This window comes from Pseudomonas sp. yb_2 (assembly GCF_043103905.1).
GTDB lineage: Bacteria > Pseudomonadota > Gammaproteobacteria > Pseudomonadales > Pseudomonadaceae > Aquipseudomonas > Aquipseudomonas alloputida.
The window spans coordinates 1-115,343 of record NZ_JBICKH010000068.1 but is presented as its reverse complement, the minus strand read 5'-3'; the positions used below and the strand labels follow the sequence as shown (position 1 = coordinate 115,343).

The window sequence follows — 115,343 nt, the reverse complement described above, 5'->3', positions numbered from 1 at the left end:
CCGCCGTTATGTGTTGACCTGTGGCAGCAGCCTGCTGGCGCGTTTTGCCGCGCGCGACCTGCAGACGCTGACCCGCACGCCGGTTTACGTGCTCGCAGGAGGCACCGCACGCTGGATCGCCGCCGGTCTTCCATTGGAAGGCGGTGAGGCCCGCCTTGCCGTACCACGCAGCGATCGCTACCGGCGTCCCTATGAAGGCACAGACAACCCACACGAGGCGATGCAGGGCTACCTGGACTGGGAATTTGGCCTGATTGCGCAGCTTGAGCGCGATGGCACTCATGGTTTCAGGGTGCTTTGAACCGTATCCACGGTGGTATTTGAAACGACGCGCTGGATCGAAAGCGGGCCTGGACGGCCGAAAGCTTTCGAACCAGACGCGTTACAAGGGTAATAACCGTTGCGGGTCGGCTCTCGTCGATACACAACGCTTGATGAGTGATGATCAACGGAGCCTGTACCAGATACTCAGTGGTACGTCTGAAACATCACATTAGAAATGCACCTTGATCAATGCACTCAACGCGTTCTGATCGGTCGGAAAGCCGTGGCTGTCTTCGATGCCATATTTGTCGGACCAATAGTCCCACTCGATCCCGGCATAGAAACGCGCCGGCGCTTGCCCCATCGCCTTACCGACGTCGTACTTGATCTGGGGGTTGAAGTGGAAACTCTTGGCTACATAGTTCGAGGTACCCTTCGTCCCCACATCATTGACGTACCACTCCAGATAACCGTCGAGCAAAATGTCGGAGCGCCCGAGCGGTATCGTCATGGCCCAGGTCGGGTTGATCTGCCACTGTCCAGACGCTTTACCGGTGATCCCATCGGGCTTGCGGTAGTAAGTGTTCAGTGAAAAACGATCAAATCCAGGCAGGTTCAGGTCAACAGCGGGCCCAAGCAGGTACTTTCGATTGCGCCCTTCTCCACGCTCATAGGTGGCAGCGATCAACACATCATTGACGATGCCATAGCTGAGACGGTGGCCACTGATCTTGCCGAGCGACAGTCGCGGTGAAAACTCGCCGTAATAGGTGTAGCCATCGTTGCCGGACAAGCCGTTGGACCACTTGTTATCGACGAACAGGAACATGTCGCCCCACGTCCAGCCACTGGCGTGCTCGAAGGTGATGGTTTGCTGGATATCGTTGCCGGTGCCATCGACTTTATAACCATGCCCGTAGAGGTAGCTGAGGCTGTTGTTGCTCCACATCAGCGGATTCGCCTGGGCACTGCCGGTGGCCAACGCGCAGAGTGGGACGACGCTGTGAAGCAGCCAGGAAAGAGCGTTCGGTTTCATTTGCATCCCTTGGGTCGTGATTGTTGGTTTTCGCCAGCAAGGGTATGCAGCAGCGGACGACCTCTCCTCTGGCCCCGGCTCATGCCGAGGCGCCACCCTTGCCGGGGGAGCGGCGCAAGGCCGCCAGAGCAATGTCCCATGCCATCTTTGGGCACTGACCGCTTCTACTCGAGTTAGCGCAAAGCAGGGCGCGTGCCAACTAATCGGATACACGTAAATTGCTTATTGTGAGCAATCCTAATCATCAATGAACACCATCCACTCAGAACATTGCGCACTCTATTAGTGCTCAATCGGTACGTTCTGCACCTTCTCAACTCACGCGTCAGTGCCGTCCCCCTCGGGTGCGGGTCGCTACACCGCAAAGTCAGCGGCTTCATGAAATTGGCATGCTTCTGGCTTCTTGTATCAGCGAGTAGAAGCGGTCAGTGCCAGGCATGGCATGGGGCATTGCTCTTGCGTCCTTCGGGGCGTACATCCGAGCGGATGTTTGAACGAGGCTATGGCAGCCCCGGGCAAGAGAGCAATGTCAGTTTCCAGTTCACGCCCTTTTGCTTCGCGACGCCATTCTCTTCCCACGTTCTCTCCGCCCGGCTCCTTCGCTGTCGCGCTATCCGGCGCACGGTGGTTTTTTGAATCGGGGTGAAGAACACATGAAGAAAACGCGTTTTGCCTTGGCTCGCCCGTTACGCTCGCTGTTGGCAGCAGCGTTGCTCCCCACCACGCTGACGATCGCTCCGCTGGCGATCGCTGGCGACAAAGTCGTGTTGCTGACCTCCTGGTATGCTCAGGCCGAACAGGGCGGCTTCTACCAGGCACTGGCCGATGGGTTGTACGAAAAGGAAGGCCTGGATGTGTCCATCCGCATGGGGGGACCACAGGTCAATGGCATGCAACTGCTGGTCAGCAAGCAAGCTGATTTCATCGTCAACTATGACCTGCAGATTCTAAAAAGTGTCGAGCAAGGCCTGCCAGTGGTCGCAGTGGCTGCGCCCTTCCAAGGAGACCCGCAAGGGTTGATGACCCACGCGGACGTCAGCGGACTTGATGCTCTCGGCGGCAAGCCTGTGCTGGTGTCCACTTCGGGCCAGCAAACCTGGTGGCCCTGGCTGAAGGGTAAATATCAATTGGCTGACAACCAGGCGCGGCCTTACACCTTCAACCTGCAACCCTTTCTAGCCGACCCGCAAACCACACAACAGGCGTATGCCAGCTCGGAACTGTTCCAGGCGATAAAGGCAGGCGTGACCCCTAACTTTTTCCTCTTCGCAGATGCCGGTTATCCACCCTACGGATCCACCGTGGTCACCCGTCAAGACATCATCGCTGAGCACCCAGAGCGGGTAGCAGGTTTCGTGCGCGCATCCATGGAGGGTTGGAAGCGCTATCTGGATGACCCCAGCGCCGGCAATGCACTGATCAAGCGCGACAACCCCAACATGACCGATGAACTGCTGGCCTGGGGCGTCTCGACCCTCAAGCAGTACCGCCTGGTCACCGGTGGAGAGGCTGCAACCCAGGGGATCGGCACCATGACTGACAGCCGCTGGCAAGCAACCCGCGACTTCATGGTCGAGGCGGGTCTGCTCGGTCCCGACGCACCTTGGCGCAACGCCTACACCACGCGCTTTGTGCAAGACCTGAAGGTACTCCCTGAGGCCGAGCAGGTCGGCAGCCGCTGAACACCATAACAAGCTCAACGCTGTGAGGAATCCTGATTATGTTGGTTACCAAACAACCTGTATTGCGCCGTTTCTGGTATGCCCTGCTCCCTATGACAGCCCTCGAAGACGGCCCCAAGCCATTCACCCTGCTGGGTGAAGCGCTGGTGTTGTGGAAGCGTCCCGATGGTACCCCGGTGGCAATGCGGGACCGCTGCTGCCACCGCACCGCCAAACTGTCCAAAGGCTTCGTCAGTGCTGAGGGCAATATCGCCTGCGGGTATCACGGCTGGGAATACGACTGCACCGGCACGTGCGTGAAGATCCCGCAGAGTCCCACCGGCGCTATTCCTCCGGGGGCCGCGGTGAAGGCTTATCACTGCCAGGAAAAGTACGGCTATGCCTGGGTCAGCCTGGACGACCCGCTACAACCGATCCCTGAGTTCCCGGAAGACGGCGCCCCCGGTTACCGACGCATCTTCCAGTTTTACGAAGAGTGGAAGACCAGCCCGCTGCGGGTCATGGAGAACTCCTTCGACAACTCGCACTTTTCCTTCGTGCACAAGGCCAATTTCGGCTTGTTCGACCAGCCGCAACCGGCCAGTTACGAGTTTCGCGAAACCGATTATGGCTTCGAAGCCGAGACCCGCGTGCCGATCCGCAACCCCGAGGCAAGCTTCCGTATCACCGGTACGACCGAGCCGATTACCCAGCGGCACCTGCTCAACCGCTACTACCTGCCCTTCTCCCGGCGCTTTGGCTGCATGTATCCGGACAGCGGCATCCATCACATCATCTACAACTGCGCCACGCCCATCGACGACAACCGACTGATGCTCGTGCAGTGGTTGTATCGCAACGACAGCGAAGAGCAATGCTCGACCCAGGAACTGATCGACTGGGACGCAGCGATCACAGCCGAAGACCGCGACATCCTCGAGGCTACCGATCCTGACGCCTGTGTCGACACCCGCCGCAGGGTGGAACTGCACATGCCATCGGACAAGCCCGGGTTGGTTATCCGTCGGCAACTACTGGGTCTGCTTGAAGCCCATGGCGAGAGCGAAGTGTTCCTCAGCCACTGACACTTGCCCAACGCCCCGGTGCGCCGGGGCATACACCACCGCTCATGACCCACGGGGAGAGCGCTATGTTGATGCAGACCCTATCCAAGGCCGACGTCCAGCCGCAGGCCCTGCCGAACACCATCGGTGTGGACACCCCTTTGTTCGCCAATCAGGTGGAAAAAACCTACAGCAATGGCACCCATGCCTTGAGCCGCGTGAAACTGGCGATCGAACGCGGCGAGTTCGTCTCGCTCTTGGGCCCGTCGGGGTGTGGCAAAAGCACCCTGCTGAAAATGTTCGCCGGGCTCGAACAGCCCTCCGCCGGCCATGTGCGCTGGTGGGGCAAGGATGCCCCGGGTACGGACCACCACGCAGGCACACCGGGGCGCAGCCTGGCCATGGTGTTCCAGGAAGCCACCCTGATGCCATGGGCCAAAGTGCACGACAACGTGCGCTTGCCCCTGGACTTGGCCGGCGCCCCCAAGGCCCAGAGCCAGCCCAAGGTGCAAGCCGCCCTGGAACTGGTGGGGCTGGACAAGTTCGGCGACGTTTACCCGCGGGAGCTCTCCGGCGGTATGCAGATGCGCGCCTCCATTGCCCGGGCATTAGCCACCGAACCCAATCTGCTGCTGATGGACGAACCCTTCGGCGCCCTGGACGAGTTCACCCGCAACAAGCTCGATAGCGACCTGCGCCAGCTCTGGCTCAAGCGCGACCTGACGGTGGTATTCGTGACCCACAGCATCTTCGAGGCGGTTTACCTGTCTTCGCGGGTGATCGTGATGGGCGCGCGTCCCGGTCGAGTGATCGCCGATGTAATCATCGACGGCCCACTGGAACGCGACGAGGCGTACCGCACTTCACCGGCGTTCATCGAGCAATGCGCGCACCTGTCCCGACTCCTGGCCCAGGCCAATGGCGACCCTTCCTGAGAGCATCATCATGAGCCGACCCTCTACTCCCTGGCTACGCCATCCTTCTGTACTACGCATCGTTTCACCACTACTGGTTGGCGCCTTGCTGCTCGGCGTCTGGCAACTGGCATGCATCGCCTGGAAAGTCCCGGTGTACCTGGTACCGTCACCGGCCGATATCGGCCGCACCCTGGTCGCCGATGGCCCGATGCTGCTGGGGGCACTGTGGATGACCCTGAAGATCACCTTCCTGTCATTCGCCCTCGCCGTGGTCATCGGCACGTTGGCGGCGTTCGTGTTCGTGCAGAGCCGCGTCGTGGAGGCCAGTCTGTTTCCCTATGCGATCCTGCTGCAGGTAACGCCGGTGGTGGCCATCGCGCCGCTGATCATCATCTGGTGCAGCGACACGACCTTGGCGTTGGTGATCTGCGCCACGCTGGTGGCGATCTTCCCGATCATCGCCAACACCGTCCTGGGCCTGCGCAGCGTCAACCCTGGCCTGCTCAACCTGTTCCATCTGAACCGCGCCAGCCGCTGGCAAGTGCTGTTGCGCCTGCGCATTCCCAGCGCCTTACCGTGCTTTTTCGCTGGCCTGCGCATCGCCAGCGGCTTGGCCTTGATCGGCGCGGTGGTGGCCGAGTTCGTCGCCGGTACGGGCGGCACGGGTGCGGGCCTGGCGTATCAGATCCTGCAAGCGGGATTCCAGCTCAACATCCCCCGCCTATTCGCCGCCCTGGTGTTGATCGCCCTGACTGGCGTGGCGCTGTTCAGCCTGATGGCTTTGCTGGCTCGGTTGAGCCTGCGCCACTGGCACGAAAGCGAACTGGGCTGACTTCCATGCGAAACGCCGTACTGGCTATGGAGACGAACATGAATCACACCAACAGCTGGCTGATCCGTAACGCCAGCGCCATCCTCACTGGCCTGCGCGGCGGCGCCGCGCGCCATGTCGGGCCGGACATCCGTATCACCCAGGGGCGTATCGCCGCCCTGGGCTCGCTGCAACCGTTACCAGGTGAGCAAGTGCTCGATGCCACCGATTGCGTGGTGTATCCAGGCTGGGTGAACACCCATCACCATCTGTTCCAGTCCTTGCTCAAGGGCATTCCCGCTGGCATCGACCAAAGCCTCGGTGCCTGGTTGGGGGCCGTGCCCTATCGCTATCGCGGGCTGTTCGATGAGCACAGTTTCCGCTTGGCCGCACGGGTCGGGCTGGTGGAGCTGGCCCGCTCCGGCTGCAGCACGGTGGCCGACCATCATTACCTGTACTTGCCAGGCATGGCCTTCGACAGCGCACAGATCCTCTTCGAAGAAGCCGAGCGCCTGGGGCTGCGCTTCATCCTTTGCCGGGGCGGCGCAACCCAGGTACGTCAGGCGGAAGGCCCCGCGAAAGCCGGACCTGAGACCCTCACGCAGTACCTGGACGATGTTCAGCGCTTGGTGCAGGTCTACCATGATCCCGCCGATGATGCCTGGCGCCGTGTGGTAATGGCGCCGACCAGCCCGCCCTACTCAATGCCGCCCGAGCACCTGCGGGAGACCGCCCGCACCGCACGCCGCCTGGGCATCCGCCTGCACAGCCATCTGAGCGAAACCGTGGAGTACCAGAACGAAGTCCATGATCGCCACGGCCTCTCGCCCGTGGTGTTCTGCGCGGAGCAGGAATGGCTCGGGCCTGATGTGTGGTTCGCGCACCTGGTCAAGCTGAGCGCCGAAGAAATCCAGCTGCTGGGCGCCACCGGCACCGGCATCGCCCACTGCCCACAAAGCAATGGCCGGCTTGGCAGTGGTATCGCAGATATCGTTGCCATGGAGGCTGCAGGCATGTCGGTTTCGATCGGCGTGGATGGTGCTGCCTCCAACGAAGCCTGCGACATGATCAGCGAAACCCACGCCGCCTGGCTGATGCAAAGGGCCAAGGCCGGCGAACGCGCCATGGCTCGCCATGCTGGCGGCGATCTGGAGGGCGGTGCGCATGTCGCCAGCGTGGAGGACGTCGTGCGCTGGGGCACGGCAGGTGGCGCCCAGGTGCTGGGCCTGGACGCCATCGGCACGCTGCAGGTCGGCATGGCGGCGGACTTGGCGATCTATCGCCTCGATCAACCCCGCTACTTCGGTCTGCATGATCTGGGCATCGCGCCAGTGGTAGGCGGTGGCCGTCCGACACTGCGGGCATTGCTGGTGGGCGGCCGCCTGAGCGTGGAAAACGATGCGCTTCCTGGCTTGGACCTCGCCGAACTGGGCAGCCAGGCACGCCAAGCTGTACTTCGTCTGCAACAGGCCGCGGGGGTACGCGCATGAGCTGGACGCCTCTGCAGGTGCGGGCCCTGCGCCTCGAAGCCGACGACGTGCTGGGTGTGGAACTGGCCCCGCCGGGGCCTGCTCCCCTGCCCTTCGACTGGGCACCCGGCGCTCATGTGGACCTGCGCCTGGGCAATGGCGTGGTACGCCAATACTCAGTGGTCAGCCTGCCCGAGGACGGTCATGTCTACCTGGGCATCAAGCGCGAAAAAGCCTCCCGCGGCGGCTCGCAATGGCTGCACGAGCACCTGCGGCTGGGTGCCCGGGTGGAAGTGGGCCTGCCGCGCAACCTCTTTAGCCTGCAACCTGGCACAGGACAGGTCGTCTTGGTGGCCGCAGGCATAGGAATCACGCCACTGCTCGCCATGTACCGGCAATGCCAAGCGCAAGGTCGGTCGGTGCGCTTGCTGTTTTTCACCCGCGATGCCAAACAGGTGCCCTTTGTCCAGTACCTCGATGCGGATACCGAGGTTCATGGAGGCTTGCGCGCCCCGATGATCGCCGGGTACCTGGAGGAACACCTGCCGGCCTGGGACGGCAGCGCAAGCCTCTATTGCTGTGGCCCTGCAGGTTTCATGGATTGTGTTGAGCACGTCGCGCTGGCAAGCGGCTGGCCAACCACGGCGCTTCATCGCGAACATTTCCAGGCCGCAGAGCCCACCTTGCACGTCGAGCGTCACTGCACGCTGGTGCTACAGCGCAGTCGTCTTCAGGTCGAGGTGCAACCGGGCGAAAGTTTGGTACAGGCGGCATCGCGGGCGGGCGTGGAGCTACCCGTGTCATGTGGAATGGGAATCTGCGGCGCCTGTGTCAGCCGGGTCATCGAGGGGGCGCCTGATCACCGCGACGAGTACCTCAGCGATGCCCAGCGCAACAGCGGAGAATGGATAACGCCCTGCGTATCGGGCTGCCGCAGCGCCCGGTTGGTGCTGGACGTTTGACCATCGCCCGCAGCTGCCCGACGGCCAACGGCTGACGGCAGCTGCGCACGCAAAACCGCTGACGCAGTCAATGGCCAAGGCGAGCGGCTCGCAGACAGGCCTTGATCCCGACCCGGTAAAAAGATCCGTCTTGTGCCCAGTATTCTCCAGGGCCACCATAGGCATTCTTCAACAGACCATTGGCTAATGCATGACACTGGAAAATTACCAGGCAATCGCTGAAAGCATTGCCCTGCTGCTGTACCCCCACGCGGAAGTCGTCATTCATGAGATACGCGGCCAGACAATCGTTCATATCGCCAATAATTTCTCACATCGCAAGCTCGGCGATGATTCGGCACTCGGTTCAGAACTGGGTGACCTTTTGAAGGGTACCAACCTTGGTCCCTACGAGAAGCTCAACTGGAACGGTCAGAAGGTCCGCTCGATCAGCACTGTGCTGCACAATCCGCAAGGCGAAGCCGAGTATCTGATGTGCATCAATCTGAACGTGTCGGTGCTGGAACAGGCGCGTGTGGCATTGGATGCGTTCTTCCAGATGAGTCGGCTGGAGCCGCAACCGGATGCGTTGTTCCGCAACGATTGGCAGGAGCGCATCAACACCTTCCTGCAAGCGTGGCTGCAAGCGCATAACCTGTCGCTGCAGACCTTGAAGATGAAAGACAAGCGCAACCTCGTACTGGCCTTGCATGCCGAGGGGGCATTCGAGGGGCGCAGCGGCGCCGATTACGTTGCCAACGTCCTCAGCATGGGGCGGGCCACCGTGTACAAATACCTGAAGGAAGTCAGGGCCTAGGCGGTATTGCCTGGCTGTAGGCACACGCTCTTGCTATTGGTGGAATATAATTCTATTGTGGACAAATTATCCACATACCTGCAAGGACCCGTCATGCCAGCCACCCCGTCCGTTGATGCCCAGTTCCTTGATACATTGCACCAAAACATTCAGGACGCCCATGCGGCGCTCCGCCCTGCCGTCAGCATTACCCCGCTCTTGCACAGCCCTCGTTTGTCGGCACTGACCGGCTGTGAAGTGCTGCTCAAATGCGAACACCTGCAGCACACCGGTTCGTTCAAGTTTCGCGGTGCCAGCAACAAGATGCGCCTGTTGCCGGCCGAGGCACGCAAGCAGGGGGTGATAGCCGCCTCATCCGGTAACCATGGGCAGGCCCTGGCTCTGGCCGGCAAGATGGCTGGCGTGCCAGTGAAGGTCTACACCACCACGGGCGCATCGGCATACAAAACAGAGGCAATGCGCGCGCTGGGCGCCGAAGTGGTCTGCCTGCCCACCGACCCGCTGAGTGCAGAGCTGGAAGCAGCCAGGCAAGCCAAGGCCCAGGGCGTTCCTTTCGTGTCACCTTACAACGACCTGCAAGTCATTGCCGGCCAGGGCACCATAGGCGTGGAGTTGTTCGAGCAGGCGCCAGACCTGGACGCGGTGTTCGTCGCCGTGGGCGGTGGCGGGATGATTTCCGGCATCGGCGCCGCCCTGCGGGTACTCAAGCCGGGCACTGAGATCATCGGCTGCTGGCCGGCAAATGACCCAACCCTGCAGCAATCACTCAAGGCCGGTGAAATCATCGAATTGGATGCCTGCGAAACGCTGTCGGATGGCACAGCTGGCGGCGTCGAGCCAGGCTCCATCACCTTCCCGCTTTGCCAGGCGCTGCTCACCGATACCGTGCTGGTCAGCGAGGATGAAATCCGCTGCGCCATGCGCGACATCGCCAGCAGTGAGCGCTGGATCATCGAAGGCGCTGCAGCGGTTGCGGTCGCCGGCATGCAGAAGCTCGCCGAACGCTATCAGGGCAAGCGTGTCGCGGTGATCCTGTGTGGCCGTAACATCCTGCTGGAGAAGTTCCTCGAGGCCGTTCAATGAAGGTCTTCAGCAAGGCGCAGATCATCGCCCGCTTCAACCCGGAGCTCGCGGTCAGCCAATTGGAGGAAGGCTTTATCGCCTACTCCGAAGGCAAGGTGCAGGTACCGCCCGTACAGGGCTTCGCATTCAAGGGCGCGAACGGTGACTGTTGCGTGAAGTCGGCCTACATCGAAGGCAGCCCGACCTTCACCGTCAAGCTTTCGACAGGCTTCTACGACAATCCGTCCAAGGGCCTGCCGAGCAATGACGGCCTGATGCTTGTGCTGTCTGCACACACCGGTCAGCCGCTGGCACTGCTGCAGGACCAAGGCTGGCTGACTGCCATGCGCACCGCGTTGGCCGGGCGTATCGCCGCCCGGCTGCTGGCGCCATCCCAGGTCAAGGCCATTGGCATCCTCGGCACCGGCATGCAGGCGCAGATGCAGCTTGAGCAGCTTCGCGCTGTTACTGATTGTCGCCAGGTGATTGTCTGGGGTCGGCATGAACGCGGGCTTGCTGCCTATACGGCATTTGCCCGCGAGCTGGGCTTCGCAGTGCACAGCACGCAGGATGCTGCCGAGGTTGCGGGCGCGGCAAACCTGATCGTCTGCACCACGCCTTCTCGCCAGGCGCTGTTGCACAGCGATTGGGTCCAGCCGGGTACGCATATCACCGCCGTCGGTGCCGATGCGCCCGGCAAGCAGGAACTGGACCCGGCACTGGTGGCAAGGGCGGACCGCATCATCGTCGACGCCATCGCCCAGTGCAGCCAGTACGGCGAAGTGGCCCATGCCCTCGGCAGTGGCCGCATCGACGCTAACCAGCTGATCGAGCTGGGTACGCTGCTGGCTGGCCGTGCCAAGGGGCGTGAGCACGACAGCCAGATTACCTTGGCGGACCTGACCGGTGTTGCAGTGCAGGATGCACAAGTCGCAAGCCACGCCTTGGCCGCCCTGTGCACCTGAGGCAACAACAGCGTCAGCGCAAACGTTGCACCTGCGCTGGCGTGCGCTGCATCAGCACCTTGCCATTGCGTACCGACACCAACGCGTGCCCCTGGCTGCGCACCATCTCGTAATCATCCGGCGCCGACAGCAGCAACAGGTTCGCCGGCCGCCCTACCTCTATGCCATAGCGCTCGCCCAGGTTCAGGGTGCGGGCGCTGTTGTCGGTAATCAGGTCCAGGCAGCGCTGCAGGTCTTCATACCCAAGCATGTGACAGATGTGCAGGCCGGCTTCGAGAATGCGCAGGATATTGCCATTGCCCAGTGGGTACCACGGGTCGACGATGGAGTCCTGGCCGAAGCACACGTTCATGCCGGCGCGGTCGATCTCGGCCACGCGGGTCACACCACGACGTTTCGGGTAGTTGTCGAAGCGCCCTTGCAGGTGAATGCTCTCGGTCGGGCACGACACGAAGTTGATGCCCGACAGCTTGAGCAGGCGGAACAGCTTGTAGCAATACGCATTGTCATACGAGCCCATGGCCACGGTGTGGCTGGCCGTAACCCGGGGCCCCATGCCGCGTACCCGTGCTTCTTCGGCCAACACTTCGAGGAAGCGTGATTGCGGGTCGTCGGTCTCGTCGCAGTGCACATCCACCAGGCAGCCGGTGCGCTCGGCCAGGTCCATCAGGAACTTCACCGACGATACCCCCTGGTCGCGGGTATTTTCGAAATGCGGAATGCCGCCGACGACATCGGCGCCAATCGCCACGGCTTCAGTCATCAGCGCCCGGCCGTTGGCGTACGACTCGATGCCCTCCTGCGGAAAGGCGACAATCTGCAGGTCGATCAGCTCACGCACCTCGTCACGCACCTCGACCATGGCCTTGAGCGCGGTGAGTTTCGGGTCGGTCACATCGACATGGGTGCGCACATGCTGGATACCGTGGTCCACCAGCATGCCGATGGTTTTTTTCGCACGGGTCTTGATGTCGTCGTGAGTGGTGATTTCCTTGCGCTCCGACCAGCGTTCAATGCCTTCGAACAACGTGCCGCTCATGTTCCACTTCGGCTCACCCGCGGTCAGCGTGGCATCAAGATGAATGTGCGGCTCGACAAAGGGCGCGACCACCAGGTTTTGCCCGGCGTCCAGGTCATTGACCATAGCGGAAGCCACGACGTCGGTCTGGGGCACGATGGCGGCAATGCGCTCGCCGTTCAGTTCGACGCGGAACAGGCCAGGCTTGCCGCGCAGGCGTGCGTTGATGATGTTCATGCAGTTACTCCTTGCCGTGGGCTTCGCTCATGCGCCATACCAGCATGGCGACCGAAGCATTCATGCGAAAAAGCGGGTCGTCCAGCGACTGCCCGCTCAGTTGTTCGATGCGCTGGATGCGCTGATTGATCGTGTTGCGGTGCAGCCCCAGACGCTGTGCGGCCTTGAGCCCGTTGCCATTTTCCATGAGCAAGGCGTCGAGGGTATGCACCAAAGCATGGGCGTGTTTGCGTCCAGGGGCGATCAGCGGGCCGAGGGTGCGGCTGACGAAATCATCGACCAGCGAACGGTCGACAATACCTTGCAGCAGGCGCAATACGCCGAGCTCGCTGAAGTTGCAATAGCCGTTGGCCGGGCGCAGATGCTGCGCCACATCCAGCGCCTGGCGTGCCTCGTTGAGGGCCTGGCGATAGAGCGCGCAATCGTCAGCGAGGCTCGACAGACCCATGTAGAGGCCCAGTTCACCTGTCGCGGCTTGCAGCTGCCGGTACAGCGCGCCCAACGTCTCGGGTAAGTCCTGTGTATCGGCCAGCAGCACCACGAACAGGTCGCCCGGCAACTGCGCCGTCACACTGCCGGGGCGCTGGCGGCACCAGGCTTCGAGCTGGTCTTCCAGGGCCTGGCGGGTGGCTTGCCAGGTACGCTCGCCGTACGCCAGGCCGTGGCGCTCGAACAAGCCGTCCACGCCCGTCAGGCGCAACGCCAGCAGGCGCCGCGGTTTATCCAGCGCCAGTTGCAGGTGTGCTGCCCGTTGCCGGGCAATTGCCAGGCTCGGGTAGTCGCCTGTGAGCAGTTGGCCAAGGATGTCGTTGCGCGAGCGGCGTACCTGGCTCATCTGCACAAGTGCAGTGCCGATCAGGTGGGTGACCACCACCATCTTCAGCGCGTAGGGCTGTTCGATCAGTGGCAAGCCCAACTGCTCGGCGCGCGCGACAACGGGCGCCGGGATGCTCTGGATGAAACTGCCGCCGGTGAGAATCACCATGCCGGCAATGCCCACGGCGTCGCCATCCTCCACCAGGCTCAGCAGGTTGGCTTCGCCGCGCGGGTGGTTGATGCCGGTGACGAATACCAGTTCACCGCCCATCACCCATTCGGCGATACCCTCGTTCTCCGCCACGTAAGGCCAGCGTACCCGCCGCTGCAGGTTGCGCGCTCCGGCCCGCACCTGCATTTCGTGCAGACCGGGCAAATGCAGTATCTCGTCCAGCGCCAGGCTCACGGCTCGACGCCCGCCTGGCCCGGCGCGCGGCGGCGTGCGCCCAGCTCCAGAATGACGATGTAGCACACTGCCGAGGCGGCGATGCCCACCAGCGGCGCGACCCACGGTGAGGCATAGGCCAGTACAGCGCCCACGGCATAGGCAAACAGCCCGGTGAGGTTGTAGCGAGGCAGGTTTGCCGTACACAGTGGCGGGTATTTGCCGCGGTGGCGATACCAGAAGTCAGCCATGATCACCCCACCCACCGGCGGAATGATCGACCCCAGCAGCACCAGGAACGGGATCAGCATTTCGTACATGCCACCCATCGCCAGCACAATGCCAACCCCGGCCGCCACCAGCGTTGCCGTGCGCCGGCGCTCGCTGCGCAACAAGTGGCAGGCGGCGGCCGACACGTTGTAGATGGTCGGCCCCTGAATGGTCCACAGGTTTAGGCACAGCATCACCACGGCCGCGAACGACAGGCCCTGCAGCATCATCACGTCGACGATATCGGCCTGCTGGTAAACCATCGCGCACCACGCCCCGGCCACCACCATCAGGCCGTTGCCAAGGAGGAATGCCACCCCGCTGGCGATCACCGCTACCCGGCCACTGCGTGCCAGCCGTGTCCAGTTGGTGGCCTGGGTGGCGCCACTGGCGAAGGTGCCGAAGACCATGGTCACTGCCGCCGAAAAGGTCATGGTTTCATGCGGGACGACTGCAGCCAGGCCGGCAAAGCCACCGGCATCGCGGGTGGCGATGTACATGGACACCAACAGCAGCACGAACATCAATGGCACCGACACCCGCGACAGCAGGTCCAGCCCCTTGAAACCGATAATGGCCGTAATGCTGAAACCCAGCCCGAAAAGCACCATCAACGGCATACCGAAGCCATCCGCCAGCCCCAGCAGCTTGACCAGCACGATCGCCACCGTGGCCGTACCCCAGGCATACCAGCCCAGTTCGGCAAAACCCAGCAGAAAGTCCGAGAGCCGGCTCCCCGCTTCACCGAAACAGAAGCGCCCCATCAACACGGTATTCAGCCCGCTGCGCGAGGCAATGAAGGCCAACGCTGCGGCATACAAGGCCAGCAGGCTGTTGCCGAGGGTAGCCACCCACAGCATGTCGACAAAACTGAATGCCATGCCCAGCTTGCCGCCGGCGAACATCGTGCCGGTAAAGAAGGTGAAGCTGAACAAGACCATCGCGATCGGCAGCAGGCCCTTGCGGGCGGACTGGGGGGCTTCGCTGAGGGGAAATTCGCTGGGTGAGCTCATTGCACGGGGCTCCGGGTTTGTAGTTGGGAGCAGAAAGAGCAATATGCGGGCCGCTTTTTCCTGCGCCGCCACCCGGAAGAAATCGGGCTGTTCGCCCAGAAATCCATATGCACTGTGCACATTAAAGCTGCGATCTGACGATCTGGAGTGTGCGGGACGACTTATTTTGAGGCGCCCATGCACCAAAGCGGTCCTGGGCTGGGTAGTAATCACCCAGCCCACGGCGGTTTACACGGTCCCGTCCAACCCCATTTGCCAGAAATCCGCCTCCAGGCTGGAGGCCTGGCCAAAAATCCCTGCCAGTTCGGCGAACCGCTGCTCGGTCATGCTGCGCGCGGCCAGTTCATCCAGGTGCTTGCGCGCTGCTGCGGCCACCCCTTGGTAGCCCTCCCCGGCATACTCGCCAATCCACTCGCGGTAGGGGTGATTGCTCAAGTCGCCAATGCGCTCGGCCAGGGTCCGGCCGATTTCGGCATAGCCGATCACGCAAGGTGCCAGTGCCACATGCAGCTCCAGCAGATCGCCCGCTGCGCCGCAGTCCAGCACATAACGGGTGTATGCCACCGTGGCCTGATGCTCTGGCGCGGCCTCGATGTCTGCCTGGGTCAAGCCCCAGCGCGCGCACAGTCGCAAGTGCAGCTCGGTTTCATCCAGGATCGCCGACAGCCCGGCCTGCGCCGCACGAATGTCGGCCGGGCGGCGGCTTTTGTAGGCGGCCAACGCCCAGGCGCGGGCGAACTGGATCAGGAACAGGTAATCCTGCACAAGGTAGGTACGGAACGCTTCCTCGCTCAGCGTGCCTGCGCCCATCTGCCGCACGAAGTCATGGTCTACGTAGCGGTTCCATTGTGGCGTGGCAGCGGCCTTGAGGCGCTCGAAGATATCCATGCTCATTTGCCCTCCGGGTACACAGCATCGAAGAAAGCCAGCTCCAGCGCCACGGTGCGCTGGTAGAAGTCACTTGCCAATGCGGCCTCCTGCGGGCCGACGCGGTCGAGTTCGGCCTGCAGGAAAGCGACGAATGCCTGGAATGCCGGGTTGTCATGCAGGGTAATCCACTCGGCATGGACGAAGTTGTCCGGCATCGGTTTCGGCGCCTTGAGCGCCCAGTCCAGGTACAGGCCTTCGGCAACGTTCAGCACCGCCAGTGCCGCTGCGTAGGAACGGGTGGCTGCCGCTTCGCGCATGATCGCCTTGAAACCTGCGGTAGGCGCGGTATCGGCCGGTTCACTGCGTTGCGCCGGGCGGACACCCAAGGCCTCGAAGGCACGCAGGAAATAGGTGTTCTCGTCACTGGAGATCATCCCGGCAAAGCGGCCGAAGCGCAGGCGGGCTTCAAACGTGTCAGCGGTGGCGATGGCCGCGCCCAGCAGGGTCAGGAAGCTGTCGAGGAAACGGTGGTCCTGGACCAGGTAGTCGACCATGATCGGGTCAGGCAGGCTGCCGTCGCACAATCGGGTCACGAAACGGTGGCCAACGGCCGCCGACCAGGTCGGCTCGCTCTGGCGGCGCAGGGACTGGCTGAAACGTTCGGTCATGTTGCTGTCCTTGATGAGGGTGACAGCGAGACCTTGGCAATTGACATGGACTGGCCTCGCAGTGAGGCCGGCAAAAAGGCAGGTTACAAGCCCCATCCCTTCGCCGGCATGATCCGGATCAGGTTCGAAGGGTCACCGCGCTGTAGCGTTCAGCGGTTTCTCAGCCCATTGCCGGGCTCCCCTTGGTGGCGCTCAGGTATACCCGAGGGCGCCGCGCCTGTCACTAGTCCAACTCCCCAAACTGTGGGCAATGGTGACCCGCTAATGGGTATCTGTCCCCATTCTTGACGCGCCATCTTTGAGTGCACGCCAGACGCCGCAAGGTTTTGTATGTCAAAGGATTACTGAAATATCTGTTGGCATAGCTGTTGCTGATGGCCATTTAACGGGCAAAACGCCATTGATGGCCTAAGGCCCTCAGGCCGCAAAAAGAGGCTTAAGCCAATGAAAACACCTGCTGTGAGCCACGCGTCCAGACGCGCGTTCCAACTGACCTCTGTCACTGCACTGATGATCAGCCTCGGGTTGATCACGGCCATGGCCTCTCCCCTCGACGACAACAGCATGCCCCCGCCAACCGACCCGTCGGCCTACACCGACCAGCCGGACGACCCGACGTCTGCCTTGCTTGAGCTGAACACCATGCCAGAGGCCAACGAAGGCTCGCTGGAGTTGACCGATGGCGTGTATGGCGACCGCAACACAGTCCGCACCGACAACGTGCTGCCACCTGCCCTGCAAACGTCGGACAAGTATCCTACCAACGGCAAACCCAGCCCGTTGTTCGGTGCGCAACCATTCACCCAGCAACTGTTACTGTTCGAAGAATTCGGGTCAGAGAAGCTCGACCCGACCACGCCGGTGCCCGATCTGACCTTCCCGGTACCGACCCTCGGCGCGGCCCCCGCGCAAGACCCCAACGTGGTGGCACGCAGCGGACCCAGTGGCAGCGCTTTGGAAGCGTTCCTCAAGCAACCCGGCCTGTACCCGTTCCCGACCCAGTACGCCAACGTGCTGGACCGCAACCCATGGAAGGCGCAGATCGAGATGTTCCTCAACCGCCAGCCGGTCGGCTCGCCCGCTGAAGGCCGGCCACCAGGAAAAGGCTGGTCGCACCAGCGCTGGAACGAGTTCTACCCGCAGGCAGCGTTCAAGACCGCCCAGGCCGGTGCGCGCATCAACCTCGGCCTGCGCGACCGCAAGCAACTGCACAACTATGCCGTCGGTGAATTCGCCCCGGGAGGCCTGTACTACCAGACCTCCGACATTCCGACCACGCTGGGCACCACCAAGGGCATCGACACACGCTTCCATCCGAACATGCCGCTGCAAAACCACAAATCGCTGTGGACCTTCGACGGCACCTTCCCGCCCAAACTGCTGATGGTGCGCTACGGCCAGCCGATCCTGATGCGCCATTACAACGCCCTGCCAATTGACCCCTCGGCCAACGGTGGCTTTGGCCTGCATACCATTTCGACCCACGAGCACAACGGCCACTCCCCGGCCGAAAGCGACGGCTTTGCCAACGCGTACTTCTTCCCCGGCCAGTACTACGACTACCGCTGGCCGGTGCAGCTGGCCGGCTACGACACCATCAACACCCGTGCCCAGGACCCGCGTGCCGCTTTCCCCTGCTCGCCGGGTGAAACCTTGTTCGTCAACGATGGTTCACCGGGCCTGAAAACCTGCGAGAACGGCAGCATCAAGATTCGTGGCGACTGGCGCGAAACCATGAGTACCCACTGGTTCCACGACCACATGATGGATTTCACGGCGCAGAACGTCTACAAAGGCAACGCCGTGATGATGAACTACTACAGCGCCCTGGACCGCGGCAACGAGGCCCTGCAGGACGGCGTCAACCTGCGCTTCCCAAGCGGTTCAGCCATGCCTTGGGGTAACCGTGACTATGACGTCAACCTGGTGATTGCCGACAAAGCCTGGGATGCCAATGGCCAGCTGTGGTTCAACCCGTTCAACACGGACGGCTTCCTCGCTGACCAGATTCTGGTCAACTGGCAGTACAAGCCCAGGCTCAAGGTGCGTGCGCGCAGTTACCGTTTCCGTCTCCTCAACGGCTCGGTGTCGCGCTACTTCAAGTTCGCCGTGGTGCGGGAGATTGCCGGTAACAGCGGTGAGTTCAAAGGCCCGTCCGGCTCCAACCTGTCGTATGCGCGGGTGCCGTTCCACATGATCGCCAACGACGGCAATATCATGGAACACGCGGTGCCATTCGACGGCACGATGGACCTCAATGGTGACGGCAACCTGCAGGACAACAACGGCGTCTTGCCGTTGCAGGCCATTGCCGAGCGCTACGACATCATCATCAACTTCGCCAAGAACGGCATCAAGGCAGGCGACAAGCTGTACTTCGTCAACCTGATGGAGCACGACTCCGGCAAAGGTCCGAAGCAAGCTATCCCGTTGGCCGACGTGCTGTCGGAAAAATACAAGGCGGTAATCAAGCAGACCAGCAAAGGCCCGCAGTGGGACAACGGCGACCCGGCTGTCGGCAAGTTTCTGCAACTGTGGGTGCAGCCGTACACCGGCCAGGACCTGAGCATGGACCCGGTAGCCTATGAGCCGGCCAAGCCAGGCAAGGCTGCTGGCCTGAAAATGCTGCCCCTGCCCATTGACCGCGACGCCGCAGCCGACCAGGCCAAACTCAAGGATGCCCGCCACCGCGAGTTCATCTTTGGCCGCTCTGACGGCACGGACACCACCCCGTGGACCATCAAGACCGACGGCGGCTTTGGCTACAGCATGGACCCACGCCGTATCAGTGCCGCACCGCAACTGGCCAACCAGTCCACCGACGGTGGTTTCAGCGGCGACGGCACCCTGGAAGTGTGGAAAATCGTCAACGGCGGCAATGGCTGGAGCCACCCGGTACACGTGCACTTCGAGGAAGGCGTGATTCTTAGCCGCGACGGCAAGGCCCCGCCAGAATGGGAAAAATGGGCGCGCAAGGATGTGTACCGTATCGGGTCGGAACCTGATTCGTCCGAAGAGGTGGAAATGGCCATCCGCTTCCGCGAGTTCGCAGGCACCTACATGGAGCACTGCCACAACACCCAGCACGAGGACTCTTCGATGCTGCTGCGCTGGGACCTTGAACACCCGGGGCAGTTCCAGGTAATGCCCACCCCGCTGCCAGGATGGGATGGCGTGCGTTACATGGCCTCGGTAGGCCTGCCAACGTTCCGCACCAAAACCGATGACGACGATGACGACCCGGCCAACAAACCACCTGTCGTGGCCAACGACAGTGCCGCAACGACTGCAGGCAAGCCGATCACCCTGAACGTGCTGGCCAACGACAGCGACCCGGACGGCAACGTACCGCTCACGGTCACCGGCCTCAGCCAGCCGGACTCCGGCCAGGGTACCGTGAGCACGGACGGCAGCACAGTGACGTACACCCCACCCGCTACGGTCGCCACGCCGTTCACGGCCAGCTTCAATTACACGGCGCGTGATACCAAGGGGGCCGACTCGGTGACCCCGGCCACGGTCAGCATCGCCGTCACCCCAGCAGTGGCGGCCGACGAGCTCAAGGTCACCAGTGCCACAGTGCAACTGCGTAGCGGGAACCGGTTCACCTGGGATGTGCAGGGGACAACCACGGTGGCCACGGGCAACAGCATCAGCGTGACTGCAGCAACCACCGGTGGTCCGGTAAGCCTGGGGAACGCGACGCTGACTGCCACGGCTACGGGGGCCCGTTGGCGAGTATCGGTGACCACCACCGGCTTTGGCCCGGCCACGCCAGCGACGGTCACGGTGAAATCAACGCTGGGCCAGACGGTGACAGCGCCAGTCACATACAAGTGAGTGCAAAGCGGGGCCGCCATGCGGCCCCCATCAGCCAACCCACGAGGACCGCATCATGCCCGGCTCATGGCGATTCCTGCTGGTACTGGCGTTGTTCGCCACCAGCATTCCGTTCTGGCCGTTGCAACCCCAACGAACGGTGGCCGAAGCAGCGGCTTCTCCCTGGGGTGCCAGCTATTTCCCCAACATCCCCCTGCTCACCCAGGATGGCGAAAAAGTGCATTTCTTCGACGACCTGATCAAGGACAAGGTGGTCGCCATCAACTTCATCTTTACCGGCTGCTCCGATTCCTGCCCAGTGGAAACCGCGCGCCTGCGCCAGGTACAGAAAATCCTCGGTGACCGGGTCGGCAAAGACATCTTCCTCTACTCCATCAGCATCGATCCCTATAACGACACCCCCGCCACCCTCAAACGCTATGCCGAAAAGTTCGGCATCGGCCCAGGCTGGACCTTGCTGACCGGCGAACCCGACGACATCGAGCAACTACGCCGCAGCCTGGGGCTGTGGATCGATGGCCTGGAAAACGGCCGCTCCAAAGACCACAACCTGAGCCTCATCATCGGCAACCAGGCCACCGGCCGCTGGATGAAAGCCTCGCCTTTCGAAAGCCCGTACATCCTCGCCGACCGCCTGGGCAACAGCCTGCACAACTGGAAGCAGGCCAGCGCCAAGAGCAATGACTACGCTCAGGCTCCGCAAATCCGCTCACCCAGCAGCGGCGAGCAGATATTCCGTACCCGTTGCTCGTCCTGCCATACCGTGGGCAACACCGAGCCAGGCCAGCCAGGCATCGGCCCCGACCTGCTGGGCGTGACCCGTCAGCGTGACGCCAACTGGCTGGTCCGCTGGCTGAAGGTGCCCGACCAGATGCTGGCCGAAAAAGACCCCTTGGCCATGCTGCTGTTCGAACAATACAACCGCCTGGCCATGCCCAACATGCGCTTGGGCGATGCCGAAGTCAGCGCATTGATAAGCTACCTCGAGGAGGAAACGGCTCGCCTGCAGACGCCCGTGAAAAATAGGGGAATCCCCTAAAGGCTATTGGCCACCAGTCATCAGGCTGTCATCTTATTGTCGTATTTTCCGAGCATCACCCAGGGTCGGGAACTATCAGCAGTGATTCGCCGTTCGCTTTCCTCCACCAGCCTTCTGCGACTGCTTATCCTGATGCTCTGTGCAGCGACCCTGGCCTTTCTCTGGGGGCTGCACGTCACCCAGAAAGCCGCCGCCCGACAGAATGCACTGTCGGCCAAGGCCATCGAGCACCTGAACCTGGCCAGCATCGTGGGCGAAAACCTCCGACAGCTTGTCGACCGCGCCCAGGCGATGGGTCGTGTTACCCAGGACGACATGAAAGCGCGGCGCCAAGGCAACCTCAGCCTGGCAGCAGACCCTGTGTTCAAGCGCTTGAGCCTGTACGACCGACAAGGCCGGCTGCTAGCGGCCAGCCATACCGATGAGGCCGCCGAGTTGCCGGCAGACTGGTTGCGCCAACTGCAGCGGCACATTGATCGCTACGGTTTCAAACCTTTCCTGCCAAGCATTAAACCTGTCAGCCAAACCGCTGCCCTGCCCACTTGGCGCCTGCCCTTCCTGCTGCCGTTGACCAATTCGACCGGCCGGGAAATCGACAACATTTTGCTGGTGCATCTGGACGTCGGCTACCTGGCGGTGCTGTTCCAGTCTATCGACCTGGGCAACAGTGGCCTGGTGCGTCTGCTGCAGGATGACGGCCTGGAGCGGCTGCGCATCGACAACAGCGGCGTGGTGACTGCCGGCGACCTATTGCAGCCCCCGCTGCCGGCGCTAAACACCGAAGCGGGCATGCTGACCCAGTACGTAGCGGGTGATGCCTACCAAAGCGTGTACCGCCGTGTACCCGAGCAAGGCTTCAGCGTGGTGGTCAGCCAGCGCCAGGCAGAAATCCTCGCACCCTCGACGCTGGCCTATTCCCGGCAGTTCTGGTTGAACCTGAGCATGACCCTGATGATCCTGGCCAGCCTGCTATGGACCTTGCGCCTGCTGCGCAAGCGCCAGGAGGCGTTCGACGCGCTGGAACATGCCCAGCAGGTCAATCAGCAGCTGATCGTGCGCCTGGAGGACGAACATCGGCGCAGCAGCCACGCCGCCGCCACCGACCACCTCAGTGGCCTGCACAACCGCCGCCAGTTCGTCGAAGTGGCCAGCCAGGTGCTGACTCGGCAGCGTGGCAAGCGCCGACTGATGGCGATCCTGTTCATCGACATGGACCGTTTCAAGTCGATCAACGACTCGCTCGGCCACAAGATTGGTGACCTGCTGCTACAGGCTGTGGCCGGGCGTATCCAGCGCCTGCTGGAGCCCGGCGACGAGGCTTCGCGGTTTGGCGGCGACGAATTCGTGGTGTTGCTGGCCGGTGAGCGCAGCGAGGAGCAGATCAACGCCTGGGTCCACGAACTGGTGCAGAAACTGTCGGCCACCTACGCCCTGGATGGCCAAGAGGTCAACACCAGCCCCAGTGTAGGGGTGAGCATCTGCCCGCGTGATGGCCAGGACATCGACAGCCTGATACGCAGTGCCGATGCGGCAATGTACTCGGCCAAGCAGGCAGGGCGCGCGCAGTATCGCTTTTTCGACCCCTCGCTGAACCTGGCCGATATCCAGGCGTTCACCCTTGAACAGGCCTTCGGCAGTGCCTTGGCCGAACGCCAGTTCGTGCTGCACTACCAGCCGCAGATGCGCCTCGACACCCACCAGGTGCAGGGTTACGAGGCGCTGGTGCGCTGGGACCACCCCGAGTTCGGCCTGCTGTACCCGGACCGCTTCATCGACCTGGCCGAGCGCAGTGGCTTTATAGTCGAGCTGGGTTGGGAAGTACTGCAGCTGGCCTGTGAAGCCTTGTCGAGCTGGGATGCCCAAGGCCGCAAGACACGGCTGGCCGTCAATGTCTCCGCCCTGCAACTGCGTCAAGCCGACTTCGCTGACCGGCTGCTGAGCAAGTTGCAGCATCATGGCATCGCGCCTCAGCAGCTGGAGCTGGAAATTACCGAAACCACCATCCTCGACCCCGAAGGCACGGCGGTGGCGCACCTGCATACGTTGCGCGGCGCAGGTCTGGGTATCAGTCTGGACGATTTTGGCCGTGGCTACGCCGGCTTTGCCCACCTGCATTCACTGCCCCTGAGCAAGCTGAAGATCGATCGATCGCTGATCGCGGCGCTGTCCAACAGCCATGACGACAGCCCAATCGTGTCCTCCACCATCATCCTGGCCAAGCGCCTGGGCCTGGAAGTGGTGGCCGAGGGGGTGGAAACCCGTGAACAGGTGGTGTACCTGAAGCTTGCCGGCTGCGATATCGCCCAGGGCTACCACTTCAGCCGGCCACTGTCGCTGCCGCAGCTGTGGGCTTACCCGCCCTTCAACGGTATCGAGGACAAGGCATGCGTGTACTGAGCGCAACGGCAGGCTTGCCGAGGGCGTTGGGCAAGGACAGGCAACGCATTTCGGTTTATCGTGTACCGATCACACACCGACACCCGCACCATGACCGATATCGAGCGCTACCTTCGCGCCGCCACCCGTGACAACACCCGGCGCAGCTACCAGGCCGCCATCGAGCACTTCGAGAGCCATTGGGGCGGCTTTCTCCCGGCCACCGCCGAGAGTATCGCCCGCTACCTGGCCGATCACGCCACCCAGCATGCAGTCAGTACCCTGCGCCAACGCCTGGCCGCGCTCAGCCAATGGCACGTCGCCCAAGGCTTCCCCGATCCGACCAAGGCGCCATTGGTGCGTCAGGTGCTACGCGGCATCCGCACCCTGCACCCGACGCCACCCAAACAGGCCGCCCCGCTGTTGCTGCAACACCTGCAAACCGCTGTGACGTGTTTCGAAGAAGAAGCCCGACAAGCCCGCGAGCACCATGATTTGGCAGCCCTGCGCCGGGCTCGCCGTGACAGCGCCTTGCTGTTGCTGGGTTTCTGGCGTGGTTTTCGCGGCGATGAGTTGGCACGCCTGCGCATCGAACACATCCAGGCACAAGCCGGTGTCGGCATTACGCTTTTCCTGCCACGCAGCAAGGGCGACCGCGAAGCCTTGGGCGTCCAGCACCGCACCCCTGCGCTCAAGGCCTTGTGCCCTGTCACTGCCTACCTGCAATGGCTTGAAGTCGCCGGTATTGCCCATGGGCCGGTGTTCCGCAAACTCGACCGCTGGGGCAACCTTGGCGACAACGCGCTCAACAGCAACAGCCTGGTGGGCCTGCTGCGGCGCATGCTGGAACGCGCCGGGGTGCCGGCGGCGCTGTATACCGGCCACTCGCTACGGCGTGGCTTCGCCACCTGGGCCACGGCCAATGGTTGGGAACTGAAGTCGCTGATGAGCTATGTGGGCTGGAAAGACGCCAAGTCGGCGCTGCGCTACATCGACTCGGCGCAGCGTTTTGGCGATCTGGCCGTGCTACCGGCCAGTCAGGTGCAACCGCTTATTCCTTGAAGCTGTGCCTGGCGACGCCGCCCGTTTCCGGGCGGATGGCATACAGGTCGCCAGCGTCCGGATAATGGTGCAGGTCTTCTGGCGTCATGTCGTAACGCGCGGTGCTGATGTACAAGGTGTTCATCCCGGGCCCGCCAAAGCAGCAGCTGGTGGGGCACGGTACTGGCATCAACACCTGGTCGGTCAGGTACCCGTGGCGGTCGTAGCGCAGCAGGCAGCTGCCATGGTACTGGCACACCCACAGCCCGCCTTCGCGGTCCAGCGCCAGACCATCCGGCCGCCCCAGTTCGGCGGGGGTTTCGGCAAACAGCGTGACAGCGCCCAGCCGGCCTTCGATGAGGTACTCGGCGCGGTAGATCGCACGCGCCGCCGAATCGACGAAGTACACCGTATGGCCGTCCTGCGACCAGGCAAGGCCGGTGGGCAAGCCCATGTCATCGTGAATCACCTGGTCGCTCAACTGCCAGTCAAAGCGAAAAAGCGCCCCGGTATTGTCACTGAGGGCCTCGTCCATCAGGCCGGTGACGAAGCGTCCCTGTGGGTCGCAGGCGCCATCGTTGAAGCGGTAAGTCGAGCGCGGATGGACCGATGCCGAATGCTGGCTCACCTTGCGTGTTGGCACATCGAAGAGGGCTACGCTGGCATCCTCGGTGAAAATCAGGTTGCCCCGGTCGGTCAGCGCCAGGGCGCCAATGCGCGCGGCAGACTCGTAAAGGCACTCGACTTCGCCATCGGGTGTCAGGCCGTTGATGCGCCCGCCAGAGATATCGACAAAGTACAGCACGCCGCTGCGTTCATCCCAGACCAGGCTTTCACCAAGGTCCGCGCGCGTGTTGGCCACTTTGACCGGCACGTAACTGCATTCCTTGATGCGGCTCCAGCGCTCGGCCACCTGCACACGGTCAAGGTCCCGAGTGTGGCTGACACTGCTGTGTTCGTTGAAGCGGGTGGCGATGTGCTGGCTATTGCTGGCGCGCAAGGTGCAATCAGTGGGATGGCACAGCGCACCGGCCAGGTGAGTAACGGGCATTTCTGGCTACCTTCAATTCTCCTTTCTTACGATATCAACAAAAAAATCAATGACTTAATATTAAAAGCATGCAACTTTGATATCCCATGGATATCACCGCCGAGTCGCCACGCTGCAGGAATGCTGGATGATCGAAACACGCTTGCTCAGGCAGTTCATCGCCGTGGCCGAAGAGCTGCACTTTCACAAGGCCGCACAGCGCCTGCACATGGCGCAACCGCCGCTGAGCCAGGCGATCAACCGGCTCGAGGAAAAGCTCGGTTTCGGCCTTCTTCTGCGCAACAAGCGCGGGGTGCGCCTGACCGCAGCGGGTGCAGCGTTTCTCGACACCGCCTACCGCACGCTTGCTGAACTGGAACAAGGGATCGAGTACGCGCGCAACGTGTCTGCGGGGGTCAGCGGCAAACTGACCATCACGGCCATTTCCATCGCTTATTACGATTCGCTGCTCATCCGCTTGCGCCGCTTTCGGGAGACTTATCCAAACGTACAGCTGACCATCCGCGAGATGCCATCTGCCTCTCAGGCCAAGGCCTTGCTGGCCGGCGAGGCGGACATCGGCTTCATGCGCAGGCTACCGCTGCCGGTCGGCACCCTGGAGGCTCGCTTGCTGCTTGACGAGCAGATCGTCATGGCGCTGCCCGCCAGCCATCCCATGGCGCGTTTCGAGGCCGTCGACTTGCGCGAGTTTGCCGATGAGGACTTCGTGTTCACCCCGCAAGCGCTGGGCGGGGGCTACCACGCACAGTTGGTTGCGCTGTGCGAGTCGGCCGGGTTCTACCCCAAGGTCGTGCAGGAGGCGGCGCAGATCCACACCCTGCTGGGTCTGGTGGCTTGCGGCTTTGGCGTGGCCCTGGTGCCGGAGTCGTTCGTCCGCTCGACCCCGCGCGAACGCGTGCGGTTTTGCCCAATACGCCCTATCGATGGCCAGCCCGCCCCAGGGCTTGGGCTGTACATGAAATGGAGCGCCCAGAATGCTTCGCCAGCGCTGGCCAACTTCATTGCCATGTTCGAGACTCAGCAATAAGGCCATTTCTACAGGGTGTTCAGCCTCGCTTCGCGCAGCGCCACAGCCGACCGATATCACAGGCCCTGGCCTGCAACAGCGCGGCAGCATTTGCACACGCCTGCTCCAGGCTCATCGGTCCGCTGGCCAGTGCAAATACAGCGTCGACCCCATGGGCATACAACTGCTGATACCCCTCCCCCAAGGTCCCGGCCAGTACCACCACCGGCACGCCATGGCGTTTGGCAACCCGCGCCACCCCCATCGGCGTCTTGCCGCGCAGTGTCTGGGCATCGAAACGCCCCTCGCCCGTCACCACCAGATCTGCCCCTTGTGCCAGGGCGTCAAGGCCAGCCAGCTCAGCCACGACTTCCACCCCAGGGCGAAACTGCGCGTCCATGAATGCCCGGGCAGCGAAGCCCATGCCACCGGCCGCGCCACAACCAGGGTAATCGCGCACATCCTCGCCCAACAGCAGCGCACAATGGTCGGCAAAATGATTCAGCGCGTGGTCCAGCGCCTCCACTTGCTGCGGGTTGGCACCTTTCTGCGGGCCGAAGATCGCCGATGCGCCGTTGGCGCCACACAAGGGGTTGTCGACATCCGCCGCGACTTCAAACTGCACCCCGGCCAGGCGCGGGTCGAGGCCGCTGGCGTCGATATGGGCCAGCTTGGCCAAGGCCAGGCCGCCCTCTTCCAGCGCTTGCCCGTCAGCATCCAGCAGGCGCAGGCCAAGTGCTCGCAACATGCCACTGCCGGCATCGTTGGTGGCGCTGCCGCCGATGGCCAGCACCACACGCCGGGCGCCGGCGTCGAGAGCTGCGGCAATCAGTTCACCGGTACCCCAGGTGCTGCTGCGGCAAGCATCGCGTTGGCCTGTTGGCACCTGTTGCAGGCCACTGGCCTGGGCCATTTCGATGATTGCGGTGCGACTTTGCGGCAACCAGCCCCAGCCAGCCTCGACGTACTGCCCCAGTGGCCCGCGCACGGTCTGGCGGCGCAATTCACCGCGGCTGGCGGCCAGGATCACCTCCATGGTGCCTTCGCCACCGTCGGCCATTGGGCACTCGACCAGTTCAGCCTCCGGCCACGCTTCGCTCAGGCCCGCAGCGATGGCGCGGGCGACACCGGCAGCGTCGAGGCTGTCCTTGAACGAGTCGGGGGCAATGACGATCTTCATGGGGTTTCTCCTGTCCTGATGAGCGGCATGCTGACAGGTGGCAGCCAAGGTGACCTCGGTCAAATGCACAAAACGCCGGCCGGGTTGTTTGGGCAGATGCCTTTTTGCCTGGTCTGGCCCAATCGTCGGCAAGTGAACACTTCAGTCAGCTGGCAACAGCTGCAACCCCAGATACAAACTGAGCATCCCCTCCAGGCGTAGCGGGTCGACCTCACCCAGCTCGGCTATGCGCTCCAGTCGATAGCGCAGGCTGTTGCGGTGGATGCCCAGGGCATCGGCACAGGACTGGCTCTGGCCGTCATGGGCACACCAGGCGCGCAGGGTGGCGAGTAACTGGCCACTGCTGTCCTTGGCGCGGATGCGCTGCAACGGCTCCAGCAGCTCGTCCAGCGCGTCGTCGTTACGGTGGCGCCACAGCAGCGCCGGCAGCCGGTAGCGCTGCAGGCTGAGCAATCGTTCGCTGGGCAATACCTCACGGCCGTAGGCCAGCAAGTCACGCACCCGGCGGTAACCACGGCGTAACTGCTCCAGGCTCTGCGCTGCACTACCAAGGGCCAGTCGCTCAATGTCCCAGCCGTGGCGTTGCAGGCGTTCCAGCAGGCGCAGTTCATCCAGTGCCACGCCTGCCGGGCGGCACCACAGCAACGACTGGCGAGCCGGGCTGACGCACCAGCTATCCGGATAACGGCTCATCAACCATGCGGCCAGCGCCTCGGCAGGTGGCCCGGAAGTAATCTCGAACAGGCACGGTATCCGCGGTAGCTGAGGTTTCAGGCCCAACTGACGGGCTTCGTCCAGCAAGCGCGGCGAGTTACCGCTGCCGCCGAGCAGTAGCGCCAGCAGGTCGTCACAGCGCTGCCTTCGCCATTGCTGGTCAGCCTGTAAATTGCGTTGGGCCAGCAGCATTTCGGCGGTCATGCGCACCAGCTCGCCATAGGTGCGCACCTGCTGCGGGTCGCCAGTCAGGCCCAACACGCCCATCAGCCGCCCATCGAGCATCAATGGCAGGTTCACGCCGGGCTGCACGCCCTTCAGGCACTTGGCCGCGTCGGTATCCAGCTCGACGATCCGGCCATTGGCCAAGACCAGCTGCGCGCCCTCGTGACGGGTGTTGATGCGCTCAGGCTCACCACTGCCCAGGATCAACCCTTGGCTGTCCATGACATTGACGTTGCAAGGCAAGATGGCCATTGCCCGGTCAACGATATCCTGCGCCAGGTCATGGTCGAGTTCGAACATTGCGGGGTCCTTTAGGTGTTTGGCTTTTGGGCTCGGGCACAGCAGCCTGGGCCAAGCGCTGTGCAAAAGCACAAAGACAGGCTAGCCGCAGTCCCCGAGACTCGTCAGGGCGAGCGCCGGAACAGGCGACGCGGCGAAAACCATAACAACAGAGAACCCGATCATGGCACACAGCCCCGCCCCTGACCAAGGCACGGACACCACCCGCAACGCGCTGTACCGACGCATCACCTTGCGGCTGATTCCGTTCATTTTCATCTGCTACCTGTTCAACTACCTGGACCGCGTCAACGTCGGCTTTGCCAAGCTGCAGATGCTCGACGCCCTTAAATTCAGCGAAACGGTGTACGGCCTTGGCGCCGGCATCTTCTTCATCGGCTATGTACTGTGTGGCCTGCCAAGCAACCTGGCCCTCAATCGCTTCGGCCCACGGCGCTGGATCGCGCTGATGATGATCGCCTGGGGCAGCCTGTCCACCTGCCTGCTGTTCGTCACCACCCCTACCGAGTTCTACACCCTGCGCCTGCTCACCGGCGCTGCCGAAGCCGGCTTCTTCCCGGGTGTGGTGCTGTACCTCTCGCGCTGGTTCCCGGCGGCCCGGCGCGGCCGCATCATGGCCCTTTTCATGTCGGCGATCCCGGTATCGGGCCTGCTTGGCGGGCCGTTCTCCGGCTGGATCCTCGAACATTTCGCCGCCGGCCAGCACGGCCTGGCCGGCTGGCAGTGGATGTTCCTGATCCAGGGCCTGCCGACCGTGGCCTTGGGCGTACTGGCGGTGTTCCTGCTCAGTGACGGCTACCAGAAAGCCGCCTGGCTGAGCCCGGCTGAACGTCAGCTGATCGCTGCCGACCTGCAGGCCGATGCTGCAAGCAAACCGAGCACCACCAGCGACAGCGTGCTGGCGGTGTTGACCAACCCGCTGATCTGGACCTTCGGCTTCGTCTACTTCTGCATCCAGAGCGGCGTGTACGCGATCAACTTCTGGCTACCCTCGATCATCAAGAGCATGGGCTTCGACAACCCGCTGCTGATCGGCTGGCTCAGCGCCATCCCGTACCTGCTGGCGGGTGTATTCATGATCCTTTGCGGGCGCTCGGCCGACCTGCGCAACGAGCGCCGCTGGCACCTGGTGGTGCCAATGCTGATGGGCGCCGTCGGCCTGCTGATTGCGGTGAACTTCGCCGGCAACCCGACCATTGCCATTCTTGGCTTGTCGATCGCCACCATGGGCGCGCTTACCGGTTTGCCGATGTTCTGGCCAATGCCGACTGCGCTGCTCAGTGCCGGAGCCGCCGTGGCAGGTCTGGCGATCATCAACTCGGTAGGCCAGATGGCGGGTTTTCTCAGCCCGTACCTGGTCGGGTTCATCAAGGACCAGACCGGCTCAACCGATGCCGCACTGTATTCGCTCGCGGCGTTGATCGTATTGGGTAGCCTGGTGGCCTTGCGTGTAACACGAGCGGGTTCGCTGAGTACTGCCCGGGCGAGTTGAGGCATTCGCCGGATTGCCCACTCCCACAGGTTTTCAAGCCTATGGGCGCGGGCAAGCCAGCAATGAAGCCCACCCAATCCACACCCTCCACCGATCGTCAGCTCAACGCATCCCCTTCCCGCCCCAGGCGTCAAATGGTTCCAAAGGCCCCTTTGGAGAAGCCCCATGACCCAGTACGCCGTGGCCCGCTTGGCCCAGCTCGACGAACACCGCCCCCTGCGCGTGCAGGCCGGTAGCGAAGAACTCATCCTCGTCCGCCAAGGGGAGCAGGTACACGCTTATCAAGGCAACTGCCCCCATGCCGGGGCCCCACTCGACGAAGGTGTAGTCTGCGGCGGTTTGCTGGTTTGCCCTTGGCACAAAGCTGCGTTCGCCGTTGACGACGGTGTGGTTTGTGAGCCGCCTGCACTCGCCGACCTGCGCCGCTACAAGGCGTGGATCAAGGGCGATGAAGTCTGGGTCGATGACCAGCCCCTGCCGGCAACCGAACCGCCCAGGCACAGCGATGCCCGCTGCTTCGTAGTGGTCGGCGCCGGTGCCGCCGGCAGCGCCGCCGTCGCCACCCTGCTGGCTCATGGCTTCGCTGGGCGGCTGGTATGGATCGATCAGGAGCGCCAGCCGGCCTACGATCGCACAGCTCTGAGCAAATTCGTGATTGCCGGGCAGATGCCGCCCGATGAGGTCCCCGCGCTGCTCGAAGCCGACGCCCTGCGCAAGGGCCAGCTGGAGCGCAAGTACGGCAAGGTACGCACCCTGAACAGCCAGAAGCGCCAGGTCACCCTCGCCGACGGTCAGCAGATCGATTACGACGCCTGCCTGCTGGCAACCGGTGGTAAAGCACTGCGCCCTGACATTCCCGGTGCCGACCTGCCCGGGGTGTTCACCCTCCGCTCACTGGAAGATGCTGCACGGTTGCTCGACGCAGCCGAGCCTGGCCAACCAGTGGTCATCGTCGGCGACGGTTTCATCGGCCTGGAGGCAGCCTCGGCATTGCGCAAGTATGGCGTGCAGGTGCATGTGGTCTCGCGCCATGAAGTCCCTCTGGCCCGACAGTTGGGCGAGCGGATCGGGCGCTGCATTCGCGCGCTGCATGAACGAAAAGGCATCACCTTCCACGGCCCCACCGAGGTCGAGCGGATCGAAGGCCTGGACAAGGTCGAAGCGGTGCAACTGACCAATGGTGAACGGCTGCAGACCCCCTTGGTCCTGCTCGGCACCGGGGTAAGGCCCGCCACCGCGTTCCTTCAAGGCGTGCCGCTTGGCGAAGACAAATCGGTGAGGGTCGACGCAGAAATGCGCGCAGCTGACGGTTTGTGGGCCGCCGGCGATATCGCCACGTTCCCGCTCACGGGGCGCCCGGTGCGCATCGAGCACTGGCGCCTGGCCCAGCAACACGGGGTGATCGCCGCCGCCAACATGCTTGGCGAACAACGCCGTTATGCCGATGTACCGTTTTTCTGGACCTACCAGCATGGCCGTACCTATGAAGTACTAGGCCATGCCAGGGACTGGAACCGCATCGAATTCGTCGGTGAGCCGGAAAAAGGCGATTTCGTTGCCCTGCAGTGTGTGGATGAACGCGTCGAGGCCGTTATCGCCAAGGGTTACTCCGATGCCATGGCGACGCTGTCGCAACGCCTGAAGCGCCCCTTGAGCCTGCAGGAGGCTTTGGCGCTCATTGGCTGAGGGGTGCCTTTCAATGCTTCCCGGTTGTGTGTAAAACAGGTAGGTCAGCCGACTGCATAAGGACCCACGCGCATGATCTACCGCCCCCTCGGCCACAGTGGCCTGCAGGTTTCCGCCCTTACCCTGGGCAGCATGATGTTCGGCGAGCAGACCAGTACCGAGGATGCCCTGCGCATCATCGACAAGGCCTGGGACCAAGGCATCAACTTCATCGACACCGCCGACGTGTACAACGCCGGGCGCTCGGAAGAAATCGTCGGTGAAGCCGTGGCGCGCCATCGCCATGACTGGATCGTCGCCAGCAAGGTCGGCTTCGGCCCGGCCGACGGCCTGCCTAACCGCAGCGGGTTGTCGCGCAAGCACATCTTCAATGCCGTGGATGCCACGCTGACCCGCATGGGCATGGACTACCTGGACATCTACTACCTGCACCGCGAAGACCACAAGGTACCGCTGGAAGAGACCGTGCAGGCCATTGGCGACTTGTTGCGCCAGGGCAAGATCCGCTACTGGGGGGTGTCCAATTTCCGTGGTTGGCGCATTGCCGAGGTCTGCCATGTTGCCGAGCGCCTCGGTGTGCCCAGGCCGATAGTCAGCCAGCCGCTGTACAACATCGTCAACCGCCAGGCCGAGCCCGAACAGCTCACGGCCGCCGCCGCCCATGGTCTGGGCGTCGTACCCTTCAGCCCGCTGGCCCGGGGCGTGCTCAGTGGCAAGTATGCGCCGGGCGCGGTGCCGGAAGCCGGTAGCCGAGCAGGGCGGCAGGACAAACGCATCATGGAAGTGGAGTGGCGCCAGGAGTCGCTGACCATTGCCCGGCAGATTCAGACGTATGCAGAGGCCAAGGGGGTGGGCATTGTCGAATTCGCCATTGCCTGGGTGTTGAATAACCAATGGGTCAGTTCCGCGATTGTCGGGCCGCGGACCGAGGAGCAGTGGGATACCTATGGCGGCGCATTGGCGGTGAAGATTACCGCGGAGGATGAGGCATTCATCGATTCGTTGGTAACGCCAGGGCATGCGTCCACGCCGGGCTTCAATGACGTGGCGCATTATGTGAGTGGGCGGCTGGCACGCAGCTGACGCATTGGGGAGCCCTGAGCCGGGCTCCCGGTCCCCCCTTTCCCCAATCACCCCGGTATCGTGCGCACCATTGGTTTTCCACCTCTGGAGCTGCAATGAAACTCTTGCAACCGCTGCAAATCGGCCCACTCACCCTGCCCAACCGCGTATTCATGGCCCCCCTCACCCGCCTGCGCAGCCTGGAGCCGGGTGATGTACCCACCGCGCTGATGGCCGAGTACTACCGTCAGCGTGCCAGTGCTGGCCTGATCATCACTGAAGCCACACAAATCTCCTTCCAGGCCAAGGGCTATTCGGGCTCGCCCGGCATTCACAGCGCCGAACAGATCGCTGCCTGGAAGCACATCAACGAAGGCATCCATGCCGAGGGCGGCCACAGCGCCGTGCAGGTGTGGCACACCGGGCGTGTGTCGCATACCTCCCTGCAACCTGGCGGCAAGGCACCCGTGGCCCCTTCGGCACTGCCGGCAGATGCACGCACCACCCTGCGTGACGCGCAAGGCAACCTGACACGCGTGGAAACCTCCGCCCCCCGGGCGCTCAGCGAAGCGGAGATCGCTGGCATCGTCGCCGACTTTGGCCAGGCCGCGATCAATGCCTGTGAAGCCGGCTTCGACTTCATCGAGTTGCACGCCGCCCACGGTTACCTGCTGCACCAGTTCCTCACCCCCAGTGCCAACCAGCGCGAAGACCGCTACGGCGGCAGCGTTGAAAACCGTGCGCGCATTGTGCTGGAGGCGGTGGATGCGGCCATTGCCAACTGGAGCGCCGACCGGGTCGGTATTCGCGTGTTCCCGTTGGGTGGTTTCAATGGTGTGGACAATGGCGAAGACCAGGAGGCCGCCGGCCTGTACCTGATCCGCGAACTGGCCAAGCGCAACCTCGCCTACCTGCACCTGTCCGAGCCGGACTGGGCCGGTGGCAAGCCACTGCGTGACGAGTTCCGCCAGGCCATTCGCGCCGCCTACCCCGGGGTGATCATCGCGGCCGGTGCCTATACCGCCGAGAAAGGCGAAGACCTCATCGGGCGGGGTTTGATCGATGCCGTGGCGTTCGGGCGCGCCTACATTGCCAACCCTGACCTGGTGGAGCGTCTGCGGCTGCAAGCGCCGCTGAATGAGCACCGGGCGAAGTTCGATTACGCCAATGGGCCTGAAGGGTATACGGATTATCCGTTCCTGAAGCAGGCTTGATGCAAAAACGGGCGCTCTTGCAGGCGCCCGTTTTTTGTCGTGTCAGCCCAGTTCAGCCAGCGCCTGCGCGGCATAGGCATGTGACCGCTGCCGCGCCAGCGGGTCATGGATGCGGCAGTCGATCATCAGCTCGTCCGCCCCGGTCTGCTTGATCAGCGAGCGCAGCCCTTCCCTCACCCGTTCGGGCCCTCCGGCTACGGTGCAGGCCATCACCTGATCGAGCACGGCGCGCTCGTGGTCCGGCAAGCGTTCGAGGTAACCCTCTTGCGGCTTGGGCAGCAAGCCAAAGCGCCCGACATGCAGGTCCAGCATCCACTTGCGGTGGGAGCTGGCCAGGTAGTCCGCCTCAGCATCGCTGGCAGCGGCGAACAGGTTCATGCCAACCATCACATAGGGTTTGGCCAGTTGCGCGGAAGGCTGGAAGTTGGCGCGGTAATGGGCAATGGCCTGCAGCAGGTAACGCGGGGCAAAGTGCGAGGCGAAGGCATAAGGCAGGCCCAGCTTCGCCGCCAGGTCAGCACCGAACAGGCTGGAACCGAGGATCCACACCGGCACATCGTGCGCACCCGGTACGCCGCGCACCCGGCGTTTGCCGTTGTCGGCCAGGTAATCACGCAGCTCGGCGATGTCCTGGCCGAAATCCCGCTCTGGCGCGGCGCCGCGCAATGCCCGAACGGTCGGCCCGGACGTGCCTGGCGCACGGCCCAGGCCCAGGTCGATACGACCTGGGTGCAATGTATCGAGGGTGCCAAACTGTTCGGCCACCACCAACGGCGCATGGTTGGGCAGCATGATGCCGCCAGCCCCAACACGAATGTGTCGGGTGGCGTTGGCGATTTCGTTGATCACCAGCGAAGTGGCAGCCGAGCCAATGCCCGGCATGTCATGGTGCTCGGCGATCCAGTAGCGGCCGTAGTGCTGTTGCTCGACATGCCGCGCCAGCTGGCGGGATTCTTCGATCGCGTCGGCGAAGGTCTTGCCTTCGCCGATCATGACCAGATCCAGTACGGACAGTGCAGTCATGGGGTCTCCAGAGGGATTATCAGTGGCTGCCAGTTTCCATGCTGCGCCGCCAGCGATAAACCCAATTTCAGGCCCGGCATAGGGGCCTGGCATTCCCCAATCAGTATTCCCAAGGCACGCCTGGCTCCCAGGTGGCCACCAACAAGTCGATGAAGCCGCGTACCCGAGGGGACAGGTGGCGCTTGCTTGGGTAGACGATGCGAATGGGGTCTGCCGGGGGGCGGTAGGCGTGCAGTACTTCCACCAGATTGCCAGCGCGCAGGTCGTCACCGGTGATATAGGTAGGCAGGTGAATCAGGCCGAAACCGGCCCGGGCGCCGTCAAGCATGGCCTCGGAACTGTCGATGTTCAGCCGCCCGGGATCTTCGCACAGGTGCAGCCCCGCTTCTGTGTGAAAGCGCCAGGGCATGGCCTTCTCGCCCGCCAGGAAGGTGATCTTGTCGTGGCCATAGAGGTCGCCGGGAATCTGCGGTACACCACGCTTTTCCAGGTACGCAGGCGATGCACAGGTCACGAACTGCTGCCAGGCGACGGTGCGCGTCAGCAATTGCGAATCTTCCTTGGGGGCACCGATGCGCACGGCGACGTCCACGCCCTCTTCGACCAGATCAACGAAACGGTCGGTGAAGCGGATATCCGCCCGCAGTTCGGGCCATTGCTTGAGGTACTGGTCGAGGACCGGCAGGACATGGCGCTGCCCGAGCGACAACGGCGCGGTCAGGCGCAGGGTGCCAGTGGGCTTGCCCCGGCGCAGGGCCATGGTGCTTTCGACCTCGTCCAGGTCATCCAGAATCTGCCGCCAGCGCTCGAACGCCACCAGGCCTTCATCCGTCAGGCTCAGCTTGCGCGTAGTGCGGTTGAGCAGACGCACCGCCATGCGGGCTTCCAGGCGGGCGATGCTCTTGCCCACCGCCGAACGCGTCAGGCCCAGGCTGGCAGCAGCAGCGGTGAAGCTGCCGGCCTTCGCGGCGCTGACGAAGGCGGCGATGTCGCCGAAGCGGTTGGGTTCCATGGTGTTTTCCTGACGCTGATCGAACCGCCATAGATGGGTGCAATTTCAGGCAATGCAAGGTTCCTGATCTATTGGGGCTGCCTTGCAGCTTCCGTTTGCCCAAGGTAGCGATCTGTCCAGTTCGCCAGCGGCAATGGCGGCTGCTGGTCGACAATGCGTCGCCAGATAAGCATCAGCTCTTGAGCGTTGAACAGCGAGCCAGGCCCGCTGCCTCGCCACGCCGAAGGCACACCGACCATCCACTGCCCTTGATGATCGCGCTGAGCCATGTTGAAGCGAAAGGTGTAATTCCCCGGGATCCCCATGCGCAGGTCGGTGACCACCAGTGCGTCGCCAATCTGGTCATAACGCAGCCAGTCATCGGTGAACCAGCGCAAGCGCTGGTGCAACGGGTCATCGTTCAGTGCTTGCGCCAGTTCCAGGTTGCGCGACAAGCGTTGCATTTCGGGTGGTTGCTGGTCGAGCACGCTGCTGATGCCTTCGTAGTAATCGCCATCCGGGGTCTTGGCCAGCACCCGCCAGACCAGGCTGTTGAATGCCATCGGCACGGCACGTACCTCGCTCACGACGACACCTTGCTGGTCCAGTGCCGACTGGAAGCGCTGTTCGGCAGCCATGCGCCCCGCCAGGCCGAAACCCAGGTAGCAGGTACTGAACACCAGGGCCATGGTCAGCAGGCGGGTAGCCCTGCGGGTCACGCCCTTCATGAGGGTGAAGACCACCGCAGCCAGCAGCGGCACGGTGTAGACCGGGTCGATAATGAACACCGCCGCCCAGCTTTCCGGGGTGGTGTGCAAAGGCCAGAACAACTGCGTGCCGTAAACCGTGAAGGCGTCGAGCACCGGATGGGTTACCAATACCAGCCAGAACGCCAAAAAAAGCCTGGGCAAGGTATACCCCTTGCCGGGCCAGCGCCTGTTGACCAGCCAGGCCAACAGCAAGGCCAGGCCGGTGAGCACGAACAACGAGTGGGAGAAGCCGCGATGATAAGTCATCTGCGACACCGGGTCGGCATAGCGAATGATCACATCCAGGTCCGGCAGCGTGCCCAGTGCTGCACCATACAGCAGCGAGCGTCGGCCCTGGATGCGCCCGAGCACGGTCCCTTGCAGCGCCGCGCCAAGTACGGCTTGGGTGATGGAGTCCAAGGTGGGGATTCCTGAAAGAGTCGTTTCCGCACGCTACCCCCATACACCCCCGATGCGCAATTCTCCTGGATGGCTCAGAACAGCTGCCAGGTGTACACCAGCGTCAGGCGGTTCTCGTCGATATCACTGCGGTAGTTGGAGCGCGCCATGGCGTTCCTCACCCGTATCCCCAACCCTTTCAGTGCCCCGCTCTGCACCGCATAGCCGATATCCAGATCACGCTCTCGATCACGCCCCTCGTAACCCAGCCCGGTATCGACATTGTTACCGGTTATGTAGCGCACGGTCGCTGTCAGGCCCGGCACGCCCATGGCGGCGAAGTTGTAGTCGTAACGTACCTGGTACGAGCGTTCGTCGGTGTAGGCAAACTCATAGGTCGGCACCTCGTTGCCCAACGGCGAGATGTTGGCAAATACCCGTGGGAACGGGCTATCGCCATAAATGCCCTGGTAGCCGGCATGGAAGCTGTGCCCGCCATGCCGGGCAGTGAACAGCGAGAAGAACGCCTGGTTGTCGATGTTGCCCAGCAGCGCATCGCCTTGCTCACGCGCGGTGAAATAACCCAGGTTGGCACTGAATACCCAGTCGCCGACGGGTTTGCTGTGCTTCAGGCCAACAAAGCCTTGTTGGTAGATGTCCTCCAGCTGACCGTACCAAAGGCTGACGCTGCTCTGGTTGGCGTTGAACGCATAATCCCCACCCACGTAGTTGAACGCGTCGCTTTCGGCCTGTCGCATCGGCACATGGCCGAGCATCGCGTTCAACTTGCCGTCGCCACCTTCGTTGCGCAGGTGGGTGCTTTTCAAATGCCCGGCCTGCATAGTCAGCCCGTCGATTTCCGAGGAACTCAAACTCACGCCCTGATAGGTGGGTGGCAACAGGCGAATATCACTGAAGGTCAGCACCGGCAGGTTCGGTTGCAGTTCACCTGCACGCAGTTCGGTTTTTGATAACCGCGCCTTGAAGGTCGGCGCCAGGCGGCTGTACTCGTCGGCAGCGCGGCCGTCGCCATGCACCGGCAACAGGCCGGTGTTGGTGCGGTCTGGACTGCTGTCCAGCTTGATGCCCAGCAAGCCCAGAGCGTCCACGCCAAAACCGACCGGGCCCGGGGTGTAGCCACTTTTGAAGTCGAGGATGAAACCCTGGGCCCACTCCTCGGCCTTGGACTGTTTGTTGGCCCCGACAATGTCGGAAAAATCGCGGCTGAAGTAGTAGTTACGGGCACTCAGGGTGGCCTTCGAGTCCTCGAAGAAGCCGCCTTCGGCAGCCAGCAGTGGCTGGCTGAGCAGTGTCAGGCCCAGGGCAACGCAAGGGGTGTGGTTCATTCCGAAGCTCTCTTGATCTTGTTTTTATGGGTAAAGCGTTGGGAACACGGCAGTTCATGGGGTACGGCGCAGCACCTCCCGGGCACGTGGCTGGCGCAGCCTCAGAAGCGCGTGCGCCAGCAGGCCGAACAGCAACCCCCAGAACGCTGCCGACAGGCCCAGGAAAGCCACCCCCGAAGCGGTGACCAGGAAGGTGAACAGCCCGGCGTCGCGCTCGGCCGGTTCTGCCAGGCTGCGGACCAGGGCTTCGCTGATGGCGCCATACAGGGCCAAGCCGGCCAGGGCAGCGATCAGTACGGCGGGAAAGGCGGCGAACAGCGACATCAAGGTGGCCCCGGCAATGCCCAGTAGCAGGTACAACACACTGCCAGCCACCGCCGCTACATAGCGCCGTTGCGGGTTTTCATGGGCTTCATGGCCGGTGCACAGGCTGGCGGTAACCGCCGCCAGGTTCAGCCCGTGGCAACCGAACGGCGCCAGTAGCGCTCCGATCAGGGCACTGGCGCTGATCAGCGGGCTGGCCGGCGTGGGGTAGCCAGCGTTGCGCAGTACCGCCATACCCGGCATGAATTGCCCGGTCAGCGCCACCAGCACCATCGGCAGCGCCAGGCTGAATACCGCCGACAGGCTGAACTGGGGGGTGATCCACTGGGGTGAGGCCAGTTCCAGCACCAGTGCCTCGCTGCGCAACGTACCGCTGGCCACGGTCACCAGCATGCCCACGCCCAGTACCGCAGCCACTGCATAGCGCGGCTGCACCCGACGCATCAGCACGTAGGTGACGAACATCGCCAGTACCAGCAGCGGTTGCACCGGCAAGGCGCGGAACACCTCGATGCCAAAGCTGAACAGGATCCCGGCCTGCATACCGGCAGCGATAGACCCCGGCAGTCGCGCGATGATGCGGTCGAAGGCCCCGCTGATGCCGATCAGCAGCAGGACCAGGTTGGCCACCAGGTAGGCGCCCACGGCCTGCTCCAGGCCCAGTTGCGGCAAGGCGGTGACCAACAGGGCCGACCCTGGGATGGACCAGGCGATTACTACCGGCACGCGGTAGCGCAGGCTGAGCAGCGCACCGAGCAACGCACTGCCCATGGACACGGCCCAGACCCAGGATGACAACTGCTGGTGCGACAGGCCGGCCGCTTCGGCGGCGTGGAAAATGATCACCAACGGGCCGGCGTAGGAGATCGTCGTGGCAATGCTGCCGGCGACGATGGCCGACACAGAGCAGTCCTTGATCAGCGTTTTCATGAAGCTTCTCGCAAGGCAGCGGCCGGCCTTTGTGGCGGGCTCTTGTTTGGGTGTTGGCTGCTTCGCGGGCATGCCCGCTCCAACAACGACTGCACAGGCTTCACCTGTGGGAGCGGGCATGCCCGCGAAACAGCCCACTCGGTGGATCAGGCCTCCTGCAAAGCTCGCGGCCGCCCGCTGCGCTGCTCATCGGCACCGCCCTGGGCCTGCTGCAACTGGAAGTCGAACTTCAGCTCGGCATGCCGACCATCCGGCCCTTCGACGAACACCACCTCCCCGACCAGCCCATCCCGTGTGGCATAGGCAAAGTCATCCCACAGGTACTTGTCCCCCGACAGGTTTATCTGCGTGGTCAGGTGCCGGTACCCTGGGGCCGAGATAAAGAAGTGCACGTGCGCCGGGCGCTGGCCATGACGGCCCAGCAGGTCCAGGCATTCCTGGGTTGGCCCCTGCGGGTCGCAGCCATAGCCCGATGGCACGATGGAGCGCGCGCGGTAGCGCCCCTGGGCATCGGTAACGATGCGCCGACGCAGGTTGTACGCCGACTGGCTTTGGTCGAAGAACGAGTAGGTACCACGGGTATTGGCATGCCACAGGTCGACCGTGGCACCCGGCAGCGGGCGTCCGTGCGGGTCCAGCACCTGGCCTTCCAGGAACATCACCGTGGCCACGCCCTCCTCGCTGCCGTCGTCCATGCGCACTTCACCTTGGGCAATCGGTGCGCCAGCCACGTACAACGGGCCTTCGATGGTGCGTGGGGTGCCGCCAACGCGCCCTGCCTCCTGGTCCTTGGCATCCTGCAGCAGGTCGAGGAAGTGTTCGATGCCCAGCCCCGCCACCAGCAACCCGGCTTCGCCGCGACCGCCCAGGCGGTTGAGGTAATCGACGGCGTGCCAGAACTCGTCTTCGCTGATGTCCAGGTCTTCGATCAGCCGCGCGGTATCCTGCAGCAGGCGCTGCACGATGCGTTTGAGGCGTGGGTTGCCGGCCGCATTACAAAAGCCTGCGGCCTGCTCGAAGAACTGCTGTACCTCGGCAGTATGGGAAATGTTCACGGTCATGGGGGTTACCTCGTCTTGTTCTGTTCTGTTCGGTTCAGGCCTGCGCCGCCAGGGTCTGGGCGTGGCGCCGACCACTGGCCAGGTGCACGGCCATGGCCAGCGCAGCGATGGCGCCAGGGATGGCAAAGGCGATGAAATTGAGTTGCAGTGGCAGGTTGATGCCCATCAGCGCACCGCCCAGCAGCGGGCCGACGATGGCGCCATTACGGCCGATGCCCGAGGCCCAGCCCAGGCCGGTAGAGCGCACCGACAGGCCGTACATCTGTGCAGCGCCGGCGTACAGCAGAATCTGTGTACCAATGGTGGTGGCGCCGGCAATGAAGATCAGCAGGTACAGCACCGGCATCGGGCTGTTTACCCCCAGCAGGCTGATCGACAGTGCGGCGGCAATGAAGAACGCCACCTTCACCTTGACCAGGTTGTAGCGGTCACCCAGCCAGCCGCCGAGGATCGCCCCGGCCATGCCGCCAAAGTTCAGTGCCAGCAGGAATGACAGGCTTGAGCCCAGGCTGTAGCCGGCGTTGGCCATCAGCTTTGGCAGCCAGGAGCTCAGGGCGTAGACCATCAGCAGGCAGCAGAAGAACGCAACCCACAGCGCCAGGGTGCGAATCGCCAGGCCATTGCGGAACAGTTCCAGCACCGAAGCGCCGCTGCCTTTGCGGTCGGCCGCCTGAAGCACATCATCGGCCTGGACATCGCAGTCCGGGTCCAGCCGTTTGAGCAATGTGCGTGCTTCCTCGATACGGCCTTGGCGTACCAGGAAGCCGATGGATTCAGGCAGGTAGTAGAGAATCACCGGTAACAGCAGCAGTGGCACCGCTGCGGCGAAGAACATCGACTCCCAGCCAAAACGCGGCAGCATGAAGATGCCGACACCTGCCGACAGCATGCCGCCCAGCGAATAGCCACTGAACATGATCGCCACCAGCGTGCTGCGCAGGCGCTTGGGCGCGTATTCGTTCATCAGTGCCACGGCGTTGGGCATCAGGCCGCCACAGCCCAGGCCGGCGATGAAGCGGTAGATGCCAAACTCGCTCGGGCTGCTGGCAAAGCCATTGAGGATGGTCGCCCCAGAGAACAAGGCGAAACAGATGGCAATGCCCTTCTTGCGCCCGATGCGGTCGGCCAGGCTGCCGAAGGCCAGGGCGCCGAACATCATGCCGAACAGCGCATAGCTGCCCAGTGCACCAGCCTGCAACGGGGTCAGGCCCCACTCTTTCATGATGACCGGCAGTACCACACCGTAGATGAACAGGTCATAGCCGTCGAAAATCAGCAGCAGGCCGCACCAGGCCATGACCATCCAGTGAAACGGGGTAAAGCGCGCATTGTCGATGATCGGGTGTACATCAAGGGTTCGCATGGCATCTGTCGCTCTTGTTTTTGTTGTGGAAGAAAACTTTTGCCTTGAGGTTGCGGTTCAGCCCAGGTCGCCGCCCCCTACCGGCAGGGTCACGCCGGTGATGTACGAGGCTTCGTCGGACGCGAGGAACAGAATGGCCCCCACCTGCTCGTCGATGCTGCCGTAGCGGTGCATCAGGCTGCTGTCGAGGGTCTGGTCGACGATCTGCTGGTACCAGCGCTTTTCCTGCTCGGTTTGCTCTGCACTGTTGCGCGGTACGCGCCGGGGCGGTGCTTCGGTGCCGCCGGGCGCAGTGGCGTTGACGCGGATGCCCCGGCCGGCGGTTTCGAAGGCCAGGCAGGCAGTGAGCGCGTTGACGCCACCCTTGGCTGCGCCGTAAGGCACACGGTTGACGCCGCGGGTAGCGATGGACGAGACATTGACGATGGCGCCACTGCCACGTTCGAGCATGTACGGCAGCGCGGCGTGGCAGCACCACAGGGTGGGGAACAGCGAGCGGCGCACCTCGGCCTCGATCTGCTCGACTTCGTAGTGCTCGAAGGGCTTGGCCCAGATGGTGCCGCCCACGTTGTTGACCAGGATGTCCAGGCGGCCATGGGTTTCCACCGCGCTGGCCATGACCCGGGCGCAATCGGCGTGTTGTTCCAGGTCGGCGGTGAGGGTGAGCATGCCCTCGCCAGCCAGTTCGTGGACCAGCTCGGAACGGTCTACCGCCACCACTTGCGCGCCTTCAGCCTTCAGCCGCCAGCACACGCCCCGGCCGATGCCTTGGGCGGCACCGGTGACCAGGGCAACCTTGCCTTGGAATCTGTTGTTCATATGTAAATCTCCAGTTCGCGAGAGACCCTGTGGCAGCAACTCTCTTGCTCAAAGCCTGAAAGGCTGCGCGATCACTGTGGGAGCGGGCTCGCCCGCTCCCACAGGGTCGGCGTATTGCTTTGAATCAGGGAGCGTCAGGCCGCAGCCGCAAACTTCTCGTAGTAGAAGTTGGCCGGGGTAATGCCCTGCTCACGCACGTACTGGCTGACCGCTTCCACCATGGGTGGCGGGCCGCACAGGTACACATCCACATCGCCGTCATTGAGGTGGCGTGGCTCGATGTGCTGGGTGACATAGCCCTTCTGCGGGTACTGGCTGTCCGGGTTGGCGACGCAGGCGCTGTAGGTGAAGTTGGGGATGCGTGCCGCCAGCGCTTGCAGGCGGTCGAGTTCGACCAGGTCAAAGTCGTTGGTCACGCCGTAGATCAGGTGCAGCGGGTGCTCGCTGCCCTGCTCGGCGATCTTCTCCAGCATCGCGGTGAACGGTGCCAGCCCGGTACCACCGGCCAGCAGCAACAGCGGGCGCTGGATCGGCCGCAGGTAGAAGCTGCCCAACGGCCCGGCCAGGCTCAGGCTGTCGCCAGCTTTGGCAAGGTTGGTCAGGAAGCTGCTCATCAGCCCACCCGGTACGTTGCGGATCAGGAAGCTGACTTCGCCGTCCTTCTGCAGCGAGCTGAACGAGTAGGCCCGGCTCTGCTCGCTACCCGGAACCTTCAGGTTGACGTACTGCCCCGGGAGGAAGGCCAGACGGCTCAGGGCCTCACCCTTGATCGACAGGGCAATGGTGCTGACCGACAGTTGGCGCACATCGCTGATGACGGCCTCGAAAGTGGCCTGCTCGGTCTTGCACAGCTGCGACGAAGCCGGGATGCGGATGACGCAGTCGCTTTCGGCGCGCATCTGGCACGTCAGCACGTAACCTTCGGCGATTTCGTCTTCGCTCAAGGCGTCTTCGATGAAGTTGTCGCCAAGGTCATAACGACCGGACTCAGCCTTGCACTTGCAGGTCCCGCAAGCGCCGTCGCGGCAGTCCAGCGGAATGTTCATGCCTTGGCGGTAAGCGGCGTCGGCCACGGTTTCCTGACCGGTGGCCTCAATGAAACGGGTAACCCCGTCTTCGAAATTCAGTGCGATCTGGTAGCTCATGTTGCACCTCGCGGGCGAGCCAGGCCACGGCGCGTCACAAGACGCACCGGGCAATGCTCGAAAAACCCTATATCAGATGTGGTAGATGTCGATGACCTGGCGGACGTAGTCGTTCTTCAGCACCACCTTCTTGGCCTTGATCAGCGGCTGCTCGCCGCGCAGGTCGAGGGTGTAGAAGCTGTTGCCGAAGTAACTGTCGGTGGTCTTGTAGCGGAAGCTCAGGGTGTGCCAGTTGAAGCGCACCTGGCAGTTGTCCTCGCCCTGCTCGACGATCTCGATGTTGCTGATGTTGTGCGAGGTGCGGGTGTCGGGCACGGTCGCACTGGAGCGCTCGGTCTTGATGCGGAACACACGGTCTTCCAGGCCGCCACGGTTGCCGTACCAGATCAGCGAGATTTCGCTTTGTGGGTCTTCGGTGAGGGTGTCGTCATCGTCCCAGCTCGGCATCCAGAAGCTGGCATCGCTGGCGTACAGTTCCAGCCACTGGTCCCACTGGGCATCGTCCAGGTAGCGCGCTTCGCGGTACAGGAAGTCGCGCACGGTGTCATACAGGCTCATTGCACGGCCTCCACGGGGATCAGCTGCTGTTCGTCCTTGAGGGCCTGGATCATGGTGTCCTGCCAGTACTTGTGCTGCAGCACGAACAGGCCTTCGTCCTCGGTGCGCACGCCCGACAGCAGGGGTTCGAGTTCAATCTCCTTGGCCGCCTCATCGGCGCCTTCGACCCAGTGTTTCGCGCCACGGGACATGTCGTTCCAGCCAGTGCCGCCACCATAGCCGGTCTGGCACGAGCGGAATTCTTCCAGGTCGTCCGGGGTGGCCATGCCGCTGACGTTGAAGAAGTCTTCGTACTGGCGGATACGCTTGGCGCGGGCATCGGCGCTCTCGCCTTTCGGCGCGATGCAGTAGATGGTGATTTCGGTCTTGTTCACCGAAATCGGCCGGGCAACGCGGATCTGCGAGCTGAACTGGTCCATCAGGTACACGTTGGGGTACAGGCACAGGTTGCGCGAGTTTTCGATCATCCAGTCGGCACGTGCCTGGCCGAAGTCGGCGGCCAGTTGGTCGCGGCGCTCATAGGCCGGGCGGTCTTCCGGGTTGGCCCAACGGGTCCACAGCAGCAGGTGGCCGTGGTCGAAGGAATAGAAACCGCCGCCCTGCTTGGCCCAGGCGCCAGCACTCATGGTCTTGATCTCGTCACCCGCCTCGCGCTGCTTGCGCTGGTTCTGGGTGGCGGCGTAGTTCCAGTGCACGGAGCTTACGTGGTAGCCGTCAGCGCCGTTTTCGGCGGTGAGCTTCCAGTTGCCTTCGTAGATGTACGAGCTGGCACCGCGCAGCACTTCCAGGCCTTCAGGCGACTGATCGACGATCATGTCGATGATCTTCGCCGACTCGCCCAGGTGCTCGACCAGCGGCTTCACATCGGCGTTCAGGCTGCCGAACAAGAAGCCCCGGTACGACTCGAAGCGTGCCACCTTGGTCAGGTCGTGGGAGCCGTCGCAGTTGAAGCTGTCGGGGTAGCCGGCGTTGCTGGGGTCTTTCACTTTCAGCAGTTTGCCGCTGTTGTTGAACGTCCAGCCGTGGAACGGGCAGGTATAGCTGGAACGGTTGCCGCGCTTGTGCCGGCACAGCATGGCACCGCGGTGGCTGCAGGCGTTGAGGAAGGCATTGAGCTCACCGTCCTTGTTGCGCGCGATGAAAATCGGCTGGCGCCCCATGGTCAGGGTGAGGAAGTCATTCTTCTCGGGGATCTGGCTTTCGTGGGCCAGGTAGATCCAGTTGCCCTCGAAGATGTGTTTCATCTCCAGGTCGAACAGCCGTGGGTCGGTGAACATCTCCCGCTTGCAGCGGTAGATGCCCTTTTCACGGTCGTCCTCGAGCATGGCATTGAGGTAGTCGAATCCCAGGGACATGGCCAGGGTCTCCCTTGTTATTGTTTAGACCTGGTCAGGTTAGGGAGACGGCTGGCGGGGGGCTATCCGGATTGTGCAGAACGTTATCCAGATTTACGGATGTTCGGTACTTTTTCGGTAACTTCAGAAAATGGCAATGCTTCGAACAACTCACGCTTTTCTAAAAATCCTTTTGCAGCTACCAGGTGTCGATCAACCCATTGTTTGATACTTAACACCTCCTGCAATGTCTCCCGGGCTGCTTGGGCATCCACCGGGAGACGTTCCTTCTCAAAGTGCTTTACAGCCAGGTTAAAACGATTCGCTCTGCTTTGGAACCAGCCAGCAGCTCGCTTTAGTCGCTGTACGTCATTTGGGTGCCACGATTGGTTTCTTTTGGCGTGTTTTATCCTGGCTGGGAGGGTACTGTCGAATTCATCCACTGCCTTCTGCACACCGAGGGTTTTCAAGGCCGGAGCTTTTTGACCCCACTGATATGATGCCGCCGAGCGGAGTCCCCATCGCTTGGTAAATAAACCGCCCGCAATGAAGCTGCTGGGCGGATAGTCAACGTGACCAGTTGGAACGTGACCACTCGGATCCACTTTGTTCACTGGATCACCCTTGCAATAACAATACGCATTGGCCCCCCCATCACCGAACGGGCTCAAGCTGTCTGGCGCATTGAACCGCATCAGCACCGGGCTGAATGCGCGATATCCATCGCCCAGCAAATAGTGCCCCGTGAGAGTGTCTTTCCGCTGGCCGGTGAATCGCAACAACGCTGATGCATCAGTATTTTGGCTGTCCCAGCCATACGCCGTGTAGTGCATCAGGTTCGTTGCATTTCGCCCAATGCATCCCTGAACCGAGCCTTGTAGATCCGCTGCGTAAAGCGCTGCCTGGACACCATCACGCTGCGCCAGCGTCCGGCCTGCTGCGCGCACCAAAGCCGAAGCTTCTGCGCCAACATATTTGACCAGCGAAAGTCCTTCGGGAGCGTAGAAATAAATTTGTTTCTGCGACTGCTGCATGGCTGTCACCATTCGTCCGGCATAGAACTAATGGTGGTTTAACAGCAAAGCGCTCGCAACTGGCATAAATGCCAGGTCTACAAGCCAAACGCCGTCACGCGCGCCGCTTGAATGTCTGTGAAGGCAACTCGCCAAACTGCTGCCGATAAGTCTCGGAAAACCGCCCCAGATGAAGGAAACCGTAATCCAGGGCCAATTCCGTCACACTGCGCACGCCACAAGTAGGGTCGCTCAGGCAGGCATGCACCCGTTCCAGTTTCCGCTGGCGCACGTAATGCTTGGGCGTGATGCCCAAGTGCTGGTCGAACAACGCATACAGCGAACGCAAACTCATGCAAGCCTGCTCCGCCAGCACTTCAGCCGACAATTCCAGTTTCAGGTTGCGTTCGATGTAATCAAGAATGCGCTCTAGCCCGGCCTGCGGGGCACTGAGGCTCTCGCGGCGGATATTGGTGCTCATCAGAGTCAGCAGCTTGCTGGCGACAATCTGGCTGTAATGGCCCTGCACCCTGGGCAGCGAATCGCTCACTTCCGCCTCATGACAAACCATGGCCAGCAGGTTCACGAAGCCATCCAGCTCATCCAGCCGGTAATGATTGCGCAAGAACCGCACGCCCCCATCAGGCCGCTGCCAGCGCTGTTCATCGCAGATCGAGTCCAGCAGCCGGGTCGGCACCTTGAGGATGAACTTCTCGCAGTCTTCCGAGTAAGTCAGGTCAACCGGGTCGTCCGGGTTGATCAGCAGCAGCTCGCCCGGCACCAGGTGCTGCTCGCGCTTGTGCCCGCGCCACAGGCAGTTGCCATTGAGCAAGACTTGCAGGTGGTAGATGGTTTCCAGCGCGGGCGACGTCACGCGAACACTGCCGCCATAGCTGATACGGCACAGGTCGAGCTCGGCGAACTTGCGATGGCTGAGGCTGGCCTGGGGGTGGGTGGTGCGGGACAGACCGATGCAATGCTGGCCTACATGCTGGTTCACATAATCGGACACAGCGTAAGGGTCGGCGTGGTGAAACACGCTACTGCGCTCGCTCAGCAGGCGGCTTTCCATAGGCAAGGCACTCGGTCCCGTTATTGTTCTGGTCACCGCGCCCTACCGCCTTGTGGGCTGTGGTTGCGGTCATCACGGTCATTCTATCGGGCTGGCAGCGCGTCGCAGGGGCAGGCGACAGCCGGCAGACAGGGACACTACAGCAAAAAGGCGGGGGTTGGGCAATGCAACGATGGGATTGGCTGGGCGGATAGCGGACAGCTGCGGAGTCATGTGTGTTCGTTTATCGAACAGTATCTTCCGGTACTTGCGGGGCCTGCACGTGACGGCGGACCAGGCGCTCCCGCAACGACCGTCATTCACTGCACCGGTAGGAAGTTCATCAGCAACAGGCTTTGCGCGTAATTCAAGCCAATGCGCCGATAACGCTCATCCAGCAACTCGGCCAACAAGTCCAGCCGCGCGACGATCTTGCCGAACTCAACGGCAAAACTCAGGTTGCTGCCCTCCTCCGAGATTTCGTTCGAGAACAGCAGCAACACCCCATTGGCATCTTGCCGCTGGCTGAGCATCCATGTTGCCTTCTCGATATTGCGCGCGGCGTTGTTGACGAACAGGGGGTCGATGGTATCGGTCATGTAGAACTCGGTACGCCCGCCATGCGCGGTGATCAGCATGCTGCCGATGGCGTAGATGAAGGCGCCGACCCGATCCCCGCGAAACTCCGGGCTAAGGGCGTAGCTCAATGCCGCCAGGTCACGGCGGTTGCCCAGTTGCGGCAGCGGCCGGCGCTGTTCGATGGCGATGCGGATCTGTCGCTCGGCAGTGGCGGCGTCAAGGTAGCCAGACATCTTCCACTGGCTGGGGTTGCGCAGGTACAGCTTGTTCATCAGCAGGTACAGGCTTTGCAGGTTGTCGCGCATCGACAGCGTGGCCAGGCGGTCGACGCTGGTCTGGAACAGCTCGCTGGGTTTGCCGTTGCCGAGCTGGTTGACCATGTCACGGCCCTGCTGCTGCGTACAGGCGCACAGGCATGCCAGGGCACCTGTCAGTAGCAGGCGGGGGAGGAAATTCGCGTAGCTTGCAACCATCGGCACCGGGTCGATATTGGGCGGCTGCGCCGGGAGTCAGCGCGGCCTGGCCAAGCATAGAGCCCGAAAATGGGAAAAAGTGCGGTGGCTGGAGAGAATGCAAACCTGTGGCGGCCTCTTCGCGGGTAACCCGCTCCCACAAGAAGGGACTCGCCCGCGAAGAGGCCAGGAGCGAAGAACCCGGATCACATGGCGTGGCGCAACATCTCCAGCACCTGCGCATGCAGCACAGGGTCACCACAGGCCACCACACACCCGCCATCCTGCGCCGAACTGCCATCCCACGCGGTGATCACGCCACCCGCCCCTTCGATAATTGGCATCAGCGCCTGTACGTCATACGGCTGAAGGCTCGCTTCGACGATCACGTCGACAAAGCCCGAGGCCAGCATGCAGTAGGCATAGCAATCACCGCCATAACGCATCAACCGCGCCTTGCCGGCGACCGCTTCGAATGCCGCCTTGCGCTCGGCGGTGTCGAACATGTCCGGCGTGGTGCACATCAGTGTGGCGGCAGACAGGTCGGCGCAGGCACGCGTCTTCAGGGGCGTGCCACTGCGCCAGGCGCCTGCCGGGGTACCCACGAAACGTTCGCCGGTGAACGGCTGGTTCATCACCCCCAGCACGGGGCGGGTGCCGTCATTCAGGGCAATCAAGGTGCCCCACAGCGGCAAGCCGGTAATGAAGGCGCGTGTGCCATCGATCGGGTCCAGCACCCAGGTCAACGGGCTGCTGCCCACGGCAACGCCGGCCTCTTCGCCAAGAATGCCGTGCTCGGGGTAACGTGCCTGGATCAACTCACGCATGGCGTCTTCGGCGGCCTTGTCGGCCACGGTCACCGGGTCGTACAGACGCCCGCCCTTGTCCTCGACATCCAGGCTGGCGCGGAAGTATGGCGCGATCGCTGCAGCGGCAGCATCGGCCAATTGCTCGGCAAAGGCGCGATACTCAACGATCTGTTCAGCACTCAGGGACATGGGACGAGCCTCGTGACAATGATGGGGCACGCATCATACCCGACACATCGCCCCGGTGTACGCTGTGGCAGTCTAGACTGAAACTGATCAGGTCAGCGGGGGGGCTGCCACGCGTGGAGGTGTGCGATGAGCCAGTTCAAACGTCTGTTCGTCATGCTCGGCCCGCAAATGCGTCATACGCCTGCGCTGCAACGCGCGGCGGCGTTGGCAGAGTCCAGCGGTGCCCTGCTGGATATCAATGTGTTCGTCGACGACGTCGACACCTTTGGCTTGATGAGCGATGGTCGTGAGCGTGAGCGGCTGCTCAGCGACAACCGCCAATGGCTGGCGGATGAGGCCGAACAGCTGAGCGATGCCGGCGTGGACGTGTCCACCGAGCTGTTGTTGACCCGCGACCCGCTGGGCAGCGTACTGGAACGGGTCGAACGGCTGGGCTGCGATCTGCTGGTCAAGGACGTACAGCACGAGCCCGTACTCAAACGCCTGCTGGTCACGCCGCTGGACTGGCAGTTGCTCAAGGACAGCCCGGTCGCCGTGCACCTGGTCAGCGACATTCGCCTGCCCCTGCCACGGCAGATCGCTGCGGCGGTGGACCTGAACAGCCACGGCGCTGGCGAACACCTGGACGAGCAGGTCATCCAGTGCGCCCATGACCTGGCCCTGCAGTGCAACGCCGAACTGCACCTGCTGCATGTGTGCGACGCGGCCAAGACCCACATCGCCGACTTCGGCGCCGGTACGGTCACCATGCCCGGCTTCGACAGCAGTGTGCGAACCGCGCAGCGGGCGGCGTTCAACCGCCTGGGCGACCATCACCAGATCCCGCTGGAGCGCCGGCACTTCCTCGAAGGGGCCGCGATCAGGGCCATTGCCCAGTTCGTCGGCCACAACCGGGTGGACGTGATCGTCATGGGCAGCCACCGGCATGACGCCATGCAGACATTCCTGGGCGGGACAACGGCGCATGTGCTGGAACACCCGCTGTGCAATGTGCTGGCGATCAAGGCTGTTCGCTGAGCTTCAGCAGCCTGCTCAGGGGCCAGGCAGGAATAACCTTGTACTGCGAAGAGGCACTTGCACCCACAGAGCAGCTGCTAACCTGTGGGCCCCTTCGCAGTGCCCAGCAGGCACTGTTGTCACTGACGCTTTATCTTCGCTGGTATCTGGTACACCAGTGCCACTCAAAATTAATGCATTTGATAATGATTCGTAGTATGTTCGCGGCGTTTCCCGACCCAGCCCCTCAGCGCCCTATTCAAGGACCGTACTGTCGATGCGCCGCACGTTCGTTTCGCTTTGTGTGCTTCATGCTGTCTCCCCGCTGGCCTTTGCCGAGCCTGAAACGCTCAGCGACCCTAATCAGATCGAACTCCAGGCCCTGAGCATCACCAGTACTGCCGACAGCGAACGCGCCGACGGCCCTGTCGAAGGCTACAAGGCCACCCGCTCGGCCAGTGCCACCCGCACCGACACGGCGCTGCACGAAACCCCGCAATCGGTCAGCGTGGTGCCCAAGGATGTGCTGGTAGACACGGGCGCCACGCGCCTGCAGGAAGGCCTGGACTACGCCGGTGGTGTCGGCCGCGCCAACAACTTCGGTGGCCAGGGCCTGACAACCTTCACTGTGCGTGGCTTCACGACCGGCGAGTTCTATCGCAACGGCTTTCCGATCAACCGCGGCTACCCCAACGCCCCGGATGCCAACACCGTCGAACGACTGGAGGTCATCCGTGGCCCGGCCAGCAGCCTGTACGGCCGTGGCGACCCCGGCGGTACGTTCAACGTGGTCAGCAAGCAGCCGTTGCCGGAGTCCAAGGTCACCCTTGGCAGCCAGTTCGACGACCAGGGCATGCACCGTGCCACCCTCGATGCCACCGGGCCGCTGAGCCAGGACGGCGCGCTGGCCTACCGCCTGAACGTACTGGGTGAAGGCGGCGACAGCTTCCGCGACGATGTCGAAAGCGAACGCTACGATGTCGCCCCTGTTATCAGCTGGCAGGTCAACGACGCCACGAAGATCACCTTCGAAGGCGACTTCATGCGCAACAACCACCCCCTCGATCGCGGCCTGACCCGCTACCCCACCCAGACTGGCAGCGCCTCGCGCGATACCTACATCTGGGAGAAAGGCAGCGACAACCTGCTGCACAACGACAACAACATGGCCCAGGTGCGCTTCGAGCACCTGCTCAACGACAACTGGACGCTGGGCGGTGGATTCCAGTACCTCGATGGCTCGCTCAAGGGTAATGCGGTCGAGGGGAGCAATTTACTGGCAGACGGCCGCACCCTGCAGCGGAACTTCAACTACCGCAAGCTGGAATGGACCGACCGTGACTGGCAATTGAACCTGACCGGGCATTTCGATACCGGTACGCTCAGCCACACCCTGCTGACAGGCATCGAGTACGAGAACTATCACTACAGCTCCATCATCCGACGTTCCAGCGCGTCCTACCCGATCGACATCTACGACCCGGTACTCGGCCAACCGAGACCGGCGCTGGCTGCGGTCCCAACGACCTGGGACAGTGAGAACCTGCAGACCTGGGCCTTCTTCATCCAGGATCAGGTGGCGCTGACCGAGCGTCTGAAGGCGTTGGCTGGTGTACGCTTCGAGCGCTTCGAGCACGATTACGACGATAAGCGACCTGCCAATCGGGACTTCAGCAAGGGCGAAAACGGCGTCACGCCACGCTTTGGCCTGATCTACGACCTGACTGACACCGTGGCGGTCTATGCCAATACTGCGCGCTCGTTCAAGCCCAACACAGGCACGCCTGCCAGCGGCGGTGGCTTCGACCCGGAAAAGGGCAAGTCGTACGAGCTGGGTGTGAAATGGGAAGCGTTGGACCGGCAGTTGAGCGTCGACGCGGCGATCTATCAGATCACCAAGGAAAACGTCCTGACTCGCGACCCGAACGACTCGACCAATACCTACAGCATTGCCGCCGGCGAAGTGCGCAGCCGTGGCCTGGACATCAACGTCGCCGGCAACCTCACCCCCGAATGGCGCATGATCGGTGGCTATGCCTACGTCGACGCCGAAGTCACCAAGGACACCACCCTGCCCAAGGGAACGCACCTGGCCAATATCCCGCGCAACACCTTCAGCCTGCTGAACACCTACGAGTTCCAGGATGGCCTGGCCAAAGGCCTTGGCCTGGGCGTAGGCGTGAAGTATGTAGACGACCGTGCAGGGCAGACATCGGCAGCCACCTACACGATGGAACGCTACAGCGTGGTCGACCTGTTGAGCTTCTACAAGGTCAACGAACACGTGCGGTTGAACCTGGACGTGAAGAACGTGTTCAACAAGGGGTATGACGAGGGCGCGTTCAACAGCTACGTATACCCCGGCGCACCGCGCACGGTGCAGGCCGGCGTTTCCTATACCTTCTGAATTGCCGGGGCCGCGCAGTGGCCCCGTAATGTCAGAACGCTGTGCTGTAGAACAGCGAGTACGACTCTATGCCGTCGTTTGGCTGCTTTATCCCGGCGTTGGAGTAGTGCATGGCACGGATGCCTACCTTCTGTTCTCCCGGCAACTTCAGGCCAAAGCCGATACGGTCTTCAAAGTTGACCGCCGACCCCAGTCGCTGGTCGCCCACGTCGGTCTTTGAAAACGCTGCCAGGCCAATACCTGCCTCGATGTAAGGCGTGTAGGTAAAGCCGCTGAACTCATACGTGAACACCGGGCTGAACGACAGCGAATGCGCACCACTGGCATCGCCACCTTCCCAATAGGTGTAGGCCGCATCCCAGTAACCGCTCACATGGCCGGTGCTGCTTTCCAGCCATTTCTTGTCCCAGTCGAACGACATGCCGATACGGTAAGTCATGTCACCTTGGCCGGTGGCACCCACGGCACCTGATATCTGCGCAGCCTGGACCAGATCGGCCCCGGCAAAGGCCAGCACTGCTACGGCCAGCGAAGCTGCTAGACGGGTTTTCATCAACGACTCTCCTGATGGTCTACACGGCAAGCGGGGGCTTGGGCCCCTCGATGTTTTGCGCTGACCGGTGCATCCAGACCGGTCATACGAAGTAATACTTTTCTGATTATTGTCCAGATAATCAGAAAGTTGGAAGTGTATTGCCACTATTGGCTAAATCACTTGGTAAAGATGTGCCTGCCGGGCACAGGAATTCGCGAGGCGTAACCTGACCTCAGGCAGGAGTACAGGCGTACTCCTGCCCGACTTTTCATCAACGCCAGTTAAGGTTAACGGTCGTGGGCGCCTTGCCCGTGACGGTCGCCCACTGCTGCACTGCCTGGCCTTGGGCATTGCCAATGACCTTGTATTTGCCGGGAGGCAATTGCACATACAGCAGCGGCCCGGCATCGCTGACACTGAGTACGGGCTGGCCCTGGGCATTCTGGATATCGACGGTAGCCCCGCTCTGGAACTTGCCTTCCGGGCCGGTCGAAAGCTCTACGTGCAGGTCATAACCCGTGGTCTTGCGCAGGGCATTGGCCTCGTCCTGGCCGATACCGCCCTGCAGGTAGCGCACGCCATTCTGCTCCTGCGGTTGCAACTGCACGGCCTGCATGTCGATGGGGGCATTGAGGTCGGCAGCGGCGGCCAGGGTCCATGGCAGGGCCAGGGTGATCAGCAAGGCAGCGCCGAGCGCATAGTGATGGTTACGCATGGTACGACCCTCCTTTCGAGGATGGCTTACCTATTATCTGATCCTCCCAGCGAAAGGGTGTTCGTGCTGATGCCTGGTCATGTCGGTGAAATGCACTTCAGATAATCAGGTTATCGAGTGAAAACATCAGCTTGCGCGGCCTTCTTCAAGCAACTTCACGAACATGCTCAAACTGCGCGAGACCGTACCTCGTCGCCATACCAGCCAGGTTTTCAGATAGCGGAAGTCCTCCGACATTGGCCAGGCGCTGACGGTGCTGCACCCGGGCATATTGTCGAGCATGCTGCGCGGCAGCATGGCCAGGCCGGCACCCGCACTGACGCAGGCCAACATGCCGTGGTACGACTCCATTTCGTGAATCTTGCCCGGTACCGCCTGGTCCTGCACGAACCAGTTTTCGAAGTGATGGCGGTATGAACAGTTGGCGCGGAAGGCGTAGATGCTTTCACCGTTCACGTCCTGCGCGCGGGTCACCGGTGTATGGTTGAGCGGCGCAATGACCATCATCTCTTCCTCGAACACCGGTATGCCCTCCAGCGTCGGGTGCAGCACCGGGCCGTCGACGAACGCGGCCACCAGGCGGCCAGACAACACGCCTTCGAGCATGGTCCCGGAGGGCCCGGTGGACAGGTCAAGGTCAACCTTGGGGTAGCGCTGGTTGTAGGCGGCCAGCAGCGCCGGGATGCGCACCGCCGCCGTGCTTTCCAGCGATCCGAGGGCAAAGGTGCCCTGCGGGTCTTCACCCGCCACGGTCAGCCGCGCCTCATGGACCAGGTCGAGGATGCGCCGGGTGTATTCGAGGAAGTTCCAACCCGCAGGCGACAGGCGCAGGCGGCTCTTCTCGCGAATGAACAGCTCTACACCCAGGTCCTCCTCCAGTTGCTTGATGCGCGTGGTCAGGTTCGACGGCACCCGATGGATGTGCTGCGCGGCGGCGCTGATGCTGCCCTGCTCTGCCACAGCCTTGAAGATCTCCAGTTGCACCAGGTCCACAGCCATTCTCCAAACGTGAATGTTTCGCTCATTATTATTCAGTTTTCATTAAAGCCATAGCCCACTAGTCTGGCCTCACTGATTAACAACATCGAGAGTGTCCCGCCATGAGCGCGATCAGCAGCCTGACCCACGCCATCTCCCTCGACCCGTACAGCGGCGAGCAGATCGGCGCCTACCCGTTCGACACCGACGCCGCACTGGAAGCGGCGCTGCAACGCGCCAAGGTTGGCTACCGCCAGTGGCGCCAGGTGTCGCTGGGTCAGCGCAGCGAGTACCTGCTGGCCCTGGCCGACACCCTCGAAGCCAAGGCTGAAGCTTTCGCGCACATGATCAGCCGCGAAATTGGCAAGCCGATCGCCCAGGCTCGCGGTGAAGTCAGCAAGTGTGTAGGCCTTTGCCGCTGGTACGCCGAGCACGGCCCGGCCATGCTCGCCGCCGAGCCGACCCAGGTCGAAAAAGCCCGTATCGAATACCGCCCGCTGGGCCCGATCCTGGCCGTGATGCCGTGGAACTTCCCGGTCTGGCAGGTGCTGCGCGGCGCCGTGCCGGCGATTCTGGCGGGTAACACCTACGTGCTCAAGCACGCACCGAACGTGATGGGCAGCGCCTACCTGATGGCTGAGCTGTTCAAGGATGCCGGCCTGCCGGAAGGCGTGTTCGAAGTGCTGAACGTGACCCCGGATGGCGTCACCCGCGCCATCAACGATCCGCGCATCGCCGCCGTGACCCTGACCGGCAGCGTGCGTGCCGGCATGGCGATTGGTGCACAGGCCGGCGCCGCGCTGAAGAAGTGCGTGTTGGAGCTGGGTGGCTCCGATCCCTTCATCGTGCTGGCCGATGCCGACCTGGATGCTGCCGTCCAGGCCGCGGTGATAGGCCGCTACCAGAACACCGGCCAGGTGTGCGCCGCCGCCAAGCGCCTGATCGTGGAAGCCAGCATCGTCGACGCGTTCACCCACAAGTTCGTTGAAGCCACTCGCCAGTTGAAAGTCGGCAACCCGCTGGAGGACGACACCTATATCGGCCCGATGGCCCGCTATGACCTGCGCGACGAGTTGGATGGCCAGGTTCAGGCGACGCTGGCCGAAGGCGCCACGTTGCTGCTGGGCGGCAACAAGGTCGAAGGCGTGGCCAACTTCTACGCGCCGACCGTGTTCGCCAATGTCACCCCGGACATGACCGCGTTCAAGCAGGAGCTGTTCGGCCCGGTAGCGGCGATCATCACTGCACGCGATGCCGACCATGCCGTGGAACTGGCCAACGACAGCGAGTTTGGCCTGGCCTCGACCATCTACACAGCCGACTATGCGCTGGCCGAACGCATGACCGCCGCACTGGATACCGGTGGCGTGTTCATCAACGGCTACTGCGCTTCGGACCCCCGCGTGGCGTTTGGTGGCGTGAAGAAGAGTGGTTTCGGCCGTGAGCTGTCGCACTTTGGTGTGCGCGAGTTCACCAATGCCCAGACCGTGTGGCTGGACCGTAACTGATTCATGACCCTGGGGCTGCTTTGCGGCCCCAGCTGCTTCAATCCCGAACCTGGTCCTTGACCCAGTCCAGCATCCCCCCCGGCACGATCAATTCATGCCGCGCCCGCGAACAGGCGGTATACAACCCCGCCAGCATACGCGCCCGTTCATTGCGGTTACCCGCCACCTGTGGCGCCACCATCAGCTCCGGCGACACCATCACCCGGGCAAACTCCATGTTCTTCACATCCCGTACTCGCCCCAGGAACAGCTTCGGCGCCTTGTCCCAGCGGTAACGGCTCTTGGCTTTGGCAAAGTGCTCCGGCGTGTAGCCTTTGCGCAGCATGTTGGCCACGGCGACGAACGCTTTGTCATCGCCCTTGTCCTGTTCCAGCGCCTGCCAGCTGGCATAGCGGAACAGCATCGGGTGGCGCGGCCGGGTGCCGTAGCGGTACAGCTCGATGCAGTCCTCGACGAACAGTTCAAAGTCCTTGCGAGCGCTTTTCAGCAACAAGAACGGCACCCCCTGATGCGTGAGGCGCTGGAACCAGCCAAACAGGCCCCATTCATCATCGACGATAAGCGCCGTGGGCTGTTCCGGCACCATCACCGTATCGAAGAAGCTGACCCGGGTGTAGTGCTCGGCGCTGCCACTGAAGGCCGCCTGGATCGTGGCCGGGTGCGCCTGGATCAACGGGTTGAGCACATTGTCCATTGCCGGCCCGGCGCGCAGTGAATGGTCGATGCAGCGTTGCCGGATGAAGCTGCCATGGTGCGGGCTGAGGCCGTTGAGGTTTTGCAGTTCGTCACCCAGGGTAATGATCGACTGCGGACTGCGATCGAGTACCGCCAGCATCGGTGCCGACAGCTCGTGGGCTTCGTCGACGATGACATGAGTGTAACGGCTGTCGATCACATGCTCGGTCAGCGACAGCAGCTTGACCCGGTGGTAGTCACGCACCGGCAGCTGAATGTCCCGCGCCGACGGGCGAATCAGCTCTTGCCAGTACAGGCGTGCCTTTTCCAGCAGCACCTCCTGATCCAGCGGCGAGGTGCCAGGCCCGGCCCAGGGCAAGTGGTGCAGCTGAAGCTGGGTATCGGCACTGTGGCAGAACGTGCGCACGGCGCGGATACACAAGGCAACCACATCACGCGCTGCGAGCGGGCCGATATCTGGGATGGACAGCCAGCGCACCACTTGCGCTTCCTGGGGGCGCCAGGACAGCTTGGTGCGGTACGGATCGCGCAATCGCCAGCCGTTGCTGGTGAGGTCACGGTTGAGCAGCTCGTCAGCCAGTTGGCCGAAGGTCAGCGCGGTATAGGCGGCAGCGTCCTTGACCCGCGCCTGCAGCGCGCGCAACTGGCCTTCAGTCAAGGCCAGCAGCAAGGTGCGCTGTGGCTCCAGCAGCCGGGCGAACTGGTGAATCAGGAAGGTCTTGCCGGTGCCGGCGAAACCTTGCACAGCCACAGACTCGTCGATGCCACTGAGGAATTCGCGCAGCAGGCGGTTCTGCTGGTCGCTGAGCATCAAGTCACTGGCCAGCGACGGCAGGTATACCGGGTGCAGCGGCGTGGCCCGTTGGCGGTAGCGGTCGGCGAACTGGAAGTTCCACTGGCCTTCGTCATCCAGCCATTCGTCCGCCTGGTACTGCACTTCGGCCGACAGCAGTGCAATGCCGTTTTCGCCCAGCATGCCCAGGCCCATGGCGAACGCTTCGCGATCGAATTGCTGTGCTACCTGGGCCTGGAAGCGCCCGGGGGCGACACCTTCGACTTCGTTGGCGATGCGCACGATTTCGGCGAAACGACGCTCCTGCGCGTCGGCCGAGGCGGTGGCAGGCTGGCGTGGCAGGTTTTGCACGAACAGCACGGTAGCGGCATCGACAACACTGGCGGTGGTGAAGAACTCGGTAACGGCCGCGCTGGCGAGGCGGTCGGCCTGGTCGCTGGGCAAAGGCAGGTAGAACATCGGCACCTCGGGTGAAATCAGGGCGGCACGATAGCAACTTTTGGCGTGGAATGCTGGGTTCAGTGTTGCCTGGGCTGGCCGCCTCAAACCCTGCAGCGCTTCAATGTTTCACTGGGAAACTCCTTGAACAACTGCCGGTAACTCTCTGAAAACCTTCCTAAATGCCAGAACGACCAGCGCATCGCCACCTCGGCCACGGTCACGCCGCCACCGCGCAACAGATCACGCCGCGCACCGTTGAGCCGGCGCAGGCGCAGCCAGTGCGCCGGCGGCATGCCGGTAAACGCCTTGAACGCCTGCTGCAACTGGCGCAGGGAAACCCCAGCCACGTCTGCCAGCTCAAGCAGGTTCAGCGTCTCTTCCGGGCAGTCGGCCGCCCATTCGCTGACCCGGTGCATGATCGCCCTTTCCTCGTCCCGCCGCCCCAGGGCCACGCCCTGCAAACGCTGGCTGGCGTTGTCGAGAATGAACAGGCAGTCCTCCAGCAGCTGCTCAGCCAGGGCCTGCCCTTGCAACGGGCAACCCTCCTCGCCCAACCGGGTCAAGGTGGCGCTGAGCCAGCTGCCGAACAGCGCATTCTGGCCGCTGCCCAGTGGCACCATGAACAACCCTTCCAGGCGCTGCGGGTCCAGGCCATGGCGGGCCAGAAAGGCCTGGTCGAACACGACCGCCACCTCCTGGTAGTTCTCCGGCGTGATCCAGATATTGCGGCTTTGTTCGTTCAGCAGGTACAGGCTGTTCTCGCTGCGGTCGAAGCAAAACGCCAGCGAGCCGCTTGGCGCGCGAAAGAATTGCTCCACCCGGGTGTTCAGGCGCTCTTCGTACACCTCCACACCATCCAACCCCAGACACCGCAGCTCACCGCTGAAGTACCCGGGCGACATCTGCCGGTACTGCTGCTGCCAGCCAGGGGTGGCGCGCACTTGCTCGGTGACGTCAGTGGTGTGGAAAGCCTGGACCTTCAACGCATTGGCGGTTGTCACACATCGTCCTGTATGCACTCTTTTGGTGCATTCGATACTGAAGAAAGTGGATAGATCGCCCCGGGGGGCTGCGACCAAGATAGTCTGCAGCGCGTCACCTGGGAAGCGTAACGCCTTCGCAACTGTCCAACGGTTTTCGCAAGCGCCCACGCTCCCCCACTAAAACCCAACCAAGAGGTCTGTATGAACGCCCCCTTCGATCAGCTGTCCACCTGGCTGAAAGAACACCGGATCACCGAAGTCGAATGCGTGATCAGCGACTTGACCGGCATCGCCCGCGGCAAGATTGCGCCTACCGCCAAGTTCCTCCATGAGCGAGGCATGCGTCTGCCAGAAAGCGTGCTGCTGCAGACAGTCACCGGCGACTACGTCGACGATGACATCTATTACAACCTGCTCGACGCCGCCGACATCGACATGGTCTGCCGCCCCGATCCCACCGCCGTTTACCAGATCCCGTGGGCGATCGAGCCAACCGCGATCGTGATCCACGACACCTTCGACAAGCAAGGCAACCCTATCGAGCTTTCGCCACGCAACGTCCTGAAAAAGGTGCTCAAGCTGTACGCCGACAAGGGCTGGCAGCCGATCGTCGCGCCCGAGATGGAGTTCTACCTGACCAAGCGCTGCGAAGACCCGGATTTGCCACTGCAGGTACCACTGGGGCGTTCCGGCCGTGCTGAAAGTGGCCGCCAGTCGTTCTCGATCGACGCCGCCAACGAATTCGACCCACTGTTCGAAGACGTCTACGACTGGTGCGAGATCCAGGGCTTGGACCTGGATACGCTGATCCACGAAGACGGCCCGGCGCAGATGGAGATCAACTTCCGCCACGGCGACGCGCTGGACCTGGCCGACCAGATCACCGTGTTCAAGCGCACCATGCGCGAGGCCGCGCTCAAGCACAACGTGGCCGCCACGTTCATGGCCAAGCCGATCACCGATGAACCCGGCAGTGCCATGCACCTGCACCAGAGCGTGGTCGACATCGCCACTGGCAAACCGATCTTTGCCAACGAAGACGGCAGCATGAGCCAGCTGTTTTTGCATCACATCGGCGGCTTGCAGAAGTACATCCCCAAGCTGCTGCCGATGTTCGCGCCCAACGTCAACTCGTTCCGCCGCTTCCTGCCGGATACCTCGGCACCGGTCAACGTCGAGTGGGGCGAAGAAAACCGCACGGCCGGCCTGCGCGTGCCCACCTCCAGCCCTGAGGCGATGCGGGTGGAAAACCGCCTGCCGGGCGCCGATGCCAACCCGTACCTGGCCATCGCTGCCAGCCTGCTGTGCGGCTACCTGGGCATGGTCGAGCAGATCGACCCTAGCGCACCGGTGCAGGGCCGCGCCTATGAACGCCGCAACCTGCGCCTGCCGATCACCATCGAGGATGCGCTGCAGCACATGGAGGACTGCGAAACCGTGCAGCAGTACCTGGGCAAGCAGTTCGTCCAGGGCTACGTGGCGGTCAAGCGCGCCGAGCACGAGAACTACAAGCGCGTCATCAGCTCATGGGAGCGTGAATTCCTGATGCTGAGTGTCTGATCCACCGCGGGGGTGCTTTGCACCCCATGCACAGGCAAGCCTGCTCCGAACTCGAAGAACAAGACCAACGAGGTGTTCCCATGCGTCATCTGCAAGCCCTGATCCCCGCTGCATTCACCCTGCTGTTCGCCACCACCACCCAGGCCGCGCCCACGGTCAGTGTGTACAACTGGACCGACTACATCGGTGACACCACCCTGGCCGACTTCCAGGCCAGCAGCGGAATCAAGGTGGTCTATGACGTGTTCGACTCCAACGAAACCCTTGAAGGCAAGCTGTTGGCCGGGCGTACGGGTTATGACGTGGTGGTACCGTCCAACCACTTCCTCGCCCGCCAGGCCCAGGCCGGCGCCTTCCTGCCATTGGACCGCAGCAAGCTGCCGAACTGGCAGCACCTGGACCCCAAACTGCTCAAGCAACTTGAACAGAACGACCCCGGCAACCAGTACGCCGTGCCTTACCTGTGGGGCACCAATGGCATCGGCTACAACGTCGACAAGGTCAAGGCGGCACTGGGTGTGGACCATATCGACTCGTGGGCGGTGCTGTTCGAGCCCGAAAACCTGAAAAAGCTCAAGCAGTGCGGCGTGGCATTCATGGACTCGCCCGACGAGCTGTTCCCGGCCGTGCTCAACTACCTGGGCATGGACCCGCGCAGCGAAAAACCGGGCGACTACGCCAAGGCCGAGGCCCGCCTGCTCGAACTGCGCCCCTACATCACCTACTTCCACTCCTCCAAGTACGTCTCTGACCTGGCGAACGGTGATGTCTGCATCGCGTTCGGCTACTCCGGCGACGTGTTCCAGGCTGCCAACCGCGCCGTAGAGGCGAAAAACGGCGTGAAGGTCGCCTACAGCATTCCCAAGGAAGGCAGCAACCTGTGGTTCGACCTGCTGGCCATCCCCAAGGACGCCAACAACCCCGAGCAGGCCCTGGCGTTCATCAACTACCTGCTCGACCCCAAAGTGATTGCCAAGGTCAGCGCCACGGTCGGCTATGCCAACGCCAACCCGGACGCCAAGGCCTACATGGATGCATCGCTGGTGAACAACCCCGAGATCTACCCACCCCAGGAGGTGCTGGACAAGCTGTACATCTCCAGCACCCCGAGCCCGAAAATCATGCGCGTCATGACCCGCTCCTGGAGCAAGATCAAGTCCAACCGCTGAGTCGAGAACGCTCATGTCTTTCAATACCCAACACACCGCCTCGTACTACGCCGCCACAGCGCGCGACGCGGCACCCTACCCCAGCCTGGACAGCGAACTGACGGCCGACGTATGCGTGATCGGCGGCGGACTGACTGGGGTCAATACAGCCCTGGAGCTGGCCGAGCGCGGCCTCTCGGTGGTGCTGCTGGAAGCCCGACGCATCGGCTGGGGCGCCAGTGGGCGCAACGGCGGCCAGCTGATTCGCGGTATTGGCCATGATGTCAGCGGCTTTGCCCGGCATGTCGGCCAGGACGGTGTGCGCTACCTGAAGCAGGCCGGCATCGACTCAGTGGAACTGGTGGCCGAGCGCATCGCCCGCTACGGCATTGCCTGCGATCTGCGCTGGGGCTTCTGCGAACTGGCCAACACCGCGGCGCAGTTCGCCGCCTTCAAGGAGGAACAGGACGACCTGGCCGCCCTGGGCTATCGCCATGAAACACGCCTGGTCAGCGCCGGGCAGTTGAACGAAATCGTCGCCAGCGACCAGTACGCTGGCGGCCTGGTCGACATGGGCTCAGGCCACCTGCACCCGCTGGATCTGGTGCAGGGCGAAGCCCGCGCGGCCCACAGCCTGGGCGTGCGCATTTTCGAACAAAGCCCGGTGCTGCGCATTGAGCACGGGCCCAGGTTGACGCTGCACACGGCGCGCGGCAAGGTGCGCGCAAGCAGCCTGGTGCTGGGCTGCAACGCTCACCTGGATGAACTGGAACCGCGCCTGAGCGGCAAGGTACTGCCGGCCGGCAGCTATGTGGTGGCCACCGAACCCTTGCCCGAAGCGCTGGCCAGCAGCCTGATCCCGCAGAACATGGCGCTGTGCGACCAGAAGGTCGGCCTGGACTACTACCGCCTCACCGCAGACCGCCGCCTGCTGTTCGGCGGCGCCTGCCACTATTCTGGACGAGACCCCAAGGACATCGCTGCCTATATGCGGCCCAAGGTGCTGAAAGTATTCCCGCAACTGGCCAACGTGCGCATCGACTACCAGTGGGGTGGCATGATCGGCATCACCGCCAACCGTTTCCCTCAGGTCGGGCGCCTGAACCAGCACCCTAACGTGTATTACGCCCAGGGCTATTCCGGGCACGGGCTGAACGTGACGCACTGGACGGCGAAACTGCTGGCCGAAAGCATCGCCCTCGGCCACAGCCACGGCCTGGATGTGTTCAGCGCCGTGCCGCACCTGACCTTCCCTGGCGGCAAGGCCCTGCGCTCACCCCTGCTGGCACTGGGCATGTTGTGGTACCGCTTGCGTGAGGCCCTGGGTTGAGTGGGCAGCAACGTTTGCAGCGCCCCTCAGGGCGAGCCACGCACTGTGTTCTTTTCAAAGAGGATTACCCCGTCCACTGGCCAACTGCCTCGCACCTGCTAGCGTTGTTGAGGCCGACCTCTCACGGATGCCTTTTCATCATGAAATCATTGCCTCGCATTACCCTGTTGTGCGCCGCGCTGCTTGCCGTGGCCGCCTGCTCCAGCAACCGCGTGGACCCCAAGGATTACTCCGGCTTCCTCAAAGACTACAGCCGGCTGCAAGAAGCCAAGAGCCCGTCGGGTGACCCGGTGATGCGCTGGATCGACCCCAAGGTCAATATCAACCAGTACAGCCAGGTGTTCGTCGAGCCAAGCCAGTTCTACCCCAAGCCGCAGCCCACAGCCGTTATCTCGCAGCAGACGCTGCAGGAAATCACCCGCTACTTCAACGAGGCCCTGCGCCGCGAAATGGCCAGCGTGATGCCGTTGGCCAAGGGGCCTGGCCCGGGCGTGATCGTGGTGCGCCCGGCGATCACGGCAGTGTCCACCAGTAACGAGGGCCTCAGGCCTTACGAGGTGATCCCTATCGCGCTTATCGCGGCAGGTGTGAATACCGCCATGGGTGGCCGTGACCAGGACGTGGATGTCGGTGTGGAGGCAGCGTTCCTGGACGGCTCCAGCCAGAAGGTACTGGCCCAGGTGGTCCGCAAGGGCGCGGGCCAGGAGCTGGAGAACGATACCCAGAAGCTGACCTTGAATGACGTCAAGCCGGTGCTCGATGGCTGGGCCAAGGACATGCGTGCGAGCTTCCTGGCAGCGAAGCAGAAAGGCCGCTGAGTCAGCGCTGACCCAGCAGGTCAACGCAACCTGGTGAAGGAGCGGCCCATCGAGACACAAGGCCGCTCCAACTGACCGCGTTAAACATCAGCACTCGACAAAAGCGACCGCCAAACCGCCGCGCGAGGTTTCCTTGTAATTGGCATGCATGTCCGCGCCAGTATCACGCATGGTGCGGATCACCCGATCGAGCGAGATGAAGTGCTCGCCATCCCCCCGCAGCGCCATCTGCACAGCGTTGATCGCCTTGACCGCAGCAATCGCATTGCGCTCGATGCACGGCACCTGCACCAGGCCGCCCACCGGGTCGCAGGTCAGCCCAAGGTTGTGCTCCAGGGCAATTTCGGCGGCGTTTTCAAGCTGGGGCGGCGTAGCGCCCAGTACCTGCGCCAGGCCGGCAGCAGCCATCGAACAGGCCGAGCCCACCTCCCCCTGACAACCCACCTCGGCACCGGAAATCGAGGCGTTCTTTTTGCACAGGATGCCAACCGCCGCTGCGCCAAGCAGGAAGTCCACCACATCAGCATCGCAGGCATTGGGGTTGAACTTCATGTAGTAGTGCAACACCGCCGGGATAATGCCGGCTGCCCCGTTGGTGGGCGCGGTAACCATACGCCCACCGGCAGCATTTTCTTCATTGACCGCCAAGGCGAACAGGTTGACCCACTCCATGGCACCAAGGGTCGAGCCGATCACGTTGGGTTTGCCCAGCTCCTGCAGGCTGCGATGCAACCGCGCGGCGCGGCGCTTGACGTGCAAGCCGCCCGGCAGGATGCCCTCGTTGCGCAGGCCGTTCGCCACGCACTCACGCATGGCCGCCCAGATGCGCAACAAGCCTTCGCGCACCTCGGCCTCCGGGCGCCAGGCGCATTCGTTGGCCATCATCAGTTGCGCCACGCTCAGGTTGTGGGCCTTGCACAACGCCAGCAGTTGCGCACCACTGTCGAACTCATAAGGCAGCATCACGGCATTCATTTCGCTTGCCGGCGCATCGATCTCGGCTTGCTCGACGATGAAGCCGCCGCCCACCGAAAAATAGGTCTGGCTCAACAGGCTGCGCTGCCCGTCCATGGCTTCCAGGCTCATGGCATTGGGGTGATAAGGCAGGCTCTCGTCGAGCAGCAGCATGTCACGGCCGTAGTCGAAGGCCAGCGGATGGCTGCCGTCGAGCATCAGGCAGTGCTCTTGCAGGACCTGGCCGATGCGCGGTTCGATCGTGGACGGGTCGATACAGTCCGGCCACTGGCCCATCAAGCCTAGCAGGCACGCGCGGTCGGTGGCATGGCCAACCCCAGTGGCCGACAGCGAGCCATACAGCCGCACTTGCACGCGCGTTACCTGGGCCAGCAGCCCCTGCTCACGCAAAGCCTGGGCAAAGGTGGCCGCCGCGCGCATCGGGCCGACGGTATGGGAACTGGACGGCCCGATGCCAATTTTGAAAAGGTCGAAAACACTGATAGCCATGCTAATGCCTGACCCTGCCCTGACATGCATCCAGGGTAGGGTTGTCTGAAGAAATTGAGCGTTATTGCGATTTTGCGCGATACTGCCGCGCTGGCTCACGGATGACCAACGAAACTTCCTAAGCAAGCCTTTAGTGGTACTAAACGATGCGACGACAACTCAATGGTCAGATGTTCGTCTGGCTGCATGTATTTGCCTGCGCAGCCCGGCACCTGTCCTTCACCCGCTGTGCCGAAGAGCTGCACATCACCCCGGGCGCGGTCAGCCAGCAGATGCGCCAACTGGAAGAGCGCCTGGGCTACCGGCTGTTCCTGCGCCGGGCGCGCGGCGTGGAGCTGAGCGCCGAGGGGCAACGCCTGGCCCAGACGGTGGCCGAGGCCTACGGCAGTATCGAAGCCGAGCTGCTGCGGCTGGACGCGGGGGAAATCCGCGGCACATTGCGTGTGCGTTCGATCCCGTCGTTCCTGGCCAAATGGCTCACGCCGCGCTTGCCGCGTTTTCAACAACGTTACCCGGACATCGAGTTGCGCCTGGTGGCTGAGGACAGTGCCCAGGCGCTGACGCCGGGCGACTTCGACCTTGCCATCGACCTGAACGATGGCAGTTACCCAGGCATGCTCTCGACGCCGCTGCTGGACGAGCAGATCTTCCCGGTGTGCTCACCTGCCCTGCTGCGCGGGCGCCCGCCGCTGCATGGCCCCGCTGACCTGGCGCACTACCCGCTGCTGCATGACATCACCGCCTGGCGTGGCAGTTCGGAATATGCCGAGTGGGAGTTCTACCTGGAAGGCATCGGCGCCGCCGGCCTGGATGTGCGGCGCGGTCACACCTTCAACCGCAACCACCTGACCATCGAGGCGGCTATTGCCGGTATCGGCGTGGCGATTGCCCGCCGCACGCTGCTCAATGATGAACTGGAACGCGGGGCACTGATCGTGCCGTTTGGTGTACCGATCGCCAACCACAAGCGTTATGTGGTGCATTACCCGCCAGGCGGCTTGAACCAGCCAGGTGCGCGGGCGGTGCATGACTGGCTGGTGGAAGAAGCGCGGGGGTTCAGGGCGTTGCATCCGTTGAACAAGGAATAACCAGCTGGGCGCGCTTGAAGCAGGAGCGCTTCGCTCAATAAGCCTGCTTACCGGTGAAGGCATTAAGCGTGCGCACCAGGATCACGAAGTCCAGCCACAACGACCAGTTGTTGATGTACTCGATGTCCGAGTCGACTCGCTGGATCATTTGCTCGATATCCTTGGTCTCCCCCCTGAACCCGCGCACCTGCGCCAAACCTGTCATGCCGGGCTTGATATTGTGGCGGGCAAAGTAGTCAACGATATCCTGCGAATACAAAGTGTCATGTTGCAAGGCATGTGGCCGCGGCCCTACCAGGGACATTTCCCCGGTCAGCACATTGAACAGTTGTGGCAGTTCATCAAGGCTTGTCCGCCGGATAAAGGCGCCGACCCGGGTCAACCTTGGGTCGTTCTTCTGCGCCTGCTTGACCACACCTGCTTCCGGTTGGTGAACATGCATGCTGCGAAACTTCCAGATGCGGAACGATTCTCCTGTCCAGCCGGTACGTTCCTGGCGGAAGAACACCGGGCCGCGGCTATCGATCTTGATGGCCAGCGCAACAGCCAGCAATACGGGTGATGCAAACAGCAAAATCAACGCGGCCAGCACCCGGTCTTCAAGGTTTTTCAAGAACAGGCTCATGCCCGTCAAGGGTGTTTCCGACAAGGTCAGCACCGGAATGCCGGCAATTTCACGCACGCTATGGTTGATCAGGCGTAACGAGAAGATGTCGGGCACCCAATTGACCGCAATGCACTTGTCGAGCAATTTGAAGTACACATCGTTGATGACTTCGGAGCCCCCCAGCGGCGTCACCAGGTACACCGTACGAATGCCATGCCGGGCCACCAGCTCGTCGAGGTCGCCAATATGCCCCAGCACCGGCAGGCGCTGCTTGCCTTCGGCACTTTCCGGCCCTTGCTCATCGCCCTTGTCAAGCACCACGCACCCCAGCACCCGCTCGCCAAACCACGGGTTGTTGCTGATTTTCTGATAGAGGAAGTTGGCCAGGTCACCGTTGCCGATGATAAGGGCATTATCCAGACGCGCGTGGGCGGTAAAGCGTTTTTGCAGTTCACGCACGGCAAAGTGCAAGAACAATTGCGCGAAATAACCAATGACGAACAACTGCCCCATCAGCAACCGCGAATAGGTCTCGCTCTGCTTGGTCAGGAAAGCCATGACCACCAGGAAACAAAAGGTTGCCGACCAGGCCTTGAACAGGCGGAACGCCTTGATCGAAAGCCCGACGTTGGTGCGGTAGATCGCGTAATGATCATAAATGACTGCCAGTGCGCCAATCAGCAGCAGCAGCATGATCACGTAATCGGATGTGATATAGCCGAACTGGTCGTAGATCAGGTACCAGGCAATACCGGTGACGGCAATACCATCGAGGCCGGCCTGGATGGCGTTACTGACACTGCTTCTTCTCTGGAGTAAGGAACGACTGCTTCTGGGTTCGAAAACCATTTCAGACCTCATCAAGATGAGCGTAGCAAGTGCCTTCCATCAAACAGCAAGTTTTGAAAACCGACTTAAGCAAAAACCGTGCAGCAGGCTCGTGGCGCCCTCAAGCGATTGATATCACTGTAGCAGCCACCCGGCGCTGGCGTACCCGGGATCACCGCTTTTGCGATTTTTGGCCGATTCATAGGGCCCGCCTGGCCGAAACCGCCGCCCGCCGGTACAACAGGGTACGCAACAGGAATAGCGGATTGCCCACCACATAACGCATGAACAGGCGCTTGGGCTCGCGCAGCAGGCGGTACAGCCACTCGCCCCCCAAACGCCGCAGCCATTCGGGGGCACGGCTGACCTTGCCGCCGAGAAAGTCCAGGATCGCCCCACCGCACACGATCAGGCATGGCCCGCCAGTGGCTGCCAACGCCGCTGCCACCGCTTCCTGCTTGGGCATGCCCATGCCCAGCACGATCAGCTCGGGTTGCTGGACGCGGGCCAACTGCAGATAGGTTTGCAGGCTGGCGAAGCCATCGTGAACCGACACTGGCACAATGCCGAATTCGGCTTTACAGCGCTGCACAGCCTGGTCCAGGTAGGGTTGCCGGGTGCCCCAGAAGGCGACCTTGCGCCCTCGGTAAGCAGCCATGAGCCTGGGAATGAAGTCTGTGCCGTTCATGTTGAGCCCGGGTTCCAGGCCCAGGCAGCGATACAGGATCGCCATGCCGGCACCATCGCGCAGCAGTACATCTGCGGCCGACAGCGCCTGGCTGTAGCCACCATCGCGCACCACCAGGTTCATCGCATGGGCGTTGACGAAGCCCAGCACGGTGGCCGTATCCGGTGTGGCCAGGCGATCGAGCAGGTGCTGCACGGCGGCGTCATCAGCGATCACTGCCAGCTGGTCGATCACACGCTTCCAGCGATTCTGCCACTGAGCCATCAGTCGTCATCCCGTTTTGAACGCACCCATTCAACCTGGCGCTTGATCAGGAAACTCAGGTACAAGGGAATTTTCCTGGCCGCGTAAAACGGCGCGTACAGCAGCACCGAGAACGGTATCACTTCACGGCAGAAGCGCGCCCAGGCCAACACCACGGCAAAGGCCAGCAAGGCCAAACCGGCAAAGGCGAGCCACGCGGGCGCCGCCAGGCCGAACAGCAGGTACGCCAGCCAGGTCACCAGGTTAAGCCCGAGCAAGGTCAGTACCAGCAACGCCAGGGGCGGCACCAGCAAGTCCAGGGTCAAGGCCGCCAGGCTAGCGTTACGCTGGGTGATGGCAGCCATCGCCCGCTTGGGTGCGTCGGCAAGCATCAAGCCCAGATGGCCGTGCTCCCAGCGGGTGCGTTGGCTGTTGAGGCCCTGCTGGCTAAGTGGGAACTGGCTAGTGACCAGTGCCTCGGGGCAGAAAGCAGGCGGTTTGCCCTGCTGGCAAAGGTCCAGGCCCAGCTTCACATCCTCGACCAGATGACCATTGGCCAGGTTGATCAGACTCAGATCGTGCCAGCCGAACGCCATGCCCGCGCCCATCAGTTGGCATGGCAGGCCCAGGCGCGCCCAGCCACGTGGCCGCACCAGGTTCTTGACCCGCCAGGCAAACTCGGCAACCTGCACCCTCAACCCAGCACCTGCCGGTGCACGCATCAGATACAGCGACTGTACCGGGCGGGCAAGTGCGTGGCAGCGGCGCGCCAGGCAGTCGATCGCCCCCTCGCCCACCTGGCAGTCGGCATCCACCACGATGACCACCTCGGGCGGCCGCTGAGCCAGGTGGCGCACGCCGAAATCCAATGCGTAACCTTTGCCGCGCAAGCGCGTATCGTGGCGCTCTACCACTTCGGCACCGGACGCGCGTGCCAACCGGGCCGTGTCATCCGAACAGTTGTCTGCCACGACCAGCAAGCGGTCGCCGTCCAGCAGTTGCGGCGTAACGCTGGCCAGCATCGCACGAATGACCAGCGCCTCATCGTGGGCGGGCACCAACACCGCCACTCGCGGGCGCTCGCCAATGCCCTTGGGCCTGGACCGCGCCGGCAGGCAAGCCAGCAACACTTGCAGCAACAGCACCGACACCGGTACCAGGACGATGATCGCCAACAGGCCCAGTAACCAACCCAATACACTTATCATGCGTATGCCTTGAAATAGTCGGCCAGCCTGGCCGCCTCGGTATCGATGTCATGCCGTTGCACGGCACGCTGGTAGGCCACCTCGCCCATGCGCTGCAGTACCTCGGCCGGTTGCGCCAGGCAGTCGGCCATGGCTGTTGCCAGCTCGTCCACGGCACCGGCTGGGAACAGCCAGCCGTTTTCGCCAGGCCGCACCAGCTCGGGGATACCCGCTACATAGGTGGTCAGCACGGGCCGGCGCAAGGCCATGGCCTCCATGATGACCACGGGCAAGCCCTCGGCGAAGCTGGGTAGCACCAGCGCACGGGCGGCCAGGATTTCCTCGCGTACCTGCGCACTGCTGATCCAGCCAGTGATACGCACTTGCTGCTGCAAGCCGTGCCGGGCAATCAAGGCCTCGATCTGCTCGCGCATTTCACCGTCACCCGCCAGCACCAGCTCGAAGGCGATCGACTGGGCAGCGAGACAGCGCGCCGCTTCCAGCAACAGCAGCTGGCCCTTCTGTTCGCACAGGCGCCCGATACACACCAGCCGTGGCGCCGACGGCACAGCGACCGGCGCCACCTCATGAAAGCCACGCTCCAGGCCGCAGTGCACCACCTTCACCTTGCCCCAGTGCTCGTGCGCCACCCAACGGTACAGCTGGCTGCGCCCGTACGAGCTCACCGCCGCGACAAAGGCGGCGCGCCGTACTTTCTCACCCAAGTGCAGGAACTGTGGCTTGTCGAATTCTTCAGGGCCGTGCACGGTAAAGCTGTATGCCGGCCCGCCCAGGGCGTTGGCCAGCATGACCACTTCAGTAGAGTTGGTGCCGAAATGCGCGTGCACATGTGTCGCCTCCCCTGCCTGCAACCACTGCAGCACCTGGCAGGCCTCGGCCAGGTAGACCAGGTGGTAGGGCCAGGCACGGTCGGCCCGCAAGCCGAGGCGCATGGCCAGCCACAGCGCCTGGAAAAACCGCCGCGGCTGCGTACGCAGTACCTGCCACGTCGGTGCCAACAACCCCTTGAGCCCACCTTGCAATACGTAGCGGGTCTTGCCCCGTTCGCTTGCGTCCTCGGCATCCTGCACTTCGGCGTCCCACCCACGCAGGGCTATACGTTGCACCTCAACCCCTTGGCGCTCCAGCGCCAGTATTTCGCGACGGATGAAACTGTGGCTGACTTTCGGGTACTGATTGATGAAGTAAGCAATGCGCATACGAATCCAGATCCAAACCCGCTTGATGACCAACCTTCCCTGGCAACCTTCACTTCAGGCTGTCGACTACGGGCGGTCCGTCTACTGCCGATGCACTCACAGCAAATGCATCCCCCTGTTTTCCTTGTAGTCCAAGGTTGTGATTGCTGCTTGGCAATGCTGCCTGCAAACGGGTGAAAACATCGTCGAGCAATGCCTGGCGGCGGCGGTACATCGCCCGTTTCTTGGCCGGGATGTCAGTTTCCGCCCGTTGCGCCGGCGCTAATGGCAGGCTGAAAAAATCCTCACGGTCAGACGCTGTGGCACCGTGTTCTTGCCAGATCACGTCGTAGTTGGCCGCCAGGTCCTGGCCCTTGTCGCTGCCAAAATAGGGATGGCGATGGTGCCGGCAGGCGTCGCTGACGGCATACAGCTGTGTCACACCCAAGGTTCTGCCCAGGCATTTCAACGCTTCGAGCAACAGGCTGCGTGGCCGCAGCCCTTCGAAGTCCTTGGTCAGGTCACGGTAGATGGCCAGCGAGGTTTCGCTGTCGATACCTTTGTGGATGCCCTGCACCGCACCGATGAACAGGCAGGTTTCACCCTGGCTGCGGCCCAGGGTGAAGGCAAGGGATGCCACACGCAGGTCGGCCTGGAACAGGTTCAGCACCAGCTCGCCTTCGCGCTTGAACCAGATTGGCCGGTCCAGTACCAGGCAACAGCCCGGCGAGTGGCTGGACAGGTCACACAGCCTCAGGTTTTCGTCGCGCCCCAGCAACAGCAACGCCGGGAACTGCCCAGCCACCCGTTCAAAGTGCGTAGCCACCACCTCCAGACGCTGTGGCGCCTCCCAGCATCGGCTGATGTAAGGCCATTGCACGACACCGATACAATCCACACCCAGCCGCTGCAGACCATGCGGCCCCAGCGCCGCCGTCATGCGCTGCATGAACCCGTTCAGCTCAGGCCACTGCCTGGCGATCTGCCGTGCCAACTTGTACTTGTTGTGCATCGCCCGCAACGAGTAACCCGGTTGCAAGGTAAACACGCTTTTCACGAGGGTGCCGAGCATCATGGGTTTCTCTCACTTGTACTCGATCAAAGCCGATTTGCCAGCCGCAAGGCGGTGGCGCAGGAACTTCAGTTGGCCGAGCATTTCCGGGAACTTGCCCAACACCAGGAACACGGCCTGCAGCCAGTTCTCGCGCGTCCACTTGCCGCCACGGCGCGCCAGGCGCACCGCCTGCAGTGGGTAGATCAACAGCAACAGCAGGCCCCAGCCGCCCAGCAGCAGGCAGGCCAGCGCGATCACCAAAGGTATGCCCAGGCCCCACAACCAGGCCCGACGTGACTCACGCAGCCAATGCCGCTCGGGTGGCTGGCCATGCAGGTAGGCGCCCTCGGCATAGGCATGCCCAGCGCGCAGGCTACGCCGCCACCATTGGCTGAAACGCGTCATGCCGGCATCGTGCAGGGTCATCTCGGCAGCCAGTCGCCAGACTTTCCAGCCGCGGGCCCGCAAACGCACGCACAGTTCCGGCTCTTCTCCGGCGATCAGGTCAGGACGGAAGCCACCCACGGCAGCAAAGGCGTCTGCCCGCATCAGCGCATCGCCGCCACAGGCCTTGGCCTCACCGACCGGGGTATCCCACTCCAGGTCGCACAGCAAGTTGTACACCGAACGCTGCGGGAAGCGCTCACGCCGGCGACCACACACCACTGCCACGGCGGGGTGCTGCTCAAGAAAAGCCTGCGCCGTGGCCAGCCAGCTGGCATTCACCTCGCAGTCGCCATCGACGAACTGTACCAGTTGCATCGATGGCAACAGGCGCTGCAAGGCGGCAAAACCTTCATTGCGGGCGCGTGCGGCGGTGAACGGGATACTCATGTCCAGCGCCAGTACTGCCACGCCAAGGTTGGCGGCCAACTGCAGCGAACCATCGGTGGAACCCGAGTCGACGTACATGACTTTGTCGGCCCCCTGCGCCAGCGAAACAAGGCAGCGCTCGAGACGCTGGCCTTCATTGCGGCCGATCACCACCACCCCGATCACCGTTGCCATAGGCCTCACTCGACCGATGCCACGGCGGCCGGTTGCCGGGCCTTGATGATGGCCGGCACCCCCACTGCCAGTGAATTGTCAGGCACATCTACCAGCACGACGGCATTGGCGCCGATGATCACGTTGTTGCCGATGCGAATACTGCCCAGCACCTTGGCCCCGGTGCCAATGTCGACGTTGTTGCCGAACACCGGGGCAATCGGCTCGTCGACATTCTTCAGGCCCACCACCACGCCGTTGCGGATACGGCAGTCATCGCCGAAGCGGGCATAGCCGCTGACAACGATGCCGCCAAAATGATCGATGACGAAGTTGCGCCCGATCACCACCTCGCACGGCAGTTCGATACCGGTGATGATCTGGACGAATTTGAACAGCACCTTGTAGATGAGCGAGCACAGTTTGCGCAGCAGTGCCGGGCGCAGCGTATAACGCCAGCGGCCAAAGCGGTACACCAGCAAGACCCAGAAACCCTGGGCGCCCCAGTCCCCGCCATGGGCCCGCAGGTCGGCGCGAATATTATCGAACATGGCTCCACCTACCTTGTCGGTTGGCTGGCGTACCGGGTCTTGAACAGCAAAGACCAGGTTGCCCGGCAATGACGCCAGCAGGCCTGAATGGCGCCCCAGCCGCGTCGTTTCAACAGCGCCTTGAGTGCCAGCACCAGGTCGCCCAGCGTGACCAGCAGCATGTGCAGGGCAAGCCCCGCCACCCCATGATGCTTGCGGAAGTACAGCAACTCGCTTTCGATCTGATAGGACGAGATCTGCCGGCTGGCGGCCTCCAGCTCCGCCACCGACTTGGAGCTTTCGCCACCGATGTGCACCACCGTGGTATGCGGGTAGAACACCACTTTCCAGCCCGCTTCCTTCACCCGCTTGCAGTGGTCCACCTCTTCGTAATAAAGGAAGTAGCGCGGGTCGAACAAACCCACCTTGTCGAGTACTTCGCGGCGCACCAGGTAGAAGCAGCCGGGCAACCAGTCACACTCGCGCACCGAGGCGTGGTCCCAGTTCATGTCGTCGACCATCTTCACCCCTGGGAAGAACCGCCCCAACCCGGTACGCCCGACGAACACATTGAGCGGTGTGGGGAAGTAGCGACAACTGGGCTGCAGGTCGCCATCGCGACCCTCCAGGCGCACCCCCAGTACGCCGCACTCCGGGTGGGCGTCCATGTAGTCGAGCGTTTTTTGCAGCGAGTCGGCGGCAACGAAGGCATCGGTATTGAGCAGCAAGGCATACTTGCCCTTGAGGTGCGCCAACAACTGGTTGTTGGCCCGGCCGAAACCCACGTTCTGCTTGTTGCTCAGCAGCAGTGCCTCGGGGCACACCTGGGCCATGCGCTGCACCGAGTCATCGCGCGAGGCATTGTCGACCACCAGGTAACTGGCCAGCCGCTCGCTGTCGGCCCGGCGCAGCGCATCGAACATCGGCTGCAACAGTCCAGCGGTATTGAAGTTGACCACCATGACATCCACAGGTTTGCTAGCCATTTCAGCTGTCCCCGAAGAAATACTGACGTCTTTGCGCCATCAGTAACGGTTCCACTTCCGGGTCGTAGGCACCGTTGCGCTGCTTCACCAGATCGATCCATGGGTAGGCTTCGCAACGTGCCTCGACCCGCTTGATCAACTGTTCGGTGGTACAAATGAACTCGGCAGGGTTGCCACCATAGACGGTGCCTGGCGGCACGTCCTTGGTCACCACCGCCCCTGCCGCCACGATGGATTCGGGCCCGATGGTCACGCGAGGCATCACGATCGCACCATGGCCGATGAAGCAATTGTCCTTGATGTCGATGAAACCGACCGAATCCAGGTGCTTGCCAAAGCGATGCTCGATCAGCAATACCACCCCGTCATGACCGATCAACGTGCAGTCGGACAAGCCCACGCTGTTACCGATACGTACCAGCGACGGGTCGAGAAACTTGCAGCCTGTATTGACGTAGAAATTGCTGCCGACCGAATGAAAGTTGCCCCATCGGGCCAGATAGGCCCCCCATTCAAGACCAGAGGGGTTGCAGAACCTCCTGTAGAATTTGCCACCTCGCCCGGTTGCATGGGCGTAGCGCGCCACTGCCTTGCGTATCCATCCTTTCATACTGCCTGGCCTCGCGATCTGAACAATCTGGAGTCTCCTGAGGCGTTCCGGTCTCGTTCTTCTAGGTGCTGACCGCATCGCACTCACCCGTGTACAACCTTCATCACGCCGCGGCGCCGCTGGCCGCTTTCATCTTGTTATCGAGGTGGTCGGCCAGCCGCAAGGCAAATTGCAACAGCGGCATGGTCGGGTTGGAGGCGCCGCCCTTGGCAAAAATGCTGCTGCCGGCGACATACAGGTTTTCGGTACCGAACACCTTGCAATTGGCATCGACCACACCGAACTGCGGCGAGGCGGCCATGCGCGTGGTGCCCATGTGATGGGCATGGGGTGCCATTCTCAGCGGTATCGAGGTGTCGTAAACGAAATCGTTGAGCTTGACGAACCCCAGGTCCATGTCGGCGAACTGCTTGGCCAGTTCGCTGCCAATGCACTTGATGGTGTGCCGGTCTTCGGCGCTAAGCACCCAATTGACATTGACCTTGGCCACGCCCAGCGCATCCTTCTTGTCCAGCAGCGAAATGCGGCTGTGCAGGTTGGGGAACTGCTCGATCATGGTGCTGATCACGCCGTCACCAGGGCAGCTGAACTTGGCGACGAAGGCGACCTTGCTGGCAAACCCCATGTCGCAGGCCAGGCTCTCGAGAAAATACTTCACCTCGGCAGTGCGGCCATAAGTTTGCACATCGGCCAGCAAGGAGGCGGTGACATTGCCTTTACCGGCCTTGTACTCGTCGACGAAAGCATCGGTGGTGTAGTACTGGCGCGGCTCTGGGTCCTGCCCGGACTTGAGGATGAAAGTGCCCATTTCGATATTCAGGTGTTCCATGAAACACCCGCCGACCAGCCCTTCCTTGCTCACCACGCCTGCGGCCACCAGGGTCTCGCTGTTCAGCAACTGCCGGGCATTCTCGATGGCCCCTGTGGCCAGAATGAAATTTCCAGCCACCAGGCGTTGACGATTGCACTCATAGTCAGACAAAACCACCGCAGCCAGGTGGCCGGAAGCCTTGTCGAACTCCAGGTCAACGCAATTACAGTTGATGAACACATCCAGGCCTGGGGTCTGCTCCAGTGCTGTAGCGTACTTCTGCGCAAAACGTGTCGGCGTGCTGAGCAGAAAACGGTCCGCCTCGAAGTCACCGCCATTGAGACCGGCATTCATCGCGCGAAAATCCGAGCCAGGCGCCAGATCGACGATCTCCATGGCTGCCGGCAGAAAGCCTTCGATCTCCGAGTAGGGAATTGGCCAGCCCGGCAAGACGCCTGGCGGGGCGACGGCAAAATCCGAAGGGGTGAATGGTCGGCACCGGCCAGCCCAGTGATTGGAGGTGCCACCCAGGTAGCGCAGGCGGGTTTCCTCGGCATACAGTTCCAGGCCGGTGGATGAGCACGCGTACAAGTCTTGCGAGTGCGGCGCATATTCGCGCCCCCCGCCTTCGGCGATCATTACGCTCCAGCCGGCGGCTGCCAGGCGCAAGCCCAGGGTTATACCCGCCGGGCCGGCCCCGATGATGCAGAAATCATAGTGATCGCGCAGCGCCTTCTGCTGCTCAAAGTCCTTGATCATGCTGACGCGTTCCGAAAGTAACGGGACGGCAATACCCAACCGTTGATTACCACGAACCCGGGCTTTTCGACCGTCTTGCCCGCAACGGCCGCCGAGGCGCCGAACACCGCGCCCCCCGCGCCGAGCAAGACACAGCTCTGGAGAAAGCCTCTACGACCCAACTGCGCAGTACAAAAAGTGAGCTTCCCCATGTTCCCGTGACCTGTAGCCATGAAAGTTACACCCGGCAAACTGCGCTACAGCCAGTTGAAAAAGGCCGTCAACAGTGCCCCGCACAGCGCCCCGACCAGCAACATCGGCAGTACCACCAGCTCACGTTTGAGGCTGAAGATATCCAGTTTGCAGTTCACATACACAACCAGCACCAGCGTTGGCGCAGCATGCAGGGCAACCCCCCAGATAGCCCACTCCACCCCGCCAATCGCCAGTAACAGCGGCAACAGCCCCCATAACGAGACCAGGCGGATGATGTTGTCCATGGCCTGGTACTTGGTCAGGCCCAAGGCAATCCACACCTGATGAGCCAAGGTATAGCGCAATACGATGAACGATAGCGAGAGAATCGCCAGCATCGGCCCGGCTTCGCGGTAGCGATCGTCATACATCCAGCCGATCAGCAGCGGGCTGGCGGTCAGGAAACCGCCACAAATGAACAGCACCAGCAGGTCGACCAGCAGCCGAAAGCGGAAATACAGCGCTTTCAGGCGCGGCTTGTCGTCGGCCCGGGCCGCTTCGCTGAAAGCAGGCAGCGCCACCGCGCCGACAATTTTCATGAGCGCGGTCTGCACCGCACCCAGGATCAGCACGGCGATCGAATACACACCCAGTTGCGCCGCCGACATGCTGGCGCCAAACCATATGCGGTCGCCGTACATCGCCAGCACGCCGACCATCGACGACAACAGGATCCAGCGGCCAAACACGATCAGCTCGGTCAGCGCCGAACGGTCCCAGCGCAGGTGGTTGTTGGGCCCCTCCAGGGCGGTATGCCCCAGCACGGTCCAGACGACCGCCGAAACCAGGCCTGATAACACCAGCGCCCAGATCGAATGGGTCAGCAAGCCCAGCACCAGCATCACCACCAGGCCCGCCACCTGCGAGGCAAGGTCGACCAATACCACGCGCTTTTGTTGGAAAGTTCGTACCGCCACATCTATCTTGGTGGACTGGAAACCCCAGATGGCCGCCGACAGGCCGGTGACCGCCAGTACCATCGGCAGTACCGGCGCGGCATAGGTAGAGTCGGCCGGCCACAGCTCAGCCAGTTGGGCCAACCAAGCTCCCAGGGCCAGCAGCAGGGTAAGGGCAAACAGCAGGAAACCGCGGATGATCTGCACGGTCCAGGCGGTGTTGAGAAAGTCCGGGTCGTCTCCGCGGTGGCTCTGGATGATGTTCTGGCGCAGGCCGACATCGGAAAGCAAATGCAGCAGTATCGAAACAGTGGTGGCGATGACCATCACCCCGAACATTTCCGGCAGCAGCAAGCGGGCCATGATCAGATTGCCGCCCAGGCGCATCACCTGTGAAGCCACCTGCGAGACCAGGTTCCAAGACCCGGCCCTCAGGGCCCGCTTGCGCAGGCTCGCGGCGGCTGACACATCAATCGACGGCATGACTTCAATCTCTGACTGATTGGCTAAAAGTCACTATAGTTTCAATTAGCCACGATGCTAGCCGTTGCCCACCAAGGGAAAGGTGTACATAGCCGATGCCTGAACATTTTCGTGCGTTGATCGTCATCCTGTTTCTGGCGAGCGTGGTCTTCCTGATGGCCCGGCGGCCTGCCACCGACCTGATTCCGCTCAGCGACTACAAGCGCCGGCGCAATCTGTGGTTCCTGCTGACCCTGCTGGCTTTTTTCTCCCACAGCTTCTGGCTGTACCTGGGGGTGGGCGCGGTCGTCCTGTTGCTGGCCGGGCGCCGCGAGCACAACCCCATGGCGCTGTTCTACATGCTGCTGTTCCTGATCCCGCCAGCATCGGTGCAGGTGCCCGGGTTTGGCGTGGTCAATTACCTGGTCGACCTGAACCATATTCGCCTGCTGACCCTGTGCGTGCTGCTGCCGGCCGCGCTGTACCTGCGCCGCCAAGGTGACACCTTGCGCTTTGGCCGCATCTGGGCTGATAAACTGCTGGCGGCAGGCCTGCTGCTGATGAGCGTGCTCTATTTGCGCGAAACCACCCTTACCGACACGCTGCGCCAGGCGCTGTACCTGTATGTCGACGTTCTCCTGCCGTATTACGTGGCCAGCCGTGGCCTGCGCCAGATCAGCGACTTCAAGGACACCCTGCTGGCCTTCGTGCTGGCCTCTTTCGTCATGGCGCTGATCGCTGTGGCCGAGTATGTGCGCCACTGGCTGTTGTACAGCGCCCTGGTCGACGCCATGGGCGTGCCATGGAGCATGTCCGGCTACCTGAGCCGGGGCGGTGCACTGCGGGCAAGCGTCACCACCGGCCAGGCGATTGCACTGGGTTACGTGATGAGCGTGGCCATCGGCCTGTTCCTGTTCGTGCAGGGCTATGTGCAACGCCCGCTGCACAAGGCCATGGGCGCCCTGCTGCTGGCCGCCGGGCTGTTCGCGCCATTGTCGCGTGGCCCGTGGATCGGCGCCGTGGTCATCGTGGTGGTGTTCATCGCCCTGGGCAAAGGCGCCGTCAAGCGCCTGGCGCTGCTAGGTGCGGCAGGCATGCTGGCGTTGCCCTTGCTGACCGTCGTGCCTGGGGGCGAAAAGGTGCTGGACCTGCTGCCGTTCATCGGTAACCTCGAGAAAGAGAACATCACCTACCGCGAGCGGCTGATGGACAACTCGTGGATCGTCATCCAGCGCAATCCGTTGTTCGGCTCCTTCGACTTCCGCAACACACCCGAAATGCAGGCGATGATCCAGGGCGACGGCATCATCGACATCGTCAACACCTACATCAACCTGGCGTTGCGGGTCGGCCTGGTCGGGCTAGGTCTGTTCGTGGCGTTCTTTGCCGTCGTGCTGCGGGGTATCCGCAAGGCCATGCTCAGCTTTGCCGACAAGGACGACGAGCGACGACAGCTCGGCCGGGTGTTGCTGGCAACGCTGATCGGCATTCTGGTCATCATCTTCACGGTCAGCAGCATCACCTTCATCCCGGTGGTGTACTGGTCTATCGCAGGCCTGGGCGTGGCCTACATCCAGATGGTTCGCCGGCTGCACAACAGCCCGGCCGTGGAACTGGCAGAACCCGACCTACAACCCAGGTAATGTTCATGAATAGGCTGTCCCTGCGTCATTACGTGCGCCTTTCGGCCATTGCCGGCCTGGCCCTGCTGCCGCTGGCCAGCTGGGCTTCAGACTGGCAGGTCAGTGTCGATGAGCAAAATGGCTTGCCTAACGTGACACACGGCGGTGGCCCGGTCATGAAGGCCAAATTCGATTTCTGGGCTGCCAACTGGAGCTGGACCGGTTTCTATACCGACTTCAAGGTCAATGGCCCTTACCACTACACGCTGCGGGGCAAGAACAAGGAACTGGACTTCGACCTGCAGGCTGACATCCGTAAGGAACAGGCGCAAACCCTGAGCTGGGCCTTCGATCTCGACGCCCACAGCCGCCAGAGCGGTGTCATGGGTGGCGGCCTGGTGTTCCAGTTCGACCCGGCGCAAATCGCCGGCGGCATGGGCGCCCCGCAATTGTTGCCCGACAACCGCGGCTGGACGTGGGGCAAGGCTGACCAGGGGCGACGCATCGAAATGCGTTTCGACCCGCCACTGGCCAAGGTCTATTTCGAGCGCGGCAACCCGTCCGAGCTGCGTGCATTCCTCTACAAGGACCCGATCAGCGCCGGCCGCCAGCAGCTCAAGGCCGTGCTCAACGTGACCGGCGACATCGAACTCGGCCCGACACCCAGCGAGCGCTTCGGCCTGGCAGACCCCGCCACCTGGCCTGATGACCAGCTGGACTGGCGCACCTCGCCGGTGGACCTGTCGTTCCTCAACGCAGCGGAAAAACCCGCCGGCAAGCGTGGCTTCGTCAAGGCTGTCGGCGACCAGTTGATGTTCGCCGACAGCACCCCGGTACGCTTCTGGGGCACCAACCTGTCGGCCTACTCGCTGTTCAAAAGCCCCGACGACGAAATCCGCCAACAAGCCAAACGCCTTTCGGCACTGGGTTTCAACCTGGTGCGCCTGCATCACCACGACTCGCCCTGGGTCAGCCCCAACGTCTTTGGCGACGGCACCGTGGTGCGCGATACCCAGCAGCTCAGCACCGAATCGCTGCGCAAGCTCGACCTGTGGATCAAGTCACTCAAGGACGAAGGCATCTACATCTGGCTGGACATGCATGTGCAGCGTGCGTTTACCGCCAACGACCACATCGAAGACTTCAAGGAGCTGCCCGAGCAGGACGGTCGCGTCGACCTGAAGGGTTACGCCTACGTGAACGACAGTATCCGGCAGGCGATGAAACGCTTCGCCGAGCAGTACCTGACCCATGTCAACGAGTACACGGGCCTGGCCTACAAGGACGACCCCGCCATCGCCGCCGTGCTGATCACCAACGAGAATGACCTGACCCAGCATTACGGCAACGCCCTGATGCCGAACAAGGATGTACCCCGCCACAGTGCGCGCTACATGACGGCGGCCAAGGCCTTTGCCAAACAGTTTGACCTACCCGCCGACCTGACCTGGCGTGCCTGGGAGCATGGGCCGTCGAAGCTGTTGCTCAACGAGCTGGAACAACGCTTCAATGCCGACATGATCGCCCACTTGCGCAGCGTGGGCGTGAAAGTCCCCATTGCTACCACCAGCACCTGGGGCGGTAATGGGCTTAGCGCACTGCCGGCATTGAGCGTTGGCGATGTCATCGACGCCCACAGCTACGGCGACACAGGCCAACTGGAGAAGAACCCGCTGACCAGCGACGGCATGATCGACTGGATTGCTGCCGCCCAGGTCGTCGGCAAACCGCTGACCGTCACCGAGTGGAACGCCGAGCCCTTCCCGCTGCCTGACCGTCACTCGCTGCCGATTTACATCGCCGGCACCGCCAGCCACCAAGGCTGGGACGCCATGCTGCAATACGCCTACAGCCAACAGGCGTTCAACCCCGGTTGGCGCACGGCGGACAACTGGCACGCGTACAATGACCCGGCGATGATCGCCACCCTGCCCGCCGCTGCCCTGCTCTATCGCCGTGCGGACGTGAAACCCGCCACCACTCGCTACGTGTTCGCACCGACACCTGCCACCCTGTACAACCAGGAAATCACCCCGCGTAACTCACCGCTGCTGCGCACAGCCATGGAAAAGGGCCAGTTGCAGATCGCCCTGCCACACACGCCGGAATTGCCTTGGCTCAAACCCGCGCCCATCCCGGCAGACGCGCAGGTGCTGCACGACCCGGGGCAAGCGCTGCTGGCCGCCGATGCCACCGAGTCGGTGACCGACACAGGCGAACTCAGGCGCAACTGGCAACAAGGCATCTACACCATCGACACGCCACTGACCCAGGCCGCCAGCGGCTGGCTGGGCGGCCGCCCGATCAACCTGGGTGCCATTCAGATACAAATGAAGACGCCTTACGCCAGCGTCGTGGTCCAGAGCCTGGACGGCAAGCCACTGGGCCAGTCGCGCGAGCTTCTGCTGTCACTGGGCACCCGTGCCATGCCCAAGGCCGATGACAAGACGCCGTTCAATGTCGAGCCCCTTGAAGGCAGCCTGGACATCAAGGCACCCGCCGGCCTGAAACTGTTCGCCCGCGATGCACGGGAGCAGCTGAAGCCGCTGCCGGTGGCCTACAAGGATGGGCAATACACCATTACCTTCGACGGTACCTACATGTCCAATTGGCTATTCTTGAAATAGAGCATATGGCCATCTACGCTCAGGTCACCTGTAGCTGATCATCCCACCTGCACGTGTCAGGGAGTGTTCACTGCGTCTGTAAACAGCAGATTCCAGGAGGTGGGGATGAAATATCTGGTTGTGGGTGGTGCGGGCTACATTGGCTCGCACATGGTCAAGCACCTGCTCGCCGCCGGCCATGAAGTGCTGGTGGCGGACCTGGTCTCACCTGGCCCCGGTATCCAGTGGGCCAAGCTCGACATCGCCGACGAAGCCGCACTGGATGTGCTGTTTGGCGTGTGTCGCTTCGATGCGGTGTTCCACTTCGCCTCGTTCATTCAAGTGGGCGAGTCGGTCAGTGCCCCCGGCAAGTACTACCAGAACAACGTCGCAGCCACCCTTTCCCTGCTGCAGGCCATGGTCAATGCCGGCATCAGGCACCTGGTGTTTTCTTCGAGTGCCGCCGTATACGGCAACCCGCAGTACGTGCCGATCGATGAAGCACACACCAAGGGGCCGATCAACCCGTATGGGTTGAGCAAATGGATGGTCGAGCAGATTCTTGAGGACTTCGACCGGGCCTATGGTTTGAAGTCGGTAAGCCTGCGCTATTTCAATGCAGCGGGCGCTGACCCGGAAGGCCAGCTAGGCGAGCGTCACGAGCCGGAAACCCATCTGATCCCGTTGATCCTGCAGGCTGCATCTGGCCGGCGCGAGGCGGTGACAGTGTTTGGTCGCGACTACGACACGCCGGATGGCACCTGCATACGCGACTACGTGCATGTGGCAGACCTGGCGGCTGCCCATGCACTGGCAGTGGATTATCTACTGGACGGTGGCGAGCGTGCCGCGTTCAACCTGGGCAATGGCCTGGGCTTTTCGGTGCAGCAGGTGATCGATACGGCCCGGGCCGTGACCGGGCGACAGATCACTGCCCTTGACGCACAGCGCCGCGCCGGCGACCCGCCACGGCTGGTGGCGGATGCGAGCAAGGCCATGCAGGTGCTGGGCTGGCGCCCTGCATTCGCCTCACTGGAGCAGATTGTGCGGCATGCGTGGCAGTGGGAGTTGCAGTATCCCTGGAGGCGCTGAGTTGGCCTCATAGCTTTCAGGCGCAGCACAAGGCTGCGCCTGAAAGCGTATTGCCAGAAGGCTCAGTAATAGGTGCGTGGCTGTTCGTCGGCCTTGTTCAACACTGTCCCGATCAGGTTCACCGTACCCAGGTGATGCAGGCAATCCTCGATTTCCTTCTTGTTGTTCATTCCGTTGGCCACCACCAGCAACACGCAGTCGAACTTGGGTAACACGGTGATCGCATCATCCGAGCTGAGCAGCGGTGGCAAATCGAAAATGCAGATGCGCGATTCGTAGCGGTTGCGCAAATCGCCAATCAGGTTGTTCACCTTGGGCGAGGACAGCATCTCGGTCGACAGGGGCACGGGTACCCGCGTTGGCAGCACCACGAAGCGCGGCAAGGTGGGGTTGACCAGGCAGTCCTGCAACTCGGCCTTGTCCGTCAGAAACTCGTTCAGTGCCTGCTCCATGGGCAGGCCCAGGTAACTGCCGACCTTGGGCCGGCGCAGGTCGAAGTCCACCAGTAACGCAGTCTTGGTGGTGTGGTGGGCAATACTCATGGCCAGGTTGATCGCCAGCATGGTCTTGCCCGCTTCCGGCGTTGGCGAGGTGATGGCCAAGGTACGCCAGCCGTTCTCGTCCATGGCCCTGAGCACCTGCGTACGCAGCAGGTCGATCGGCCCGTTCATGTTGGAGTTCTTGTTGTACGCCACGATGCGGTTACGCTCCAGGTGGTCTGCACGCAGCGGTACCACCTTGGTGTTCACGTAATCGAACTGACCCGGCACTTCGGCCAGCGCCGTACCGGGGGCGGGAGACAGTGCCTGGGGAGTACCTGGGGTAACCTGATGAATATTGTTGCCAACAGCCGGCTTGATCCTGTCCATCACTGCTTTCCCTATACAAACCGAGACATGACTTTGTACAACAGCACATCCAGTGGCATGTAGAACACGTGCACCAGCCCTATCATGATAGCTGCCAACGCCAGTGCCGCCAGGATCAGTCGATTGCGCCAGCGCTTGCGTCGGGCCACGTCGGCCCGGGTATCGATATAGGGCAGTGCCACCAGCACCCGTTTGCCCAGCAGGCTTTCCAGGGCGCCAACGCCACGCACGCGCTGATTGAGCATTTCCAGCAGCATCACCAGCGCACCGCCACCGGCCGGTGCCAGCACCAGGCCCAGCGCAGCGATTTTCTTGCGGTTAGGCTTGATCGGCTTCTCAGGCAACAGGGGAGGCTCCAGCAGCACAAAGCGTTCAGCCTTGTTCTCCTGCTCCAGGCTTTCGGTAATCTTTGCGCCCATTTCCTTGGCACGAATCTCTTCGTATTTCTTGCGCGCGTTGTCGTGGTCTCGCATCAAGGTCACCAGGCCACGCTCGACCTGCGGCGCCTCGAGGATCTCGGCTTCGTAGCCTTCCATTTTCCGGGTCAGCTCACGCTTTTGCTCTGCCAGCGAGGCAATACGCACCTGGGCGGCGCTCATCTTGGCGCGGACACGGGCCGCGTCGAGGCTGACCGTGGACACTGCCGCAGTGCGCCCCCCACTGGCTTCGAGCGCCTGGATCTTGCGCTTGACCGCCACGACATCCGGGTGGGCGTCCTTGTAGCGGGTCAGCAGTTGCGCGTATTCGGCTTTCAGGCTTGGCAGGTCTTCGGGCAGGTCGGCACGGGTTGGCCGGGTGCCCTCGGCAACCTTGGTGGCAAGGCCGGCATTGGCCGCAGACAGCTCCAGTTCCAGGTAGCGCAGCTCTTCCTGGGCAGCCTTGTAGTCACGGTCGACCTCACGGAATTCCAGCTCCGCCCGCGACAGCATGTTCATGCGCAGGGTCTGGTGCTCGGGCAAGGCATTGGCGTGGGCCTGCTTGAAATCGGCCAGCTGGTTTTCCAGGCTGGCCAGCTCGGCACCCAGCTTGTTGGCTTCCTGGGTGAGGAATTCGGTGGTTTCGTTGGCTCGCTCGGTGCGCTGCTTGAGGTTTTCGTTGAGGAACAGCGTCACCAGTTCATCGGCGACTTCCTTGGCTACTTGTGGCTGTTTGTGCTCGAACGAGACATTGAACGCCACGGTCGCTTCACCACGGCCGCGCACGTAGGTGGTCAGGGTTTCGACCACGATCGCGTTGCGCATCTGGTCGATCTTGTCGCTTTCGCTGAAGCGCTTGTCGGCGAAGAGGTCGTACTTGCCGATGATGCGCAGCAGGTTGTCGCGGGTCATCACCCGTTGACGGATCACCTCGATGCGCTCATCGGCAAAGCTGGTGTTGTTGGTCGACACCAGCTCAGGCGAAATCTGCTGCGACTCCACCAGAATGGTGCCGGTCGACTGGTAGATCGGCGGCACCATCAACGCGACGGCCACGGTCGCGGCGAGAATGACTGCGGCACTCACCCCTAACACCAGGGCCCTGTCCTTGATAATGGCGATGTAATCTCTGAGGGAGAGCTCGTAGTCAGACTTCATAGGGCCACCTGCCTGAAGTTCAGATGTCGGGGTACCTGTACGTCAACGTCAAACCAACGATCGTAGCGGTCGCATCCGGTACATGGTCCTGCTGCCGTTCCTTGTACATCAGCGACAGGCGCAGGTCCCAGTAAGGCGAAAACTGGCGGCTGGCCCATACGCTGTAAGTCTGCAGCGTGTTGGGCGACTGCCCTTTGCTGTCCTGCCACGCGGCGTCAGCGCCCACACGGGACAACTCGGTCAGCGCATAGCTCCACACACCACGCACCTGGTCCAGTTCGGCGAAGCCGCCTTCGGCGCTCGCCACCGTGCTGCGCTCGGCGGTGAGGCTGGCATCGGCACGCGTGCCGGTGTACAGCAACGCAACCCCACCCTCCCCGCGCCGGCCGCCGTCGTCGCCTGACACTTGGTTGACGCCAACATGGGCATCGGCGCTCAAGCCTTCGGCAAGCTGGTATTTGATGCCGACTGCCGGGCTGTAGCTGTTGGAAGCGGTCGCGGTAAGGTCCTCTTCGGGCTCATAGCGCCGGGCACCAAAACGGGTATACAGGTCAGCCCGCTCACTCCAGGCGTAAGTCCAGGTAAAGACGTTCGCCAGTTCGTCGTAGCCTGTCAGCGTGCTGATGTCGTAACGGGCACGGCTGTAGGTGGTTTCGTTGCTCAAGGTACTGCGCTCGGTCACCGCCTGGCTCCAGTTGCCAGTCAAGGTGTAAAGCTTCTGCGTACCGTCGGTGGTAATCACCCCGGTATCCAGTACGGTGCCCGACAGCGTCGAGCTTTCGTTGTAGCGCCCCACCAGGCCAAACCGCCCCCGCTCGGTGGTGCGCTGCCAACCCAGGCTGATATCAGGGTCTTCACGGTCATCGACGATATCCGTATCGGACGAGCGCAGCAGATGCATGCCAAGCCCCAACCTCAATTCGTCACGGTCAAAAGTGCCGATCAGGGTGTAATCCGGCGCGATAATAGTGCGCGTTATACCCTTTTCCCCCGAGGTCAACAGCAATGGGTTGCTGTCGTATTCGACGGATGTCGGTACCACCACCGTAGACTGCCAATTTGCCGCCAGTACCGCGTCCGTGAACGGCAAGACCAAGATTGCCGTTGCAATGCGAGTTGTTCTAAGAAGAGGCATTAAATGTTCTTATTAAAGGCAAGATCAAGGAACGACCAGCGTATCGCCAGCCTGAAGTTGGATGTTGGTGGACATGTCCCGCCCAGACACCAGGTCCTTATATCGCACGGGCAGGATCTTTTGGGAAGCACCGGTGCCGCGGACCACCTTGATTTCGCTTTCATCTGCAAACTTGTCCAGGCCACCCGACATGCTCAGCGCCTGCAGCACCGCCGTGGGGCCTGCCATTTGCACAGGCCCGGGTTTGATCACTTTGCCTTGGACATAGACCATGTTGCCGGCAATGCTTTTGACGACAACGCTTACGTTAGGGTCGGGGAGGTATTTTTCGAGTTTGGCAGCGACCTGCTTCTCGACTGCCGTTACGTCCAGCCCGGCGACATCGATGCGCCCGGCCAGGGGGAAGGTGATACTGCCATCGGGAAGTACGGTGGCTTCTTGACGCAGGCTTTCTTCCTGCCATACCGAAACCATCACCACATCGCCGGGGCTGAGCAGGTAGGCAGCACTGCTCTGGTCGGCGTTACCGGCACCAGACCACACCGTCAGCATGCAGAAAGCGGCAAACATTGAACGCACCATGAGGGTCCCTCCGGCCAAATGGCCCGACAAAGAGCACTGAATGAGAACAACACACCAACTCTCGCTCCGCTTCACGGCGCACTGCTGCCGCGATGGCCTCGACCTTCCTGGAGGCCCTTGCCTTGACGCTACAGACGTGGCTGCAACGCCTTGTAAATGTTGGTCCTACGGGCTACTGGGAATATAGCAACGGTTGGAGAATTCACAAGCCACGCCTGTGGCTTCGCGGCAAGGAGCAGTCACTTCAGGTACAAGGCAGCCGGTTCAGATCTTTCTGCGGTTGGCAACGGCAACAAAACCGACCACAGCAAAGGCAAAGAACCAGCCAGCAGTTGAAACAGGAATGATACTGTTCTGATTTATATACGAATCTGCCGCGCGGGCAGCACCACTTAGCATCACCAGCAAGAACATCGATTTGATTATCAGAGTCGTGCGCATACTCCCCTCCTAAAAACAGGAAAATCAATGAGTTATTAATGCGGTGCTGCGGGGGTTGTTTCGTATTTGATTTGAGCTTATGGGCACAATGACACTACGTCAATGATCCGACACCATAATAAAATTCAATGGGCAATGGGCGCATTCGTCAAAAAAACGACATGCAGATTATGCAAGGGAGGGCGGTCGCGATGAACCTGGCGTTTCACGCCTGAGAACGTGTGGGGGGCATAGTTGCCCCCCTTGCGCTTTCATTCGTCTGCGTGGTGAACAACAACCAGTAACTGCGCCGGCGTCACACCTACCGAGCGCAGCCGGTGCGGTGTCTGGGCGTTGAAATGCAGGGCGTCGCCCTGCTCCAGCAACACCCGCTCACTCATGAAATCCACTTCCACCTGGCCTGTGTGAACAAACAGGAACTCTTCGCCCTGGTGTTCCTTGAACGTAGGGTCGCTGAACTCGGACGGCGGCTGAATCAGAAACGGCAGCAGGCTGCGCTGGCCAATCTGACTGGTGAGGGCCGCGTACCCCGGCCCTTGCCCATCGCCAACCAGGGCCTGGCGCTCGGTACGGCGCACCAGGCTGTAGCGGCTCTGCCCGGCCTGCTCTTCGGCGAAGAGCTCTTCGACATTGACGTTCAGCGCCCTCGCCAGTTTCAGCGCCGCAGCGATCGAGGGCGTGTTGAGGCCGCGCTCGACCTTGGACAGGTAGCTTTTGGTCATGCCAGTCTTTTCGGCCAGCATTTCCAGGGTCATCCCCAGTTTCTTACGCAGCAGTTTCAATCGGATAGACATGTGACGCGAGTTTCCCAGGCTGAGGCAGCCATGATACGCGTCTGAAAGCTGACGCCAAGCCTCCAGGGGCCTTGAATCAAGGCATCACTGGCGGCACGTACTGCAGCGTTGTACCCAGCGCCCACAGTAACACCAGCACCAACGGCACATGCACCAGCAATTGCACGAACGAGAAACCGATCAGGTCGCGCGCCTTGAGCCCCAGCACGCCCAGCAACGGCAGCATGTAGAACGGGTTGATCAGGTTCGGCAAGGCTTCGGCCGCGTTGTAGATCTGCACGGCCCACCCCAGGTGGTACTGCAGGTCGTTGGCCACCAGCATCACGTAAGGGGCCTCGATGATCCACTTACCGCCGCCCGAAGGGATGAAGAAGCCCAGCACAGCCGAATACACGCCCATCAGCACGGCATACGTGTCATGGGTGGCAATCTGGGTGAAGAACAGTGAAATATGGTGGGCCAGGGTCTGTTCATCGACGCCCTTCACCTGGGTGAGGATGGCGGCGATCGAACCATACAGCGGGAACTGGATCAGCACACCGGTGGTGGTCGGTACCGCACGCGCCACCGCGTCAAGGAAGCTGCGTGGGCGCCAGTGCAGCAAAGCACCGAGCATGATGAACAACAGGTTGTAGGTGTTGAGCCCCGAGATGGCGGTAATCGCAGGTTTCGTCGCAAACTCCTGATACAGCCAGCCAGCAGCCAAGGCCACCAACAGCAGGATAAGGATCGGGCTGTGTTCCAGCCACTCTCCCGGGCGCGTGCGTTGCGGCGCGGGTGGCGCTGTGAAGCTGGGGTCGACACCGCAGTCTTCTGCGCTACGGGCGCTGTTCGGGCCCGGAGCGGTGGCGTAGGCGATCACCAGCGAGACCACCACCAGCGCCGCCAGCATCACGCCGGACTGCCAGAGAAAGATGGTTTCGGTAAAGGGGATCACCCCGGTTATCGACAGGATTGAAGGTGGCAGGCTGGCCGGGTTGGCCTGCAGCTGCGCCGCCGAGGATGACAGGCCCAACGCCCACACCGCACCCAGGCCCAGGTAAGCGGCCGCACCCGCTGCGCGGTAATCCATCTTCAGGTCGGTGCGCCTTGCCAGGGCGCGCACCAGCAAACCTCCAAACACCAGCGACAGCCCCCAGTTGAGCAAGGAGGCCAGCATCGAGATCAGTGCTACCCAGCACACTGCCGAGCGCCCATTGCCGGGGATGCGCGCCAAACGATCGATCAGCCTCGCGGCGGGCGGCGAGCTGGCCACCACATAACCGCCGATGACCACGAATGCCATCTGCATGGTGAACGGTATCAGGCTCCAGAAGCCGTCGCCAAACGCCTTGGCGGTGTCGGTCGGTTTGGCGCCCATGGCCAGTGCGCCGATACACACCAGCAGCACCGCCAGCGCGGCGAACACCCAGGAGTCGGGGAACCAGCGTTCAGCCCAGTTGGAGCAGCGCAAGGCAAAGCGCGCGGAGCGGCTGTCTTGAATTTCAGCGGCCACGGTTGAATTCCTTTTATTGGTTTTATGGGATGAAGCGGTATTGCCAGGCAACGCAAAAAACCTGTAGGAACAGGCTTACCCGCGCCTACAGGGTGAGATCACGTCATGCCTTAGAAGGTCATTTCCTTCACATCATCCGGCACGATCAGTTTGCCGGCGGTTTTCTCGATGATTTCCTCGACGCTGACCCCAGGCGCGGTCTCGCGCAGAATGAAGGCGCCGTCTTCGATTTCCAGGTAGGCCAGGTCGGTCAGCACCTTGCGGATGCAGCCCGCACCGGTCAGCGGCAGGCTGCACTTTGGCAGCAACTTGGACTCGCCGTCCTTGGAGGCGTGGGTCATGGTGACGATGATGTTGTCGGCACCGGCCACCAGGTCCATGGCCCCGCCCATGCCCTTGACCAGCTTGCCCGGAATCATCCACGAGGCGATGTTGCCCTGCACGTCCACCTCGAAAGCACCCAGTACGGTCAGGTCGACGTGGCCGCCACGGATCATGGCGAACGATTGTGCCGAATCGAAAATCGAGGCGCCGCGGCGGGCGGTGACAGTTTGCTTGCCGGCGTTGATCATGTCGGCATCGAGGGTGCTTTCGGTGGGGAATTCGCCCATGCCGAGCAAGCCGTTTTCCGATTGCAGCATCACATCCATGTCGGCGGGTACATAGTTGGCCACCAAGGTGGGGATGCCGATGCCCAGATTGACGTAGTAACCGTCCTTCAGTTCACGGGCAACGCGTTGCGCCATCTGTTCGCGGGTCAGTGCCATGGTCAGGATCTCTTTATTGTTCGGGTGGATGGCGCTCAGGCCTTGACGGTGCGCTTTTCGATACGCTTTTCGAAGGTGCCGACGATGACACGGTCCACGTAGATGCCCGGGGTGTGGATTTCGCTTGGCAGCAGCACGCCGGGTTCGACGATTTCTTCCACTTCGACCACGGTGATCTTGCCGGCGGTGGCCGCCAGCGGGTTGAAGTTTTGCGCAGTGTTGCGGTACACCACGTTGCCGTAGTGGTCGGCCTTCCAGCCCTTGACGATGGCGAAGTCACCGGTGATGGATTCTTCCAGGATGTACTTGCGGCCCTTGAACTCGCGGACTTCCTTGCCGTCGGCAACCGGGGTGCCATAGCCGGTGGCGGTGTAGAACGCCGGAATGCCGGCACCACCTGCGCGCATTTTTTCGGCGAGGGTGCCCTGTGGGGTCAGTTCCACTTCCAGCTCGCCACTGAGCAACTGGCGTTCGAACTCGGCGTTTTCGCCCACGTAGGAGGCGATCATCTTGCGAATCTGCCGGTCTTCCAGCAGCACGCCCAGACCAAAACCGTCAACGCCGCAGTTGTTGGAGACCACGGTCAGGCCCTTGACGCCGCGCCGCTTGATTTCGCTGATAAGGTTTTCCGGGATGCCGCACAGGCCGAAACCACCGGCCAGTACCGTCATGTTGTCGGTCAGGCCTTCGAGGGCCTGCTCATAGGTTGCAACGCGCTTGTCCAGTCCGGCCATGCTGATCCGCCTTTTGTAGTTGTTTAACCGACGAGGCTGTCGGTGAGCGTGTGCAGACATCTTCACCGCAAGCGACTGATTTGTTAATTTTGTTTTCGTCATCGATTGATAATTTTTACAAAACAAACGATAGGCCCGACATGAACGTCAAACAACTGCGCGCCTTTGTCGCCGTGGCCAAGTACCAGAGCTTCGCCCAGGCCGGTGAACACCTGCACGTTTCGCAACCGGCACTGAGCCTGACCATCAAGGCGCTGGAAGAAAACCTCGGCGGCGCCCTGCTCAGCCGCACCACGCGCAGCGTCAGCCTGACTGCCGAAGGCGAAGTGCTGCTGCCACTGGCACGCCGCCTGCTGGCCGACTGGGACGACACCGAAGAGATGCTGCGCCAGCGCTTTACCCTGCAATTGGGCCGTGTGTCGGTGGCGGCCATGCCGGCTTTTGCCGGCAACCTGTTGCCCCACGCGCTCAAGGTGTTTCGCCAGCGCTACCCCAAGGTCAACGTCACGGTGCACGACGTGATCAACGAACAGGTACAGGAACTGGTACGCCATCGCCGCGTCGAACTGGGCATCGGCTTCGAGCCGGATAACATCGATGGGCTGGACTTCCACCCGTTGTACATGGACCGCTTCGTTGCCGTAGTGGCCGCCGACTCGCCCTTGGCACTGCTGCCCCAGGTCAGCTGGGCACAGCTGATGGCCGAAGATTTCGTGGCCCTGCAGCGCCCTTCGGCGGTGCGCCTGCTGATGGAGCAGAATGTGGCGGCCCGCCACGGCAAGCTGGCAGTCGCGTTCGAAAGCCACCAGCTGACGACCATCGGCCGCATGGTGGCCAGCGGCCTGGGGGTCAGTGCCGTGCCGGCCCTGTGCATCAACCAGATGCAGGAGCTGGGTGCCCGCTGCGTCACCTTGGTCGAGCCCACAGTCGAGCGGCGCATCGGCGTGATTGCCCTCAGCGAGCACAAGCTTTCCACCGCAGCACAAGCACTGCTTGAAGTGCTTCTTTCCAATACCCGGATCCCGGAGGTGACATGCGTTACGTAAATCTGGCAGGCACGAGCGTTGCAGCCATCGGCCAAGGCACCTGGTACATGGGCGAAGACCCAGGTCGCAAGGCTGCCGAAGTCGCGGCGCTGCAACAGGGCATCGAGCTGGGCCTGAACCTGATCGACACCGCCGAGATGTATGCCGAAGGGGGGGCAGAAGAGGTCGTTGGCCAAGCCATTGCCGGGCGCCGCGACCGGGTATTTCTGGTCAGCAAGGTCTACCCGCACAATGCCAGCCTGCGCGGCATGGCGGCAGCCTGCGAGCGCAGCCTCACTCGGCTGGGCACCGATTGCATCGACTTGTACCTGCTGCACTGGCGTGGTCAGCACCCGCTGGAGGAAACCGTCGAAGGCTTCGAGCGCTTGCGCGAGCAAGGCAAGATCAAGCGTTGGGGCGTGTCCAACTTCGACGTCGACGACCTGCGCGAACTGCACAACCCTGATTGTGCCACCAACCAGGTGTTGTACAACCCGGCCCAACGCGGCATCGAATTCGACTTGCTACCGTGGTGCGAAAAACGTGGCTTGCCAACCATGGCCTACTGCCCGCTGGCGCAGGCCGGGCGCTTGTTGCAGCACCCGGTACTGGCGGAAATCGCCGAGCGCCATGGCGCCACACCGGCCCAGGTCTGCCTGGCCTGGGTGACCCGCGATGACGGCGTGATCGCCATCCCCAAGGCGGTGGCGCCCGAGCACGTGCGGCTCAATGCGGCGGCGGGAGCGCTGACCTTGACCGGTGAAGACCTGCGGGCGATCGACCGGGCGTTCCCTGCACCGACGCGCAAGCAGCGGTTGGCGATGGTGTAGGCGAGCGCAATCTGGACGCGACCTTTGGGAGCAGCTGTCTTGCTCAATTTCTAAAAGCTGGCGCGATCCCTGTGGGAGCGGGCATGCCCGCGAACACCGGCAAGGCCGGTGCCTTGCAACGCGGTGGCTGCTTCGCGGGCTCGCCCGCACGGGAAACCGTGCAAGTACCGAGCGTTGGGGTTTCAGTGAAAATCCCGGCTGCGCACATCCAGCCCTTGCAGCAGCGGACTCACATCCTCCAACCGCCGCGCAATCAGGTGCCGCACCCCATTCTCCTGCTCCAACCGCCCACTGACCTTGAGCAGCTGCGAACCCACCAGCGCCCGTCGCTGCCGTTCGGCCAGCGCACGCCACACCACCACGTTGACCATGCCATGTTCGTCTTCCAGAGTAACGAAGGTCACACCGCTGGCGGTTTGAGGCCGTTGCCGGCCCACCACCAGCCCGGCCACGGCAATGTTGTCGCCATGCTCCACACCCTGCAATTCACTGGAGCTGCGACACCCCAGCGCCCTCAGGCGAGCGCGCAACAGCGCCAGCGGATGTGGGCCAAGCGTAGTGCCGAGGGTTTGATAATCGGCCATCAGGTCCTCGCCCACGGTTGGCACGGGCAATTGCACCGGTTCTTCAGGCAAGGCCTGCACATCGGCGAACAACGGCAGCTGCGGCTGCACCGCCGCCACCTGCCAGCGCGCCTGATGCCGATCACTGGCCAAGGCGCGCAGCGCACCGCCATCAGCCAGGCGGGCACGGGCCCGTGCGTCCAGGCCGGCGCGCAGGCACAGGTCTTCGACGTTGCGCCACGGCCGCTGCGCCCTCGCCTGCTGCACGCGCCTGGCATCGGCTTCGGCCAGGCCACGCACCAGTCGCAGGCCCATGCGAATGGCAAGGGTGCCCTCAGCATCAGGCTCCAGGGTGCAGTCCCAGTCGCTGTGGCAGACATCCACCGGCCGTACCTCGATACCTTGGCGGCGAGCCTCTTGCAGCAACTGATCAGGGCTGTAGAAGCCCATCGGCCAACTGTTGACCAACGCACAGGTGAAAATCGCCGGCTCATGGCACTTCAGCCAACTGCTGGCATAGCACAGCAAGGCAAAGCTGGCCGCATGCGACTCAGGAAAGCCATAGCTGCCAAACCCCTTGATCTGCTCGAAGATGCGCTCGGCAAACGCCAGCGTGTAACCATTGCGCAACATGCCCTGCACCAGCCGTTCGCGGTGCGGTTCCAGGCCGCCGTGGCGCTTCCAGGCTGCCATGCTGCGACGCAACTGGTCGGCCTCGCCCGGGGTATAGTCGGCCGCGACCATCGCCAGCTCCATCACCTGCTCCTGGAACAGCGGCACGCCCAAGGTACGTTCGAACACTTCCTTCAGTTGCGGCGACGGATACGTGACCGGCTCCTGCTTCAGGCGCCGGCGCAGGTAAGGGTGCACCATGTCGCCCTGAATCGGCCCGGGACGGACAATGGCTACCTCGATGACCAGGTCGTAGAACTTTTGGGGCCGCAGCCGCGGCAACATGGCCATCTGCGCGCGCGACTCGATCTGGAACACACCCATGGTCTCGGCGCGGCTGATCATGGCGTAGGTGGCCGGATCTTCGCTGGGGATGGTCGCCAGGGTCAGGTGCCGGCCACGGTGGTGCTGCAGCAGGTCGAAGCAGCGACGCAAGGCGCTGAGCATGCCCAACGCCAGCACGTCGACCTTGAGCAGGCCGACCATGTCCAGGTCATCCTTGTCCCACTGGATCACCGTGCGCTCCGGCATCGCGGCATTCTCCACCGGCACCAGCTGGTCCAGCGGTTGCTGGGAGATGACAAAACCGCCCGGGTGCTGTGACAGGTGCCGGGGGAAGCCGATCAGTTCGCCGGCCAGTATCAGCACCCGCCGCAGCGAAGGGCTGCCCGCTTCGAAACCGGCTTCGGCCAGGCGCTGGTCATCGGGTATGCGATCGCTCCAGCGACCACAACATTTGGCCAGGGCATCCACCTGATCGGCAGGTAGCCCCAGCGCCCGCGCCACATCCCGCACCGCACCGGCGGCATGGTAGGTGTTGACTACCGCAGTGAGCGCCGCCCGGTGCCGGCCATAGCGACGGAACACATACTGGATCACCTCCTCGCGCCGGTCGTGCTCGAAGTCCACGTCGATGTCCGGCGGCTCGTTGCGCTCGCGCGACAGGAAGCGCTCGAACAGCAGGTGGTGTTTCATGGGGTCAAGCTCGGTGATGCCTAGCACGAAGCACACCACCGAGTTGGCTGCCGACCCCCGGCCCTGGCATAGAATGCGCTGGCTGCGGGCGAAGGCGACAATGTCGTGCACTGTCAGGAAGTAGCTTTCGTAGCCCAGCTCTTCGATCAGCCCCAGTTCCTTGGCAAGCACATCACGCACCTTGCCACTGGGCCCGTCTGGCCAGCGCAGCGGCATGCCTTGCTCGCACAATTCGCGCAGCCAGCTTGCCGGGGTATGCCCCTCGGGCACCAGTTCGCGTGGGTACTGGTAGTTCAGTTCGCTCAGGTCAAACTGGCAGCGCCGGGCAATGACCAGGGTCTCGGCCAGCAGGTCGAGCGGATACAGCTCGGCCAGTTGCGCCTGGCTGCGCAGGTGCCGTTCGCCATTGGCAAACAGAAAGCGCCCGGCCTCGCTCACCTGGCAATGCTGGCGGATGGCAGTCATGCAGTCCTGCAAGGCACGGCGACCACGCACGTGCATGTGCACGTCGCCACAGGCCACAGCGCGGATACCCACATCAGCCGCCAGTGCCCGCAACCGTTGCAGGCGCACGGCATCGTCACTGCCCCGATGCAGGTGCACGGCCAGCCACAGGCGCTCAGCGAACACACTGCGCAGCCACGCGCCGGTAGCAGTATCGCCACTGTCAGCGGCCACCCACAAGGCCAGCAGGCCTTGGTGGTGCAGCAGCAAGTCATCACGAAACAGCTGGTACGCCCCCTTCTCTGCCCGCCGCCGGGCACGGGTGATCAGCGCGCACAGGTTCTGGTAACCCGTCAGGTTTTCGACCAGCAGCACCAGCTTGGGCCCGTCGCACAATTGCACCTCGCTGCCGACGATCAGCCGCAACTGATGCACCTTGGCTGCCTGCCAGGCGCGCACGATACCGGCCAGCGTGCATTCGTCAGTGATTGCCAAGGCCTGGTAGCCCTGCTCGCGCGCACGCCGGAACAGCTCGTCGGCGCTCGACGCACCGCGCTGGAAGCTGAAGTTGGAAAGGCAATGCAGCTCGGCATAACCCGGGGTGTTCATGCGAACCAACCCTGCAGCCAAAGCGGACCGGCCTGGCTCAGGTCGCGGTAGGCCCAGCCGCGCAGGCCGTCACGGGTTTCGATGCGGTAGTAGTCGCGACGCACATCGCCGCCATCCCACCAACCTGATTCGATGCGTTCGGCATAGCCCTGCACCTGGTAGGCGGCGTCATCCAGCGCGATCGGTGCCGACAACAGCCACCCCGGGCGGCTGCCCGGTGCAACCGGCATGTTGCCTTGGGCACCCTGCTCCGCCAACTGCCAGGCGCATTCGGGGCGGTGATCGGCGGCTGCGCCAAGCCCCTTGACGGCCTCATCCCCCAGGCGGGCGCGCAACCGCTCGCGCAATTGCGCCCAGGGTTGCGCCTGTTGCGCCCGCGGGTCGAACAACGCCTGATGCTGTGGCACGAAGGGTGGCAAGTCCTCGGCAACCAGCCGCAGGTTGCGCACCGGTGCGGGTATGCGCAGCGGCTCAAGGCGCCCACGGGCCAGCTCGAACAGCATCGCAGCATCGCGTTCGGCCGCCAGCAGGCCCACCTTGAGCAGGGTATCCGGCCCCTCGGCGTGCTCCAGATGCAGACAGAAGCGCTGCACGCCACAGTCTCGCCCGGCCAGAAATGCAGCAAGGTCGTTGAGCATGCGCCGCAGCGGGAACAACAGCGCCTGGTGCGACTCGACGTCGAAATTGAGTTCCAGCCGGGTTTCAAAACGGTCCGGTGGCTGGTAGAAATCCAGCCCCAGGTTGCGCAGGCCGAGCAACTGGTCGAGGTGCAGCTGCACCTGGGCCGCAAAGCGCCTGGCCAAGGTATCGCGCGGCAAGGCCAATACCTGGCCCAGCTGGTGCAAGCCCATGCGGGCAAACGCTTCGGCCGCCTCTGCCGGCAGGCCGACGCGCGTGATGGGCATGCCAAGCAGCGCCGCTCGGGTGGCGTCGACATCGCCCACGGCCAGGCCATCGTGGCCATTGGCGAGCATGCGAGCAGCCACCGGGTTGCTGGCCAGGACAATGCGTTGGCGCAGGCCGAGTTCTGCCAATTCCTGACGCAGACGCGCCTCGAACAAAGGCCAGGGCCCGAACAGTTGCAGGCTGGAGCCCACTTCCAGCAGCAGCGCCCGAGGGTAATGCAGGCTGACCTGGGCACTGAAGCGGTAGGCCCAGGCCGCCAGCAGCTGTTGCACCTGATCGATGCGTTTGGGGTCGGCTTCGACACAGGTAAAGCCATCGGCCAAGGCACGCGCTGCGGTCAGGGTTTGCCCGGCCCGCAGGCCCAGTGCAGCGGCCGCCGGGTTGACTGCCTGCAACACGCGACGCTGGGTCGGCCCGCCAATCAGCACCAAAGGCGTGTCAGGGTCGTCACGCTCACGCAGGACGGTGTCCAGCGCAAGCTGCGGGAGCAGGATGCAGGCCCAGAGCATGGTGCATCAGCCCCGCCCCGGGCAGGGTATTGGCAGCGCTGGTGGCATGCCACCCCGGCTTTTCAGCACGCGCCATTGCGCCGGGCGTGTGTCGACTGCAATGCGCAGCGCTGCGGGTGAAGGGTTGTGCGACGCCTGCTGCGGCCTGCAGGCGAACGCCAGTGCCTGCCCGGTTTCGGCCGCTACCTGCAAGCGCCGCAGGGCGCGGTCATCGGCACGTTCCGGCCAGCACAGCACCGCCGCGCAACTGCCCGAGCGCAGGCACTGTTCGGCAGCCCACAGGGCATCGGCAGGCTCGGCATCCACCTGTACCAGCCAGCGCAGGTCCACCCCCGCTGCCTGCCAGGCCGGTGCAAAAGGGATGAAGGGTGGAGCCACCAGCACCACTCTGCTGGCTTCTGCACTCAGCCGGGCCAGGGTTGGCCACAGCAACTGCAATTCGCCACAACCGGGGTTGGCCAGCAACAGCTCGCTCAGTGCTGCCGCCGGCCAGCCACCTTCCGGCAAACGTTCGTCGAGGGCCGCATGGCCGGTGGGCTGCAGCCCGAGTGACCGCGCCTGGGCCTGCCGGCCGCGCCATACCCGGCGCTGCTCCAGCAGCCTGTCGAGGTCGACCACGGCGCCCATCAGTCGCGCCTCAGCAAGCCGCAGAACACGCCTTCGATGAAAAAGTCCTGTTCGGGCTGCACATCGATCGGCGCATAGGCCGGGTTGCGTGGCAACAGCCGGTAAGTGCCGCCTTGGCGTTGCAGGCGCTTGATGGTCACTTCGCCGTCCAGGCGCGCAACCACGATTTGCCCGTCGCGGGCGTCAGCCTGTTGCAGGATGCCGACCAGGTCACCGTCAAAGATGCCGTCGTCGATCATCGAGTCGCCCCGCACCTTCAGCAGGTAGTCGGGGGTACGGCGGAACAGGCTGGGGTCGAGCAGCAACTGCTCGTGGATGTCCAGGTCCGGGCCGATGGGGGCACCCGCCGCCACCTGGCCCAGCACGGGTATTTCGAGGATTTCCGGCCGGCGCAGCGGTTCGGCCAGGCGTATGCCCCGGGCCTGGTTTGGCGTGACATCGATGTAACCGGCCTGGCACAGGGCGGTGATGTGCTTGCGCGCAACGCTGCGCGAGGCAAAACCGAAGCGCGTGGCGATATCGGCCAGGCTCGGCGGCTGACCATGTTCGGCAATGCGCTCACGGATAAATTCGAAAATGGCGCGGCGTTTGGGGGTAAGAGTGTCCATGGAGCACATTTGTACTCTTTTCGGAGCACGCTGAACAGCCCCCTTCGTCGTCAGCTTTGGTTATGATCCCCTAGCTTGTGTTTTTTCATCTGGATATCCCATGCTGACCGCCCTGCTGTTCGACCTTGACGGTACCCTCACCGACACTGACACCCTGCACCTGCAGGCCTTTCGCCAACTGCTGCGCGAACACGACGGCCGCGAGCTGAGCCAGGCGCAGTTCGACGCCCAGGTCAGCGGCCGCGCCAACGGCGAGCTGTTCGCCGAGCTGTTCAGCGGCGCCAGTGTCGAACAGTGCCAGGCGTTGGCCGACCGCAAGGAAGCGCTGTTCCGCGCAATGTCGCCGTCGCTTGAGCCAATGCCAGGCCTGTTGCGCCTGCTGGAGCATGCCCAGGCCCATGACATCGGCATGTGTGTGGTGACCAACGCACCGCGGCTGAACGCCGAGCACATGCTGAACGCCATGGGCCTTGGCCAGCACTTTGAACATGTGCTGGTGGCCGAAGAGCTGGCACGGCCCAAACCTGACCCGCTGCCCTACCTCACCGGCCTGCAGCGGCTGGGTGCCGAGGCCGGGCAAGCGCTGGCCTTCGAGGACTCATTGCCGGGGACGGCCGCGGCCAGTGGCGCGGGGATCTTTACCGTGGGCGTGGCCACGACGCAGACCCCGGAGCGGTTGCTGGCGGCGGGCGCCAGGCTGGTTGTCGACGATTTCAATGATGCGGCGTTGTGGGCGTTGATCGAGCGTATGGCTTCAGATAGGGGGTGTGTTCCCGAAGGCTAGGGAGTGGGAGCCGAACCTGCTGGCGCTGCAGCCGGGGTGCCGGATGTACAGCCTTGAACGCTAAGCCGTGACGCCGCATTTCGCCCCTGTAGCCATACCGCCAAAGCCGCCAACCCTGCGGGTAGCAACAACGAAGCGAACACCTGGGCAAAACTCCAGCCCAGCGCCAGCATCTGTGCCCCGGCAAAGGCACTGAGAATCGCACCCAGGCGCCCGATGCCGCTCATCCAGCTGGCCCCGGTCGCCCGTGCTTCAGTCGGGTAAAAAGCCGCCGCCAGTGCATTCATGCCAACACTTGCCCCATTAAGGCCAAAGCCCACAGCGCTCGCAACCGCGCACAACCAGGCGAAGTCCGCAGCGACCTGACCAATTGCAAAAATCACCGCACCACTGAACAGGAAGGTCAGTACCAGCACGCGCTGCGCCGGGTAACGATCCATGGCCCAACCCACCGAAATTGCGCCCAACGGGCCGCCAATCTGGAAACAGGCCGTGACGATGGCCGCTTCGGGCACCGAGAACCCGCCCCCCTCCTTCACCAGCGTCGGCAACCAGCCGCTGAACAGATAGACCAGGAACAGCGCCAGCACGTACCCGCCCCAGAGCATGCAGGTACCAAAGCGATACCGCGCAGAGAGGATAGTGCCGATTGCACCGCCTGCAGCCTGGGCTTTACCGGGCAAGACAAAGTTCGTGTCGGCGTTGACATGCTCAGGTGCCAGGCGACGGACAATGGCCAGAATGCGCTTGCGGTCCGCCCCCTTGCTGACCAGGAACGTCACCGATTCCGGCAGGCGCCAATACAGCAACGGCAGAACCATTAGCGGCAACACCCCACCCAATGCCAAGACACTGCGCCAGCCCAGGTTCGGAATCATCCAGGCGCTGACGAAGCCACCTGCCGCCGCGCCCAGGGAGAACCCGCAGAATGCCAGGGTAATGAGCAGCGAGCGGCTGCGTGCCGGGGCATACTCGCTGACCAGGGTGCTGGCATTGGGCATGGCTGCGCCCAGGCCCAGGCCGGTCAGAAAGCGCAACGCGACCAGGGCTTCCAGGTTGGGTGAAAAGGCCGAGGCCAGTGTCCAGAGGCCGAACAGCAGGACGCTGCACAGCAACACCGCCTTGCGCCCGTAACGGTCCGCCAAGGGGCCGGCAATCAGGGCGCCAAGTGCCAGGCCGATCAACGCGGCGCTCAATACCGGGCCCAGACTTTGCGCATCCAGGCCCCAGTCGCTTTTCAATTGCGGGGCAATGAAGCCGATGATGGCGACGTCCAGGCCGTCCAGGGCGATGATGAGAAAGCCAAGGAACACCACCCATTTCTGGTAGCGGCCGATGGGTTGCTGGTCAATCAGTTGGCGCACGTCGAGCGTGTTGTTCATAGGTATCACCTGTTGTTGTTGTTATGACGGTGTTTGTCGCAGCCCTAGTGGAAAAGGCTGGGTAAGCGCACAGGCCTTATGATGCGTGTCTCCTGAGCCACCACCAGGTCGCGGGTAGCATGCAGGTACGCGGCAAAGTCCGGGTCGGCATCCCGCGCTGCGCTGCGCTTCTCGAAGTCATCGAGGCTGTCATAGCCCCACAAGTGCACCACCTGGTTCAACGGCCCGATGCTGCTGGTGTAAAACGCCAGGGGTGCACCGAGGTGGCGCAGCAGGATCGGCATCGCCAGCTGGTCGAACGCCTCGAGAAAGGCCGCCATGCCGCGCGGGCGAATGGTGTAGATGCGGTGGTCGACCACAGGCTTGTCCATCACGCCACCTCCCGTGCGTTGCCCGCCGCCAGCCCCTGCTCGACACCCGCCAGGTGGCGCCCGGTGATGTAGGCAAAGGTCATGATTGGCCCCAGGGTGATACCCGCCCCGGGGTAGTTGCCGCCCATGATGCTGGCGCGGTCGTTACCCACCGCATACAGGCCGTCGATGACTTGCCCGTCGGCCGCCAACACTTCACCGGTCACACGGGTGCGCAGCCCGTCGAAAGTGCCCAGATCGCCCATGATGACTTTCACGGCAAAGTACGGTCCCTCGCCAACCGGCGCTACGCACGGGTTGGGTTGTTGCTGCGGGTCGGCCAGGTAGCGATTGAAGCTGGTGCTGCCGCGGCCGAACTGACGGTCTTCACCGTGGACAGCGCCAAGGTTGTACTCGCGCACAGTCTGCTCCAGCCCTTGCGCATCGATACCGGCCTTGCCGGCCAACTCCGCCAGGGTCTGGCCCTTGAGCAGGTAACCGTTGCGCAGCAATGGCCCCAGCGGCATCGGCGCAGGCTTGGCAAAGCCCAGCCCGTATTTGGCCAGTGTGCGGCGGTCGCACACCAGCCACATGGCGGTTTCTGCCTGGTCGGAACACGCCTCAATCAGCGCTGCGCCTACGTCGTGGTAGGCATTCGACTCATTGGTGAATCGCTGCCCCGAACGCAGCACGCCGATCACACCCGGCTTGTAGCGGTCGAGCAAATGCGGAAAGGCAATATGCCGCCCACCACCCACCGGCACCTTCGATACCGGCATCCAGGCTGCAGGTGCCTGCAGGCAGATATCGACCTTTGCTCCCAGCGCCTCGGCCATGCGCGCGCCATCGCCGGTGTTGCCCGCTGGCACCGGTGAAAAATGCTCGCCGCCACGCCGTACATGCGGGTAGGCCTGGCGCAGCCGTTGCAGGTCATGGGAGAAACCGCCACAGGCCAGCACCACCCCACGCCGGGCCTCGATGCGCTGCTCGCTGCCGGCCTGCCCGGTCATCGCCCCCACTACCCGCGCCCCTTCGCGCAGCAACTGCCGCGCCGGGGTGCCTGTGAGAATCGGAATGCCCAGGTCCAGTGCCGAGCGTACCAGCCGTGCTGCCAGGGCATTGCCACTGGTGACCTGGGTGCCGCGTCGGTACAAGGCCAGCTCCTTCAAATGGGTCAGCAGGCGTTTGGCCACGTAGGCGAACGAGGTCAACGAACGGGTGACATTGAAGAAGTGTTTGAGGTCGGCATTCGACGAGTTGAACATCATGCCGATGAAGGTGATGGTCTTCAGCGGCGGGCGCAACCGCGCCATGTCGGGGCCCAGACCACGGATGTCGTAAGGTGCGGCCAGTATCGAGCGGCCCACATCGACGCCGCCTTCCACCTGCGGGTGATAATCGGGGTACAACGTGGGCACGAACTTGACTGCCGTCTCGCGCTCGAAAAACTCAACCATCTGCGGCGCGTAGCGCAAGAATGCCTCCACCCCGGCCGCATCGAAGCAGGCACCGGTTTCGTTGCGCAGGTAGGTCATGGCCGCTGCTTGGCTGTCATTGCTCCCGTGCCGGGTGCCCGGCACCCACAGCACGCCGCCGGAAAACGCCGTGGTGCCGCCGAAGCACGCCTCCTTTTCGATGACGATCACATCCAGGCCAAGCTTTTTCGCCGTGATGGCTGTCGCCAGGCCGCCAGCACCCGCACCGATGACCAGTACATCGCAGCTACGCGTATTCATTGGCCTGCCCCCTCGAAGCCAGGGCGCGGGATCAATGCCATGGGCATGCTTTCCAGTCCGCCATCCACGGTCAGCTCGGCGCCGTTGATATAGTCGGCGCGGCGGCTGGCCAGAAACAGCACGGCTTCGGCGATGTCTTGCGGCTCACCGATGCGCTGGTTGGCGGTCATGGCGCTACGCCGGCGCTCCACCTGTGGGTCGGCATAGAACGCCGCCGACAATGGCGTGCGGATCAAACCCGGGCATACGGCGTTGCTGCGCACACCGCGTGGCCCCCATTCCACGGCGATCTGCCGCGACAACATGCTGACGCCTGCCTTCGCCGCGCTGTAGGCGCCACTGTTGGGTTGCGGGTAATGTGCTGCAATCGAGGCCACATGCACGATACGGCCCTGGCCGCAGTCCAGCATGGAACGGCCAAAGGCCTGGGCACACAAAAGGTAGCCACTGAGGTTGACCGCCAGCACCTGATTCCATTGTTCCAGGCTTAGCGTGTCCAGCGCGCCGGGGCGCAGCACGCTGGCATTATTGACCAGTACATCGCAGCGCCCATGCAGCGCCTGTACCTGGGCCGCAGCCTGCTCCACGCTGGCCGGGTCGGCAATGTCGCAGGCCAGGGCACTGACTTCGCCTGCACTGTGTTCCCCCAGGGTGGCCGCCAGTTCGCGGCATTTGTCCAGGTCGCGGTCAAGCAGCACCACGTGGGCCTGCTGCTCCACCAAGGCTGCGGCCAACGCTGCGCCAATGCCGCCGGCCGCGCCGGTCACCACGCATACGGCCGACTCCAGGCCTAGCCACTGAGAAAGGATCTTGTTGTTGTGCATGCTGTTCTCCAGAGCGTTGCTTGTTCTGGGTAACAGGCTATGGCCGGCAGGCCCACCGGCAGAATGGACAAAACCTGCAACCAGCCCCACATTCCCGTCAATTTGCCCACTGCGCCCTGAAGCCTGCGGGCAGCTATGGCACAGTAGCGGGTACTGAACAGAACAATTACAACACCATGAACAAGATCCCCAATTACGCCCTGTACGGTGAAACCGCGCAGCCGGTGTGGCACGAAGCCTTGCATGTGGAGCAGATATCCCAGCGCTCTGGCGCGCACAACTGGGAGATTGCCGCACACCGTCACGAAGGCTTGCTGCAGCTGTTGTACCTGCAAAGCGGTGGCGGCGAGGTGCTGTTCGACAGTGACCGGTTTCAGGTTCATGCGCCCTGCGTGGTGTACGTCCCGGCGCAGGTGGTGCATGGTTTTCATTGGGCCAGCCAGGTAGAAGGCCAGGTAATCACGGCTGCGCAGCACCCGCTGGATAGCATCGCCCAGGTGCTGGCACCCAGCGTGCTGGTGCAACTGCGCAAACCACAGGTGATTGCCCTGCCCCACTGGGCCGCCGATGAAGACCCGTTGTTGCCCCTGTTTCGGGCCCTGCGCGAGGAATACCACAATCGCGCCCGCGAGCATGTGGCCAGCAGCATGGCGCTATTGCTGGCACTGATGATCCATGTCCTGCGCCATGAGCCGTACATGCCCGCAGGTGAGCAGCGCCCAGTATCAAGACGCAGCCAGCAGCTGACTGCTTTTCGCGAGCTGGTAGACATGCACTACCGCGCGCACTGGCCACTGGCGGAATACGCCGCCGAGTTGGGCATGACCCTGGTGACGTTGGGGCGGTTGTGCCAGGAACACCTGGGCATGACGCCGATGAATGTGATCAATGCCCGATTGGTGCTGGAGGCCAAGCGCATGCTCGGGCATTCGAGCCTGAGCGTGAAAGAGATCGCCCATGAGCTGGGGTTTGCCGATGTGGGGTATTTCAGCCGGTTCTTTCGCAAGCAGGCGGGGGTGAGCCCTAGCGGATTTCGGGAGGGCCAATAACGCCCGCAGGTTCTGTGGGCGGTACTGGCAATGCACGCGTCTGTGGCTTACCCGCGAAGAAACCCGTGCAGGAAACATCAAACAGCCAAGGCCCGCTGCACTTCCCCCACCGTGGTCGCCAAACTGCTCAGGTGCAGGCTCGACACCCGCTCCACCGGCGCCTGATCCAGCGGCCATTGCAAGGCAATGCTGCCGGCCAGGCGCCCTTCGGCATATACCGGCAAGGCAATGGCGCGAATCAGGAACGGCAGGCGCACCGGGTATTCCCAGTAGCCTTCGGTGCGCTGACCAAAGCCCTTGTGCGCTTGTTCTTCGATATCGCGCAACAACCCGTCGTCACCCAGCCGCTCATGGGCCGCCAGGCGCTGCACTTCGTCCACCGCCAGCTCCCCCAGGCACGCCCGCCCCATTGCCGAATGAAACAGGCTGGCATGCTGCCCAACGATCTGACTGGTGAGCGGATAGCGCTTGCGCAGCACCTGGGGAATGGCGCTTTCCATCACCTCCAGCCGCTGGCCGTCGAAACACGACAGGTCAGCGACCAGCCCGGTGCGCTCACTCAGCTCCAGCAGCATGGGCGCTGCGCTTTCCACCAGGCGCCGCTTGAAACGCAACTGGCGGTCACCGAACAGGCGTCGCGCGCACAGCCGGTAGCGCCGGTCGGCAAGGCCGCGGTACACCCAGCCTTGCGCCTGCAAGGTGGCGATCATGCGCGACACCGTGGCCTTGGGCAGCGCCGTCAGGTAGTGCAGTTCTTCCAGGCCCAACGCCTGGTGTTCGCCCAGCAGGTCGACAATGGCCAGCGCCCGCTCCACCGACCGCACGCCGCCGCTGTCTGCCGTGATGCCCATGGGTATGACCTCCTTGTAGCGGGATGGTCAGGATAGCCAGCAAGATCCGCGCCTGCCCATGCTTTCATGGCGCAAGCAGGCGTTGTGGCGGGCAGCGCACCACCCAGCGGGTGAGCTGTTCATGGGCATACGCCAGCTGCAGCACGGCATGGTCGGCCTGCGCCGGGCCTATGATTTGCAGGCCCATGGGCAACCCGGCAGCATTGAACCCCACCGGCACGCTGATGCTCGGCAAGCCGGCCAGGGTCGGCCCGATCACCACTTCCATCCAGCGGTGGTAGGTGTCCATTGCCCGCCCCCCGACCACCGTCGGCCATGGCTGGCGTGCATCGAAAGGGAACACCTGGGCCGAGGGCAACAGCAGGAAGTCGTAACGCTCGAACAGCTTGCCCATGGCGCGGTACCAGTCGCTGCGGTCCAACGAAGCCTGGTACAGCGCCGCCGCACTCAGCTGCAAGCCACCTTCCACCTCCCACTGTGCTTCGGGCTTGAGCAATGCGCGCTTGCCAGGGTCGGCATAGGCTGCGCCGAGGTTGCCATGCACCAGGAAGTGGCGGTGGGTCAGCCAGCATTGCCACAAGCGCGCCAGGTCGAATGCCGGCTGGCAGGCCTCGACCTGGCAGCCCAGCTCGGCAAAGTCGGCCAGCGCCGACTCGCACAGGCTCATTACCCCGTCATCCATCGGCAGATAGCCGTTGTAGTCGCCCAGCCAGCCCACCCGTACACCGCGAAAATCGCGCGGCAAGCCAACGGCAAAATCGCGCCGGCCTTCGCTCAGCGACAGCGGCGCCCGGGCATCAACACCCGCCTGTATCGACAGCAGCCGCGCCACGTCGACCACACTGCGGCCCATCGGCCCTTCTGTGGCCAACTGCTGCACGAACAGCTCGGGCGCCGGCCCATGCGGCACGCGGCCCTGCGATGGGCGCAGGCCGAACAGGTTATTGAACGCCGCCGGGTTGCGCAGCGAGCCCATCATGTCGCTGCCGTCGGCCACCGGCAGCAAGCGCATGGCCAGCGCCGCTGCAGCCCCACCGCTGCTGCCACCCGCCACCCGCGACGGGTCGTAGGCGTTGGTGGTGGTGCCAAACAAGGGGTTGTAGCTTTGCGAGCCCAGGCCAAACTCAGGCACATTGCTCTTGCCCATGATCAATGCCCCGCTCGCCCGCACCCGCGCCACGCTGATCGCATCCTGTTCGGGTACCTGCTCGGCAAACAGCGGCGAGCCGAGCGTGGTACGCAGCCCGGCCGTGGCGGCGAGGTCCTTGATTGCCTGCGGCATGCCATGCATCCAGCCGCGCGAATGGCCACAGGCCAGTTCGCGGTCACGCGTCTCGGCCTCGGCCAGCAGCACTTCGGCCGGGCGCAGCGAGACCAGTGCATTGACCTGCCGATTGAAGCGCTCGACATGCCCCAGGTAGGCCTGCATCACCTCCCGGCATGACAACTGGCGGGCATGGATGGCCTGGGACAGTGCCTCGGCATCAAGGGCAACAATGGGGTCGATGGCTAGCGGCTTCACGGTTTTACTCCAAGGTTGAAGGCGGCAGGCTTGACTGCCCGCGGTGCTTCTTTCAGGCAATAGGTGCCCAGCAATGTCAGCACGCAGGCAAACAGCACGTAGAACGCCGGCGCCACTGGGGTGCCGAGCACCTGGGTGAGCCAGGTCACGATCAACGGGGCAAAGCCACCGAACACCATCACCGCCACGTTGTAGGCCACCGACACGCCGGTGGAACGCACCTGGACCGGGAACTGTTCGGCCAGGGCAGTAGGTGCCGGGCCGAAGAAACCACCGATGGCCGTGCACAACAGCAGTTGCATGACCAACAGGCGCTCCAGTGAAGGCGCAGCGGCCACCCACACATACAGTGGGTAGACCATCACGAAGAACGCCAGGGTGAAGGCCATCAGCACCGGGCGCCGCCCCAGCCGGTCAGACAGCGCCCCGGACAACGGAATCACGAGGGTCATCAGCCCCACGGCGAGCATCTGCACCAGCAGCACCTGGTCCAGCGGCAGGCCTAGGCTTTTGTGGGCGAAGGTCGGCATGTTCACCAGCACCACGTAGAACGAAACCGTCGCGCCGCAGGCCAACCCCATCGACACCAGCAGGCTGCGCCGGTGTTCACGCAGCACCTGCCACAGGCCGGGCGACTGGCCCTTGGCATGGCGACGCGCCTCGACAAACGCCTCAGGCTCCTCCATATGCTTGCGAATCCACAGCCCGACCGGCCCGATCAGCAGGCCCAGCACGAACGGGATGCGCCAGCCCCAGCTGTCCAGCGCCTCAGGCGAGCACAGGTGGGTAACCAACGCCACCATTGCCGCCCCGGAAAACACCGCCAGGCACTGCCCTACCAATTGCCACGAACCATACAGGCCCTTGCGGTGGGCAGGCGCGCTTTCCACCAGAAATGCCGTGGCGCTGGCGTATTCACCACCGGTGGCAAAGCCCTGCAGCATGCGCGCCACCACGATCAGCAGCGGCGCAGCCATGCCGATGGCCAGGTAGTCGGGCGCGAAGGCGATCATGGCGATGGACACGGTCATCAGGCGGATGATCATCTGCATGGCCGCCTTGCGGCCCTTGCGGTCGGAATACATGCCCAGCAGCACGCCGCCCACCGGGCGCATGAAAAACCCGACGCCGAAGGTGGCAAGGGCCATCAGCAGCGAGGCGTACGCGTCGTCGGACGGGAAGAACTGCCGGGCGATGATGCTGGCCAGAAAGCCATACACGATAAAGTCATACCATTCCAGGGCGTTGCCAATAACGGCGGCCACCACTTGCCGGGTACGCGACACGCCGGTGCTCGAAGTCTGCATAGGGAACACTCCACACAATGATTGGGTGATCGCCCAGGCGCAGTCGCGCCCGGGTTCCAGCGGCAGTGGTCAAAAAGGGACAATCAGGCAGGTGCCAGCCAGCGCTCTGCCAGCGCGCCCCAATAGGCGGCGCCGGTCAGCAGGATGTCGTCGTTGAAGTCGTAGGCCGGGTTGTGCACCATCGGCCGCGATACACCATTGCCGATGAACAGGTAGGCCCCCGGGCAGCGCTGCAGCATCCAGGCGAAGTCTTCGCTGCCCATCAGCTTGCGGGTGTTGCCATCCACCGCCTGGGCGCCCAGCAACTCGACCCCTACCTGGGTAGCAAAGGCGTTTTCAGCGGCATGGTTGACCAGCACCGGGTAGGCCGGGCGGTGCTCGATGCTGGCGCGGCAGCCAAAGCTCTCGGCCTGACTGACGATGATTGCCCGCACCCGCTCAAGGGCCTGCGCCCGCACCTCGGCGTTCAGCGCGCGCAGGCTAAGGCGCAACAGCGCCTGTTGCGGAATCACGTTGGCCGCTTCGCCGGCCTGCAACGCGCCGACGGTAACCACTGCCGCCTCCTGCGCATCGATATTGCGCGCCACCACGGTTTGCAGCGCCATCACCACACTGGCGGCCGCCACCAGCGGGTCGACGGTCAGGTGCGGCATCGAGCCATGGCCACCCACCCCGTCCAGGGTCACCGTCAGCAGGTCTTGCGAAGCCATCATCGGCCCTTCACGAAACCCCAGGTGTCCGGCCGGCAGCCCTGGCATGTTGTGCATGCCAAATAGCGCATCACATGGGAAGCGCTCCAGCAGGCCGTCGGCCAGCATCGCCTCGGCCCCGCCCTGGCCCTCCTCGGCCGGCTGGAAGATCAGTGTCAGCGTGCCGTCGAACTGCCGGGTGGCCGCCAGGTAGCGTGCGGCGCCAAGCAGCATGGTGGTGTGCCCGTCATGACCACAGGCGTGCATGCAGCCTGGGTGCTGGCTGCTGTATGCCGCACCCGATGCTTCGTGGATGGGCAGCGCGTCCATGTCGGCGCGCAGGCCCAGCCGGCGGGGGCTGCTGCCATTGCGCAGCACGCCGACCACGCCGGTCTTGCCGATACCGGTGTGCACTTCATAGCCCCATTCCTCCAGCAGTCGGGCGACCAATGCCGAGGTGCGGCTTTCTTCAAAGCCCAGTTCCGGGTGAGCGTGGATATCGTGACGGATCGCGTGCAGGTCGCTGGCCACGTCGGCGAGCCAGGCCTGGATATGCTGATGTCGGGACATGTGGAGTCTCCTCGCGCGGGTGGTTTCCCGTTCTTGTTGTTCGCCTTCAGGTCACGACAGGTGAGGCAGGTCGTGCTTGGCTCACAGATAAGCGCGAGTGACTCGGGATCACAAACGAATGTGGTTCCGCCCAGCGGAACCAGTCGGGGGGAGAAGCGGAATGGGTGTGGAGCTGGAGTCGTAGGTAAAGCTGTACGTGGCGTTGTTTTCGTTGAATAGTGCGGTCAGGCGGCCTTGTCGTACTCGTAGCGAACCCGCTGGCCCTTGGCATCCTGGCGGCTGCTCGGCAGGCCGCGGGCCGTGCGCATCAGGCGGGTGGTCTGGCCCTTGCCGTCGGTGTGGCTGAGCACCTGACCGTAGACGTTGTAGGTGAAGCTTTCCGTGGTGCCGTCCGGGTGGCTGATGCGCAGCACTTCGCCGTCGGGCTTGCGCGCCAGCGTGGTGGTCTGGTTCAGCGCATCGGTCACCGCCACCAGGTGCTGGCGTTCGTCATAGCGGTAGTACGTACTCTTGCCCGAACAGTCCTGGTAGCGCTCGACCTGGGCCAGGGTGTTCCACCACAGGTACTTGGACTTGTAGGTCGCATCGATGATCGTGTGCGGCAGGCCGTCATCGCTGTTCAGGTACTCGGTCATCTGGCCGAGGGCATCGAATTCGGAGAGCAGGTTGCCCTTGTCGTCGTAGCGCGCTCGCCAAGTGCTGCCATCCGGGTAGCTGACCTGGTTCACCAGCGTGGTCAGGTGGTGATATTCGTAGGTGGTCTTGCGGCCCAGCGGGTCGGTCTCTTCGAGCAAGCGGGAGAATTCGTCGTACTTGAATTGCAGGCGGTTACCGTCCGGCAAGGTCAGGCCAACCATATTGCCGTGTTCGTCCAGCTCGATGGCGTAACGCTCCCCGCCATAATCGCGGCTGGCGACCACGCGGTGGTCGGCGTTGTACTGCACTTCCAGCTCGCGGCCAAGTACGTCGGTGGCCCGGCTGGTGCGGCTATCAGCGGAAGTGGTAGTGCTCGCCGTCGCTGGTCCAGTGCTCGACCACGCGCGGTTTGCCGCTGAGGGTTTCCCAGCGGTAGTGGCCACCTTCGGTGCAGACCTGTGGTAGTGCTGCCAAAGAAGTGGCGCCCTTCCTATGAAAGACGCAATTTCTGAATTGACGATTTATAGGGTCATCGGGGCTTTCGCCCCGAAATACTACCTAACATGTTATTAAAGAACTACGGACACCTGCAAAATACAATTAGCAAATTCAAACAAAACCAACCATAGCGACAGTCAGCGCTACCCAAGACCTGTCAACTTGATTATTTGATCAGTATATTTTTTTGCATTTGGGATTCTACACAATTTAATATATTCCAGCAGGCATTCACGACCAGACATCGCCAATGCAAATTCAATAAGATTGGTCAACAAAAAACCTTGTGAATATTTCCCAACCGAAAGAGTTTTACTTCTTTCATCGCCAGAAGGCTCTGCGCCAACGGGATACTCTTCCTCATCCTCCTCATCTGAAAGCGCTTGGAACTTACAAATAGAATACTGCTTTATAAGATCCATTTTGTTTGTCAATATGGACATCAAGTCATCAATATCAACCTTTGCCTTTACAATCTTAGCAGAGTCGAGGCGAGCGAATACTTCTGCATATTCCGACTCAACCTCAATACCTGTAGCGTCGACTAGCTCCGCAAGTAACTCCCTATAAGCAGACGACCCAACTAGATTCTCCGCCAATGAACCGCCATTGATTACCATACATCAACTCCTTTAATTACTCTAATCAAGTCAGACCCTACATGCCTAAACTGGTCGACAGCCTCATGCTCCCATGGAGTAAGCGCGAGCAAATTTGACGAATCATGTACACCCGCCCCACCCACTCGCTGAGGAATATCATTATGATGAAGTTCTAATGCATACTCTCTAATTGATATTTTATCGGTCTTGCGCGAAATCACCTCAACTGTCATTTTGGGCGCTTTCCCCTCAGCCATACGCACAAGGTTTGTGGGTGAGTAGGCACGAGTAGGTGCTTTGGCCTCAGCTTTCCAATAGTTTTTTCGAGCAGTACTCCAACACTCCCATCCCCACGGGTCGATCCACCCTGCCGGATTCTGACCATAGCGATAAAGATTTAGCCCGCCATCTAAACCAATAGGGTCCTGAGTGACATAACGTCCCACTTCAGAATAATAATATCGGAAGGTATTATAGTGCAGCCCTGTTTCAGCATCAAAGTACTGACCTTGGAAGCGCAGATTCTGATCGACCTCTTTGATCGACAAAGTTTCTATCGTGCCCCAAGAGCGATACGTCGCCTGCCAAACAATCTCACCCTCGCTATCCGTCAGCTCAAGCGGCGTCCCAATCTGATCCGTATGGAAGTAATAGACCTTCTGCTCTTCCCCTTCAACTTGATCGACCCGCGCTAACGGCGCATAGCTACCCGGCTCGTACAGGTACAAGATGCTCTGCCCTGGCGTTTCCTCCCGCAGCATCCTCAGCCCCTGCCAGAGGAAGCGCTTCTGCTCGACCTCGCCATTGATTTCAGCCTGCTTGGCTATTCGCCTCCCCAAGCTGTCGTACCGGTACTCGCCTTGGCTATCCAGCTTGCC

At 62.6% G+C, this 115,343-nt stretch carries 98 protein-coding genes, 1 pseudogene and 1 riboswitch (1 of these 100 running past the window's edge); of the genes and pseudogenes, 34 read left to right on the top strand and 65 right to left on the bottom strand.

From position 1 onward, the window contains the following. On the top strand, positions 1–301 hold the 3' end of the coding sequence (locus ACF8FB_RS17320) for a rhodanese-related sulfurtransferase (RefSeq protein WP_060489562.1). The gene continues 1,283 nt to the left of window position 1, outside the view; 301 of the gene's 1,584 nt are visible here — the last part of the coding sequence; its start codon lies beyond the left edge, outside the window; its stop codon occupies positions 299–301. Between the two features lie 192 nt (positions 302–493). Here the strand turns inward: ACF8FB_RS17320 and ACF8FB_RS17315 are convergent, their stop codons facing one another. Continuing rightward, positions 494–1,300, bottom strand: coding sequence for a hypothetical protein (locus ACF8FB_RS17315; protein ID WP_392511601.1), 807 nt, complete (start codon positions 1,298–1,300; stop codon positions 494–496). A gap of 653 nt (positions 1,301–1,953) precedes the next feature. Here ACF8FB_RS17315 and ACF8FB_RS17310 point away from each other — a divergent pair. From ACF8FB_RS17310 to ACF8FB_RS17270, 9 genes are all read left to right on the top strand, one after another. After that, positions 1,954–2,982 (top strand): ABC transporter substrate-binding protein, encoded by a 1,029-nt coding sequence (locus tag ACF8FB_RS17310; RefSeq protein ID WP_010954098.1) that lies wholly within the window; start codon positions 1,954–1,956, stop codon positions 2,980–2,982. A 38-nt stretch (positions 2,983–3,020) separates the two neighbouring features. Further along, on the top strand, positions 3,021–4,046 hold the full coding sequence (locus ACF8FB_RS17305) for an aromatic ring-hydroxylating dioxygenase subunit alpha (RefSeq protein ID WP_010954097.1): 1,026 nt from the start codon (positions 3,021–3,023) through the stop codon (positions 4,044–4,046). 65 nt (positions 4,047–4,111) lie between these two features. Then, positions 4,112–4,960, top strand: a complete 849-nt coding sequence (locus tag ACF8FB_RS17300; RefSeq protein ID WP_392511600.1) for an ABC transporter ATP-binding protein — start codon at positions 4,112–4,114, stop codon at positions 4,958–4,960. 85 nt (positions 4,961–5,045) lie between these two features. Then, positions 5,046–5,774: an ABC transporter permease gene (locus ACF8FB_RS17295; protein ID WP_014862030.1), complete on the top strand. Its 729-nt coding sequence runs from the start codon at positions 5,046–5,048 to the stop codon at positions 5,772–5,774. Positions 5,775–5,812: 38 nt separating this feature from the next. Beyond that, a complete protein-coding gene (locus ACF8FB_RS17290) occupies positions 5,813–7,243 on the top strand; it encodes an amidohydrolase family protein (protein ID WP_392511599.1) in 1,431 nt (476 codons plus the stop codon). Further along, positions 7,240–8,184, top strand: a complete 945-nt coding sequence (locus tag ACF8FB_RS17285) for a PDR/VanB family oxidoreductase (RefSeq protein WP_392510018.1) — start codon at positions 7,240–7,242, stop codon at positions 8,182–8,184. The genes ACF8FB_RS17290 and ACF8FB_RS17285 overlap by 4 nt, the downstream gene beginning before the upstream one ends. Positions 8,185–8,374: 190 nt before the next feature. After that, positions 8,375–8,980 (top strand): transcriptional regulator, encoded by a 606-nt coding sequence (locus ACF8FB_RS17280; RefSeq protein ID WP_104887618.1) that lies wholly within the window; start codon positions 8,375–8,377, stop codon positions 8,978–8,980. Between the two features lie 93 nt (positions 8,981–9,073). Continuing rightward, positions 9,074–10,063: a threonine/serine dehydratase gene (locus ACF8FB_RS17275; RefSeq protein WP_121783515.1), complete on the top strand. Its 990-nt coding sequence runs from the start codon at positions 9,074–9,076 to the stop codon at positions 10,061–10,063. Further along, positions 10,060–11,007, top strand: a complete 948-nt coding sequence (locus ACF8FB_RS17270) for an ornithine cyclodeaminase family protein (RefSeq protein ID WP_392510017.1) — start codon at positions 10,060–10,062, stop codon at positions 11,005–11,007. Before ACF8FB_RS17275 ends, ACF8FB_RS17270 begins: the two co-directional genes overlap by 4 nt. 13 nt (positions 11,008–11,020) lie before the next feature. Here the strand turns inward: ACF8FB_RS17270 and codA are convergent, their stop codons facing one another. The 5 genes from codA to ACF8FB_RS17245 all read right to left on the bottom strand — a co-directional run bounded on the left by codA (position 11,021) and on the right by ACF8FB_RS17245 (position 16,284). Further along, positions 11,021–12,262, bottom strand: coding sequence for a cytosine deaminase (gene codA / locus ACF8FB_RS17265; RefSeq protein ID WP_392511598.1), 1,242 nt, complete (start codon positions 12,260–12,262; stop codon positions 11,021–11,023). 4 nt (positions 12,263–12,266) lie between these two features. Beyond that, positions 12,267–13,484, bottom strand: coding sequence for a PucR family transcriptional regulator (locus ACF8FB_RS17260; RefSeq protein WP_392511597.1), 1,218 nt, complete (start codon positions 13,482–13,484; stop codon positions 12,267–12,269). After that, positions 13,481–14,746, bottom strand: a complete 1,266-nt coding sequence (gene codB, locus ACF8FB_RS17255) for a cytosine permease (RefSeq protein ID WP_010954072.1) — start codon at positions 14,744–14,746, stop codon at positions 13,481–13,483. The genes ACF8FB_RS17260 and codB overlap by 4 nt, the downstream gene beginning before the upstream one ends. Before the next feature lie 228 nt (positions 14,747–14,974). Then, a complete protein-coding gene (tenA, locus tag ACF8FB_RS17250; RefSeq protein WP_049587920.1) occupies positions 14,975–15,640 on the bottom strand; it encodes a thiaminase II in 666 nt (221 codons plus the stop codon). Then, the gene (locus ACF8FB_RS17245; RefSeq protein WP_010954070.1) at positions 15,637–16,284 is read right to left on the bottom strand and encodes a TenA family protein; all 648 of its coding nucleotides are present in this window, start codon (positions 16,282–16,284) and stop codon (positions 15,637–15,639) included. The genes tenA and ACF8FB_RS17245 overlap by 4 nt, the downstream gene beginning before the upstream one ends. Before the next feature lie 78 nt (positions 16,285–16,362). Further along, positions 16,363–16,477, bottom strand: a riboswitch (TPP riboswitch). A 251-nt stretch (positions 16,478–16,728) separates the two neighbouring features. On the opposite strand from ACF8FB_RS17245, the gene ACF8FB_RS17240 reads away from it, so the two are divergent. From ACF8FB_RS17240 to ACF8FB_RS17225, 4 genes are all read left to right on the top strand, one after another. Then, positions 16,729–20,124, top strand: coding sequence for an Ig-like domain-containing protein (locus ACF8FB_RS17240; protein ID WP_392510013.1), 3,396 nt, complete (start codon positions 16,729–16,731; stop codon positions 20,122–20,124). A gap of 55 nt (positions 20,125–20,179) precedes the next feature. Next, positions 20,180–21,163: an SCO family protein gene (locus tag ACF8FB_RS17235; protein WP_392510012.1), complete on the top strand. Its 984-nt coding sequence runs from the start codon at positions 20,180–20,182 to the stop codon at positions 21,161–21,163. An 81-nt stretch (positions 21,164–21,244) separates the two neighbouring features. Further along, entirely contained in the window at positions 21,245–23,560 is a 2,316-nt protein-coding gene (locus ACF8FB_RS17230; RefSeq protein ID WP_392511596.1) for a putative bifunctional diguanylate cyclase/phosphodiesterase, read from the top strand. Positions 23,561–23,620: 60 nt separating this feature from the next. Beyond that, the gene (locus tag ACF8FB_RS17225; RefSeq protein WP_392511595.1) at positions 23,621–24,601 is read left to right on the top strand and encodes a site-specific integrase; all 981 of its coding nucleotides are present in this window, start codon (positions 23,621–23,623) and stop codon (positions 24,599–24,601) included. Here the strand turns inward: ACF8FB_RS17225 and ACF8FB_RS17220 are convergent. Continuing rightward, positions 24,591–25,631, bottom strand: a complete 1,041-nt coding sequence (locus ACF8FB_RS17220; RefSeq protein WP_392511594.1) for an SMP-30/gluconolactonase/LRE family protein — start codon at positions 25,629–25,631, stop codon at positions 24,591–24,593. The genes ACF8FB_RS17225 and ACF8FB_RS17220 overlap by 11 nt on opposite strands. Before the next feature lie 127 nt (positions 25,632–25,758). On the opposite strand from ACF8FB_RS17220, the gene ACF8FB_RS17215 reads away from it, so the two are divergent. Further along, positions 25,759–26,658: a LysR substrate-binding domain-containing protein gene (locus ACF8FB_RS17215; protein WP_392510009.1), complete on the top strand. Its 900-nt coding sequence runs from the start codon at positions 25,759–25,761 to the stop codon at positions 26,656–26,658. A gap of 19 nt (positions 26,659–26,677) precedes the next feature. Here the strand turns inward: ACF8FB_RS17215 and ACF8FB_RS17210 are convergent, their stop codons facing one another. Beyond that, positions 26,678–27,817, bottom strand: coding sequence for a glycerate kinase (locus ACF8FB_RS17210; protein WP_392510008.1), 1,140 nt, complete (start codon positions 27,815–27,817; stop codon positions 26,678–26,680). Between the two features lie 141 nt (positions 27,818–27,958). Continuing rightward, a complete protein-coding gene (locus ACF8FB_RS17205; protein WP_019438637.1) occupies positions 27,959–29,056 on the bottom strand; it encodes a sugar diacid recognition domain-containing protein in 1,098 nt (365 codons plus the stop codon). 163 nt (positions 29,057–29,219) lie between these two features. Here ACF8FB_RS17205 and ACF8FB_RS17200 point away from each other — a divergent pair, with 163 nt between their 5' ends. The 4 genes from ACF8FB_RS17200 (at position 29,220) to ACF8FB_RS17185 (ending at position 34,510) form a co-directional block, all read left to right on the top strand. Beyond that, positions 29,220–30,548: an MFS transporter gene (locus ACF8FB_RS17200; protein ID WP_350297853.1), complete on the top strand. Its 1,329-nt coding sequence runs from the start codon at positions 29,220–29,222 to the stop codon at positions 30,546–30,548. A 165-nt stretch (positions 30,549–30,713) separates the two neighbouring features. Further along, entirely contained in the window at positions 30,714–32,234 is a 1,521-nt protein-coding gene (locus tag ACF8FB_RS17195) for an FAD-dependent oxidoreductase (protein ID WP_392510007.1), read from the top strand. A 72-nt stretch (positions 32,235–32,306) separates the two neighbouring features. Then, entirely contained in the window at positions 32,307–33,317 is a 1,011-nt protein-coding gene (locus ACF8FB_RS17190; RefSeq protein WP_350297851.1) for an aldo/keto reductase, read from the top strand. 95 nt (positions 33,318–33,412) lie between these two features. Continuing rightward, on the top strand, positions 33,413–34,510 hold the full coding sequence (locus ACF8FB_RS17185) for an alkene reductase (RefSeq protein ID WP_010954059.1): 1,098 nt from the start codon (positions 33,413–33,415) through the stop codon (positions 34,508–34,510). 42 nt (positions 34,511–34,552) lie between these two features. Here the strand turns inward: ACF8FB_RS17185 and ACF8FB_RS17180 are convergent, their stop codons facing one another. From ACF8FB_RS17180 to hisN, 15 genes are all read right to left on the bottom strand, one after another. Next, positions 34,553–35,533, bottom strand: coding sequence for an LLM class flavin-dependent oxidoreductase (locus ACF8FB_RS17180; protein ID WP_392510005.1), 981 nt, complete (start codon positions 35,531–35,533; stop codon positions 34,553–34,555). Positions 35,534–35,633: 100 nt separating this feature from the next. Beyond that, the gene (locus ACF8FB_RS17175; RefSeq protein WP_010954057.1) at positions 35,634–36,545 is read right to left on the bottom strand and encodes a LysR family transcriptional regulator; all 912 of its coding nucleotides are present in this window, start codon (positions 36,543–36,545) and stop codon (positions 35,634–35,636) included. Positions 36,546–36,613: 68 nt separating this feature from the next. Then, the gene (locus ACF8FB_RS17170) at positions 36,614–37,693 is read right to left on the bottom strand and encodes a metal-dependent hydrolase (protein ID WP_392511593.1); all 1,080 of its coding nucleotides are present in this window, start codon (positions 37,691–37,693) and stop codon (positions 36,614–36,616) included. Between the two features lie 74 nt (positions 37,694–37,767). Further along, positions 37,768–39,018 (bottom strand): OprD family porin, encoded by a 1,251-nt coding sequence (locus tag ACF8FB_RS17165; protein ID WP_392511592.1) that lies wholly within the window; start codon positions 39,016–39,018, stop codon positions 37,768–37,770. Positions 39,019–39,072: 54 nt separating this feature from the next. Continuing rightward, on the bottom strand, positions 39,073–40,272 hold the full coding sequence (locus ACF8FB_RS17160) for a benzoate/H(+) symporter BenE family transporter (RefSeq protein WP_392511591.1): 1,200 nt from the start codon (positions 40,270–40,272) through the stop codon (positions 39,073–39,075). Between the two features lie 146 nt (positions 40,273–40,418). Then, complete coding sequence (gene catA / locus ACF8FB_RS17155) at positions 40,419–41,333, bottom strand: catechol 1,2-dioxygenase (protein ID WP_010954053.1); 915 nt, start codon at positions 41,331–41,333, stop codon at positions 40,419–40,421. Positions 41,334–41,367: 34 nt separating this feature from the next. Beyond that, positions 41,368–42,696 (bottom strand): aromatic acid/H+ symport family MFS transporter, encoded by a 1,329-nt coding sequence (locus tag ACF8FB_RS17150; protein WP_064491966.1) that lies wholly within the window; start codon positions 42,694–42,696, stop codon positions 41,368–41,370. Between the two features lie 57 nt (positions 42,697–42,753). Further along, the gene (locus ACF8FB_RS17145) at positions 42,754–43,515 is read right to left on the bottom strand and encodes a 1,6-dihydroxycyclohexa-2,4-diene-1-carboxylate dehydrogenase (RefSeq protein ID WP_010954051.1); all 762 of its coding nucleotides are present in this window, start codon (positions 43,513–43,515) and stop codon (positions 42,754–42,756) included. A 134-nt stretch (positions 43,516–43,649) separates the two neighbouring features. After that, complete coding sequence (gene benC, locus ACF8FB_RS17140; protein ID WP_392511590.1) at positions 43,650–44,660, bottom strand: benzoate 1,2-dioxygenase electron transfer component BenC; 1,011 nt, start codon at positions 44,658–44,660, stop codon at positions 43,650–43,652. A gap of 72 nt (positions 44,661–44,732) precedes the next feature. After that, positions 44,733–45,218, bottom strand: coding sequence for a benzoate 1,2-dioxygenase small subunit (gene benB / locus ACF8FB_RS17135; protein WP_392511589.1), 486 nt, complete (start codon positions 45,216–45,218; stop codon positions 44,733–44,735). Beyond that, complete coding sequence (benA, locus tag ACF8FB_RS17130; protein ID WP_004374325.1) at positions 45,215–46,573, bottom strand: benzoate 1,2-dioxygenase large subunit; 1,359 nt, start codon at positions 46,571–46,573, stop codon at positions 45,215–45,217. Before benA ends, benB begins: the two co-directional genes overlap by 4 nt. 83 nt (positions 46,574–46,656) lie before the next feature. Further along, on the bottom strand, positions 46,657–47,586 hold the full coding sequence (locus ACF8FB_RS17125; RefSeq protein WP_392511588.1) for an RHS repeat-associated core domain-containing protein: 930 nt from the start codon (positions 47,584–47,586) through the stop codon (positions 46,657–46,659). A 94-nt stretch (positions 47,587–47,680) separates the two neighbouring features. Continuing rightward, positions 47,681–48,637 carry a benABC operon transcriptional activator BenR gene (gene benR, locus ACF8FB_RS17120; RefSeq protein WP_392511587.1) on the bottom strand — a complete coding sequence of 319 codons (957 nt, stop codon included), beginning with the start codon at positions 48,635–48,637 and terminating at the stop codon, positions 47,681–47,683. A 299-nt stretch (positions 48,638–48,936) separates the two neighbouring features. Further along, positions 48,937–49,668, bottom strand: coding sequence for a hypothetical protein (locus tag ACF8FB_RS17115; RefSeq protein WP_019751653.1), 732 nt, complete (start codon positions 49,666–49,668; stop codon positions 48,937–48,939). Between the two features lie 185 nt (positions 49,669–49,853). Beyond that, positions 49,854–50,645, bottom strand: coding sequence for a histidinol-phosphatase (gene hisN, locus ACF8FB_RS17110; RefSeq protein WP_392510000.1), 792 nt, complete (start codon positions 50,643–50,645; stop codon positions 49,854–49,856). Between the two features lie 126 nt (positions 50,646–50,771). Here hisN and ACF8FB_RS17105 point away from each other — a divergent pair, with 126 nt between their 5' ends. Both ACF8FB_RS17105 and ACF8FB_RS17100 read left to right on the top strand, forming a co-directional pair. Beyond that, positions 50,772–51,662: a universal stress protein gene (locus ACF8FB_RS17105; RefSeq protein ID WP_004374313.1), complete on the top strand. Its 891-nt coding sequence runs from the start codon at positions 50,772–50,774 to the stop codon at positions 51,660–51,662. Between the two features lie 256 nt (positions 51,663–51,918). Beyond that, entirely contained in the window at positions 51,919–54,048 is a 2,130-nt protein-coding gene (locus tag ACF8FB_RS17100; protein WP_392511586.1) for a TonB-dependent siderophore receptor, read from the top strand. 31 nt (positions 54,049–54,079) lie between these two features. Here ACF8FB_RS17100 and ACF8FB_RS17095 read toward each other — a convergent pair whose 3' ends face one another. The 3 genes from ACF8FB_RS17095 to ACF8FB_RS17085 form a co-directional block, all read right to left on the bottom strand. Continuing rightward, positions 54,080–54,601: an acyloxyacyl hydrolase gene (locus ACF8FB_RS17095; protein ID WP_020193020.1), complete on the bottom strand. Its 522-nt coding sequence runs from the start codon at positions 54,599–54,601 to the stop codon at positions 54,080–54,082. Positions 54,602–54,854: 253 nt separating this feature from the next. Beyond that, positions 54,855–55,298, bottom strand: a complete 444-nt coding sequence (locus ACF8FB_RS17090; RefSeq protein WP_010954041.1) for a hypothetical protein — start codon at positions 55,296–55,298, stop codon at positions 54,855–54,857. A gap of 126 nt (positions 55,299–55,424) precedes the next feature. Continuing rightward, positions 55,425–56,291 carry a LysR family transcriptional regulator gene (locus ACF8FB_RS17085; RefSeq protein WP_004374302.1) on the bottom strand — a complete coding sequence of 289 codons (867 nt, stop codon included), beginning with the start codon at positions 56,289–56,291 and terminating at the stop codon, positions 55,425–55,427. A gap of 107 nt (positions 56,292–56,398) precedes the next feature. Between ACF8FB_RS17085 and ACF8FB_RS17080 the strand changes: the two genes are divergently transcribed. After that, on the top strand, positions 56,399–57,784 hold the full coding sequence (locus tag ACF8FB_RS17080) for an aldehyde dehydrogenase family protein (RefSeq protein WP_350297845.1): 1,386 nt from the start codon (positions 56,399–56,401) through the stop codon (positions 57,782–57,784). Positions 57,785–57,821: 37 nt separating this feature from the next. Here the strand turns inward: ACF8FB_RS17080 and ACF8FB_RS17075 are convergent, their stop codons facing one another. Then, positions 57,822–59,732, bottom strand: a complete 1,911-nt coding sequence (locus ACF8FB_RS17075) for an AAA family ATPase (protein WP_049587821.1) — start codon at positions 59,730–59,732, stop codon at positions 57,822–57,824. Between the two features lie 83 nt (positions 59,733–59,815). Continuing rightward, positions 59,816–60,715 (bottom strand): helix-turn-helix domain-containing protein, encoded by a 900-nt coding sequence (locus ACF8FB_RS17070; RefSeq protein ID WP_049587807.1) that lies wholly within the window; start codon positions 60,713–60,715, stop codon positions 59,816–59,818. Positions 60,716–60,898: 183 nt separating this feature from the next. Here ACF8FB_RS17070 and ACF8FB_RS17065 point away from each other — a divergent pair, with 183 nt between their 5' ends. The 4 genes from ACF8FB_RS17065 (at position 60,899) to ACF8FB_RS17050 (ending at position 65,553) form a co-directional block, all read left to right on the top strand. Beyond that, a complete protein-coding gene (locus ACF8FB_RS17065) occupies positions 60,899–62,257 on the top strand; it encodes a glutamine synthetase family protein (RefSeq protein ID WP_010954037.1) in 1,359 nt (452 codons plus the stop codon). Positions 62,258–62,337: 80 nt separating this feature from the next. Next, positions 62,338–63,426, top strand: a complete 1,089-nt coding sequence (locus ACF8FB_RS17060; protein ID WP_010954036.1) for a polyamine ABC transporter substrate-binding protein — start codon at positions 62,338–62,340, stop codon at positions 63,424–63,426. Positions 63,427–63,439: 13 nt separating this feature from the next. After that, complete coding sequence (locus ACF8FB_RS17055; RefSeq protein WP_392511585.1) at positions 63,440–64,735, top strand: NAD(P)/FAD-dependent oxidoreductase; 1,296 nt, start codon at positions 63,440–63,442, stop codon at positions 64,733–64,735. A gap of 140 nt (positions 64,736–64,875) precedes the next feature. After that, complete coding sequence (locus ACF8FB_RS17050; RefSeq protein ID WP_350297844.1) at positions 64,876–65,553, top strand: DUF3313 domain-containing protein; 678 nt, start codon at positions 64,876–64,878, stop codon at positions 65,551–65,553. A gap of 87 nt (positions 65,554–65,640) precedes the next feature. On the opposite strand, the gene ACF8FB_RS17045 is transcribed toward ACF8FB_RS17050, so the two are convergent. Then, entirely contained in the window at positions 65,641–67,017 is a 1,377-nt protein-coding gene (locus ACF8FB_RS17045) for an L-serine ammonia-lyase (RefSeq protein ID WP_392511584.1), read from the bottom strand. Between the two features lie 146 nt (positions 67,018–67,163). On the opposite strand from ACF8FB_RS17045, the gene ACF8FB_RS17040 reads away from it, so the two are divergent. Then, complete coding sequence (locus ACF8FB_RS17040) at positions 67,164–68,105, top strand: LysR substrate-binding domain-containing protein (protein WP_012052371.1); 942 nt, start codon at positions 67,164–67,166, stop codon at positions 68,103–68,105. Positions 68,106–68,139: 34 nt separating this feature from the next. Here the strand turns inward: ACF8FB_RS17040 and ACF8FB_RS17035 are convergent, their stop codons facing one another. From ACF8FB_RS17035 to ACF8FB_RS16985, 11 genes are all read right to left on the bottom strand, one after another. Next, positions 68,140–69,561: an undecaprenyl-phosphate glucose phosphotransferase gene (locus ACF8FB_RS17035; RefSeq protein ID WP_010954031.1), complete on the bottom strand. Its 1,422-nt coding sequence runs from the start codon at positions 69,559–69,561 to the stop codon at positions 68,140–68,142. A 178-nt stretch (positions 69,562–69,739) separates the two neighbouring features. Continuing rightward, positions 69,740–70,492: a WecB/TagA/CpsF family glycosyltransferase gene (locus ACF8FB_RS17030; protein WP_010954030.1), complete on the bottom strand. Its 753-nt coding sequence runs from the start codon at positions 70,490–70,492 to the stop codon at positions 69,740–69,742. Next, entirely contained in the window at positions 70,492–71,679 is a 1,188-nt protein-coding gene (locus ACF8FB_RS17025; protein WP_010954029.1) for a glycosyltransferase family 2 protein, read from the bottom strand. The genes ACF8FB_RS17030 and ACF8FB_RS17025 overlap by 1 nt, the downstream gene beginning before the upstream one ends. Then, positions 71,676–72,878, bottom strand: coding sequence for a glycosyltransferase (locus ACF8FB_RS17020; RefSeq protein ID WP_392509997.1), 1,203 nt, complete (start codon positions 72,876–72,878; stop codon positions 71,676–71,678). Before ACF8FB_RS17020 ends, ACF8FB_RS17025 begins: the two co-directional genes overlap by 4 nt. A 49-nt stretch (positions 72,879–72,927) precedes the next feature. Further along, complete coding sequence (locus ACF8FB_RS17015; protein ID WP_049587811.1) at positions 72,928–73,932, bottom strand: VirK/YbjX family protein; 1,005 nt, start codon at positions 73,930–73,932, stop codon at positions 72,928–72,930. A 9-nt stretch (positions 73,933–73,941) separates the two neighbouring features. Further along, on the bottom strand, positions 73,942–74,919 hold the full coding sequence (locus ACF8FB_RS17010; RefSeq protein ID WP_392509996.1) for a glycosyltransferase family 2 protein: 978 nt from the start codon (positions 74,917–74,919) through the stop codon (positions 73,942–73,944). A 5-nt stretch (positions 74,920–74,924) separates the two neighbouring features. Then, a complete protein-coding gene (locus tag ACF8FB_RS17005) occupies positions 74,925–75,449 on the bottom strand; it encodes a serine acetyltransferase (RefSeq protein ID WP_350297839.1) in 525 nt (174 codons plus the stop codon). 8 nt (positions 75,450–75,457) lie between these two features. Continuing rightward, complete coding sequence (locus ACF8FB_RS17000) at positions 75,458–76,414, bottom strand: glycosyltransferase family 2 protein (protein ID WP_010954024.1); 957 nt, start codon at positions 76,412–76,414, stop codon at positions 75,458–75,460. A 1-nt stretch (position 76,415) separates the two neighbouring features. Continuing rightward, positions 76,416–77,024: an acyltransferase gene (locus tag ACF8FB_RS16995; RefSeq protein ID WP_029615442.1), complete on the bottom strand. Its 609-nt coding sequence runs from the start codon at positions 77,022–77,024 to the stop codon at positions 76,416–76,418. A 103-nt stretch (positions 77,025–77,127) separates the two neighbouring features. Next, positions 77,128–78,594, bottom strand: coding sequence for a GMC oxidoreductase (locus ACF8FB_RS16990; RefSeq protein ID WP_010954022.1), 1,467 nt, complete (start codon positions 78,592–78,594; stop codon positions 77,128–77,130). Positions 78,595–78,830: 236 nt separating this feature from the next. Continuing rightward, positions 78,831–80,207, bottom strand: coding sequence for an oligosaccharide flippase family protein (locus ACF8FB_RS16985; RefSeq protein ID WP_010954021.1), 1,377 nt, complete (start codon positions 80,205–80,207; stop codon positions 78,831–78,833). A gap of 95 nt (positions 80,208–80,302) precedes the next feature. Between ACF8FB_RS16985 and ACF8FB_RS16980 the strand changes: the two genes are divergently transcribed. The 3 genes from ACF8FB_RS16980 to galE all read left to right on the top strand — a co-directional run bounded on the left by ACF8FB_RS16980 (position 80,303) and on the right by galE (position 85,506). Continuing rightward, positions 80,303–81,829 (top strand): O-antigen ligase, encoded by a 1,527-nt coding sequence (locus ACF8FB_RS16980; RefSeq protein WP_010954020.1) that lies wholly within the window; start codon positions 80,303–80,305, stop codon positions 81,827–81,829. Positions 81,830–81,834: 5 nt separating this feature from the next. Continuing rightward, positions 81,835–84,435, top strand: coding sequence for a glycosyl hydrolase family 5 (locus ACF8FB_RS16975; RefSeq protein WP_392511583.1), 2,601 nt, complete (start codon positions 81,835–81,837; stop codon positions 84,433–84,435). 105 nt (positions 84,436–84,540) lie between these two features. Continuing rightward, positions 84,541–85,506: a UDP-glucose 4-epimerase GalE gene (gene galE / locus ACF8FB_RS16970; protein WP_010954018.1), complete on the top strand. Its 966-nt coding sequence runs from the start codon at positions 84,541–84,543 to the stop codon at positions 85,504–85,506. 62 nt (positions 85,507–85,568) lie between these two features. Here the strand turns inward: galE and ACF8FB_RS16965 are convergent, their stop codons facing one another. From ACF8FB_RS16965 to ACF8FB_RS16925, 9 genes are all read right to left on the bottom strand, one after another. Then, positions 85,569–86,375, bottom strand: a complete 807-nt coding sequence (locus tag ACF8FB_RS16965) for a CpsD/CapB family tyrosine-protein kinase (protein ID WP_004576287.1) — start codon at positions 86,373–86,375, stop codon at positions 85,569–85,571. Positions 86,376–86,386: 11 nt separating this feature from the next. Further along, the gene (locus ACF8FB_RS16960; protein ID WP_060489564.1) at positions 86,387–87,949 is read right to left on the bottom strand and encodes a Wzz/FepE/Etk N-terminal domain-containing protein; all 1,563 of its coding nucleotides are present in this window, start codon (positions 87,947–87,949) and stop codon (positions 86,387–86,389) included. A gap of 19 nt (positions 87,950–87,968) precedes the next feature. Next, entirely contained in the window at positions 87,969–89,084 is a 1,116-nt protein-coding gene (locus tag ACF8FB_RS16955; RefSeq protein ID WP_274146919.1) for a hypothetical protein, read from the bottom strand. A 24-nt stretch (positions 89,085–89,108) separates the two neighbouring features. Further along, positions 89,109–89,666, bottom strand: coding sequence for a polysaccharide biosynthesis/export family protein (locus ACF8FB_RS16950; protein ID WP_010954016.1), 558 nt, complete (start codon positions 89,664–89,666; stop codon positions 89,109–89,111). A 264-nt stretch (positions 89,667–89,930) separates the two neighbouring features. Further along, positions 89,931–90,107: an EPS-associated small membrane protein EppA gene (gene eppA / locus ACF8FB_RS16945; RefSeq protein ID WP_004374238.1), complete on the bottom strand. Its 177-nt coding sequence runs from the start codon at positions 90,105–90,107 to the stop codon at positions 89,931–89,933. A gap of 251 nt (positions 90,108–90,358) precedes the next feature. After that, positions 90,359–90,901: a helix-turn-helix domain-containing protein gene (locus ACF8FB_RS16940; protein ID WP_010954015.1), complete on the bottom strand. Its 543-nt coding sequence runs from the start codon at positions 90,899–90,901 to the stop codon at positions 90,359–90,361. A gap of 76 nt (positions 90,902–90,977) precedes the next feature. Continuing rightward, positions 90,978–92,396: a short-chain fatty acid transporter gene (locus tag ACF8FB_RS16935; RefSeq protein WP_004576289.1), complete on the bottom strand. Its 1,419-nt coding sequence runs from the start codon at positions 92,394–92,396 to the stop codon at positions 90,978–90,980. A gap of 110 nt (positions 92,397–92,506) precedes the next feature. Then, positions 92,507–93,163: a CoA transferase subunit B gene (locus tag ACF8FB_RS16930; protein WP_010954014.1), complete on the bottom strand. Its 657-nt coding sequence runs from the start codon at positions 93,161–93,163 to the stop codon at positions 92,507–92,509. 35 nt (positions 93,164–93,198) lie between these two features. After that, positions 93,199–93,897 carry a CoA transferase subunit A gene (locus ACF8FB_RS16925; protein ID WP_004374230.1) on the bottom strand — a complete coding sequence of 233 codons (699 nt, stop codon included), beginning with the start codon at positions 93,895–93,897 and terminating at the stop codon, positions 93,199–93,201. A gap of 140 nt (positions 93,898–94,037) precedes the next feature. Here ACF8FB_RS16925 and ACF8FB_RS16920 point away from each other — a divergent pair, with 140 nt between their 5' ends. Together ACF8FB_RS16920 and ACF8FB_RS16915 are read left to right on the top strand one after the other, a co-directional pair. After that, positions 94,038–94,943, top strand: coding sequence for a LysR family transcriptional regulator (locus tag ACF8FB_RS16920; RefSeq protein ID WP_004374224.1), 906 nt, complete (start codon positions 94,038–94,040; stop codon positions 94,941–94,943). Further along, a complete protein-coding gene (locus ACF8FB_RS16915) occupies positions 94,931–95,752 on the top strand; it encodes an aldo/keto reductase (RefSeq protein WP_350297836.1) in 822 nt (273 codons plus the stop codon). Before ACF8FB_RS16920 ends, ACF8FB_RS16915 begins: the two co-directional genes overlap by 13 nt. Positions 95,753–95,934: 182 nt before the next feature. On the opposite strand, the gene ACF8FB_RS16910 is transcribed toward ACF8FB_RS16915, so the two are convergent. From ACF8FB_RS16910 to lexA, 4 genes are read right to left on the bottom strand one after another with little or no spacing between them, the layout of a single operon-like run. Then, on the bottom strand, positions 95,935–99,015 hold the full coding sequence (locus ACF8FB_RS16910) for an error-prone DNA polymerase (RefSeq protein ID WP_392511582.1): 3,081 nt from the start codon (positions 99,013–99,015) through the stop codon (positions 95,935–95,937). After that, positions 99,012–100,430 carry a DNA polymerase Y family protein gene (locus ACF8FB_RS16905; RefSeq protein WP_004576292.1) on the bottom strand — a complete coding sequence of 473 codons (1,419 nt, stop codon included), beginning with the start codon at positions 100,428–100,430 and terminating at the stop codon, positions 99,012–99,014. Before ACF8FB_RS16905 ends, ACF8FB_RS16910 begins: the two co-directional genes overlap by 4 nt. 6 nt (positions 100,431–100,436) lie before the next feature. Next, the gene (imuA, locus tag ACF8FB_RS16900) at positions 100,437–101,057 is read right to left on the bottom strand and encodes a translesion DNA synthesis-associated protein ImuA (protein ID WP_392511581.1); all 621 of its coding nucleotides are present in this window, start codon (positions 101,055–101,057) and stop codon (positions 100,437–100,439) included. Beyond that, positions 101,057–101,674, bottom strand: a complete 618-nt coding sequence (gene lexA / locus ACF8FB_RS16895; RefSeq protein WP_012052394.1) for a transcriptional repressor LexA — start codon at positions 101,672–101,674, stop codon at positions 101,057–101,059. The genes imuA and lexA overlap by 1 nt, the downstream gene beginning before the upstream one ends. Before the next feature lie 91 nt (positions 101,675–101,765). Between lexA and ACF8FB_RS16890 the strand changes: the two genes are divergently transcribed. Further along, positions 101,766–102,449 (top strand): HAD family phosphatase, encoded by a 684-nt coding sequence (locus ACF8FB_RS16890; RefSeq protein WP_004374207.1) that lies wholly within the window; start codon positions 101,766–101,768, stop codon positions 102,447–102,449. On the opposite strand, the gene ACF8FB_RS16885 is transcribed toward ACF8FB_RS16890, so the two are convergent. The 4 genes from ACF8FB_RS16885 to ACF8FB_RS16870 are packed head-to-tail and all read right to left on the bottom strand — an operon-like array spanning position 102,446 to position 106,741. Beyond that, positions 102,446–103,831 carry an MFS transporter gene (locus ACF8FB_RS16885; RefSeq protein WP_392511580.1) on the bottom strand — a complete coding sequence of 462 codons (1,386 nt, stop codon included), beginning with the start codon at positions 103,829–103,831 and terminating at the stop codon, positions 102,446–102,448. The genes ACF8FB_RS16890 and ACF8FB_RS16885 overlap by 4 nt on opposite strands. Before the next feature lie 44 nt (positions 103,832–103,875). Further along, on the bottom strand, positions 103,876–104,202 hold the full coding sequence (locus ACF8FB_RS16880; RefSeq protein WP_004374204.1) for an NIPSNAP family protein: 327 nt from the start codon (positions 104,200–104,202) through the stop codon (positions 103,876–103,878). Continuing rightward, positions 104,202–105,917 carry an FAD-dependent oxidoreductase gene (locus ACF8FB_RS16875; RefSeq protein WP_392511579.1) on the bottom strand — a complete coding sequence of 572 codons (1,716 nt, stop codon included), beginning with the start codon at positions 105,915–105,917 and terminating at the stop codon, positions 104,202–104,204. The genes ACF8FB_RS16880 and ACF8FB_RS16875 overlap by 1 nt, the downstream gene beginning before the upstream one ends. Further along, positions 105,914–106,741: an SDR family NAD(P)-dependent oxidoreductase gene (locus ACF8FB_RS16870; protein ID WP_004374198.1), complete on the bottom strand. Its 828-nt coding sequence runs from the start codon at positions 106,739–106,741 to the stop codon at positions 105,914–105,916. The genes ACF8FB_RS16875 and ACF8FB_RS16870 overlap by 4 nt, the downstream gene beginning before the upstream one ends. Positions 106,742–106,917: 176 nt before the next feature. Here ACF8FB_RS16870 and ACF8FB_RS16865 point away from each other — a divergent pair, with 176 nt between their 5' ends. Continuing rightward, positions 106,918–107,790 (top strand): helix-turn-helix domain-containing protein, encoded by an 873-nt coding sequence (locus ACF8FB_RS16865; protein ID WP_012052399.1) that lies wholly within the window; start codon positions 106,918–106,920, stop codon positions 107,788–107,790. A gap of 77 nt (positions 107,791–107,867) precedes the next feature. Here the strand turns inward: ACF8FB_RS16865 and ACF8FB_RS16860 are convergent, their stop codons facing one another. From ACF8FB_RS16860 to ACF8FB_RS16830, 7 genes and pseudogenes are all read right to left on the bottom strand, one after another. Beyond that, positions 107,868–108,641, bottom strand: a complete 774-nt coding sequence (locus tag ACF8FB_RS16860) for a helix-turn-helix domain-containing protein (RefSeq protein ID WP_350297829.1) — start codon at positions 108,639–108,641, stop codon at positions 107,868–107,870. A gap of 64 nt (positions 108,642–108,705) precedes the next feature. Further along, complete coding sequence (locus tag ACF8FB_RS16855) at positions 108,706–110,163, bottom strand: amidase (protein WP_350297828.1); 1,458 nt, start codon at positions 110,161–110,163, stop codon at positions 108,706–108,708. Then, the gene (locus ACF8FB_RS16850; RefSeq protein WP_173880463.1) at positions 110,160–111,470 is read right to left on the bottom strand and encodes a citrate-proton symporter; all 1,311 of its coding nucleotides are present in this window, start codon (positions 111,468–111,470) and stop codon (positions 110,160–110,162) included. Before ACF8FB_RS16850 ends, ACF8FB_RS16855 begins: the two co-directional genes overlap by 4 nt. An 83-nt stretch (positions 111,471–111,553) precedes the next feature. Beyond that, positions 111,554–112,729 (bottom strand): M20 aminoacylase family protein, encoded by a 1,176-nt coding sequence (locus ACF8FB_RS16845; RefSeq protein ID WP_350297827.1) that lies wholly within the window; start codon positions 112,727–112,729, stop codon positions 111,554–111,556. Between the two features lie 171 nt (positions 112,730–112,900). Next, positions 112,901–113,809 (bottom strand): annotated as a pseudogene (locus ACF8FB_RS16840) (type IV secretion protein Rhs); the annotation flags it as partial. A gap of 197 nt (positions 113,810–114,006) precedes the next feature. Then, complete coding sequence (locus tag ACF8FB_RS16835; RefSeq protein ID WP_049586064.1) at positions 114,007–114,483, bottom strand: hypothetical protein; 477 nt, start codon at positions 114,481–114,483, stop codon at positions 114,007–114,009. Continuing rightward, positions 114,477–115,343: RHS repeat domain-containing protein (locus tag ACF8FB_RS16830; protein WP_392509989.1), on the bottom strand; the 867-nt coding region annotated here is incomplete at its 5' end. The genes ACF8FB_RS16835 and ACF8FB_RS16830, both read right to left, overlap by 7 nt.

Coding starts and splice junctions, on each gene's coding strand:
- ACF8FB_RS17025 (WP_010954029.1), bottom strand. CDS start 71,679: ATGATAAGTGTATTGGGTTGGTTACTGGGCCTGTTGGCGATCATCGTC.
- ACF8FB_RS17095 (WP_020193020.1), bottom strand. CDS start 54,601: ATGAAAACCCGTCTAGCAGCTTCGCTGGCCGTAGCAGTGCTGGCCTTT.
- ACF8FB_RS17020 (WP_392509997.1), bottom strand. CDS start 72,878: ATGCGCATTGCTTACTTCATCAATCAGTACCCGAAAGTCAGCCACAGT.
- codA (WP_392511598.1), bottom strand. CDS start 12,262: ATGAACATCATCAACGCACGCCTGCGCGGCAAGCCTGGCCTGTTCCGC.
- ACF8FB_RS17240 (WP_392510013.1), top strand. CDS start 16,729: ATGAAAACACCTGCTGTGAGCCACGCGTCCAGACGCGCGTTCCAACTG.
- ACF8FB_RS17090 (WP_010954041.1), bottom strand. CDS start 55,298: ATGCGTAACCATCACTATGCGCTCGGCGCTGCCTTGCTGATCACCCTG.
- eppA (WP_004374238.1), bottom strand. CDS start 90,107: ATGCGCACGACTCTGATAATCAAATCGATGTTCTTGCTGGTGATGCTA.
- ACF8FB_RS16910 (WP_392511582.1), bottom strand. CDS start 99,015: ATGAACACCCCGGGTTATGCCGAGCTGCATTGCCTTTCCAACTTCAGC.
- ACF8FB_RS17100 (WP_392511586.1), top strand. CDS start 51,919: ATGCGCCGCACGTTCGTTTCGCTTTGTGTGCTTCATGCTGTCTCCCCG.
- ACF8FB_RS17035 (WP_010954031.1), bottom strand. CDS start 69,561: ATGGTTTTCGAACCCAGAAGCAGTCGTTCCTTACTCCAGAGAAGAAGC.
- ACF8FB_RS17080 (WP_350297845.1), top strand. CDS start 56,399: ATGAGCGCGATCAGCAGCCTGACCCACGCCATCTCCCTCGACCCGTAC.
- benR (WP_392511587.1), bottom strand. CDS start 48,637: ATGGAAAGCCGCCTGCTGAGCGAGCGCAGTAGCGTGTTTCACCACGCC.
- ACF8FB_RS16850 (WP_173880463.1), bottom strand. CDS start 111,470: ATGCAGACTTCGAGCACCGGCGTGTCGCGTACCCGGCAAGTGGTGGCC.
- ACF8FB_RS17075 (WP_049587821.1), bottom strand. CDS start 59,732: ATGTTCTACCTGCCTTTGCCCAGCGACCAGGCCGACCGCCTCGCCAGC.
- catA (WP_010954053.1), bottom strand. CDS start 41,333: ATGACCGTGAACATTTCCCATACTGCCGAGGTACAGCAGTTCTTCGAG.
- ACF8FB_RS17290 (WP_392511599.1), top strand. CDS start 5,813: ATGAATCACACCAACAGCTGGCTGATCCGTAACGCCAGCGCCATCCTC.
- ACF8FB_RS17205 (WP_019438637.1), bottom strand. CDS start 29,056: ATGTTCGAACTCGACCATGACCTGGCGCAGGATATCGTTGACCGGGCA.
- ACF8FB_RS16940 (WP_010954015.1), bottom strand. CDS start 90,901: ATGTCTATCCGATTGAAACTGCTGCGTAAGAAACTGGGGATGACCCTG.
- ACF8FB_RS17220 (WP_392511594.1), bottom strand. CDS start 25,631: ATGCCCGTTACTCACCTGGCCGGTGCGCTGTGCCATCCCACTGATTGC.
- ACF8FB_RS16845 (WP_350297827.1), bottom strand. CDS start 112,729: ATGTCCCGACATCAGCATATCCAGGCCTGGCTCGCCGACGTGGCCAGC.
- ACF8FB_RS17150 (WP_064491966.1), bottom strand. CDS start 42,696: ATGCGAACCCTTGATGTACACCCGATCATCGACAATGCGCGCTTTACC.
- lexA (WP_012052394.1), bottom strand. CDS start 101,674: ATGTGCTCCATGGACACTCTTACCCCCAAACGCCGCGCCATTTTCGAA.
- ACF8FB_RS16880 (WP_004374204.1), bottom strand. CDS start 104,202: ATGGACAAGCCTGTGGTCGACCACCGCATCTACACCATTCGCCCGCGC.
- ACF8FB_RS16885 (WP_392511580.1), bottom strand. CDS start 103,831: ATGAACAACACGCTCGACGTGCGCCAACTGATTGACCAGCAACCCATC.
- ACF8FB_RS17245 (WP_010954070.1), bottom strand. CDS start 16,284: ATGACCGAACGTTTCAGCCAGTCCCTGCGCCGCCAGAGCGAGCCGACC.
- ACF8FB_RS17185 (WP_010954059.1), top strand. CDS start 33,413: ATGAAACTCTTGCAACCGCTGCAAATCGGCCCACTCACCCTGCCCAAC.
- ACF8FB_RS17280 (WP_104887618.1), top strand. CDS start 8,375: ATGACACTGGAAAATTACCAGGCAATCGCTGAAAGCATTGCCCTGCTG.
- ACF8FB_RS17040 (WP_012052371.1), top strand. CDS start 67,164: ATGCGACGACAACTCAATGGTCAGATGTTCGTCTGGCTGCATGTATTT.
- ACF8FB_RS16950 (WP_010954016.1), bottom strand. CDS start 89,666: ATGGTGCGTTCAATGTTTGCCGCTTTCTGCATGCTGACGGTGTGGTCT.
- ACF8FB_RS17315 (WP_392511601.1), bottom strand. CDS start 1,300: ATGAAACCGAACGCTCTTTCCTGGCTGCTTCACAGCGTCGTCCCACTC.
- ACF8FB_RS16860 (WP_350297829.1), bottom strand. CDS start 108,641: ATGGGCATCACGGCAGACAGCGGCGGCGTGCGGTCGGTGGAGCGGGCG.
- ACF8FB_RS17180 (WP_392510005.1), bottom strand. CDS start 35,533: ATGACTGCACTGTCCGTACTGGATCTGGTCATGATCGGCGAAGGCAAG.
- ACF8FB_RS17010 (WP_392509996.1), bottom strand. CDS start 74,919: ATGGCAACGGTGATCGGGGTGGTGGTGATCGGCCGCAATGAAGGCCAG.
- ACF8FB_RS17270 (WP_392510017.1), top strand. CDS start 10,060: ATGAAGGTCTTCAGCAAGGCGCAGATCATCGCCCGCTTCAACCCGGAG.
- ACF8FB_RS17125 (WP_392511588.1), bottom strand. CDS start 47,586: ATGCAGCAGTCGCAGAAACAAATTTATTTCTACGCTCCCGAAGGACTT.
- ACF8FB_RS17195 (WP_392510007.1), top strand. CDS start 30,714: ATGACCCAGTACGCCGTGGCCCGCTTGGCCCAGCTCGACGAACACCGC.
- ACF8FB_RS16905 (WP_004576292.1), bottom strand. CDS start 100,430: ATGCTCTGGGCCTGCATCCTGCTCCCGCAGCTTGCGCTGGACACCGTC.
- ACF8FB_RS16995 (WP_029615442.1), bottom strand. CDS start 77,024: ATGAAAGGATGGATACGCAAGGCAGTGGCGCGCTACGCCCATGCAACC.
- codB (WP_010954072.1), bottom strand. CDS start 14,746: ATGAGCTCACCCAGCGAATTTCCCCTCAGCGAAGCCCCCCAGTCCGCC.
- ACF8FB_RS16980 (WP_010954020.1), top strand. CDS start 80,303: ATGCCTGAACATTTTCGTGCGTTGATCGTCATCCTGTTTCTGGCGAGC.
- ACF8FB_RS16915 (WP_350297836.1), top strand. CDS start 94,931: ATGCGTTACGTAAATCTGGCAGGCACGAGCGTTGCAGCCATCGGCCAA.
- ACF8FB_RS17165 (WP_392511592.1), bottom strand. CDS start 39,018: ATGAACCACACCCCTTGCGTTGCCCTGGGCCTGACACTGCTCAGCCAG.
- ACF8FB_RS17060 (WP_010954036.1), top strand. CDS start 62,338: ATGCGTCATCTGCAAGCCCTGATCCCCGCTGCATTCACCCTGCTGTTC.
- imuA (WP_392511581.1), bottom strand. CDS start 101,057: ATGGGCGCCGTGGTCGACCTCGACAGGCTGCTGGAGCAGCGCCGGGTA.
- hisN (WP_392510000.1), bottom strand. CDS start 50,645: ATGTCCCTGAGTGCTGAACAGATCGTTGAGTATCGCGCCTTTGCCGAG.
- ACF8FB_RS17210 (WP_392510008.1), bottom strand. CDS start 27,817: ATGAAGATCGTCATTGCCCCCGACTCGTTCAAGGACAGCCTCGACGCT.
- ACF8FB_RS16925 (WP_004374230.1), bottom strand. CDS start 93,897: ATGGCCGGACTGGACAAGCGCGTTGCAACCTATGAGCAGGCCCTCGAA.
- benC (WP_392511590.1), bottom strand. CDS start 44,660: ATGAGCTACCAGATCGCACTGAATTTCGAAGACGGGGTTACCCGTTTC.
- ACF8FB_RS17285 (WP_392510018.1), top strand. CDS start 7,240: ATGAGCTGGACGCCTCTGCAGGTGCGGGCCCTGCGCCTCGAAGCCGAC.
- ACF8FB_RS17310 (WP_010954098.1), top strand. CDS start 1,954: ATGAAGAAAACGCGTTTTGCCTTGGCTCGCCCGTTACGCTCGCTGTTG.
- ACF8FB_RS17050 (WP_350297844.1), top strand. CDS start 64,876: ATGAAATCATTGCCTCGCATTACCCTGTTGTGCGCCGCGCTGCTTGCC.
- ACF8FB_RS17005 (WP_350297839.1), bottom strand. CDS start 75,449: ATGTTCGATAATATTCGCGCCGACCTGCGGGCCCATGGCGGGGACTGG.
- ACF8FB_RS17160 (WP_392511591.1), bottom strand. CDS start 40,272: ATGAAAACGCTGATCAAGGACTGCTCTGTGTCGGCCATCGTCGCCGGC.
- ACF8FB_RS16975 (WP_392511583.1), top strand. CDS start 81,835: ATGAATAGGCTGTCCCTGCGTCATTACGTGCGCCTTTCGGCCATTGCC.
- ACF8FB_RS17015 (WP_049587811.1), bottom strand. CDS start 73,932: ATGATGCTCGGCACCCTCGTGAAAAGCGTGTTTACCTTGCAACCGGGT.
- ACF8FB_RS16965 (WP_004576287.1), bottom strand. CDS start 86,375: ATGGACAGGATCAAGCCGGCTGTTGGCAACAATATTCATCAGGTTACC.
- ACF8FB_RS17305 (WP_010954097.1), top strand. CDS start 3,021: ATGTTGGTTACCAAACAACCTGTATTGCGCCGTTTCTGGTATGCCCTG.
- ACF8FB_RS16920 (WP_004374224.1), top strand. CDS start 94,038: ATGAACGTCAAACAACTGCGCGCCTTTGTCGCCGTGGCCAAGTACCAG.
- ACF8FB_RS16870 (WP_004374198.1), bottom strand. CDS start 106,741: ATGCACAACAACAAGATCCTTTCTCAGTGGCTAGGCCTGGAGTCGGCC.
- ACF8FB_RS16890 (WP_004374207.1), top strand. CDS start 101,766: ATGCTGACCGCCCTGCTGTTCGACCTTGACGGTACCCTCACCGACACT.
- ACF8FB_RS16930 (WP_010954014.1), bottom strand. CDS start 93,163: ATGGCACTGACCCGCGAACAGATGGCGCAACGCGTTGCCCGTGAACTG.
- ACF8FB_RS17065 (WP_010954037.1), top strand. CDS start 60,899: ATGAACGCCCCCTTCGATCAGCTGTCCACCTGGCTGAAAGAACACCGG.
- ACF8FB_RS16835 (WP_049586064.1), bottom strand. CDS start 114,483: ATGGTAATCAATGGCGGTTCATTGGCGGAGAATCTAGTTGGGTCGTCT.
- tenA (WP_049587920.1), bottom strand. CDS start 15,640: ATGAGCATGGATATCTTCGAGCGCCTCAAGGCCGCTGCCACGCCACAA.
- ACF8FB_RS17145 (WP_010954051.1), bottom strand. CDS start 43,515: ATGAACAACAGATTCCAAGGCAAGGTTGCCCTGGTCACCGGTGCCGCC.
- ACF8FB_RS17045 (WP_392511584.1), bottom strand. CDS start 67,017: ATGGCTATCAGTGTTTTCGACCTTTTCAAAATTGGCATCGGGCCGTCC.
- ACF8FB_RS17000 (WP_010954024.1), bottom strand. CDS start 76,414: ATGGCTAGCAAACCTGTGGATGTCATGGTGGTCAACTTCAATACCGCT.
- galE (WP_010954018.1), top strand. CDS start 84,541: ATGAAATATCTGGTTGTGGGTGGTGCGGGCTACATTGGCTCGCACATG.
- benB (WP_392511589.1), bottom strand. CDS start 45,218: ATGAGCCTGTATGACACCGTGCGCGACTTCCTGTACCGCGAAGCGCGC.
- ACF8FB_RS17235 (WP_392510012.1), top strand. CDS start 20,180: ATGCCCGGCTCATGGCGATTCCTGCTGGTACTGGCGTTGTTCGCCACC.
- ACF8FB_RS17190 (WP_350297851.1), top strand. CDS start 32,307: ATGATCTACCGCCCCCTCGGCCACAGTGGCCTGCAGGTTTCCGCCCTT.
- ACF8FB_RS17215 (WP_392510009.1), top strand. CDS start 25,759: ATGATCGAAACACGCTTGCTCAGGCAGTTCATCGCCGTGGCCGAAGAG.
- ACF8FB_RS16955 (WP_274146919.1), bottom strand. CDS start 89,084: ATGCCTCTTCTTAGAACAACTCGCATTGCAACGGCAATCTTGGTCTTG.
- ACF8FB_RS17105 (WP_004374313.1), top strand. CDS start 50,772: ATGAGCCAGTTCAAACGTCTGTTCGTCATGCTCGGCCCGCAAATGCGT.
- ACF8FB_RS17200 (WP_350297853.1), top strand. CDS start 29,220: ATGGCACACAGCCCCGCCCCTGACCAAGGCACGGACACCACCCGCAAC.
- ACF8FB_RS16960 (WP_060489564.1), bottom strand. CDS start 87,949: ATGAAGTCTGACTACGAGCTCTCCCTCAGAGATTACATCGCCATTATC.
- ACF8FB_RS17300 (WP_392511600.1), top strand. CDS start 4,112: ATGTTGATGCAGACCCTATCCAAGGCCGACGTCCAGCCGCAGGCCCTG.
- ACF8FB_RS17275 (WP_121783515.1), top strand. CDS start 9,074: ATGCCAGCCACCCCGTCCGTTGATGCCCAGTTCCTTGATACATTGCAC.
- ACF8FB_RS17030 (WP_010954030.1), bottom strand. CDS start 70,492: ATGGCTCAGTGGCAGAATCGCTGGAAGCGTGTGATCGACCAGCTGGCA.
- ACF8FB_RS16985 (WP_010954021.1), bottom strand. CDS start 80,207: ATGCCGTCGATTGATGTGTCAGCCGCCGCGAGCCTGCGCAAGCGGGCC.
- benA (WP_004374325.1), bottom strand. CDS start 46,573: ATGTCCCTGGGATTCGACTACCTCAATGCCATGCTCGAGGACGACCGT.
- ACF8FB_RS17055 (WP_392511585.1), top strand. CDS start 63,440: ATGTCTTTCAATACCCAACACACCGCCTCGTACTACGCCGCCACAGCG.
- ACF8FB_RS16990 (WP_010954022.1), bottom strand. CDS start 78,594: ATGATCAAGGACTTTGAGCAGCAGAAGGCGCTGCGCGATCACTATGAT.
- ACF8FB_RS17175 (WP_010954057.1), bottom strand. CDS start 36,545: ATGGAACCCAACCGCTTCGGCGACATCGCCGCCTTCGTCAGCGCCGCG.
- ACF8FB_RS16875 (WP_392511579.1), bottom strand. CDS start 105,917: ATGAATACGCGTAGCTGCGATGTACTGGTCATCGGTGCGGGTGCTGGC.
- ACF8FB_RS16865 (WP_012052399.1), top strand. CDS start 106,918: ATGAACAAGATCCCCAATTACGCCCTGTACGGTGAAACCGCGCAGCCG.
- ACF8FB_RS17115 (WP_019751653.1), bottom strand. CDS start 49,668: ATGGTTGCAAGCTACGCGAATTTCCTCCCCCGCCTGCTACTGACAGGT.